Annotated in this window: 88 protein-coding genes, 2 pseudogenes and 1 riboswitch (2 of these 91 cut by a window edge); of the genes and pseudogenes, 27 read left to right on the top strand and 63 right to left on the bottom strand. The window is 71.0% G+C overall.

The annotated features are described in order from the left end of the window. Both WJM95_RS25160 and WJM95_RS25155 read left to right on the top strand, forming a co-directional pair. A protein-coding gene (locus tag WJM95_RS25160; protein WP_339132061.1) for a hypothetical protein crosses the window boundary here: on the top strand, positions 1 to 561 show its 3' portion. It extends 93 nt beyond the left edge of the window; only the last 561 of its 654 coding nucleotides appear in the window; its start codon lies off the left edge, out of view; it ends in the stop codon at positions 559 to 561. Further along, the gene (locus tag WJM95_RS25155; RefSeq protein ID WP_339132060.1) at positions 558 to 1,634 is read left to right on the top strand and encodes a hypothetical protein; all 1,077 of its coding nucleotides are present in this window, start codon (positions 558 to 560) and stop codon (positions 1,632 to 1,634) included. Before WJM95_RS25160 ends, WJM95_RS25155 begins: the two co-directional genes overlap by 4 nt. A 159-nt stretch (positions 1,635 to 1,793) precedes the next feature. Here WJM95_RS25155 and WJM95_RS25150 read toward each other — a convergent pair whose 3' ends face one another. Both WJM95_RS25150 and WJM95_RS25145 read right to left on the bottom strand, forming a co-directional pair. Then, on the bottom strand, positions 1,794 to 3,122 hold the full coding sequence (locus WJM95_RS25150) for a class I SAM-dependent RNA methyltransferase (protein ID WP_339132059.1): 1,329 nt from the start codon (positions 3,120 to 3,122) through the stop codon (positions 1,794 to 1,796). Between the two features lie 293 nt (positions 3,123 to 3,415). After that, positions 3,416 to 5,464: an APC family permease gene (locus WJM95_RS25145; RefSeq protein ID WP_339132058.1), complete on the bottom strand. Its 2,049-nt coding sequence runs from the start codon at positions 5,462 to 5,464 to the stop codon at positions 3,416 to 3,418. 145 nt (positions 5,465 to 5,609) lie between these two features. Between WJM95_RS25145 and WJM95_RS25140 the strand changes: the two genes are divergently transcribed. The 3 genes from WJM95_RS25140 (at position 5,610) to WJM95_RS25130 (ending at position 7,250) form a co-directional block, all read left to right on the top strand. Continuing rightward, positions 5,610 to 5,732, top strand: coding sequence for a hypothetical protein (locus WJM95_RS25140; protein ID WP_339136060.1), 123 nt, complete (start codon positions 5,610 to 5,612; stop codon positions 5,730 to 5,732). 166 nt (positions 5,733 to 5,898) lie between these two features. Beyond that, on the top strand, positions 5,899 to 6,570 hold the full coding sequence (locus WJM95_RS25135) for a TrkA family potassium uptake protein (RefSeq protein ID WP_339132057.1): 672 nt from the start codon (positions 5,899 to 5,901) through the stop codon (positions 6,568 to 6,570). Then, positions 6,570 to 7,250 carry a TrkA family potassium uptake protein gene (locus tag WJM95_RS25130; protein ID WP_326785033.1) on the top strand — a complete coding sequence of 227 codons (681 nt, stop codon included), beginning with the start codon at positions 6,570 to 6,572 and terminating at the stop codon, positions 7,248 to 7,250. The genes WJM95_RS25135 and WJM95_RS25130 overlap by 1 nt, the downstream gene beginning before the upstream one ends. Positions 7,251 to 7,450: 200 nt before the next feature. Here the strand turns inward: WJM95_RS25130 and WJM95_RS25125 are convergent, their stop codons facing one another. From WJM95_RS25125 to WJM95_RS25090, 8 genes are all read right to left on the bottom strand, one after another. Beyond that, positions 7,451 to 8,218: a DUF3159 domain-containing protein gene (locus WJM95_RS25125; RefSeq protein ID WP_339132056.1), complete on the bottom strand. Its 768-nt coding sequence runs from the start codon at positions 8,216 to 8,218 to the stop codon at positions 7,451 to 7,453. A 3-nt stretch (positions 8,219 to 8,221) separates the two neighbouring features. Beyond that, positions 8,222 to 8,620, bottom strand: a complete 399-nt coding sequence (locus WJM95_RS25120) for an OB-fold nucleic acid binding domain-containing protein (RefSeq protein WP_339132055.1) — start codon at positions 8,618 to 8,620, stop codon at positions 8,222 to 8,224. Positions 8,621 to 8,747: 127 nt separating this feature from the next. Then, the gene (locus WJM95_RS25115) at positions 8,748 to 9,431 is read right to left on the bottom strand and encodes a response regulator (RefSeq protein ID WP_329302052.1); all 684 of its coding nucleotides are present in this window, start codon (positions 9,429 to 9,431) and stop codon (positions 8,748 to 8,750) included. Continuing rightward, positions 9,428 to 11,971, bottom strand: a complete 2,544-nt coding sequence (locus tag WJM95_RS25110) for an ATP-binding protein (protein ID WP_339132054.1) — start codon at positions 11,969 to 11,971, stop codon at positions 9,428 to 9,430. Before WJM95_RS25110 ends, WJM95_RS25115 begins: the two co-directional genes overlap by 4 nt. Before the next feature lie 278 nt (positions 11,972 to 12,249). After that, complete coding sequence (locus WJM95_RS25105; protein ID WP_339132053.1) at positions 12,250 to 13,470, bottom strand: alginate lyase family protein; 1,221 nt, start codon at positions 13,468 to 13,470, stop codon at positions 12,250 to 12,252. Between the two features lie 242 nt (positions 13,471 to 13,712). Next, on the bottom strand, positions 13,713 to 14,477 hold the full coding sequence (locus WJM95_RS25100) for a DUF3710 domain-containing protein (RefSeq protein ID WP_339132052.1): 765 nt from the start codon (positions 14,475 to 14,477) through the stop codon (positions 13,713 to 13,715). 1 nt (position 14,478) lies between these two features. Next, positions 14,479 to 14,970 (bottom strand): dUTP diphosphatase, encoded by a 492-nt coding sequence (dut, locus tag WJM95_RS25095; RefSeq protein WP_339132051.1) that lies wholly within the window; start codon positions 14,968 to 14,970, stop codon positions 14,479 to 14,481. 44 nt (positions 14,971 to 15,014) lie between these two features. Further along, positions 15,015 to 15,599: a PaaI family thioesterase gene (locus WJM95_RS25090; RefSeq protein ID WP_339132050.1), complete on the bottom strand. Its 585-nt coding sequence runs from the start codon at positions 15,597 to 15,599 to the stop codon at positions 15,015 to 15,017. Positions 15,600 to 15,657: 58 nt separating this feature from the next. On the opposite strand from WJM95_RS25090, the gene WJM95_RS25085 reads away from it, so the two are divergent. Beyond that, positions 15,658 to 16,134: a DUF3093 domain-containing protein gene (locus WJM95_RS25085; RefSeq protein ID WP_339132049.1), complete on the top strand. Its 477-nt coding sequence runs from the start codon at positions 15,658 to 15,660 to the stop codon at positions 16,132 to 16,134. A 159-nt stretch (positions 16,135 to 16,293) separates the two neighbouring features. On the opposite strand, the gene WJM95_RS25080 is transcribed toward WJM95_RS25085, so the two are convergent. The 4 genes from WJM95_RS25080 to WJM95_RS25065 form a co-directional block, all read right to left on the bottom strand. Beyond that, the gene (locus WJM95_RS25080; protein WP_339132048.1) at positions 16,294 to 17,205 is read right to left on the bottom strand and encodes a hypothetical protein; all 912 of its coding nucleotides are present in this window, start codon (positions 17,203 to 17,205) and stop codon (positions 16,294 to 16,296) included. A 13-nt stretch (positions 17,206 to 17,218) separates the two neighbouring features. Next, on the bottom strand, positions 17,219 to 17,515 hold the full coding sequence (locus tag WJM95_RS25075; protein ID WP_003997302.1) for a DUF4193 domain-containing protein: 297 nt from the start codon (positions 17,513 to 17,515) through the stop codon (positions 17,219 to 17,221). Positions 17,516 to 17,909: 394 nt separating this feature from the next. Continuing rightward, the gene (locus WJM95_RS25070; protein WP_339132047.1) at positions 17,910 to 19,142 is read right to left on the bottom strand and encodes a HAMP domain-containing sensor histidine kinase; all 1,233 of its coding nucleotides are present in this window, start codon (positions 19,140 to 19,142) and stop codon (positions 17,910 to 17,912) included. 6 nt (positions 19,143 to 19,148) lie between these two features. After that, on the bottom strand, positions 19,149 to 19,802 hold the full coding sequence (locus WJM95_RS25065) for a response regulator transcription factor (RefSeq protein WP_103549594.1): 654 nt from the start codon (positions 19,800 to 19,802) through the stop codon (positions 19,149 to 19,151). 417 nt (positions 19,803 to 20,219) lie between these two features. Here WJM95_RS25065 and WJM95_RS25060 point away from each other — a divergent pair, with 417 nt between their 5' ends. Then, complete coding sequence (locus tag WJM95_RS25060; protein WP_339132046.1) at positions 20,220 to 20,393, top strand: hypothetical protein; 174 nt, start codon at positions 20,220 to 20,222, stop codon at positions 20,391 to 20,393. 121 nt (positions 20,394 to 20,514) lie between these two features. Here WJM95_RS25060 and WJM95_RS25055 read toward each other — a convergent pair whose 3' ends face one another. Both WJM95_RS25055 and WJM95_RS25050 read right to left on the bottom strand, forming a co-directional pair. Next, positions 20,515 to 21,330 (bottom strand): inositol monophosphatase family protein, encoded by an 816-nt coding sequence (locus WJM95_RS25055; RefSeq protein ID WP_339132045.1) that lies wholly within the window; start codon positions 21,328 to 21,330, stop codon positions 20,515 to 20,517. An 8-nt stretch (positions 21,331 to 21,338) separates the two neighbouring features. Then, entirely contained in the window at positions 21,339 to 22,466 is a 1,128-nt protein-coding gene (locus WJM95_RS25050) for a ferrochelatase (protein ID WP_339132044.1), read from the bottom strand. A gap of 363 nt (positions 22,467 to 22,829) precedes the next feature. Here WJM95_RS25050 and WJM95_RS25045 point away from each other — a divergent pair, with 363 nt between their 5' ends. After that, positions 22,830 to 24,068 (top strand): MFS transporter, encoded by a 1,239-nt coding sequence (locus WJM95_RS25045; RefSeq protein WP_339132043.1) that lies wholly within the window; start codon positions 22,830 to 22,832, stop codon positions 24,066 to 24,068. Continuing rightward, positions 24,028 to 25,347 carry a D-arabinono-1,4-lactone oxidase gene (locus WJM95_RS25040; RefSeq protein ID WP_339132042.1) on the top strand — a complete coding sequence of 440 codons (1,320 nt, stop codon included), beginning with the start codon at positions 24,028 to 24,030 and terminating at the stop codon, positions 25,345 to 25,347. Before WJM95_RS25045 ends, WJM95_RS25040 begins: the two co-directional genes overlap by 41 nt. Here the strand turns inward: WJM95_RS25040 and WJM95_RS25035 are convergent. Continuing rightward, a complete protein-coding gene (locus tag WJM95_RS25035; protein WP_339132041.1) occupies positions 25,271 to 26,068 on the bottom strand; it encodes a hypothetical protein in 798 nt (265 codons plus the stop codon). The genes WJM95_RS25040 and WJM95_RS25035 overlap by 77 nt on opposite strands. Positions 26,069 to 26,541: 473 nt before the next feature. Between WJM95_RS25035 and sepH the strand changes: the two genes are divergently transcribed. Next, positions 26,542 to 27,594, top strand: coding sequence for a septation protein SepH (gene sepH, locus WJM95_RS25030; RefSeq protein WP_339132040.1), 1,053 nt, complete (start codon positions 26,542 to 26,544; stop codon positions 27,592 to 27,594). Between the two features lie 198 nt (positions 27,595 to 27,792). Here the strand turns inward: sepH and WJM95_RS25025 are convergent, their stop codons facing one another. Then, positions 27,793 to 28,620: a sulfurtransferase gene (locus WJM95_RS25025; protein WP_339132039.1), complete on the bottom strand. Its 828-nt coding sequence runs from the start codon at positions 28,618 to 28,620 to the stop codon at positions 27,793 to 27,795. A 321-nt stretch (positions 28,621 to 28,941) separates the two neighbouring features. Here WJM95_RS25025 and WJM95_RS25020 point away from each other — a divergent pair, with 321 nt between their 5' ends. After that, positions 28,942 to 29,754 (top strand): VOC family protein, encoded by an 813-nt coding sequence (locus WJM95_RS25020; protein WP_339132038.1) that lies wholly within the window; start codon positions 28,942 to 28,944, stop codon positions 29,752 to 29,754. A gap of 91 nt (positions 29,755 to 29,845) precedes the next feature. Here the strand turns inward: WJM95_RS25020 and WJM95_RS25015 are convergent, their stop codons facing one another. From WJM95_RS25015 to WJM95_RS25000, 4 genes are all read right to left on the bottom strand, one after another. Beyond that, positions 29,846 to 30,493: a thymidine kinase gene (locus WJM95_RS25015; protein WP_339132037.1), complete on the bottom strand. Its 648-nt coding sequence runs from the start codon at positions 30,491 to 30,493 to the stop codon at positions 29,846 to 29,848. Positions 30,494 to 30,533: 40 nt separating this feature from the next. Next, a complete protein-coding gene (locus WJM95_RS25010; protein ID WP_339132036.1) occupies positions 30,534 to 31,721 on the bottom strand; it encodes a nucleotide pyrophosphatase/phosphodiesterase family protein in 1,188 nt (395 codons plus the stop codon). Continuing rightward, on the bottom strand, positions 31,721 to 32,308 hold the full coding sequence (locus tag WJM95_RS25005) for a DUF5998 family protein (protein ID WP_339132035.1): 588 nt from the start codon (positions 32,306 to 32,308) through the stop codon (positions 31,721 to 31,723). Before WJM95_RS25005 ends, WJM95_RS25010 begins: the two co-directional genes overlap by 1 nt. Before the next feature lie 183 nt (positions 32,309 to 32,491). Beyond that, on the bottom strand, positions 32,492 to 35,320 hold the full coding sequence (locus WJM95_RS25000; protein ID WP_339132034.1) for a GNAT family N-acetyltransferase: 2,829 nt from the start codon (positions 35,318 to 35,320) through the stop codon (positions 32,492 to 32,494). A gap of 224 nt (positions 35,321 to 35,544) precedes the next feature. Here WJM95_RS25000 and WJM95_RS24995 point away from each other — a divergent pair, with 224 nt between their 5' ends. Beyond that, complete coding sequence (locus tag WJM95_RS24995) at positions 35,545 to 35,826, top strand: HPr family phosphocarrier protein (protein ID WP_339132033.1); 282 nt, start codon at positions 35,545 to 35,547, stop codon at positions 35,824 to 35,826. Between the two features lie 221 nt (positions 35,827 to 36,047). Here WJM95_RS24995 and WJM95_RS24990 read toward each other — a convergent pair whose 3' ends face one another. The 4 genes from WJM95_RS24990 to WJM95_RS24975 all read right to left on the bottom strand — a co-directional run bounded on the left by WJM95_RS24990 (position 36,048) and on the right by WJM95_RS24975 (position 40,831). After that, a complete protein-coding gene (locus WJM95_RS24990) occupies positions 36,048 to 36,740 on the bottom strand; it encodes a GntR family transcriptional regulator (protein WP_339132032.1) in 693 nt (230 codons plus the stop codon). Positions 36,741 to 36,936: 196 nt separating this feature from the next. Beyond that, positions 36,937 to 37,704 carry a M23 family metallopeptidase gene (locus tag WJM95_RS24985; RefSeq protein ID WP_339132031.1) on the bottom strand — a complete coding sequence of 256 codons (768 nt, stop codon included), beginning with the start codon at positions 37,702 to 37,704 and terminating at the stop codon, positions 36,937 to 36,939. A 12-nt stretch (positions 37,705 to 37,716) separates the two neighbouring features. Further along, a riboswitch (cyclic di-AMP (ydaO/yuaA leader) is annotated at positions 37,717 to 37,874 on the bottom strand. Between the two features lie 216 nt (positions 37,875 to 38,090). Next, the gene (locus WJM95_RS24980; RefSeq protein WP_339132030.1) at positions 38,091 to 39,479 is read right to left on the bottom strand and encodes a pitrilysin family protein; all 1,389 of its coding nucleotides are present in this window, start codon (positions 39,477 to 39,479) and stop codon (positions 38,091 to 38,093) included. Beyond that, complete coding sequence (locus WJM95_RS24975) at positions 39,476 to 40,831, bottom strand: pitrilysin family protein (protein WP_339135824.1); 1,356 nt, start codon at positions 40,829 to 40,831, stop codon at positions 39,476 to 39,478. The genes WJM95_RS24980 and WJM95_RS24975 overlap by 4 nt, the downstream gene beginning before the upstream one ends. Positions 40,832 to 41,185: 354 nt before the next feature. Between WJM95_RS24975 and WJM95_RS24970 the strand changes: the two genes are divergently transcribed. Beyond that, a complete protein-coding gene (locus tag WJM95_RS24970; protein ID WP_339132029.1) occupies positions 41,186 to 43,645 on the top strand; it encodes a DNA topoisomerase IV subunit A in 2,460 nt (819 codons plus the stop codon). A gap of 6 nt (positions 43,646 to 43,651) precedes the next feature. On the opposite strand, the gene WJM95_RS24965 is transcribed toward WJM95_RS24970, so the two are convergent. Continuing rightward, complete coding sequence (locus tag WJM95_RS24965) at positions 43,652 to 44,797, bottom strand: GTP-binding protein (RefSeq protein WP_339132028.1); 1,146 nt, start codon at positions 44,795 to 44,797, stop codon at positions 43,652 to 43,654. A 320-nt stretch (positions 44,798 to 45,117) separates the two neighbouring features. On the opposite strand from WJM95_RS24965, the gene WJM95_RS24960 reads away from it, so the two are divergent. Further along, entirely contained in the window at positions 45,118 to 45,618 is a 501-nt protein-coding gene (locus WJM95_RS24960) for a DUF6082 family protein (RefSeq protein ID WP_339132027.1), read from the top strand. 366 nt (positions 45,619 to 45,984) lie between these two features. After that, the gene (locus tag WJM95_RS24955) at positions 45,985 to 46,221 is read left to right on the top strand and encodes a hypothetical protein (RefSeq protein WP_339132026.1); all 237 of its coding nucleotides are present in this window, start codon (positions 45,985 to 45,987) and stop codon (positions 46,219 to 46,221) included. A gap of 240 nt (positions 46,222 to 46,461) precedes the next feature. On the opposite strand, the gene WJM95_RS24950 is transcribed toward WJM95_RS24955, so the two are convergent. Continuing rightward, positions 46,462 to 47,640: a citrate synthase/methylcitrate synthase gene (locus WJM95_RS24950; protein ID WP_339132025.1), complete on the bottom strand. Its 1,179-nt coding sequence runs from the start codon at positions 47,638 to 47,640 to the stop codon at positions 46,462 to 46,464. A gap of 97 nt (positions 47,641 to 47,737) precedes the next feature. Between WJM95_RS24950 and WJM95_RS24945 the strand changes: the two genes are divergently transcribed. The 3 genes and pseudogenes from WJM95_RS24945 to WJM95_RS24935 form a co-directional block, all read left to right on the top strand. Then, on the top strand, positions 47,738 to 48,997 hold the full coding sequence (locus WJM95_RS24945) for a citrate synthase (RefSeq protein WP_339132024.1): 1,260 nt from the start codon (positions 47,738 to 47,740) through the stop codon (positions 48,995 to 48,997). Between the two features lie 166 nt (positions 48,998 to 49,163). Beyond that, positions 49,164 to 50,108 carry a sucrase ferredoxin gene (locus WJM95_RS24940; RefSeq protein WP_339132023.1) on the top strand — a complete coding sequence of 315 codons (945 nt, stop codon included), beginning with the start codon at positions 49,164 to 49,166 and terminating at the stop codon, positions 50,106 to 50,108. Positions 50,109 to 50,167: 59 nt separating this feature from the next. Beyond that, a pseudogene (locus tag WJM95_RS24935) lies at positions 50,168 to 50,242 on the top strand (two-component system response regulator); the annotation flags it as partial. A gap of 83 nt (positions 50,243 to 50,325) precedes the next feature. On the opposite strand, the gene WJM95_RS24930 reads toward WJM95_RS24935, so the two are convergent. The 6 genes from WJM95_RS24930 to WJM95_RS24905 form a co-directional block, all read right to left on the bottom strand. Further along, the gene (locus WJM95_RS24930; RefSeq protein WP_339132022.1) at positions 50,326 to 51,918 is read right to left on the bottom strand and encodes a cation acetate symporter; all 1,593 of its coding nucleotides are present in this window, start codon (positions 51,916 to 51,918) and stop codon (positions 50,326 to 50,328) included. After that, a complete protein-coding gene (locus WJM95_RS24925) occupies positions 51,915 to 52,403 on the bottom strand; it encodes a DUF485 domain-containing protein (RefSeq protein ID WP_339132021.1) in 489 nt (162 codons plus the stop codon). The genes WJM95_RS24930 and WJM95_RS24925 overlap by 4 nt, the downstream gene beginning before the upstream one ends. Positions 52,404 to 52,508: 105 nt before the next feature. Next, the gene (locus WJM95_RS24920; RefSeq protein WP_339132020.1) at positions 52,509 to 53,195 is read right to left on the bottom strand and encodes a response regulator transcription factor; all 687 of its coding nucleotides are present in this window, start codon (positions 53,193 to 53,195) and stop codon (positions 52,509 to 52,511) included. Next, complete coding sequence (locus tag WJM95_RS24915) at positions 53,192 to 54,343, bottom strand: histidine kinase (RefSeq protein ID WP_339132019.1); 1,152 nt, start codon at positions 54,341 to 54,343, stop codon at positions 53,192 to 53,194. Before WJM95_RS24915 ends, WJM95_RS24920 begins: the two co-directional genes overlap by 4 nt. Further along, complete coding sequence (locus WJM95_RS24910) at positions 54,340 to 54,867, bottom strand: DUF1453 domain-containing protein (protein WP_339132018.1); 528 nt, start codon at positions 54,865 to 54,867, stop codon at positions 54,340 to 54,342. Before WJM95_RS24910 ends, WJM95_RS24915 begins: the two co-directional genes overlap by 4 nt. 423 nt (positions 54,868 to 55,290) lie before the next feature. Next, positions 55,291 to 57,414 carry a DNA topoisomerase IV subunit B gene (locus tag WJM95_RS24905; protein WP_339132017.1) on the bottom strand — a complete coding sequence of 708 codons (2,124 nt, stop codon included), beginning with the start codon at positions 57,412 to 57,414 and terminating at the stop codon, positions 55,291 to 55,293. 441 nt (positions 57,415 to 57,855) lie between these two features. Between WJM95_RS24905 and WJM95_RS24900 the strand changes: the two genes are divergently transcribed. Continuing rightward, positions 57,856 to 58,086, top strand: a complete 231-nt coding sequence (locus tag WJM95_RS24900; protein WP_103549626.1) for a hypothetical protein — start codon at positions 57,856 to 57,858, stop codon at positions 58,084 to 58,086. Positions 58,087 to 58,201: 115 nt separating this feature from the next. On the opposite strand, the gene WJM95_RS24895 is transcribed toward WJM95_RS24900, so the two are convergent. The 7 genes from WJM95_RS24895 to WJM95_RS24865 all read right to left on the bottom strand — a co-directional run bounded on the left by WJM95_RS24895 (position 58,202) and on the right by WJM95_RS24865 (position 69,051). Next, positions 58,202 to 59,020, bottom strand: coding sequence for a serine protease (locus WJM95_RS24895; RefSeq protein WP_339132016.1), 819 nt, complete (start codon positions 59,018 to 59,020; stop codon positions 58,202 to 58,204). A gap of 132 nt (positions 59,021 to 59,152) precedes the next feature. Further along, positions 59,153 to 60,688 carry an RNA polymerase sigma factor gene (locus WJM95_RS24890; RefSeq protein WP_339132015.1) on the bottom strand — a complete coding sequence of 512 codons (1,536 nt, stop codon included), beginning with the start codon at positions 60,686 to 60,688 and terminating at the stop codon, positions 59,153 to 59,155. Positions 60,689 to 61,096: 408 nt separating this feature from the next. Then, on the bottom strand, positions 61,097 to 61,984 hold the full coding sequence (locus WJM95_RS24885) for an FCD domain-containing protein (RefSeq protein WP_339132014.1): 888 nt from the start codon (positions 61,982 to 61,984) through the stop codon (positions 61,097 to 61,099). Between the two features lie 162 nt (positions 61,985 to 62,146). Beyond that, positions 62,147 to 63,997: an ATP-binding cassette domain-containing protein gene (locus WJM95_RS24880; protein WP_339132013.1), complete on the bottom strand. Its 1,851-nt coding sequence runs from the start codon at positions 63,995 to 63,997 to the stop codon at positions 62,147 to 62,149. A gap of 123 nt (positions 63,998 to 64,120) precedes the next feature. Beyond that, positions 64,121 to 64,879 (bottom strand): NUDIX hydrolase, encoded by a 759-nt coding sequence (locus WJM95_RS24875; protein ID WP_339132012.1) that lies wholly within the window; start codon positions 64,877 to 64,879, stop codon positions 64,121 to 64,123. Between the two features lie 126 nt (positions 64,880 to 65,005). After that, positions 65,006 to 66,946, bottom strand: coding sequence for a glycogen debranching N-terminal domain-containing protein (locus WJM95_RS24870; protein WP_339135822.1), 1,941 nt, complete (start codon positions 66,944 to 66,946; stop codon positions 65,006 to 65,008). A gap of 569 nt (positions 66,947 to 67,515) precedes the next feature. Continuing rightward, positions 67,516 to 69,051 carry a DUF4192 domain-containing protein gene (locus WJM95_RS24865; protein WP_339135820.1) on the bottom strand — a complete coding sequence of 512 codons (1,536 nt, stop codon included), beginning with the start codon at positions 69,049 to 69,051 and terminating at the stop codon, positions 67,516 to 67,518. A gap of 363 nt (positions 69,052 to 69,414) precedes the next feature. Between WJM95_RS24865 and WJM95_RS24860 the strand changes: the two genes are divergently transcribed. Together WJM95_RS24860 and WJM95_RS24855 are read left to right on the top strand one after the other, a co-directional pair. Further along, positions 69,415 to 71,619 (top strand): RecQ family ATP-dependent DNA helicase, encoded by a 2,205-nt coding sequence (locus WJM95_RS24860; protein ID WP_339132011.1) that lies wholly within the window; start codon positions 69,415 to 69,417, stop codon positions 71,617 to 71,619. A gap of 224 nt (positions 71,620 to 71,843) precedes the next feature. Next, positions 71,844 to 72,476 (top strand): hypothetical protein, encoded by a 633-nt coding sequence (locus tag WJM95_RS24855; RefSeq protein WP_339132010.1) that lies wholly within the window; start codon positions 71,844 to 71,846, stop codon positions 72,474 to 72,476. 462 nt (positions 72,477 to 72,938) lie between these two features. Here the strand turns inward: WJM95_RS24855 and WJM95_RS24850 are convergent, their stop codons facing one another. The 3 genes from WJM95_RS24850 to WJM95_RS24840 all read right to left on the bottom strand — a co-directional run bounded on the left by WJM95_RS24850 (position 72,939) and on the right by WJM95_RS24840 (position 75,212). Then, positions 72,939 to 73,565: a hypothetical protein gene (locus WJM95_RS24850; protein ID WP_339132009.1), complete on the bottom strand. Its 627-nt coding sequence runs from the start codon at positions 73,563 to 73,565 to the stop codon at positions 72,939 to 72,941. A 68-nt stretch (positions 73,566 to 73,633) separates the two neighbouring features. Further along, on the bottom strand, positions 73,634 to 74,335 hold the full coding sequence (locus WJM95_RS24845; protein WP_339132008.1) for a ribonuclease HII: 702 nt from the start codon (positions 74,333 to 74,335) through the stop codon (positions 73,634 to 73,636). A gap of 253 nt (positions 74,336 to 74,588) precedes the next feature. Then, complete coding sequence (locus tag WJM95_RS24840) at positions 74,589 to 75,212, bottom strand: TetR/AcrR family transcriptional regulator (RefSeq protein WP_339132007.1); 624 nt, start codon at positions 75,210 to 75,212, stop codon at positions 74,589 to 74,591. A gap of 186 nt (positions 75,213 to 75,398) precedes the next feature. Between WJM95_RS24840 and WJM95_RS24835 the strand changes: the two genes are divergently transcribed. After that, the gene (locus WJM95_RS24835; protein WP_339132006.1) at positions 75,399 to 76,946 is read left to right on the top strand and encodes an MFS transporter; all 1,548 of its coding nucleotides are present in this window, start codon (positions 75,399 to 75,401) and stop codon (positions 76,944 to 76,946) included. 141 nt (positions 76,947 to 77,087) lie between these two features. Here the strand turns inward: WJM95_RS24835 and WJM95_RS24830 are convergent, their stop codons facing one another. The 4 genes and pseudogenes from WJM95_RS24830 to WJM95_RS24815 form a co-directional block, all read right to left on the bottom strand. Beyond that, entirely contained in the window at positions 77,088 to 78,938 is a 1,851-nt protein-coding gene (locus WJM95_RS24830) for a DUF4153 domain-containing protein (RefSeq protein WP_339132005.1), read from the bottom strand. Between the two features lie 378 nt (positions 78,939 to 79,316). Then, on the bottom strand, positions 79,317 to 80,246 hold the full coding sequence (locus WJM95_RS24825) for an ADP-ribosylglycohydrolase family protein (RefSeq protein ID WP_339132004.1): 930 nt from the start codon (positions 80,244 to 80,246) through the stop codon (positions 79,317 to 79,319). 12 nt (positions 80,247 to 80,258) lie between these two features. Next, positions 80,259 to 80,919 (bottom strand): annotated as a pseudogene (locus tag WJM95_RS24820) (histidine phosphatase family protein). Positions 80,920 to 81,069: 150 nt separating this feature from the next. Next, positions 81,070 to 81,675, bottom strand: coding sequence for a YdbC family protein (locus WJM95_RS24815; RefSeq protein ID WP_339132003.1), 606 nt, complete (start codon positions 81,673 to 81,675; stop codon positions 81,070 to 81,072). Positions 81,676 to 81,829: 154 nt separating this feature from the next. On the opposite strand from WJM95_RS24815, the gene WJM95_RS24810 reads away from it, so the two are divergent. Beyond that, entirely contained in the window at positions 81,830 to 82,363 is a 534-nt protein-coding gene (locus WJM95_RS24810) for a TerD family protein (protein ID WP_339132002.1), read from the top strand. A gap of 9 nt (positions 82,364 to 82,372) precedes the next feature. On the opposite strand, the gene WJM95_RS24805 is transcribed toward WJM95_RS24810, so the two are convergent. The 3 genes from WJM95_RS24805 to nrdR form a co-directional block, all read right to left on the bottom strand. Further along, entirely contained in the window at positions 82,373 to 83,053 is a 681-nt protein-coding gene (locus WJM95_RS24805) for a DUF6215 domain-containing protein (protein WP_339132001.1), read from the bottom strand. Positions 83,054 to 83,292: 239 nt separating this feature from the next. Further along, positions 83,293 to 86,199: a vitamin B12-dependent ribonucleotide reductase gene (locus WJM95_RS24800; protein WP_339132000.1), complete on the bottom strand. Its 2,907-nt coding sequence runs from the start codon at positions 86,197 to 86,199 to the stop codon at positions 83,293 to 83,295. Positions 86,200 to 86,361: 162 nt separating this feature from the next. After that, positions 86,362 to 86,913, bottom strand: a complete 552-nt coding sequence (gene nrdR / locus WJM95_RS24795) for a transcriptional regulator NrdR (protein ID WP_339131999.1) — start codon at positions 86,911 to 86,913, stop codon at positions 86,362 to 86,364. Between the two features lie 519 nt (positions 86,914 to 87,432). On the opposite strand from nrdR, the gene lexA reads away from it, so the two are divergent. Beyond that, positions 87,433 to 88,209, top strand: coding sequence for a transcriptional repressor LexA (gene lexA, locus WJM95_RS24790; protein ID WP_103549644.1), 777 nt, complete (start codon positions 87,433 to 87,435; stop codon positions 88,207 to 88,209). A gap of 94 nt (positions 88,210 to 88,303) precedes the next feature. Here lexA and WJM95_RS24785 read toward each other — a convergent pair whose 3' ends face one another. The 4 genes from WJM95_RS24785 to WJM95_RS24770 form a co-directional block, all read right to left on the bottom strand. Beyond that, positions 88,304 to 90,382, bottom strand: coding sequence for an ATP-dependent DNA helicase (locus WJM95_RS24785; RefSeq protein ID WP_339131998.1), 2,079 nt, complete (start codon positions 90,380 to 90,382; stop codon positions 88,304 to 88,306). A gap of 140 nt (positions 90,383 to 90,522) precedes the next feature. After that, positions 90,523 to 91,290, bottom strand: coding sequence for a GNAT family N-acetyltransferase (locus WJM95_RS24780; RefSeq protein WP_339131997.1), 768 nt, complete (start codon positions 91,288 to 91,290; stop codon positions 90,523 to 90,525). 107 nt (positions 91,291 to 91,397) lie between these two features. After that, positions 91,398 to 93,209 (bottom strand): IucA/IucC family protein, encoded by a 1,812-nt coding sequence (locus WJM95_RS24775; protein ID WP_339135818.1) that lies wholly within the window; start codon positions 93,207 to 93,209, stop codon positions 91,398 to 91,400. Between the two features lie 439 nt (positions 93,210 to 93,648). After that, positions 93,649 to 95,085 (bottom strand): diaminobutyrate--2-oxoglutarate transaminase family protein, encoded by a 1,437-nt coding sequence (locus tag WJM95_RS24770; RefSeq protein WP_339135816.1) that lies wholly within the window; start codon positions 95,083 to 95,085, stop codon positions 93,649 to 93,651. 378 nt (positions 95,086 to 95,463) lie between these two features. Between WJM95_RS24770 and WJM95_RS24765 the strand changes: the two genes are divergently transcribed. Beyond that, entirely contained in the window at positions 95,464 to 96,696 is a 1,233-nt protein-coding gene (locus tag WJM95_RS24765; RefSeq protein ID WP_339131996.1) for a hypothetical protein, read from the top strand. A 155-nt stretch (positions 96,697 to 96,851) separates the two neighbouring features. Here the strand turns inward: WJM95_RS24765 and hflX are convergent, their stop codons facing one another. The 6 genes from hflX to miaA form a co-directional block, all read right to left on the bottom strand. Next, positions 96,852 to 98,348, bottom strand: a complete 1,497-nt coding sequence (gene hflX, locus WJM95_RS24760; RefSeq protein ID WP_339131995.1) for a GTPase HflX — start codon at positions 98,346 to 98,348, stop codon at positions 96,852 to 96,854. Positions 98,349 to 98,637: 289 nt separating this feature from the next. Then, positions 98,638 to 100,134, bottom strand: a complete 1,497-nt coding sequence (locus tag WJM95_RS24755; RefSeq protein ID WP_339131994.1) for a M1 family metallopeptidase — start codon at positions 100,132 to 100,134, stop codon at positions 98,638 to 98,640. Between the two features lie 129 nt (positions 100,135 to 100,263). After that, positions 100,264 to 102,483 (bottom strand): HD domain-containing protein, encoded by a 2,220-nt coding sequence (locus WJM95_RS24750; RefSeq protein ID WP_339131993.1) that lies wholly within the window; start codon positions 102,481 to 102,483, stop codon positions 100,264 to 100,266. Between the two features lie 319 nt (positions 102,484 to 102,802). Next, a complete protein-coding gene (gene dapF / locus WJM95_RS24745) occupies positions 102,803 to 103,672 on the bottom strand; it encodes a diaminopimelate epimerase (protein ID WP_339131992.1) in 870 nt (289 codons plus the stop codon). Between the two features lie 173 nt (positions 103,673 to 103,845). Continuing rightward, the gene (locus WJM95_RS24740; RefSeq protein ID WP_339135814.1) at positions 103,846 to 104,379 is read right to left on the bottom strand and encodes a hypothetical protein; all 534 of its coding nucleotides are present in this window, start codon (positions 104,377 to 104,379) and stop codon (positions 103,846 to 103,848) included. 107 nt (positions 104,380 to 104,486) lie between these two features. Further along, the gene (miaA, locus tag WJM95_RS24735) at positions 104,487 to 105,425 is read right to left on the bottom strand and encodes a tRNA (adenosine(37)-N6)-dimethylallyltransferase MiaA (RefSeq protein WP_339131991.1); all 939 of its coding nucleotides are present in this window, start codon (positions 105,423 to 105,425) and stop codon (positions 104,487 to 104,489) included. Positions 105,426 to 105,649: 224 nt separating this feature from the next. Between miaA and WJM95_RS24730 the strand changes: the two genes are divergently transcribed. After that, positions 105,650 to 105,913 carry an antitoxin gene (locus WJM95_RS24730; protein ID WP_339131990.1) on the top strand — a complete coding sequence of 88 codons (264 nt, stop codon included), beginning with the start codon at positions 105,650 to 105,652 and terminating at the stop codon, positions 105,911 to 105,913. 58 nt (positions 105,914 to 105,971) lie between these two features. Here WJM95_RS24730 and WJM95_RS24725 read toward each other — a convergent pair whose 3' ends face one another. Together WJM95_RS24725 and miaB are read right to left on the bottom strand one after the other, a co-directional pair. Continuing rightward, positions 105,972 to 106,745 (bottom strand): class III extradiol dioxygenase subunit B-like domain-containing protein, encoded by a 774-nt coding sequence (locus WJM95_RS24725; protein ID WP_339131989.1) that lies wholly within the window; start codon positions 106,743 to 106,745, stop codon positions 105,972 to 105,974. A gap of 470 nt (positions 106,746 to 107,215) precedes the next feature. Further along, entirely contained in the window at positions 107,216 to 108,745 is a 1,530-nt protein-coding gene (gene miaB, locus WJM95_RS24720; RefSeq protein WP_339131988.1) for a tRNA (N6-isopentenyl adenosine(37)-C2)-methylthiotransferase MiaB, read from the bottom strand. A 518-nt stretch (positions 108,746 to 109,263) separates the two neighbouring features. Between miaB and WJM95_RS24715 the strand changes: the two genes are divergently transcribed. Next, positions 109,264 to 115,343 carry the 5' portion of a LamG-like jellyroll fold domain-containing protein gene (locus WJM95_RS24715; RefSeq protein ID WP_339131987.1) on the top strand. 55 nt of this gene lie beyond the right edge of the window, so only the first 6,080 of its 6,135 coding nucleotides appear in the window; the start codon lies at positions 109,264 to 109,266; its stop codon lies beyond the right edge, outside the window.

Here is a 115,343-nt window from a genome sequence, read left to right as displayed (position 1 = left end):
GCGTCGGACAAGATCAAGGGCGCGGACAGCAGCGGCGCGAAGGCTTCGGCGAGCCCCTCCGCTCCGACGTCAAAGGACCGAGCCGGTCGGCCGAGGATCACGCTCCCCAAGGAGTTCCAGGCGAACTTCGAGGGCTGGACCAACAGCGACCCGAAGCTCCAGGCGATCCTGGACGACGGGCGGGAGGAGCTGAGGTCGGAGTACGCCGCAGTCATCGAGGCGGATCTGAATTCCGACGCGGTGGCGTTCTACAACTCGGACGCCACCTTGGTCACAGCACACAAGTGGATCAAGCAGTTCGTCGACGACGACGAGAGTCTGATCGGCAGCGTCACAGCCTTCGACCCCCAGGTGCACATCAACGACACCGGCTCGGGCGTGCTCTTCTACTGCGTCGACGAACGCAAGGCGTCCACGAAGAACCGCAGGACCGCGAAGGTCACCACCACCGCCAACAAGCCCGAGAACGTGATCCAGTACCGCAACAGGCTGGACAAGAACCCGCAGGGCGTTTGGAAGACCACCTCCTCGACGGTGGCTCCGGGAGCCTGTGGCCGATGAGCTTCGCAGCGAAGGCGTGCACGCTGTTCGCCACGTCGGTCTGTGCGGTCGTCCTCTCCTCCACAGCGGCTTACGGCGCCATCGGGGATCAGGACAACAAGCCCCCTTCTTCGACACCTTCCGGCGGCGTATCCGGCAGCACACTGAACGCCAAGGCCACCGCCACTCAGATCAAGGTCACGCCGGTGAGCGGTGGTGCCTCGGGCACCTCGCCCAAGCCCCTCGCCCCCGTGGACCCCAACTGGAAGCCCCCCGCGTGCTGGTACGAACCGGTGGCCACGCCGCAGGCCCTCAAGGCGGCGGTGGGCCGCCTCAAGAAGAACCCCGACTCGGACCTGGTGCCCGTCACTCCCAGTCTCAGCTGGGGCGAGGACCTGATGGTGGACCACTACGAGAAGGGCAAGGCGGAGAACGGCAGCGGGGACGGCTACGACAACTACAACCTCGGCAAGGACGGCATGTTCTGGCGCGGAGTGATCAACCAGGACAGGGCGAACGACCCGGAGTCGTACGACTGCGAGGACACCCTGTTCTGGCAGAACGCCAGGACGCTCCCCGCCAACAAGCACGCCCCCACCCCTGAGGTCCTCGCCGCGTACGCCTACGACAAGATCAAGGTCCCGGAGACGGAGATCGAGGTGAAGCCCGCCACCGAGGCCACGGTGAACCTGCCGAGCTGGGTGTGGCTGGACAAGGGCACCTTCAAGCCGGTCAAGGTCCGCGCCGAGCTGACGGCCGCGGGAGTGTGGGCGGAGACGACGGCGAAGCCGGTCGCGCTCCATCTGGACCCCGGTACGGACGACGCCGAAACTTCCCCCGCCTCCGGTGACTGCACGATCAACGACGACGGCTCCATCGGTACCCCGTACACCAAGGGCGAGGCCGGCAGCACCCCGCCGTGCGGCATCACCTACCTGCGTGCCACGGCCGGGAAGCCGTACCGGCTGAGCGCGTCCATCACCTGGCAGATCTCCTGGCAGGGCAGCGGCGGCGCGGCCGGCGACCTGCCGGACGGCACGTTCGAGACCACCCAGGACATGAACGTCCAGGAGATCCAGTCCGTCAACCGCTAGGCCACTCGCTCGCGGAGGCTGTGGAGGTCACGGGAACAGTGCGCGTGAGCGACCTGTTCCCGTGACCCTCTGATGCCGGTAGGTGAGCTGCGGCCGGGGGCGCTGTAGGCGCGGGCATCTACCCCGCCCGCAGGCCCCCGCAAGCCCGGAGACCCCGCATCAGCCGGACTTCTTCACCGGCTCCAGAATCGCGACGCACTCCACGTGATGCGTCATCGGGAACAGGTCGAAGGCCCGCAGGGTCCGGACCTTGTAGCCGCCGTCGCGGAAGTACGCCAGGTCGCGGGCCAGGGCCGCCGGGTCGCAGGCCACGTAGGCGATCTTTCGCGCGCCCAGGGACGACAGGTGTTCCACCGTCTTCTTGCCGGCGCCGGCGCGGGGCGGGTCGAGGACGATGATGTCGACCTCGGTGATGCCGGTGCGCGGGAGGACCGCCTCGACCTTGCCCTGTTCGATGCGGACGCGGTCGAAGCCGGCGAGGTTGTGCCGGGCGTCCTCCACCGCGCGCTTGCCCGACTCGATGCCGAGGACCGCGCCCTGGTCGCCCAGGCGGTCCGCGAGGGCGCCGGCGAAGAGGCCGACGCCGCAGTAGAGGTCCAGGGCCATGTCGCCCTTGCGGGGCAGCAGGCCCTGCATGACGGCCTTGACGAGGGTGTCGGCGGCCATCGGGTGGACCTGCCAGAAGCCGCCGCTGCCGACCCTGTGGGTGCGGCCGTCGGCGCGCTCGCGCACGAACGCGCGGCCGTGGACGCGGTGGATGCCGCCGTCCTGTTCGGCGACCCGCATCACGGAGACCGGCTTGTCGAGTTCGACGAGGGGCAGGCGGGCGCCGGGGCGGGGCTCAAGGATCACCATGCGGTCCTGGGAACCGGTCGCGGCGATCGCCTCGACGGCCTCCATGCCGGACCAGTCCCGCTCCTCGATACCGAGCTCGGTGATCCCCGGGGCGGCGATCATGCAGCGCTCGACGGGCTCGACCTCGTGCGAGCGGTGGCGGCGCAGTCCGGCGTTGCCGTCGGGGTCGACGGCGTACTGCACACGGGTGCGCCACTGCGGCACCTCGCCCGCGGGCAGCTTGTCGCCCTCGGCGGGCATCACCGTGCCGTCCCAGCCGGCCTCCTCGGGGGTGAGACCCGCGAGGCGCAGCAGCTGCTCGGCGATGACCTCGCCCTTGAGACGGCGCTGCGCGCCCGGCTTGGCGTGCTGCCAGTCGCAGCCGCCGCAGCGGCCGGGGCCCGCGTACGGGCAGGGTGCCTCGACGCGGTCCTTGGAGGCGTCGATGATCCGCACGGCGTCGGCGCGCAGGAACCGCGCGCCCTCCTCGCCCTCGGTCACCCGGGCGACGACCCGCTCGCCGGGCAGCGCGTGCCGGACGAAGAGGACCTGGCCCTCGTCGGTGCGGGCGATGCAGTGCCCGCCGTGCGCGACGGGGCCGATCTCGACCTCGTACTCGTCCCCCACCAGCGACTTCTTCGGTTCTGCCTGCATGGTGGGGTGACTCCAGTTGAGAGGGGGGAAACGGCCGGACTGCACGGCCGGACAACAGCCGTCCAGTCTACGTGCTCACGGCACCGCTTCCCGCCTCGTCCGTGTCTCGCAGCACCCGGTCGCGTCCCGGTCAGGGTGCTAGCGGCACCGCTCCCCGCCCGGGTCAGGATGCTAGCGGCACCGCCCCCCGCCCGGGTCAGGGTGCTCGCCACACCGCCCCCCGTCCCGGTCACGGTGCTCGCGACGCGTCGCCCGTCCACCTCCGCGGGCTCCGCGACGCGCCACCCGTCCCGTCAGCTCTTCTGCGTGGGCTCCTTGGGCCGCTCCTGGGCCGGTCCCCGTCGCACCGCGCCCGGCGCGTTCCAGTCCTGCCGCCTGCGGGCGCGCAGCTTCGCGGCCTCGGAGGACTCGAGCTGGTAGGGCACGGAGGTGACCATGACGCCCGGGGTGAACAGCAGGCGGCCCTTGAGGCGCAGGGCGCTCTGGTTGTGCAGCAGGTGCTCGTACCAGTGGCCGACCACGTACTCGGGGATGATCACGGAGACGGCGTCGCGCGGCGACTCCTTGCGCAGGCCCTTCACGTACTCGATGACCGGTCGGGTGATCTCGCGGTAGGGCGAGTCGAGGACCTTCAGCGGTACGTCGATGCCGCGCCGCTCCCACTCGTCGCGCAGGGTCTTGGTCTCGGCCGGGTCGACGTTGACGCTGAGCGCTTCGAGGGTGTCGGAGCGCAGCAGCTTGGCGTAGGCGAGGGCGCGCAGGGCCGGCCGGTGAATCTTGGAGACCAGGACGACGGAGTGGACGCGGGAGGGGCGGACGCTGTCGTCGGTCGGTCCCTCGGGCGCGGCGAGCTCCTCCGCGACGCGGTCGTAGTGCTTACGGATCGCGGTCATGGTCGCGTAGAAGATCACCATGCCGAGCAGGGCGACCCAGGCGCCGTGCGTGAACTTGGTGACCAGGACGACGACCAGGACCAGGCCGGTGAAGAAGGCGCCGAACGCGTTGATCGCGCGGGAGCGGATCATGTGGGTGCGCTTGGCCGGGTCGGTCTCACTCGCCAGGTGGCGGTTCCAGTGGCGGACCATGCCGGTCTGGCTGAGAGTGAAGGAGACGAAGACACCGACGATGTAGAGCTGGATCAGTCGCGTGGAGTCGGCCCCGTAGATGATGACGAGCATGCTCGCGGCGCCGGCCAGGAGGACGATGCCGTTCGAGAAGGCCAGGCGGTCACCGCGGGTGTGGAGCTGACGCGGCAGGTAGCGGTCCTGGGCGAGGATCGAGCCGAGCAGCGGGAAGCCGTTGTACGCGGTGTTCGCGGCCAGGAACAGGACGAGGGCGGTGGCGGCGGCCAGCAGGATGAACAGGAAGCTGCCCTTGCCGAACACGGCCTCGGCGACCTGGGAGATCACCGGGTTCTGGACGTAGCCGGAGCCGACGGGCATGCCGTTGTGGATCAGGTCCGTGGCGGGGTTCTCGGCCATGCGGACATTGGTGGTCATGGCGAGGGCGATGATGCCGCAGAACATGGTGACGGCGAGCAGACCCATCGCCGCAAGCGTCGTCGCGGCGTTCTTCGACTTCGGCTTGCGGAACGCGGGGACGCCGTTGGAGATCGCCTCGACGCCGGTGAGCGCCGCACAGCCGGACGAGAAGGCGCGCAGCAGCAGGAAGACGAGGGCGAAGCCCGCGAGCCCCTGGTGCTCGGCCTTGATGTGGTAGTCGGCGGTCGGCGCGTGCATGGTGTCGCCGAGCACGAGTCCGCGGAACGCGCCCCAGGCGATCATGATGAAGACGCCCGCGACGAACACGTACGTCGGGATCGCGAAGAGCTTCCCGGACTCCTTGACCCCGCGCAGGTTCATCAGCGTGAGCAGCACGATGACGGCGACCGCGCAGAAGACCTTGTGCTGCACCACGAACGGCACCGCCGAGCCGAGGTTCTCGATGCCGGAGGCGATCGAGACGGCGACGGTGAGGACGTAGTCGACGAGCAGCGCGCTGGCGACGGTGAGACCGGCCCGCGGACCGAGGTTGGTGGTGGCGACCTCGTAGTCGCCGCCGCCGCTCGGGTAGGCGTGCACGTTCTGGCGGTAGGAGGCGACCACCGTGAACATCAGCACGACGACCGCGACCGCGATCCAGGGGCTGAAGTGGTAGGCCGACACGCCCGCGATGGAAAGGACCAGCAGCACTTCTCCGGGCGCGTACGCAACGGAGGAGAGCGGGTCGGATGCGAACACGGGGAGGGCGATGCGCTTCGGCAGAAGCGTTTCCCCCAGCCGGTCGCTGCGCAGTGCGCGCCCGATGAGGATCCGCTTGGGCACGTCGGTCAGTTTGGACACAACAGGGAATCGTAAGGGTTCGAACTGGCTGTCGCCCACCCGCCGTCCCTCTTCGGTCCGTGATCTGCTCTCCGGGTGAAAACGGGGCGGGGCGGAGCTTCGGATTCCGCAGCTCCGGAGATGCGCATGCCTATATGACAAAACCGTGGCCCCCGACCGTCCTGGAGGACCCGTGCACCTGAGCCCCGAGATCATCGGCGCGGCCGTCGCCCTGGCCGGCCTCGGAATCCTGACCCTCGCGAGTGTTCGCAGCATCACACGGCGCTGAGCCTCCGAGTTGGTCGCCGTTCACCGCCGTTCCGCGAACGTTCCGCGAAAAACCCACAGACGAACCCGCACAACGATGTCCCCGGTCGACCGTGCGTGTGTAGCTTGGGCGGCGGTCTGAGACCCTGTTTAGCCTGAGCCGTAACCATTCATGCGGAAGGACGGTCGTGCACATCGTCATCATGGGCTGCGGAAGAGTGGGTTCCGCTCTTGCCCAGAACCTGGAGCAACAGGGGCACACGGTCGCCGTGATCGACCAGGACCCCACCGCCTTTAGGCGGCTGGGCTCCGGGTTCGGCGGCCGCCGTGTCACCGGAGTCGGCTTCGACCAGGACACCCTGCGCGAGGCGGGCATCGAGGAGGCCGGCGCGTTCGCCGCGGTCTCCAGCGGTGACAACTCGAACATCATCGCCGCCCGGGTGGCGCGCGAGATGTTCGGCATCGAGAACGTCGCCGCCCGTATCTACGACCCGCGCCGGGCCGAGGTCTACCAGCGCCTCGGCATCCCGACCGTCGCCACCGTCCGCTGGACGGCCGACCAGATGCTCCGCCGGCTGCTGCCCTCGGGCGCCGAGCCGCTGTGGCGCGACCCCACGGGCGGTGTGCAGCTCGCCGAGGTGCACACCTCCGTCGCGTGGGTGGGCCACAAGATCAGCCGTCTCCAGGAGGAGACCGGCGTACGCGTCGCCTTCCTCACCCGGCTGGGCGAGGCGGTCCTGCCCACCTCGCAGACGGTGTTGCAGGAGGGCGATCTGGTGCACGTCATGATGCGCACCGACGAGGTGGACAAGGTCGAGGCGGCGTTCGCCAAGGGCCCTGAGGAAGAGGCGGGCCACTGATGAGAGTCGCCATTGCCGGCGCCGGCGCCGTGGGCCGCTCGATCGCGGGCGAGCTGCTGGAGAACGGCCACGAGATCCTGCTGATCGACAAGGCGCCGACCGCCATCTCGGTCGAGCGCGTCCCGCAGGCGGAGTGGCTGCTCGCCGACGCCTGCGAGATCACCTCCCTGGACGAGGCGGCGCTCCAGCGCTGCAACGTGGTCATCGCGGCCACCGGGGACGACAAGGTCAACCTCGTGGTCTCGCTCCTCGCCAAGACCGAGTACGGCGTCCCGCGCGTCGTCGCCCGGGTGAACAACCCGAAGAACGAGTGGCTGTTCAACGAGTCCTGGGGCGTGGACGTCGCCGTCTCCACCCCGCGCCTGATGTCGGCGCTCGTGGAGGAGGCCGTGAGCGTCGGCGACCTGGTGCGGCTGCTCCGCTTCAGCCACGGCGACGCCAACCTCGTCGAGCTGACCCTGCCGCCGGAGTCCGCCCTGGCGGGCACGACGGTCGGCGACGTCGCCTGGCCGGAGGACACCTCGCTGGTGACGATCATCCGCGGCACCCGCGTCCTGACCCCCTCCCGGGAGGACTCGCTGGAAGCGGGCGACGAGCTCCTGTTCGTGGCCGCCCAGGCCCGCGAGGAACAGCTCGAGGACCTGCTCTCGGTGCGGCGCGACACGAGCACGACGAAGTAGCGGCTCTTTCCCGTCGGCGGCACGGCCGCCGACGGGAGGGTCTTCCGTCCTGTCGTACGCCGATGGGGGCGCCCGGAGATTCTCCGGGCGCCCCCATCGTCGTACGACAACCACCGCACGCGCGGGCCTACGGGCTTGCGCTCGGGCGCTCTCGGGCGCCCTCGGCCGTCCTCACCCGTGGCGGTGGGCGGTGGCGGGACTCAGGCCTGGCGGCGGTGGCGGGCCGGCGCCGGGGCGTCGCCCCGCTCCTGCGCGAGGGCGGCCTTGCGCTCCTTCTCCGCCTGCTCCTCGGCCTCCATCTCCGCGAACACGTCGATGGGCGGCGGCGCCTTGGCGAGGAAGACCCAGGTGAGCCAGACGGCGAGCAGGAACGGCGGGATCTTCAGGGCGATCAGGACCCAGCCGAACTGGGTGGTGTCACCCCACCAGTAGAGCGGGAAGAGCACCGCGCACTTGGCGAGCAGGATCAGGCCCCAGGCCCAACTGGCCTTCGCGTACGCCTTCTTGCGGCCGGGGTTGCGCGTGCGCCAGGAGAGGTTCTCCTTGAAGACCGGGCCGAGGATCAGGCCGATCAGCGGGACGCCCGCGAGCGTGGTCACGATGTAGGCGACGGCCAGACCGAGCGTGTACAGCATGCCCGGCAGATAGAAGTCCTTGGCGTTGCCCGTCATCATGGCGAAGACCACGCCGAAGGCGACGCCGAAGACACCGCTGAAGGCGTGCTTCACGGTGTCGCGCCGGACCAGGCGGACCACGACGAGCAGCAGGGACACCGCGAGGGCGGCGATCGCCGACCAGTGCAGGTCCTTGTTGATCGTGAAGATGGTGACGAAGAGCAGGCCCGGGACCACGGTTTCGACCATGCCCCGCACGCCGCCGAACGCCTCGAAGAGTGCTGCCTCGGTCACCGCCCGCGCATCCTGCTCGGCGTCCTGGGCGTCTTCGGTCGGCTTGTCGAGCGACGTCACCGGCTACTCCCGTCCGAGGGGTCTGAGTTCGTACTTCGGATTGAACAACACCCTACGGCCCCGGCTCATCGAGATGCGGCCCGAGGCGATCAGCCTGCGCCCGGGCTCGATGCCGACGATGGAACGGCGGCCGAGCCAGACCACGTCCAGGGCGGCCGAGCCGTCGAACAGCTCGGCCTCCAGGGCCGGGACACCGGCCCTCGGCCGCAGAGTGACCGTGCGCAAGGTACCAGCAACCGTGACTATCTGCCGGTCGTGGCAGTCGCCGATACGGGTACAGCCCGCGGTCGCCGTGTCCTCCCGCAGCTCCTCGGACTCCAGGTCCTCCTGGGACGAGGAGAGCCGGTCCATCATGCGCCGGAAGCGGCCCGCCGGCTTTTCGGAACGGGGAACAGCACTCATACCGAAAGCGTACCGGGGGGCACCGACAGCTTCGTACCCGCGGCACCGACGCGCGAACCGGCCCGAACCGGCCCCGTACTCCGCCCGATCGGGCGACGGCACGGGCGGTGCGACGGCCGTGACCGCGTCACCGTTCGAATCTGTATCCCATACCCGGCTCGGTGATGAAGTGCTTGGGGTGCGAGGGGTCCACCTCCAGCTTGCGGCGCAGCTGGGCCATGTAGACCCGCAGATAGTTCGTCTCCGTGCCGTACGACGGACCCCAGACCTCCTGGAGCAGCTGCTTCTGGCTGACGAGCCGGCCCGTGTTGCGGACCAGCACGTCCAGCAGATGCCACTCCGTGGGGGTGAGCCGGACGTCCCGCCCGTCGCGGTGCACCTTCTTCGCCGCGAGGTCGACGGTGAACCCCGCGGTCTCCACGATCACGTCGTCCTCACCGCCCCCGGTGGGCTCCGCCCGGCGGACGGCGGCGCGCAGCCGGGCGAGCAGTTCGTCCATGCCGAAGGGCTTGGTGACGTAGTCGTCGGCGCCCGCGTCGAGCGCCTCGACCTTCTCGTCCGAGGAGTGCCGGGCGGACAGGACCAGGATCGGCACCCGGGTCCAGCCGCGCAGTCCCTTGATCACCTCGACGCCGTCCATGTCGGGCAGGCCGAGGTCGAGCACGACGACGTCCGGATGACGGGCGGCCGCGAGCTGGAGCGCGGTGGCTCCGTCGGGTGCCGCGTCGACCTCGTACTTGCGTGCCTTCAGGTTGATCACGAGGGCTCGGGTGATCTGCGGCTCGTCGTCGACCACGAGGACCCGGGTCATGAAGCCTGCCTTTCCGCGACTGCTGATCGGGCTGCCGGGTCGGGACGGCGTGCCACCGCCCGCACCGTGAGCACCATGGTGAGTCCGCCGCCGGGGGTGTCCTCGGCGTTGAGGGTGCCGCCCATCGCCTCGGCGAAGCCGCGCGCGACCGCGAGGCCGAGGCCCACACCGGTGCCGCGCGGGGCGTCTCCGTAGCGCTGGAAGGGCGCGAATATCCGGTCCTTGGCCTCGTCCGGGACGCCGGGGCCGCGGTCCACCACGCGTACCTCCACACGGTCGGCCATGGCGCTCGCGGCGACCAGGACCCGTTCGTCGACGGGGCTGTACTTGACGGCGTTCTCGACGAGATTGGCCATGGCGCGCTCCAGGAGCCCGGCGTCCACGGCGACCATCGGCAGGCTCTCCGGGACGTCGAGGTCCACGCTGTCCTCGGGGACGCCGCCGAGCGCCATCGGGACGACCTCGTCGAGGTCGATCTCGCGGATCAGCGGGGTGACCGTGCCGGTCTGAAGGCGGGACATGTCCAGCAGGTTGCCCACGAGGTGGTCGAGGCGGTCGGCGCCGTCCTCGATGCCTTCGAGGAGCTCGGCGCGGTCCTCCTCGGACCAGGCCACGTCGTCGGAGCGCAGGGAGGAGACCGCGGCCTTGATCCCGGCGAGCGGGGTCCGCAGGTCGTGGCTCACGGCGGCCAGCAGGGCGGTGCGGATGCGGTTGCCCTCGGCCAGCTCCTTGGCCTGGTCCGCCTCGTGCTGGAGACGCTGGCGGTCCAGGACCACCACGGCCTGCGCGGCGAAGGCGGCCAGGACCCGGCGGTCGGAGGCGGGCAGCACCCGTCCGGACAGCGCGAGCGCCATGTGGTCGCCGACGGGCATGTCGACGTCCGCGTCCTCGGGGCGGGTCGCCGGCTTCGGTCCGGCGCTGCCCGCGCAGGTCCACGGCTCGACGTCCCCCGCGCGCTCCAGCAGCGCCACCGACTCCATCCCGAAGGTCTCCCGGACGCGCTCCAGCAGCGCTTCCAGGCTGGTCTCGCCGCGCAGCACGCTGCCCGCGAGGAAGGAGAGGATCTCCGACTCGGCCCTGAGGCGGGCCGCCTGGTGGGTGCGGCGGGCCGCCAGGTCCACGACGGACGCCACGGAGACGGCGACTCCCACGAAGATCACGATGGCGACGATGTTCTTGGGGTCGGCGACGGTCAGCCGGTGCAGGGGCGGTGTGTAGAAGTAGTTCAGCAGCAGGGAGCCGAAGGCCGCCGAGGCGAGGGCCGGGAGCAGGCCGCCGAGCAGGGCGGCCGCGACCGTGACCGACAGGAACAGCAGCATGTCGTTGGCGAGGCCGAGGTCGATCGTGTTCAGCAGCAGGGCCATGACCACCGGGCCGCCGATGCCGACGGCCCAGCCCCAGATGATCCGGGAGCGGCCGAGCCGTGCTCCGCGTGCCACCGGCAGGCCGCGCCCCTTGGCGACCTCCTCGTGGGTGACGATGTGGACGTCCAGGTCGGGGCCCGACTCACGGGCGACCGTGGTGCCGACGCCCGGCCCGAAGACGTACTGCCAGGTCTTGCGGCGGGAGGAGCCGAGCACGATCTGGGTGGCGTTGACACCGCGCGCGAAGTCGAGCAGGGAGGCGGGGATGTCGTCGCCGATCACATGGTGGAAGGTGCCGCCGAGGTCCTCGACCAGAGTGCGCTGGACGGCCAGCTCCTTAGGTGACGCGGAGGTCAGGCCGTCGCTGCGGGCGATGTAGACCGCCAGGACCTCGCTGCCCGCCCCCTTCTCCGCCAGTCGCGCGGCGCGCCGGATCAGGGTCCGTCCCTCGGGGCCGCCGGTCAGCCCGACCACGATCCGCTCCCGGGATCCCCAGATCCTGGAGACCTGGTGCTCGCTGCGGTACTCGGTCAGGTACTCGTCGGCACGGTCGGCGACCCACAGCAGGGCGAGCTCGCGCAGCGCGGTGAGGTTGCCGGGACGGAAGTAGTTGGACAGGGCCGCGTCGACCTTGTCGGGTTTGTAGATGTTGCCGTGCGCCATCCGGCGGCGCAGCGCGGGCGGCGACATGTCGACCAGCTCGATCTGGTCCGCGCGCCGCACGACCTCGTCCGGCAGGGTCTCGCGCTGCCGCACTCCCGTTATCGACTCGACGACGTCGCCCAGTGACTCCAGGTGCTGGATGTTGACGGTGGAGACGACGTCGATCCCGGCGGCGAGCAGTTCCTCCACGTCCTGCCAGCGCTTGTCGTTGCGGGAGCCGGGCACATTGGTGTGGGCCAGTTCGTCCACCAGGGCGACGGCCGGGGCGCGGCGGAGGACGGCGTCGACGTCCATCTCGGTGAAGACGCCGCCCCGGTACTCCAGCTCCTTGCGCGGCACCTGCTCCAGGCCGTGCAGCATCACCTCGGTGCGGGGCCTGTGGTGGTGCTCGACGAACCCCACCACGCAGTCCGTCCCGCGTTCGACGCGGCGGTGGGCCTCGGACAGCATCGCGTAGGTCTTGCCCACGCCGGGTGCCGCGCCGAGGTAGATCCGTAGCTTGCCGCGTCCCATGAGCCTATTGTCTTCCTGTCACCGCTGTGTACGCAGCGTCGACCTTACGGCCAGGATTACCGGCGAAAGGGACGTTCGTCCCGCCGGGGAGCACCCTTGACGCAACCCTGATGCGGCGCGCGTGCCCGCGGCGGTGCTGGCGGTGTCGCTCATGACGGTGTCGCCGGTGACGGTTCGGCTCATGTTCCCTCCCGGTGGTCCCTGTGGACCGGGCGCCGGATCTTCCGGCCGGACGCCCGGTCCCTCATTCCCTCATCGGACGGGACCCCGGCTTCGGTTCACGCGGGATTGTCGCCGTGCGTCAGCGTCTCCCACGCGACGAAGAGGTTGTTGCTGCCGGCCGGGCGGTTCTGCTGGGTGAGCGTCTGGGTGTTGGTCATCGCGATGCCCAGCCGGTTGTGCAGGGCGTTGTAGCCGACCTCGGTGACCGGGCCGAGCCCGAGGTTCAGCGAGCCGCCGCACAGCCAGCTCGGCACGGCGGTGCCCAGCTGGTACTTCGCCTGGAAGCCGAGCGCCTGGCGCAGCCGTTCGCCGACGTCGGTGCCGTACAGGTCCTGTCCCTGGATGCGGCTGGTCTCGGCGATGTGCGAGATGGCCGAGATGCCGTACCCGGTGTGGGTGAGGTCCCTGCATGTCTCCTGCGTGAGCCCGGTGACGAAGGTGGACTGGCCCTGCCAGTAGCCGACGATCTTCGCGGTGGTGTCGAGGTTCTGGCTCGGCACGGTCTTCGGCACGGCGCCGTCGGTGGAGAGGTAGACGTAGGCCGCGGTCCGCGTCCGGAACCTCGCCATGGCCTTGTCGTACGAGGTCTTGTCCTCCAGGAAGACGGAGATGCCGACGGCGGCCTCCATCATCGACAGTTCCCAGTTCCCGTTGGAATTGGAGCCGTTGATGATCTCGGGCAGGTAGACGTCGCGCAGCATGGTCGCGAAGCGGCCGGAGTTCGCCCAGGTGCCGGTGTACGTGTACTTGATGATCTCGGCGGCCTTGGGCCAGGAGGAGCCCGCCCAGCCGGTCTGAAGGGGCGCGTTGCTGTTGGTGTGGTCCTTGATCACCGCGGACCAGGCGTCCATCAGCTCGATCGACTTCTTGGCATAGCGGTCGTCACGCGTGATGTACCAGGCGAGGGCGTCGGTGTACGCGGCGATCGCGTCCTCGCGCTCGTCCGTGCAGCCGTAGTTCGGGTTGGAGTACGAGCCGCACTCGACGGTCGCGCGGGGCTTGGGGGTGCGGGTGAGCGAGGCGTACTCGCTCGCCATCATCTGGTCGTAGGCGCCCTTCCAGGGCTGGGCGCCGGCCAGGACCTCGGTACGGGCGAAGTCCAGCTGCCCCCGGGAGACGGTGACTCCGGGGTGGACGAAGGCGGCGGGCGCCGCGTCGGCCCTGTGCGCGCCGGGCCAGGCCAGCAGGGTGCCGACGAGTGCGGCGGTCGCGGCGGCGACGGTGACGAGTAACGCGGGGCGCCGTCGGGGGCGATGCCGGGTGGGGGTGTCGGGCATGCGGAGTCATCCATTCTCGTATGTGAACGTCACACGGGATGCTGAACATGAGGCACTGGCCGGTGACCATAGGTATGGACCAAGGCTCCGTCAAGGTCCGGCGCGGAATCCGCTGCTCAACCAGCGTTCACGTACAGGAACCCACGAGAGGTGCGCCAGACTGAGCGCACGCACGAGAAAGGGCCGCATCCCCAGGGATGCGGCCCTTCTGCTGCCCGTGTCTTCTGCTGTCCGTCGTCCGGCTAGCGGACTTCGGTGATCTCCGGTCCGCGCTGGAGCTGTCCCATGCCGCCGGAGAAGCGGGAGCCGCTCTGGTCCTCCTGCTGAACACCCTCGGGGACCATCTGCGCGTCGTTCGGCAGCTTCAGGACGATCGGGTCGCGGGGGGCCATCGGGCCCTCGCCGCGAACGACGACCGTGTCCCGGAAGATCTGCTCCAGCAGACCCGCGGCCTGCGGCTGCACGGCGCCCTGCCCGGAGATCACTCCGCGCAGGAACCAGCGGGGACCGTCCACGCCGACGAACCGCACGACCTGAAAACCACCCGTGCCGTCCGGCAGCTGGACCGGCACCTGAGCGCGCAGCTCCCAGCCCAGCGGCCCCTCGACCTCGTCGATGACACCGCCCTGCTGGGTGATCCCGGTGGCGATCTCCTCGCGCACCTCGCCCCAGATGCCCTCGCGCTTGGGTGCGGCGAAGGCCTGGAGCTGCACGGCGCTGTCGTTGACGACGACGGTCGCCGCGACGATCGCGTCGCCCGCGACCTCGACCCGCAGCTCCATGCCGTCGACTCCGGGCACGAACAGACCACCGAGGTCCACCCTGCCCTCGGCCGGGTCACGCACCTCTTCACTGTCCCAGGGCCCGTCGGGGCGCGGCTCGGGCTCGAGCCTCACGCGCTCGCGCTCCGCGTCCTCGTCCGCCTCAGTGTCGACGCCGTCGACGACCTGCTCGGCCTCGCCCGCCGCGTCCTCGGCGGCACTGCCCTTCTTGCGACGTCCGAACACGTCACTGTCCTTCCCGGTCGGATACGACCGAAGCGTATCGATTCCCACCCGTTGTGCTGTCCACGGCGGCATGACCGCCGGTGGACCCGAAGCCCCCTGCGGCCCGCGCCGATTCGGGAAGTTCCGCGACCTCCTGGAAGCGAACCTTCTCGACCTGCTGGACGACCAGTTGAGCAATCCGGTCGAAGCGCTCGAACCGCACGGACTCGCGCGGATCGAGATTCACCACGATCACCTTGATCTCCCCACGGTACCCGGCATCCACCGTCCCCGGGGCATTCACGAGGGCTACACCGCAGCGGGCGGCCAGGCCGGACCGCGGGTGCACGAAGGCCGCGTACCCCTCGGGCAGCGCGATGGCCACTCCCGTCGGCAGCACGGCCCGCTCACCGGGCTTCAGCTCGTGGCTCTCGGTGGTCCGGAGATCGGCTCCCGCGTCACCGGGCTGCGCGTACTCGGGGAGCGGGACCTCCGGGTCGACGCGCCTGATCATCACGGGAAGTTCTGGACGGGGCTCGCTCGCCCCAGGGCTACGGGTCACGGGTTCACCTCGAAAGCGCGGGCTCGCCGGATCTGGTCCGGGTCGCTCATCGCCGCGCGGATCTCCTCCGGGCGGCCGTTGTCGATGAAGTGGTCGACCTTCACCTCGACGAAGAGGGCGTCGGCGCGGACGGCGACGGGCCCGTCGGGGCCGCCGATCCGTCCGGTGGCGGTGCAGTAGATCTTCCGGCCGGCCACCGCGGTGACCTCGGCCTCCAGATACAGCACGGTGTCCACGGGGACGGGGCGCACGAAGTCGGTCTCCAGGCGGCCCGTCACGGCGATCGTCCGCAGCAGCCAGTTCAGCGAGCCGAGCGTCTCGTCGAGCGCGGTGGCGAGAACGCCGCCGTGCGCGAGGCCCGGGGCGCCCTGATGGACGGGGCGCACGGTGAACTCCGCCGTGATCGTCACGCCGTCCCCCGCGCGGGCCTCCAGATGGAGTCCGTGGGGCTGCGCCCCACCGCACCCGAAACAGTGTTCGTAGTGTGCTCCGAGGAGCTCTCCGGGGGCGGGCGCGTCGGGGTGCCGCACCGGCGCGACGGCGTCGGCGGGAGGCGTCAGAGCTGCGGAAGTACCACTCACAGCCGCAGACCTTACCCGCGCGTCCACCAAGTCTTCGCACCGTGCCAAGCTAGGCGTCATGCAGCTCTCCGCCTCCCCGTACGAAGAACGACTCACCGCGCCCCGGTCGTGGTGGGTGATCAGCTTCCTGGTCGGGCTCGCGCTGGCCCTCGTCTTCCTCCCCTTCGGCACCCTGCCGATGCTCGGAGCGCTCGTCGGCGGCACCGCGGTCGCGGCGGTCGCGGCCAGTTCGTACGGCTCGATCCGCATTCGCGTGGTCGGTGACTCACTGATCGCCGGCGACGCCAAGATCCCGGTCACGGCCCTCGGCGGCTCCGAGGTCATGGACCCGGAGGAAGCGCGCGCGTGGCGTACGTACAAGGCCGACACCCGCGCCTTCATGCTCCTGCGCTCGTACATCCCCACCGCGCTGCGCGTCCAGGTCACCGACCCCGAGGACCCGACGCCCTATCTGTACCTGTCGACCCGGGAGCCGGAGCGCCTGGCGGCCGCCCTGGAGACGGCACGGGAGTCGGTCCGGTCCGCGGAGGGCTGACGGCGCCGGCAGGCCTCAGCGCGTCCCGTCCGGAGTGCCGCGGGCCCGTACAGGGGCGTGCGGCACTCCTGCGTTCGGGCAGCCTGCGAGATGACGAAGGGCGCCGACGAGCGGCCGCGGGCGCCCGCCGCGCGCACGGCCCCGGTCGCCCGGGTCTCCTCACTCCCCCAGATCCGTGGGGATCTCTCCGATCACCACCGGATCGATCGGCTTCTCCAGCGGCGGCAGCTGCGGCAGCGCGTCCCAGGGGACCTGCATCCTGCGCAGGTCCTTGCGGATGTGCCCCGCCACGCGTTTGGTGTCGCGGCGGTTCATCACCGCGCCCACGGCCGCGCCGACCATGAACGGCATGAGGTTGGGCAGGTCCCGGACCGTTCGCTTCATGATCTGCTGGCGCAGCTCGCGCTTCATCTGGCCGCCCAGCGCGGCGTTGATCGTCATGGGCTTGGCCACGTCGATACCGCGCTCGCCCGACCAGGACTGGAGATAGGCCGTGCTGCGCTCCTTGAGGCTGCCCTGCGGACGCAGGCCGTAGACCTCGTGGAGTTCGGCGATCAGCTTCAGCTCGATCGCGGCGACCGCCGTGATCTCGGCGGCCAGCTCGGTGGGCATGGCGGGCGGCACCGGCAGCATCGCGGCGGCGCCGATCCCGGCGCCGACGGTGGACGTCGCGGCGGCGGCGCCCGCGACGAGCTTGTCCGCGATCTCCTCGGGCCCGAGGCCCGGGAACTGTCTGCGGAGAGCGGCCAGGTCCCTGACGGGAATCCGCGGGGCGATGTCGATGATGCGGTCGGTGACATACGCGAGGCCCGCCCTGGCCCGGACGCCGCTCCTCGTGACGCCCCTCCTGACCCCGTCCCGGACAGCCTCCACGCGACGCCTCGCCGTGGGCGAGGGAGTGTCCGTGGGGGCCGTCAGGCCGTCTGTGGCGCCCGCTCGGTCGAGCGAGGCTGATCCCTGTTCGGAAGAGCCCCGCTCGTCGTCACGCACGCCTTCAGGGCCCTTGACGGGCCCTTCGTCCGCCGCCCTGGAGGGGAGGCGGCGCTTCCAAGGTGGGGTCGAGCCGGTCACGGCCGACCCTGCCTCAGTCGCAGTCGCGGCAGATCGGCTGACCGTTCTTCTCGCGGGCCAGCTGGCTGCGGTGGTGCACCAGGAAGCAGCTCATGCAGGTGAACTCGTCCTGCTGCTTGGGCAGCACCCGGACGGCCAGCTCTTCGTTCGAGAGGTCCGCACCGGGAAGCTCCAGGCCTTCCGCGGCCTCGAACTCATCTACGTCGACGGACGAGGTCGACTTGTCGTTCCGGCGAGCCTTCAGTTCTTCAAGGCTGTCCGAGTCGACGTCGTCGTCGGTCTTGCGCGGGGTGTCGTAATCCGTTGCCATTGTCGCTCTCCCCCTCTGGGTGTCTGCGGTGTCTCCAGCGCACGTAACGCGTGAGAGGCCGGACTTGTGCCCGACCTGAGGCGGAGATTTTGCCTCACATCAAGGTCTGTTACTCAATCGACACCCAACCGGACTCATCAAGAGTGATCGGCTTGGATGGCGATGCGGACCGTACACGGTCCCGAGGTCGCACTTCAAAGGCGCCCCACCGTGTACTTCCCGTGATCAGGACCCCCGAAAACCCGGATTTTCCGGGCTTTCCGGCAGGTCACATGATCACGGAGAGTAGATGGACCGAAAGTCGCTCATGTGATCGATCACACACGACTCACTCGGGTGGGTGACCCGAAAATTCCGCGCAAAGCGAACATCGCCGCGTGTCCGCGACATGGTCTCAGATCGGAAGGGTGACGCGCATCACGAGCCCACCCCCTTCTCGGGGCTGAGCGACGATGTGGCCCCCGTGCGCGCGGGCCACGGACCGGACGATCGACAGGCCGAGGCCCACGCCCTTGTCGCTGCCCGTGCGCTCCGTGCGCAGCCGCCGGAACGGTTCGAAAAGATTGTCGACCTCGTACGCGGGAACGACCGGTCCCGTGTTCGACACCTCGAGGACCGCCCTGCCGTGCTCCGTGTCGGTCGTGACCTCGACCCAGCCGTCCTGCGGCACGTTGTACCGGACGGCGTTCTGGACGAGGTTCAGGGCGATCCGCTCCAGGAGCACGCCGTTGCCCTGGACAACCACAGGAGCGCGGTGTCCGCGGATCTCCACGCCCTTGGCCTCGGCCTCGGCGTGCACCTGGTCGACGGCCTGCGTGGCGACCTCGGCGAGGTCCACCGGCTTGCGCTCGATGATCTGGTTGTCGCTGCGGGCCAGCAGCAGCAGGCCCTCGACAAGCTGCTCGCTGCGCTCGTTCGTGGCGAGCAGCGTCTTGCCGAGCTGCTGCATCTCCGTCGGCACCCCGGGTCCCGAGAGGTGCACCTCGAGAAGCGTGCGGTTGATGGCGAGCGGGGTGCGCAGTTCGTGCGAGGCGTTCCCGACGAACCGCTGCTGGGCGGTGAAGGCCCGTTGCAGCCGCTCCAGCATGTCGTCGAAGGTGTCCGCGAGCTCCTTCAGCTCGTCGTCCGGGCCGTCCAGCTCGATGCGCCGGGACAGGTCGGAGCCGGCCACCGCGCGCGCAGTGCGGGTGATGTGCCCGAGCGGGGACAGGACGCGGCCCGCCATCGCGTAGCCGAACGCGAAGGCGATGACCGCGAGGCCGAGCAGCGCGAGCAGGGAGCGGCTGAGCAGGTCGTCGAGGGCGTGCTGGCGCTGATGGTTCACGCAGTCGGCCATCGCGCGGTTGAGCTCGTCCGCCGAGGGATTCGCCGGGAGGTTGCAGATGTTGCTGCCGACCTTCCCGGAAATGATCTGGAAGGGGAGATCGCTGCCGACGTTCAGGGCCTGGGCCGCGAGCAGGTAGATGATCGACAGCAGCATGATGCCGGCGATCAGGAACATGCCGCCGTACAGCAGCGTCAGCCGTATGCGGATCGTGGGACGGAGCCACGGGAAGGGCGGCTCGGCCCTTCTCGGGTCCCAGGTCGGCTTCGGAGGCGCCGTGGGCGGCGCGGGAGTGGTGGCCACGGTGGCTCAGATCCTGTACCCGGAGCCGGGCACGGTGACGATCACGGCGGGCTCGCCGAGCTTGCGCCGCAGCGTCATGACGGTCACGCGCACCACGTTGGTGAACGGGTCCGTGTTCTCGTCCCAGGCCTTCTCCAGGAGCTGCTCCGCGGAGACCACGGCGCCCTCGCTGCGCAGCAGCACCTCCAGGACGGCGAACTCCTTGGGAGCGAGCTGGACCTCCTTGCCGTCGCGGAAGACCTCGCGGCGGTTGGGGTCGAGCTTGATCCCGGCGCGCTCCAGGACGGGCGGCAGCGGCACGCTCGTACGACGGCCGAGGGCACGCACGCGTGCGGTCAGCTCGCTGAACGCGAACGGCTTGGGGAGGTAGTCGTCGGCGCCGATCTCCAGGCCCTCGACACGGTCGCTGACGTCACCGGACGCGGTCAGCATCAGCACGCGCGTGGGCATGCCGAGCTCGACGATCTTGCGGCAGACGTCGTCGCCGTGCACGAGCGGGAGGTCGCGGTCCAAAACGACCACGTCGTAGTCGTTGACCCCGATGCGCTCCAGCGCGGCCGCCCCGTCGTACACGACGTCGACGGCCATGGCCTCCCGGCGCAGTCCGGTGGCCACCGCATCGGCGAGCAGCTGCTCGTCCTCGACGACGAGTACACGCACGTCGCTTGTCCTTCCTCTGTCCACCGGCGGGCACGCTTCAGCGCACCACGCGGGCAGGTCCGTCACGGATGAGAGCTCCATCCTGCCCGTTTCGGCCATAAACCGGCTGTAAGACGGGGGCGGCGGCCGGGAAGCGCGTCCGCGGGACCGGGAATGCGGGATTTTCTCGCCGGGTTGAGGTTTCCACGGAAGAGAGCGGGGGGAGGACGGCTTTACACCCCGCGATCACGCTCTGCATGTGGCAAGCCACATTGTGGTACGTCCAACGCTTCCGCAGAGCGGGCGTGGGTGTCCGGCACCGTCGCCGCCCAGCCCGGGCAGCGCTGGGCAGGCACCCCATTCGGAGACGTGATCGCCCCTTTCCATCGGCACACCCCCGTGCCACCCGACCCACGACCCAGGACGAGGGGGCGCAGCATGGACGCATTCACCACGGGACTTTTGCAGCGCATAAGGACGACCGAGTCCGACCTGACGCGGGCCCGCGAAACAGGCGACGACTTCCTCACGGAGATCGAGCAGGCCGAGCTGGACGACCTGCACCGCCTCGCCGCGGAGCACGGTGTGGAGGTCGGCGCCACACGCGTCTGATCGGCACGTACGAGAGCGGGGCCCCGGTATCGATCCAGTACCGGGGCCCCGCTCCGTTTCGCTCGCCACCGCTCCTCGGGGCGGCCGGGACTCCCGCCCTCGGCCGTTCCCCGTCCCGCGGTCAGTCGTGCCAGGCCCCGAAGTCCTCCAGGAGCCGCTGGAGGGGCTCGAAGACGCCCGGGGAGGCCGCGACCGCGAGATCGCCCGTGGGGCGCTCTCCGGGGCGTCCACCAGTCACCGCGCCCGCTTCCCGGGCGATCAGGTCCCCCGCCGCGAGGTCCCAGGGGTGCAGACCGCGCTCGTAGTAGCCGTCGAGGCGGCCGGCCGCGACGTCGCACAGGTCGACCGCCGCGGAACCGGAGCGCCGGATGTCACGCACGAGCGGGATCAGCCGCTGGGCCACATCGGCCTGATGGGTCTTGACCTCGGTCACGTAGTTGAAGCCGGTCGAGACGAGCGCCTGGTCCAGCGGCGGGGACGGGCGGCAGGCCAGCCGGCGCTCGCCGACCCACGCGCCGGAGGCACGGGCGCCCCGGCCGCGGACCGCGTGGTACGTCTCGCCGCGCATCGGTGCCGCCACGACGCCGACGACGGTCTCGCCGTCGACCTGGGCCGCGATGGACACGGCCCAGGTCGGCAGTCCGTACAGGTAGTTGACGGTGCCGTCGAGGGGGTCGACGATCCAGCGGACGCCGCTGGTGCCCTCGGTCGCCGCGCCCTCCTCCCCGAGGAGGCCGTCCGCGGGGCGGTGCTCGGCGATCAGCGAGGTGATCAGCTTCTCGGCGGCGATGTCCATCTCGGTGACGACGTCGATCGGGCTGGACTTGGTCGCGGCGACCGCCAGGTCGGCCGGCCGGCCGTCGCGCAGCAGCTCGCCCGCGCGGCGGGCGGCCTCGTGCGCGAGCTGGAGGAGTTCGGTGTGCAGGGGCTCGGTCACGTGATTCCTCAGGCGAAGGGGCTGTCGGCGCCCGCGGCGGCGGGCTTGGGCGTGCGGGCCGGGCAGCAGCCCACCGGGCACAGGTCGTGACTCGCGCCGAGCGCGCCCAGGGCACACCGTGTCACCTGGCGGCCGGTCTCGGCGGCGGCGCGCTCCAGCACCAGGTCCCTGACCGCCGCGGCGAACCGGGGATCGGAGCCCACCGTGGCCGACCGGCGCACGGGCAGGCCGAGCTCCAGCGCCTTCGCCCGCGCCTCGGTGTCCAGGTCGTACAGGACCTCCATGTGGTCGGAGACGAACCCGATCGGCACCATGACCGCGGCCGCCGCTCCGGCCCCGTGCAGCTCCTCCAGGTGGTCGCAGATGTCGGGCTCCAGCCACGGGATGTGCGGGGCCCCGGAGCGCGACTGGTAGACGAGCCGCCAGGGGTGGTCGGTCCCGGTCGCCTCGCGCACCGCGTCCGCGATCAGCCGGGCCACGTCCAGGTGCTGCCGGACGTAGGCACCGCCGTCGCCGTGTCCCTCGGCGGGGCCGGAGGTGTCCGCCGCGGCGACCGGGATCGAGTGGGTGGTGAACACCAGGTGGGCGCCCGCCCTGACGTCCTCGGGCAGCTCGGCGAGCGACGCGAGGACGCCCTCGGTCATCGGCTCCACGAACCCGGGGTGGTTGAAGTAGTGCCGCAGCTTGTCGACCCTCGGCGGCTCGATCCGTTCCTCCGCCAGGACCGCCAGGGCTCCCGCCAGGTCCTCGCGGTACTGCCGGCAACCCGAGTACGAGGCGTACGCGCTGGTGGCCAGCACCAGGATCCGGCGCCGCCCGTGGGCGGCCATCTCGCGCAGGGTGTCGGTCAGGTACGGCGCCCAGTTGCGGTTGCCCCAGTAGACCGGCAGGTCCAGACCGTGCCCGGCGAAGTCCTTGCGCAGCGCGTCGAGCAGCGCCCTGTTCTGTTCGTTGATCGGGCTGATCCCGTCGAACAGGAAGTAGTGCTGCCCGACCTCCTTGAGCCGTTCCTTGGGGATACCTCTGCCCCGCGTCACGTTCTCCAGGAACGGGACCACGTCGTCCGGGCCCTCGGGACCGCCGAACGAGAGCAGGAGCAGGGCGTCGTAGGGGGTGGCATCGAGCACTTCTGGCATGGGTCCGATCCTGCCACCCGCCGCTGACGGGCGAGAACCGGCGGGGTGACGAGCGGGCGACAACGACGGTGCGCACGGCGGCGGCGCGCACGAACGGGCGCCACACGAACGGCCGAGCGCCCGGACGGACGCCTCGTGGGCGCCCCGTGGGCGGGCGGAACGCGGACGGGCGTGGGACGGGCGTCGGACGGGCGCGGCGGCCGAACGACCGCGCGGGTATCGCGCGGCCGAACGACCGGACGGGGCCGAGGTGCTGTAATTAGGGTTACCTAACCCGTAAGCTGTATCGGCCAGCTTCACGCCTTACAGAAGTTCGGCCGCCCGCGGTGGACGGGAGGGCCGAGCCGAGCCGACGGAGACCTCGTGCCCAGCCCGTACCGCGCCCTGTTCGCCGCCCCAGGCTCCAAGAGCTTCTCCGCCGCGGGCCTGCTCGGCCGGATGCCGTTGTCCATGATGGGCATCGGCGTCGTCACGATGATCTCCCAGCTGACCGGGCGCTACGGCCTCGCGGGCGCGCTGTCGGCGACGATCGCGCTGGCGGCCGCGGCGATGGGCCCACAGGTCTCGCGTCTGGTCGATCTGCACGGCCAGCGCAGGGTCCTGCGTCCGGTGACACTGTTCGCGCTCGCGGCGGCCGTGGGCCTCCTGGCCGCCGCGCACTTCGGGTGGCCCGACTGGGTCCTGTTCGTGTGCGCGGCGGGCATCGGCAGCGTCCCGAGCATCGGCGCGATGATCCGATCCCGCTGGGCGGCCCTCTACGGAGGCACCCCCCAGCTGCACACCGCGTACTCCCTGGAGTCCGTGGTGGACGAGATCTGCTTCATCTTCGGGCCGATCATCTCCATCGGCCTGTGCACGGTGTGGTTCCCGGAGGCCGGACCGCTGCTCGCCGCCGGCTTCCTCGCGGCGGGCGTCTTCTGGCTGACCTCCCAGCGCGCCACCGAACCGCGGCCGCATCCTCGCGGACAGCACAACGACGGCTCGGCGCTCCGCTCGGCCGGGCTCCAGGTCCTCGTGGCCACGTTCGTGGCGGTCGGGACGATCTTCGGAGCCGTCGACGTGGTCACCGTCGCCTTCGCCGACGAACAGGGCCACAAGGGCGCCGCGAGCATCGTCCTGGCCCTCTACGCGGCGGGCTCCTGCCTCGCGGGTGCCGTCTTCGGACTGCTGCACTTCAAGGGGGCCGCGGAAGGCAGGTGGCTGCTGGGCATATGCGCGATGGCCGTGAGTATGATCCCCCTCCTACTGGTCGGAAACTTGCCGTTCCTGGCCGTGGCGCTGTTCCTTGCGGGCCTGTCCATCGCTCCCACGATGATCACGACGATGTCCCTCATCGAACAGCACGTACCTCGCGCGAAACTGACCGAGGGCATGACCTGGGTGAGCACAGGACTCGCCGTCGGGGTCGCGCTCGGTTCCTCCGTGGCCGGCTGGGTGATCGACTCCGCCGGCGCGGAAGCCGGGTACGGGGTTCCGGCCGCGTCCGGAGCCGTCGCGGTCGCGGTCGGTTTCCTGGGGTACCGCCGGCTCAGCAGGCCGGTTCTTCAGCGGGGAGGGTCGCATGAGCACCACAGTGAGCGAGAAGAACGGCACGTGGCGTAACTGGGCGGGCAACGTCACCGCTCTTCCCGTACGGGAAGTCACCCCTGCCTCGGTGGACGAGCTGTCCGCCGCCGTACGCAGGGCCGCCGAGGACGGTCTGACGGTGAAGGCCGTCGGCACCGGGCACTCCTTCACGGCCGCCGCAGCGACCGACGGCGTATTGATCCGGCCTCAACTGTTGACCGGCATCCGGAAGATCGACCGTACGGCCATGACGGTCACGGTCGAGGCGGGCACCCCGCTCAAGAGGCTCAACATGGCCCTCGCGCGCGAGGGTCTGTCGCTCACCAACATGGGCGACATCATGGAGCAGACGGTCTCGGGAGCGACCAGCACGGGGACGCACGGCACCGGCCGCGACTCCGCCTCCATCGCCGCCCAGATCAGGGGCCTGGAACTGGTGACGGCGGACGGCTCGCTGCTGACCTGCTCCGCGACCGAGAACCCGGAGATCTTCGCGGCGGCCCGCATAGGCATCGGCGCCCTGGGGATCATCACCGCGATCACCTTCGCCGTGGAGCCCGTCTTCCTGCTCACGGCCCGCGAGGAGCCGATGACCTTCGACAAGGTCACCGCCGACTTCGAGGAACTGTTCGCCGGGAACGAGCACTTCGAGTTCTACTGGTTCCCGCACACCGGCAACTGCAACACCAAGCGCAACAACCGCAGCGCGGGCCCCGAGAACCCGGTCGGTCCCGTCCGCGGCTGGATCGAGGACGAGTTCCTCTCCAACGGCGCCTTCCAGGTGGCCAACCTGATCGGCCGGGCCGTCCCGGCGGCCATCCCCTCGATCGCCGGATTCTCCAGCCGCGCGCTGTCCGCGCGGACCTACACCGACATCCCGTACAAGGTCTTCACCTCGCCGCGCCGCGTGCGGTTCGTGGAGATGGAGTACGCCGTGCCGCGCGAGGCCCTGGTCGAGACGCTGCGCGAGCTGAAGGCGATGGTCGACGCCTCCTCCCTGCGGGTGAGCTTCCCCGTGGAGGTGCGGACCGCGCCCGCCGACGACATCACCCTGTCCACGGCGTCCGGACGGGAGAGCGCGTACATCGCGGTCCACATGTTCAGGGGCACCCCCTACCAGGCGTACTTCACCGCCGCCGAGCGGATCTTCACCGCGCACGAGGGACGGCCGCACTGGGGCAAGGTGCACACGCGCGACGCGGAGTACTTCGCCAAGACCTACCCGCGCTTCGGCGAGTTCACGGCGCTGCGGGACCGGCTCGATCCGGACCGGCGCTTTGCGAACGACTACTTGCGGAGGGTTCTGGGGTCGTAGCGGTCGCGCTCGGTTCGGGAGCCGGGGTGCCGTCCCCGGTTCCGGAACCCGGCGAGGCGCTGTCGCCCGGGGCCGGCGTGACCGTCGTACCGCCGCCCGTGCCCGCGTCGCCCGAGCCGGCGCCGTCGGTGGACGGTGCCGGTTCCGGAGCGGCCGGTGACGAGGACCGCGGGGAACCGGTCGACGGAGTGGTGGCGGGTTCACGCTTCTGCGAGCCGGACGTGTGGCCCTTGAAGGCGTCGCCGACCGTCGTGCTCGTGCCGCCGCCGCTGAAGCTCTGGCCCGAGACCGCTTCGTACGTGGTGATTCCGGCCATCGTGACGCCGAAGACCAGAGCGGTCGCCACCAGCGGCCTCCTCCAGCTCCTGACCCGCGCGCGATAGACGGTTCCCTCACCGAACTCGGCGAACTCGCCGAACCCGCCCGGAGTACCGGGCGCCGGCGGGGACTTCGGTCTCGCAGGGACCGCCGCGTCGCGGAGCTGTTCGCCGGTGCGCCGGAAGAAGTGCTGGAACACCGTCCCTCCGCAGGTGGCGACGACGCTGACCAGCCCGGCGCCCAGGATCGTCCCGTAGACACCGAAATAGGACGCCAGTTTCGCCGCGACCACCGCGGCGACCGCGCTCCCCGCCACCTGGGGGACGCTCAGGTCCAGCCGCTTCTTCCTCGGTTCCACGTCGGCACCCGGCTTCTCGCCGCCGACATCCGGCTTCTCACGCATTCCCGGACCTTGCCTGCCTTTCCCGTACTTGATCGACCGACCGCACGAGAAAGGGACGTACGGGCGAAACGATAAGTTCCGTTTCTGCCGATTACGTGAAGTGCGCCACGTCCCGCGGGCGGCGAAGAGGCGCCGGGATCGGCCAACTAGCACCCCCCACTAGAAGTTGAGCGGCGTGCCGATCCACGCAAGTGGCCCGAATGGAGTACTGTTGCGAGCCCTGGGTCCGGACTCCCGCCGGGGTGTCCGGGGCCTTGCAGGACCGCCGGGAGGGGGCTCGTTGCACAGGGTGATGGAGTTCGTCACTTAGTGTTGCAAAACAGGTAACCGTGCCATAACGGCGACCCCGGGCCCGCGCCCGACACGCCGGGCAACTCGGCAAGGTTGTGGCAGGCTGCACCCGGGCAGGCCACACTCGACTAGCGGAAGCAGCGACGCACGTGACGTCGGCAGGCACCACCCGGGAGGTCCCCATGCCCGAACTGCGTGTCGTGGCCGTCTCTAACGACGGCACACGGCTGGTGCTGAAGGCTGCGGACAGCACGGAATACACGCTTCCGATTGACGAGCGGCTGCGCGCCGCCGTCCGCGGCGACCGTCCCCGCCTCGGCCAGATCGAGATCGAGGTGGAGAGCCATCTCCGCCCCCGTGACATCCAGGCGCGTATACGCGCCGGTGCCTCCGCGGAGGAAGTCGCCCAGCTCGCCGGCATCCCCGTCGATCGCGTGCGCCGCTTCGAGGGGCCCGTGCTGGCCGAGCGCGCCTTCATGGCCGAGCGCGCCAGGAAGACTCCCGTCCGCCGTCCCGGCGAGAACGCTGGCCCCCAGCTCGGTGAGGCCGTCCAGGAGCGACTGCTGATCCGGGGTGCCGAGAAGGACACCGTCCAGTGGGACTCCTGGCGCCGCGACGACGGCACCTGGGAGGTTCTGCTCGTCTACCGCGTCGCGGGTGAACCGCATGCCGCGAGCTGGACCTACGACCCGCCCCGGCGGCTCGTCCAGGCCGTCGACGAGGAGGCGCGCTCGCTGATCGGCGAGTCCGACGACCTCGCGGCGCCCGAGCCGAGCTTCCCGTTCGTGCCCCGGATCGCCAGGCTGCCCCGCGACCGTCCGCTGGACCGTGCCCTGGACCGCCAGACGGAGCGGCCGAGTCTGCCCCCGGCCTCCCCGGAGACGGCCGAAGAGGCCGAGGACCGGGACTCGCTGACCAGTCTTCTGGAAGCGGTGCCCAGCTTCCGGGGCGACATGGTGGTGCCCGAGCGGCCCGCCCCCGCCGAACGGCCCGCCGCCGAGGAGCCCGTCACCGAGCCCGAGGAGGAGGAGCCCCCGGCTCCCGCCGCCTCGGCGGGTGCCGGTTCCGCGTACGCGGACGTCCTCATGCCCCGTTCGGTGGGCAGCCATCGCGACCGGCTCGTCGGCGCGACGGACCGCCAGGCCGAGGCCGACGGCGTCCGCCCGGGCCGCAGAGCGGCGGTCCCGAGCTGGGACGAGATCGTCTTCGGCACGCGCCGCAAGAAGCAGGAATAGCCCGATCCACGGCGGAGGGGCCCACACCGATCCGGTGTGGGCCCCTCCGCCGTGCACGGGTGTCACCGCGCCCGGTGCCCCGGTGTCGCCGAGGCCGTCGCCACCGGGGCCGACACCGCGGACGTCACCACGGCCGGTGCCCCAGGGGCGCCGAGGCCGGTGCCACCAGGTCCGGCACCGAGGGCGTCGGCGCTGGCGTCACTGCGGATCGGGACCCACCGCGACGGGGCGGTCTCCGGCCTGGGACCACTCCGACCACGAACCCACGTACAGCGCGGCGGGAACGCCCGCCACGGCGAGGGCCAGCACCTCATGCGCGCCCGAGACCCCGGAGCCGCAGTAGACGCCCACCTCGGACGCCGGTGTCACGCCGAAGGACTTGAAGCGGTCGGCGAGTTCGGCCGCCGGCAGGAACCGCCCGTCCTCCGTGACGTTCCCGGCGGTCGGCGCCGACACGGCACCCGGGATGTGGCCGCCGACCGGATCGATGGGCTCGACCTCGCCCCGGTACCGCTCCCCCGCGCGGGCGTCCAGGAGCAGCCCGGTGCGGGCGAGCGCGGCCGCGCCGTCCGCGTCCAGCAGCGGACGGGCGCCGGCCTTCGGCACGAACGCTCCGGGCGCCGGCGAGGGCAGCTCCGAGGACACCGGTCCGCTCCACGCGGCGAACCCTCCGTCAAGCACGCGTACCGACGGATGACCCGAATAGCCCAGCAGCCACCAGGCGCGCGCGGCGGCCCAGCCCTGCCCGCCGTCGTACACGACGACGTCGCGGTTCTCGGACACTCCCGCGGCTCGCATCGCCGCGCCGAAGACCTCGGGATCGGGGAGCGGGTGCCGGCCCTCCGCACCGGCCGGACCAGCGAGTTCGGAATCCAGATCGACGAAGACGGCACCGGGGATGTGCGCCTTCTCGTACTCGGAGCGCAGGTTGGGACCGCCCAACTGCCAGCGGACGTCGAGCAGGACCGGCGGGTTCGGCCCCGCCAGGTCACTGGCCAGTTCGGGTGCCGTGATGATGGCGTTCATGACCCCATCCTTGCGCACGGGGTGGCCGCTTCGTCCATGTCCGGCTACTCTGCTCCGCCGGGCAGGTCCGATCACCGGGCGTACGGGATCGGGCACATGCTGTACAACTGATGGCCACCACACGGCAGTCGTTCCGCGACGGACGAGCGACGGCGGATCAGGCGTCCTCCGTCCGCGTGCCGCCCGACGGCGGCGCCGGAGGGACACACGCGTGACCGGTGGTGCGGGCATCGGCACGGGGCGCGCACGCACGCGACCGACCACGCGTGTTCGCAGGCGGAAGGTGACCGGCCACCGCGAGGGGCCGAGAAGAGAGTGACGATGACCGAGGCACGGGAACCGGCCGAATCGGCCGGCCCGAACGGCACCACGCACGCTCGGTACACGCCCGGGACACCCTGCTGGGTGAGCCTGATGGCGCACGAGACGGCCGCGATCCAGGACTTCTACGGAGCACTGTTCGGCTGGGAGTTCCAGCCGGGCCCACCGCGGCTCGGCCCGTACGCACGGGCCCTGCTGGACGGCCAGGAGGTGGCCGGCGTCGGCCAGTTGCCGCCCGACCGGCATCTGCCGATCGCCTGGACGCCCTATTTCGCCTCGGCGGACGTGGACCAGAGCGCCGAGACCGTACGTCACAGCGGCGGAACCGTGGGCGTGGGCCCGCTGGACGCGGCCGAGGCCGGCCGGCTGGCGCTCGCCTCGGACCCGACGGGCGCCGTCTTCGGCATCTGGCAGGGGTTGGGCCACCTCGGCGCGGAGATCACCGGGGTACCGGGCACCCCGGTGTGGAACGAGCTGGTGACGCGTGACACCGAGAGCGTCGTCAAGTTCTACCAAGGCGTCTTCGGCTACGAACCGGAGCTGGCCGGCCCGGCCGACTTCGACTACGTGACCCTGCACATCGACGGCCGGCCGGTGGCCGGGGTCCACGGTGTCGGGAACGCCCTGCCGCGCGACCGGGGCCCGCACTGGCTGACGTACTTCGAGGCCGCCGAACTGGACGACACCGTCCGCCTGGTCGGGGAACTCGGCGGACATCTCGTCCGGGCGGCCCACGACTCCCCGCACGGCCGCGTGGCGACGGTGGCGGATCCGGAGGGCGCGGTCTTCTCCCTGATCCACGCGGTCACCTGACCGGGGCGCCTCCAGGGGCGGCTCCCCGGAAAGGGGCCGTTCCTCCGGACAGGCGTCGCTCCCGGAGCAAGGTCCGCACCCGGGACAGGTCTCAGACCGGGGCGATCGGCAGGACGTCAGGGGACAGAGCGCTCGCGCGGGCCGTGGCAGCTGTCATACGGCGCCTGTGGTGCCGGCGGCACAGGACCTCGTAGCCGATGGACTCGTGCTGGTCGACGTCCCCGACGACGACCTGGGCACCCTCGACGACCATCTCGCCGCCCACGGTGCGGGCGTTGTGGGTGGCGCGGGCGCCGCACCAGCACAGGGCCTCGACCTGGAGGACCTCGACCCGGTCGGCCAGCTCCACGAGGCGCTGGGAGCCGGGGAAGAGCTTGGACCGGAAGTCGGTGGTGATCCCGAAGGCGAAGACGTCGACGTCCAGGTCGTCCACCACGCGCGCCAGTTGGTCGATCTGCGCGGGGGCCAGGAACTGGGCCTCGTCCGCGATCACGTAGTCCGCGCGGCCGCCCTTGGAGAGGTGGTCGACCAGATAGGCGTACAGGTCCTGGTCGTCCGCGACCTCGACCGCGTCCGTGACGAGGCCCAGGCGCGAGGAGAGCTTGCCCTCGCCGGCCCGGTCGTCCCGGGTGAAGATCATGCCTTGCAGACCCCGCGCCGAGCGGTTGTGCTCGATCTGGAGAGCCAGCGTGGACTTCCCGCAGTCCATCGTTCCGGAGAAGAACACCAGCTCGGGCATGGGGAGTTGAGCACCTTTCGGCAACAGGGAAGGGGGAATGTCAGGAGCGTACTTGGAGGAGGGGCACCAGCTGCTCGGCCGGGGTCATGGAGCCGTGGTTGCCGACCATCAGCGACTCCTTCGGCTCCCGCTCGGACGCGGTGATCAGAACATCGTCCCGGGCGGCGGCGATGACGTCACCCAGCCGGAGGTACACCCGCTCGTCGACCCGCGGGCCGAACCAGCCGGCGTCGATCGCCTCGTCGCGGGAGGCGACCCAGAACTGCTCGCCGAGGACCTCGCGCCAGCAGGTCAGCACGTCCGCCTGGGCGCCCGGGACCGCGTACACGTGGCGGGCACGGCCTTCGCCGCCCAGCAGGGCGACCCCGGCGCGCAGCTCCCAGTCCTCGTCGAAGTCGATGCGGTGCTGCTCGTCGAACGGGATGTCGATCATGCCGTGGTCGGCGGTGACGTACAGCGCCGTGCGCGGCGGGAGCTGCTCCGCGAGACGCTGCACCAGCCGGTCGACGTACATGAGCTGGCCGCGCCAGGGGTCGGAGTCGACGCCGAAGCGGTGGCCCTTGCCGTCCACCTCCGCGTAGTACGTGTAGACCAAGGAGCGGTCGCCGGCGGCCAGTTGCTCGGCGGCGAGGTCCATGCGCTCCTCGCCCGACAGCCTGCCGTGGAAGGTCCCGCCGCTCAGCGCGATCTTCGTCAGCGGGGTGTTCTGGAAGGTCGGCGAGGAGACCTGGGCGGTGTGGACACCGGCCGCGTCGGCCAGCTGGAAGATCGTGGGGTGGGGCTGCCAGGCTCGCGGATCGGTCCACGGGTTCCAGCGGAGCTGGTTCATCAGCTCGCCGGTGGCGGGGTTGCGCGCCGTGTAGCCGGGCAGGCCGTGGGCGCCCGGGGGCAGACCGGTGCCCACCGAGGCGAGGGAGGTCGCGGTGGTGGCCGGGTAGCCGGCGGTGATCGGACGTCCGGTGCCGCCGCGCGAGGACTCCAGGAGCGAGGTCATGAAGGGTGCCTCGTGCGGGTGGGCCCTGAGCTGCTCCCAGCCGAGACCGTCGATCAGGAACACGCAGTTCCGGTCGGCCGCGGTCAGTTCGGGTATGACGGCGGTCGCGCCGGGCACGGACATGCCGGCGGCGAGGGTGGGCAGCAGATCGGCCAGCGAACCGGCGCCGTACTCGGGGACGGGCGCGGAGCCGATGGCGAGCGGTTCCGGGTGGTCCCAGGTGGGCAGGGCCATCAGCGGGCGACGTCCGCGGTCGCTTCGGAGAGGGACTGCGCGAAGGCGAGGGCCTGGCGGACCGTCTCCGGGCCGTCCCCGGCCTCGCTGACCCGCAGGCTCAGGTCGTCGGCCGTCGAGTTGCCGGTGTAGCCGTGGTCGGCGTCGCAGTTGGGGTCGCCGCAGGCGGCCGGCTCCAGGTCGATGCGCGAGACGGCGCCCCAGCCGATGGTCAGGACCACTTCGCGGGGCAGCGTGCCGGGCGTGTACGACTCGGGGTTCGCGACGACGCGGCTGACGACGACCGAGGAGATCCGGCCGAGCTTGACCGACTCCGTCGAGGTCGTGGCGTAGGGCGTCGGGGAGGTGGTGTCCGCGTTCTGCTCGTCGGTGTGGCTCACGATGAAACGGTTGCCGGTGAGGACCAGCACGGTGACGTGCCGGCGGACCTCGTTCGCGTCGAACGTCGTCTCCTGGTGGACCAGGTACGACCGGATGGTCTCGCCGCCGATCGCGGCCTCCACCGCCTCGGCCACGAGGGCCGGGTAGTAGCCGCTGCGCTCGATCGCCGCTCGCAGCCCCTGGGTCGTCGTACTGGTCTTGGCCATGACGTCCATCCTACGGGGGCCCACTGACTGCGAGGCACCGCTCGCGTGGGTCTGTCGTGGACGGATCAGATCGCATCACGCAGGGTGCCCGGTGCGACGCGGCGCGGCAGGGGTGCCCGCCGTCGCGGAGGCACCCCCGTCCGCGTCCCGGGGCGTCGCGGCTCCTGTGACGTCCCGGCCGGCTCAGACGACGGGCAGGGTCCGGGGGCCGAGGTCGTCCCGGAGGGGAGCGCGGGCCAGCCGTACGGTGGCGCCCAGCACGCTCACGCCGGTCGGGGCGACCACGACCGGCTCCAGCGAGACCGCGACGACCTCCGGGTGGTCGTCGACCAGGCGGGAGACGCGCAGCATCAGTTCTTCGAGGGCCGCCGTGTCGACCGGAGCGGAGCCCCGCCAGCCGAACAGGAGGGGCGCCGTCCTGATCGACCTGACCAGGGAGGCCGCCTCCCGGTCGGTGACCGGGACCAGGCGGTGCGCGGTGTCCCCGAGCAGTTCGGAGGCGGCTCCGGCGAGCCCGAAGGAGAGCACCGCACCGGCGGCCGGGTCGATCACCGCGCGGACGACCGTGTCGACACCGCGCGGTGCCATCCCCTGCACGACCGGGCGCAGCACGGTCGGCGGTCCGAACAGCTCGGTCAGTTCCGCGTACGCCCGGCGCAGCTGTTCCTCGTCCGCCACGTCCAGGCGTACGCCACCGAGGTCGGCGCGGTGCCGCAGGTGCGGGGCGGTGGTCTTCAGTGCGACGGGGTATCCGATGGTCCGCGCGGCTTCCACGGCGTCGTCCGGCGTGGGGGCGGGCAGGGACCGGTGCACGTCGATGCCGTAGCGCCCGAGCAGTTCCGCCGTCCGTTCGCCTCCCAGGGTCAGGCCCTCCCCGCGCGCGAGGAGGTCGTCGATCAGCCGGGCCGCCCCCTTCTCGTCGATGTCCTCGTACTCGGGGACCTTGCCGGGCTCGCCCGCGTCCAGCCGCCACTGGGCGTACTTGACGGCTTCGGCGAGGGCGCGGACGGCGCGTTCGGCGGCGGGGTAGGCGGGGATGAGCCGGGTGTCGGGCGCGGGTTCGGCGCGCTCCGCCGCGGGCGACCGGTCCGAGGGGTGGAACCGGGCGCCGGGGGCCGCGCCCGGCGCCGTTCCGGAGGCGGGCGGGGCGGTGCTCGCCGCCGCGGAGAGGGCTTCGGCGAGTCCGCCCAGTTCGACGTGGACGACGAGGACGGGTTTCGCCGGGGCCGCGAGGGCGGAGGACCGCAGCGCCTCGGCGAGTGCCGCGTCGGCGGCCGAGGTCTCCCCCACAGCCGGGATGGCCGTCACGACGACGGCGTCGCAGCCGTCGTCGGCGAGTGCCGCCGACAGGGCCCGGTGGAAGTCCTCCGCCGAGGCGGCCGTGGTCAGGTCCCGCGGCGGCAGCGGCCTGAGGCCTTCGGCGAGGCACGCGTCGTACGTGAGAAGACCCAGCGACTCGGAGTTCCCGAGGATCGCCACGCGCGGTCCCCTGGGAAGCGGCTGGCGGGCCAGCAGCAGGCCCGCGTCGACGAGTTCGGTGATCGTGTCCACGCGGATCACTCCGGCCTGGCGCAGCAGCGCGGACACGGTGGCGTGAGGCAGCCGGGTGGCCCGTACGGCGTGCCCCTGGGGTGCGGTCCCGCCGTGCCGCGCTCCCTGGACCACGACCAGCGGCTTCGCCGCCGCGGTCCGCCGCGCGAGGCGGGTGAACTTGCGCGGGTTGCCGATGGATTCGAGGTACATCAGGGCGACGTCGGTGTCCGGGTCGTCGTACCAGTACTGGAGTACGTCGTTGCCGGAGACGTCCGCCCGGTTCCCCGAGGAGACGAAGGTCGACACGCCGGTGACGCCGGTGACGCCGCCGCCGCGCCGGTGCAGCCGGGAGAGCAGGGCGATGCCGATGGCGCCGGACTGCGCGAACAGGCCGATGCGTCCGGGGCGGGGCATCTGGGGGGCGAGCGAGGCGTTCAGCCGGACGTCGGGCGCGGTGTTGATCACACCGAAGGCGTTGGGTCCGATGATGCGCATGCCGTACGTGCGCGCGTGCCGTACGAGTTCACGCTGGCGCTCGCGTCCCTCGGGGCCGCTCTCCGCGTAGCCGGCGGAGACCACCACCAGTCCCTGCACGCCGTGTTCGCCGCATTCCGTGACGACCTCGGGGACCTGCTCGGCGGGCACGGCGACGACGGCGAGGTCCACGGGCTCGTCGATGTCCCTGATGGAGCGGTGGGCCGGGACGCCGTCGAGTTCCTTGTCCTGGAGTGCCGTGTTGACGGCGTACAGGCGTCCGGTGAACCCGGCCGACCGGAGGTTGTCCAGGACGCTGCGGCCGACGCCGCCGGGTGTGCGCCCGGCGCCGATGACGGCCACCGAGCCGGGGGCCAGCAGCCGCTGGACGGAGCGGGCCTCGGCGCGCTGTTCCCGCGCGCGCTGCACGGCCACGGACCGGTCGGTGGGTTCGAGGTCGAACTCCAGGCGGACGACGCCGTCCTCGAAGCTGCGCTTCTGGGTGTATCCGGCGTCCGTGAACACCTTGATCATCTTGTTGTTGGCGGGCAGCACCTCGGCGGCGAAGCGGCGGATGTCACGCTCGCGGGCGACCGCGGCGATGTGTTCGAGCAGCGCGGAGGCGACGCCCCGGCCCTGGTGGGCGTCCTGGACGAGGAAGGCGACCTCGGCCTCGTCGGCGGGCGCCGAGGCGGGCATGCCGTCCGCGTTGATCCGGTCGTAGCGCACGGTGGCGATGAACTCTCCGCCGACCGTGGCGGCGAGGCCCACCCGGTCCACGAAGTCGTGGTGGGTGAAGCGGTGGACGTCCTTGGCGGACAGCCGCGGGTAGGGCGCGAAGAAGCGGTAGTACTTCGACTCCTCGGAGACCTGCTCGTAGAAGCTGACCAGGCGTTCGGCGTCGTCGACGGTGATGGGCCTGATCCGCGCGGTGCCGCCGTCGCGCAGCACCACGTCGGCCTCCCAGTGGGCTGGGTACTCGTGCCGGTCCGACGAGGTCTGCATGGGCCCCAGAGTACGGCTGGCGTACGACAACGGCGCGAGGCAGTCTGAGGGTGACGGACGTCGCAGCGGGCCTGGGTACGGCCCCGAAATCCCGCCGCGCCGGCGAGGCCGGCCCGCCCGGGGACCGGCACCGGGGCGGGGCGGGTCCCCGGGATCGTCCGGGCACGCCTCACGATATGGAACACTGGTCTAGACAACCCTGAACCCCCGAAGGGCAGCATCACATGGCTGAGCGCCGCGTCAACGTCGGCTGGACCGAGGGCCTCCACGCCCGCCCCGCCTCCATCTTCGTCCGGGCCACCACGGCCTCCGGCATCCCCGTGACGATCGCCAAGGCCGACGGCAACCCCGTCAATGCGGCCTCCATGCTCGCGGTCCTCGGGCTCGGCGCCCAGGGCGGCGAGGAGATCGTCCTCGCGTCGGACGCCGAGGGCGCGGACATCGCCCTCGACCGTCTGGCGAAGCTGGTCGCCGAGGGGCTCGACGAGCTCCCCGAGACCGTCTGAGGCGTCCTCCGGGTCAGGACACACGGCTGAGCCGCGCCCCCCTTGACCGGGGGCGCGGCTCAGCCGTTTTCCGTACGTCGCCCGGAAATTCTCCGGGCACCCCGCACCGCCTTCGCGGCAGGGCCGCAGGAATGGCGTGCACGATAATTCCGGACACACGAATAAAAGGGCATCAGAAATGAGCCCCCACCGAATATCCCTCTTTGTATACGGCGCCCGTGTTAATGACGCAGGCCCGTCATGTTTACGGGATGTTGCGAACTCCTCACACGGTCCGGCCGTTCGGCGCCGGGAAACCGGAGCCGGTGCGCGGCCATGGCGCGCTCGGTGTGCAGGGCCGTGATCGCGCGGGCCCGCTCGCTGTCGCCGCGGGCGACGGCGTCCACGATGCCGCCGTGCTCCGCCCAGGACTCCGCCGGGTCGGCCGGCGCGTCCACCGAGTACATCCAGGCGATCTTGTGGCGCAACTGCGAGAGCGTGGAGGTGAGCGCGGAACTGCCGGACGCCTGGGCGAGCGTCTCGTGGAACCAGCCGCCCAGCGAGCGCAGATCCTCGCTGTTGCCCCGCCTGGAGCGCTCCTGGCCCAGCCTGACCAGGCCGCGCAGCACCTTGAGGTGAGCCTCCGTGCGCCGCTGCGCGGCCCGCGCGGCACCCAGCGGCTCCAGCAGCATGCGCATCTCCAGGAGGTCCGCGGCCTCCTGCTCGGTGGGCTCCGCGACACAGGCGCCCGCGTGCCGACGGGTGACCACGAAGCCCTCGGCCTCCAGGGTGCGCAGGGCCTCGCGCACGGGGACGCGCGAGACGCCGTAGCGCCGCGCGAGCAGTTCCTCGGTGAGGCGGCCGCCGCGCTCGTAGACACCCGCGACGATGTCGTCACGGATCGCCGTGCACACCGAGTGCGCCGGAATACGCATGACCGACCTCCGCTTTAATCCCCGTGAAACGCCGACGATTGACGCTTCTTCAGTGACTCTATTGCAGGAGGCGTGAATTTCCGATGGCATGCCTGAACCCATGGATATTTTTTGGACAGACGGCGTCCGGAAACGACGATGCCCCGGCTCGGTGAGCCGGGGCATCGAAAGCGGTGAAGAAGCCGCGAAGCGGTCGTCAGACGTTGACGCCGTGCGAGCGCAGGTACGCGACCGGGTCCATGTCCGAGCCGTACTCGGCGGTCGTACGGGCCTCGAAGTGCAGGTGCGGTCCCGTGGTGTTGCCGGTGTCCCCGGAGAGGCCGATCTGCTGACCCGGGGTGACCGCCTGCCCCACGGACACACCGATGGACGACAGGTGGCCGTACATGGTGTACGTGCCGTCATGCATCTTGATCACGACTTGATTGCCGTAGGCGCCGCCCCAGCCGGCCGTGACGACCGTGCCGGAGCCGACGGCGTGGACCGAGGTGCCGGACGCGGCGTGGAAGTCGACGCCGGTGTGGCTGCCCGAGGACCAGAGGCTGCTGCTCGCCTTGTAACCGGTGGAGACGTACGAACCGGTGATCGGCAGGACGAACGTGTTCAGGCGCTTGCGCTCGGCCTCGCGGGCGGCGCGCGCCTTGGCCTCGCGGAGCTGCGTGGCCTGGGCGGCGGCCTGCTTGCGTGCCGTCTGCTCGGCCTGCTTGCGCGCGGCGGCCTCGTCGGCGGCGCGCTGCTGCGCGAAGGCCTGGGCGTCGATCTGGTCGGCGACCGCGTCGTTCAGGGTGACGGTCTGGGTCAGCCCGGTCTGCTCGACGGTGGCCTCCGCGGCGAACGCGGGAGCGGCCAGGGTTCCGATCACACCGGTGGTGGTGAGCGCCGCGACCCCGACGGCGGTCGTGGTGGTGCTGTGCACCCGGCTGCTCGTACGACGATGCTTGCCGGTGCCACAGGTGAACGCCATGTAGGGGCTGATCCTTTCCTTCCCTCTCGCCTACCGGGTTAGCTGACGGGTTCGGAGCAGGAAGGTCTCCTACGGACCCCCTCCGGAGAGGGCGTCCGATTCACCCCAGGGACTGCGTGGGTCCCCGGCTCCCCTGACTCGCGTCATGGGGGACTCGGCGATGACTGTCCGGTGCCGCGGGCGCGGCGCACTGCGTGACGAACAGTCGGACCGACGCTAGACGGGGCCTCATTCGAACAACAAACGGATCACGATTTTTGTAACGCATGCCACAGGGCAGAAGGGGTAACCCCTGCACGAATACGGACATCTTGGGGGCTGCGGCCGTCAAGAGGAGGGCCCTGACGGCTCTTCAGCCGTCAGGGCCCTCCTGGGTCGCGCGGGTGCTACTCGGCCGCCACCACGGTGACTTCACCGATTCCGAGGGCCCTGACCGGCTCCGCGATCTGCGCCGCGTCGCCCACCAGGACGGTCACCAGACGGTCCGTCGGGAAGGCGTTCACCGCCGCCGCGGTGGCCTCCACGGTGCCCGTGGCGGCCAGTTGGCGGTAGAGCGTCGACTGGTAGTCGTCCGGCAGGTGCTGCTCGACCTGGTCGGCGAGCGTGCTCGCGACGGCCGCCGCCGTCTCGAACTTCAGGGGCGCGACACCCACCAGGTTCTGCACGGCGACGTCGCGCTCCGTGTCGGTCAGCCCCTCGGCCGCGAGGGTGCGCAGCACCTTCCACAGGTCGTCGAGCGCAGGACCGGTGTTGGGGGTGTCGACCGAGCCGCTGATGGCGAGCATCGCGGCCCCCGTGCCGTCCGGCGCGGAGCGCAGGACCTGCCCGAACGCCCGAACGCCGTACGTGTAGCCCTTCTCCTCGCGCAGGACGCGGTCCAGGCGCGAGGTGAGGGTGCCGCCGAGGCAGTACGTGCCGAGGACCTGGGCGGGCCACACGCGCTCGTGCCGGTCGGCGCCGACACGGCCGATGAGCAGCTGCGTCTGGACCGCGCCGGGACGGTCGACGATGATCACGCGGCCGGTGTCGTCGGCGGTCACCGGCGGCACGGGAAGCGGCTCGGCGGACGAGCCGGTCCAGGAACCGAGCGTGTCGGCGAGCAGCTCGTCGAGGTCGACGCCGGTCAGGTCGCCCACGACGACCGCGGTGGCCGTGGCGGGGCGCACGTGCTTCTCGTAGAAGGCGCGCACGGCCGAGGAGTCGATGCTCCGGACGGTCTCCTCGGTGCCCTGACGCGGGCGCGCCATGCGCGCGCTCGCCGGGAACAGCTCCTTGGAGAGCTCCTTGGCCGCGCGACGGGCCGGGTTCGCCGTCTCGTGCGGGATCTCGTCCAGCCGGTTGGTCACCAGCCGCTCTACCTCGCTGTCCGCGAACGCGGGGGCCCGCAGGGCGTCGGCGAGCAGGCCGAGGGCCTTGGCCAGGCGCGAGACGGGCACTTCGAGCGACAGGCGTACGCCGGGGTGGTCGGCGTGCGCGTCGAGCGTGGCGCCGCAGCGCTCCAGCTCGGCGGCGAAGTCCTCGGCCGAGTGCTTGTCGGTGCCCTCGGAGAAGGCGCGCGCCATGATCGTGGCGATGCCGTCCAGGCCCGCGGGCTCGGCGTCCAGCGGCGCGGCGAGGATCACCTCGACGGCGACGACCTGCTGGCCGGGGCGGTGGCAGCGCAGCACGGTCAGGCCGTTGTCCAGGGTGCCGCGCTCGGGGGCGGGGAACGCCCACGGCTTGGGCTGTCCGGCCTGGGGGCGGGGGTGGAAGTCCATGGTGGCGAGCTCGGTCACTTCGCCGCCTCCTCGTCGGTCTCGTCGGTCTCGTCGGCGGAGCCGGCGGCTTCGGCGGTGGTCGGCTCGTAGACGAGCACCGCGCGGTTGTCGGGGCGCAGGCGGGCCTTCGCGGCCTCCCTGACCTCGTCCGCCGTGACGTCGAGGACGCGCTGCACGGCGGTCAGGGCGAGCTGCGGGTCGCCGAACAGGACGGCGTAGCGGCACAGTTCGTCGGCGCGGCCGGCGACGGTACCGAGCCGGTCGAGCCATTCGCGCTCCAACTGGGCCTGGGCACGCTCCATTTCCCCGGCCGTGGGGCCCTCTTCGGCGAACCGGGCGAGCTCCTCGTCGACGGCGGCCTCGATGACCGGGACCTCGACGTCGCCGGACGTCTTCACGTCCAGCCACCCCAGGGAGGGTGCTCCGGCGAGCCGCAGCAGGCCGAACCCGGCCGCGACGGCGGTGCGGTCACGGCGTACGAGCCGGTTGTAGAGCCGGGAGGACTCGCCGCCACCGAGGACGGTGAGCGCCAGGTCGGCCGCGTCGCACGCGCGCGTGCCGTCCTCCGGGAGCCGGTAGGCGGCCATCAGCGCGCGGGCCGGGACGTCCTCCTCGACGACCTCGCGCAGCTGCTCGCCGATGACGTCGGGCAGCGAGCCATCCCGCGGGGCGGGCTTGCCGTCGTGCCCGGGGATCGAGCCGAAGTACTTCTCGACCCAGACGAGCGTCTGCTCCGGATCGATGTCTCCGACGATCGACAGAACCGCGTTGTTGGGCGCGTAGTTGGTGCGGAAGAAGGCGCGGGCGTCCTCCAGGGTCGCCGCGTCCAGGTCCGCCATCGACCCGATCGGGGTGTGGTGGTACGGGTGGCCCTCGGGGTACGAGAGCGCGGTGAGCTTCTCGAAGGCGGTGCCGTACGGAACGTTGTCGTAACGCTGCCGGCGCTCGTTCTTCACCACGTCGCGCTGGTTCTCCATGGACTCGTCGTCCAGCGCCTCGAGCAGCGATCCCATGCGGTCGGCCTCCAGCCAGAGCGCGAGCTCCAGCTGGTGGGCGGGCATGGTCTCGAAGTAGTTGGTGCGCTCGAAACTCGTCGTGCCGTTGAGCGAGCCGCCAGCGCCCTGGACGAGTTCGAAGTGGCCGTTGCCGTGGACCTGCTTGGAGCCCTGGAACATCAGGTGCTCGAAAAGGTGGGCGAGACCGGTGCGGCCCTTGACCTCGTGGCGCGAGCCGACGTCGTACCAGAGGCACACCGCGGCGACCGGGGTCAGATGGTCCTCGGAGAGCACCACGCGCAGGCCGTTGGCCAGGCGGTGCTCGGTCGCTGTCAGGCCGCCGGAGCCTGCCTCAGCTGTGGCCGTGTGACCCATGGGCATGTACGTCCCTTCGATCGCGGAACTGCGTCATTCCTGTCGGTCCTGCCACTGTATGCAAGCGCGCGGACGGGTGGCGCGGTTCCCGCACCTCGTACGCCGAGAGCGAGACTCACGCGTGTCCGCCGCCCGCCCGGGGAAGCCTCCGCGGAAACCGCCGGGGGCGCGCCCCGGGCCGCAGGACACGGGGCCGCAGGGCCGCCCGGAAGGGGTGCCGGAGACGTCCGCGGAGCGTGCCGGCGGGGCGCTACGGACGGGTCGCGGTCGGCGTTGTCAGTGGGGCGGTCCACAATGGTGCGCGTCAGAACCCGTTCATGCCCCGGCAGAGACTGTGAAGGAGCCGCAGCAGCGATGGCCCGCCGCAGCACGAAGACCCCGCCGCCCGACGACTCGTACGAGGAGAAGATCCTCGACATCGACGTCGTGGACGAGATGCAGGGCTCCTTCCTCGAATACGCGTACTCGGTCATCTACTCGCGAGCCCTGCCGGACGCCCGGGACGGCCTCAAGCCGGTCCACCGTCGCATCGTGTACCAGATGAACGAGATGGGCCTGCGGCCCGACCGCGGCTACGTGAAGTGCGCCCGTGTCGTCGGCGAGGTCATGGGTAAGCTCCACCCGCACGGCGACGCGTCGATCTACGACGCCCTGGTGCGTCTGGCGCAGCCCTTCTCCATGCGGCTGCCCCTGGTCGACGGCCACGGCAACTTCGGTTCGCTGGGCAACGACGACCCGCCGGCCGCGATGCGTTACACCGAGGCCCGGATGGCCGACGCGACGTCGCTGATGACGGAGTCGATCGACGAGGACACCGTCGACTTCACGCCCAACTACGACGGCCAGGAGCGGGAGCCGGTGGCCCTCCCGGCCGCCTTCCCGAACCTGCTGGTCAACGGCTCGTCGGGCATCGCCGTCGGCATGGCCACGAACATGCCGCCGCACAACCTCGGCGAGGTCATCGCCGCGGCCCGGCACCTCATCCGCTACCCGGGCGCCGACCTCGAGACGCTGATGAAGCACGTCCCGGGCCCCGACCTGCCCACCGGCGGCCGGATCGTCGGCCTCTCCGGGATCAGGGACGCCTACGAATCGGGCCGCGGCACCTTCAAGATCCGCGCCACGGTGTCCGTGGAGGACGTCACGGCCCGCCGCAAGGGCCTCGTCGTCACCGAGCTGCCCTTCACCGTGGGTCCGGAGAAGGTGATCTCCAAGATCAAGGACCTGGTCGGCTCGAAGAAGCTCCAGGGCATCGCCGACGTCAAGGACCTCACCGACCGTGCGCACGGCCTGCGTCTGGTCATCGAGATCAAGAACGGCTTCGTGCCGGAGGCGGTCCTCGAACAGCTCTACAAACTGACGCCGATGGAGGAGTCCTTCGGCATCAACAACGTGGCCCTGGTGGACGGTCAGCCGCTCACCCTCGGCCTCAAGGAGCTGCTGGAGGTCTATCTCGACCACCGCTTCGACGTCGTGCGCCGCCGCAGCGAGTTCCGCCGCAGCAAGAAGCGCGACCGTCTGCACCTGGTCGAGGGTCTCCTCGTCGCCCTCCTGGACATCGACGAGGTCATCCGCCTCATCCGCTCCAGCGACAACTCGGCGCAGGCCAAGGAGCGGCTGATCGAGCACTTCTCGCTCTCCGAGATCCAGACGCAGTACATCCTCGACACACCGCTGCGCCGCCTCACCCGGTTCGACCGCATCGAGCTGGAGTCGGAGCGCGACCGCCTCAACGGCGAGATCGACGAGCTGACCGGCATCCTGGACTCGGACACGGAGCTGCGCAAGCTGGTCTCCGGTGAACTGGCCGCGGTGGCCAAGAAGTTCGGCACCGAGCGGCGCACGGTGCTCCTGGAGTCCGCGGGCACCCCCGCCGCGACCGTCTCGCTCCAGGTCGCCGACGACCCGTGCCGCGTCCTGCTGTCCTCCACAGGCCTGCTGGCGCGTACGGCGACGGGCGAGCCCCTGCCGCAGGACCCGGACGCCAAGCGCACCAAGCACGACGTGATCGTCTCCGCGGTGCCCGCGACGGCACTCGGCGAGATCGGCGTCGTCACGTCCCTGGGCCGCCTCCTGCGCCTGAACGTGATCGACCTCCCGCAGCTGCCCGAGACGGCGTCGGCACCCAATCTCTCCGGCGGCGCTCCGATCACGGAGTTCCTGTCCTCCCTGGAGCCGAAGGAGACGGTGGTCTGTCTGACGACGCTCGACGAGACCTCGCCCGGTCTCGCGATCGGCACGGAGCAAGGTGTCGTCAAGCGTGTGGTGCCCGACTACCCCTCGAACAAGGAGGAGTTGGAGGTCATCACGCTCAAGGACGGCGACCGGATCGTGGGTGCCGTCGAGCTGCGCACCGGCGAAGAGGACCTGGTCTTCATCACGGACGACGCCCAGCTCCTGCGCTACCAAGCCGCTCAGGTGCGTCCGCAGGGCCGTGCCGCGGGCGGCATGGCGGGCATCAAGCTGACGGACGGCGCGAAGGTGATCTCGTTCACCGCGGTCGACCCCGCCGTCGACGCGGTCGTGTTCACGGTGGCGGGTTCGCGCGGGACGCTGGACGACTCCGTCCAGACCACGGCCAAGCTGACCCCCTTCGACCAGTACCCCCGCAAGGGCCGCGCCACGGGCGGTGTGCGCTGCCAGCGGTTCCTGAAGGGCGAGGACTGTCTGTCGCTGGCCTGGGCCGGTCCGACGCCGGGACACGCGGCGCAGAAGACCGGAATGCCCGTCGACCTGCCGGAGATCGACCCGCGCCGTGACGGCTCGGGCGTGTCGCTGGGCAGGCCGGTGTCGGTGGTGGCCGGCCCGGTGTAGTCCCCGTCAGGCCTCCGGGCCGGGCTCCTGTACGTAGCGGAGGACGCCCCACATGCTGTGTTCGTCGGCATGCGGGGCGTCCTCCGTGCATGCCTCCAGCTCCTTGGCCAGCGCCACCGTGTCGATCCCCGAACCGATGAGGACGAGCTGGGTGAGGCGCTCGTCGGCTTCGGTCCAGGGCTCCGGGTAGAAGCGCAGGAACCGCCCGACGGCGTGCACGGCGTAGCGGTTGCGGATGTCCTGGACGCCGAAGTCGACGTAGCCCTTGATCCGGTAGAGCCCTTCGGGCCTGCTGTCGAGGAAGGCCATCAACTGCCTTGGCCCGAGGGGGACTTCAGAGCTGAAAGAGAGGGAGTCGTAGGCGGAGTGCAGATGCCCGGAGTGGTCGTGCCGCTCCCGGCCACGCTCCGTGCGGCCACGCTCCGTGCGGCCGCCCTCCGCCGGACGGTCTTCCCCGCTGTCGGCCTCGCCGTCGCCCGGTCCGTCGATCTCGTCCTCGTGCCGGTGGAGATCGTCGAAGGACAGCTGCCCGATGCGCTCCTCGCTGGGCCGGCAGTCGAACAGAAGCTCCGGATCGATCCGGCCGTAGGTGGCGGGGACGACGGCGGCACGGTCGGCGAGCTCCCGCACGACACCCAGCACCCGGTCCCGGTCGTCGGCCCGGTCGACCTTGTTGACGACGACGAGATCGGCGAGCGCGAGGTGCCGGTCGATTTCGGGATGCTTCTCGCGTGTACCGGCGAACTCGGCGGCGTCGACGACCTCGACGAGCCCTCCGTACACGATCCCCGGATGCTCGCTGGCGAGCACCATGCGCACGAGCTCCTGGGGCTCGGCGAGCCCGCTCGCCTCGATGACGATGACGTCGATCCGAGCGGAGGGCCGAGCGAGCCGATCAAGATATTGATCAAGTTCGGTGACATCGACCGCACAGCACAGACACCCGTTGCCGAGCGAGACGGTGGAGTCGCCGAGTGCCCCGGCCACCGCCATCGCGTCGATCTCGATCGCCCCGAAGTCGTTCACGACGGCTCCGATGCGGCTGCCTCCACTGCGATGCAGGAGGTGGTTGAGCAGTGTGGTCTTGCCGGAGCCGAGGAAGCCGGCGAGAACGATGACCGGGATCTGCCGGGTACTCGACCGACTCACCATGCGCCCTCTCTGAACCTGTGCGCGCACCGGCTCACGGGACCGGCGCTCACGCGCGGAATGAATGCCGACCCAGCATACGAGTGGGCGGAATCGCCCCGAAGTGAACGATTGTTAGCGGCGCTCGCGGGGCACACGTTGGACATGGCGCCGGTGGATGCGACCCGCACATCCCTCCGTGCGCCTCCTCTCCGCCTCCCTGCCGATCAGAGCCGCTCGGCAACACTGGGAGACGGCAAGCGCGCCGCCCACCGCTCGCCGGTCCGCTCCCTGTCGCCCCACAACCGACGACCGGCGGACGGTCGCCTGATTCGGGGGTTGACATGGCCACACAGATTTCCGCGATACGGAGGCTCGGCGCTGCCGCGTGGTCGGGCTTCGGCGCCGCGGCAAACGCCGTGACGGAGCGAAGCACACGGCAGCGCCGACGTGCCGTGCTCACCGAGCAGCACCGACTCCATTTCGACCTGATGTGCAAAGCCATGGACGATCCCGCCCTCGCCGCCGTGCTCAACACGTACGAAACCGAGATCGGACCCGAGAAGCAGCGCCAGTACCTCTTCGCGAACGCCCTCTACATCAACGCCCTGTACTTCCACCGGATCGGGGCGCTCACGCGCGCGGAGCTCCACGGCCACTTCCGCATCATCTGCCAGAATCCGATCTTCAGGGAGTACTGGGCGGCGACCGAGCATCACCGCAAGAGCCTGCCCGAGTCCTCCGACGAGGCTCAACTGGGCCGGATGATGGACACGCTGATCCAGGATCAGGCGGATGCCGACGCCGACGAATGGTGGGTCGTCGGAGAGCCGGATGAGGGATAGTCCCGCACACTGCCGGGCTCGACCGGTAGCGTGACACGTGGGGTCGTACCTCGCGGCGCGCGGGGGTCGAGCCCCGCACGCCCCTCCCACACCTTGGTGCGCCACGGGTCGCCTACCACCCTCATACCACCCCTGGTCAAGCAAAGCTCTCCAGATTCACTCGGCTGCTTGCCGCGCTTTGGATACCAGGGGCATCGCGAGCCGCTAAGTTTGCGCGCATGCTCAGATCTCTCTGAGCCCTCCGGCTCAACACCCATGCGCTCGGAGAGTTCCACCTCCGAACGATCACCCCTGCTCGGAGGCCTCAACTCCGAAACAACAGCTCGGATCCCTTACTGCTCCGAGCCATAAGGTTGGTAATTTTCCGTGAAGATCGTGCGACGTGTCGGGGCTACTCCACGCGAGCGCGGCAGCGCTTCTGGCCAGTCATGCCCCGACATCTTCGAGCTCAGCGACGGCGACTTCGCCGTCATCGGGCGCGAGGCCACCCTGGAACTCGACCCCGAGCTCCCGCCCGACGCTTCACGGGCCGACTACGAACGGATCGTCGTCATCACGCGCGACACCTTGCTGCGCGCCAAGAAGGACATCCCGGACCTCTGACGCCGGGACACGCCCATCCACGGAGCGACGAGGGCCTGGCGGTACGACCGCGAACGGACGGCTTCCCGTCCGACCCCTTGGATTCGGTTCCCACCCATTGACTCGCCGGGTTGGAATCCCGTCGGCCAGGACCCGGAGCCCGGCATCACCACGGTGCCGGGCCCTTTACGTGTGCCCCGCGGGCCGGATCGCCCGTACGACGGCAGCCGGGTCCCTGACGCCGTCGACTGCTCGCCGACGTCAGGCGGCCGACGGCACCGCCACCGGTGGAACCGGACCCACGTAGCGGGCAGCCGGGCGGATTATCTTCGGGTCCTTCGCCTGTTCCACGATGTTCGCGCTCCAGCCGACCACGCGGGCGGCGGCGAAGGTGGGGGTGAACATCTCGCGGGGCAGCCCGCAGAGTTCCATGACCACACCTGCGTAGAACTCCACGTTGGTGTGCAGCTCGCGGCCCGGCTTGAGTTCGGCCAGGATCGCCTCCACCTGCCGTTCCACTTCGACCGCGAACTCGACGAGCGGGCCCCCGAACTCCTCGGCCATCCCCCGGAGCATCCGCGAACGCGGGTCCTCCGTGCGGTAGACGGGGTGCCCGAAGCCCATGATGCGCTCGCCGGCCAGGACGCGTTCACGGATCCAGCCGTCGATACGGTCAGGGGTCCCGATCGCGTCGAGGGTGTCCAGGGCACGGCTGGGAGCGCCTCCGTGGAGCGGGCCCGAGAGAGCGCCGATGGCGCCCACGAGGCAGGCCGCCACATCCGCACCGGTGGAAGCGATCACCCGCGCCGTGAACGTTGACGCATTGAATCCATGGTCAATGGTTGAGATGAGGTATTGCTCGACCGCTCGGGCGCGCGCCGCGTCCGGCTCCGAACCCGTCAACATGTACAGGTAGTTGGCGGCGTACCCCAGGTCCTCGCGCGGCTCCACCGGCTCCAGTCCCCGCCCGATCCGGTACAGCGCGGTGAGCAGGGTCGGTACGGCCGCCGTCGCCGCGAGACCGTCGTCGAGGCGGCGACCGGCGTCGATGTCGTACACCGGACGGAACCCCAGCGACGCTCCGAGGAGGGACAGGGCGGTGCGCAGTCCGGCGAGGGGGCCCGAGGGCCCGGTCGCGGCCGCGATCGCGGGCAGCGCCGCCCGTACGTCGTCCGGCAGCCGGCGCAGCCGCGCGGTGCGCGCGGTGAAGGCGGCGCGGCGGGTCGCGTCGGGCAGTTCGCCGTGGGCCAGCAGATGCCAGACGTCCTCGAAGCAGCGGGTCCGCGCCAGGTCGACGGCCGAGTACTGGCGGTAGTGGTAGAAGCCCTCCAGCCCTCTGACGTCACCCAGTTCGGTGTCGGTGACGACGACCCCGGCGAGACCTCTCGGTACCTCGGCGCGCGTGTCGCCGGAGATGGACGCGGTTCGGTTGATCGGCATGTTTCCTCCCTGGACTTGATTCGACTGTCCATGATTGACTCAATAACTGTCAACATTGATTGAATCAATATACCGATCCACGGATACGGTGGCGTTCATGAGGGATCGAGAAGCGGCCATTCCGGCACGCGAAGGCCGACGGCTCAGCACCAAGGAGACCGCCGAGCTGCTGGGCGTGAAACCGGAGACCGTGTACGCCTATGTGAGCCGCGGCCAGCTCAGCAGCCGACGGGAGCCGGGAGGACGCGGGAGCACGTTCGACCCCAAGGAGGTCGAGGCTCTCGCACGGCGCAACAGACGTGAAGGCGGCGGCAGTTCGAGCGGCGGCGGCGAACTCTCCGTACGCACCCGCATCACCTTGATCGACAAGGATCGGTACTACTTCCGGGGTGTCGACGCGGCGGAACTGGCCTCCCGGTACTCCTACGAGGAGATCGCCGAATGGCTGTGGACCGGTGCACTCCGCCCCGGCGTCACGTTCAAGGCCCCGGAGGCGTCCGTGGCCGCCGCCCGTCGCAGCGTCGACGCGCTGCCCGAGCACAGCGGCCCGACCGACCGGCTGCGCGTGGCGACGATCGCCGCCGCGGCCGCCGACCCGCTGCGCTTCGACCTCTCCGAGGACGCCGTGCTCGGCACCGGGCGCACCCTCATTCCCACCCTCGTCGCCGCGCTGCCGACCGTGGGACACGACCACCGCGACGAAGGCCCCCTGGCTCACCGGTTGTGGGCAAGGCTGAGCGGACGCGTACCCGACGAGGCGTCATTGCGGGTGCTGGACACGGCACTCGGACTGCTCGTCGACCACGACCTGGCCGCCTCGACGCTGGCGGTCCGGGTCGCGGCGTCCGCTCGCGCCCACACGTACGCGGCCGTGTCCGCGGGCCTCGGCGCCCTCGAAGGACCCCTGCACGGTGCCGCCAGCGGGCTCGCGCACCGGCTGCTGCTGGACGTGCTCGACCAGGGCACGGCCGCTCCCGTGGTCGCCGACGAGCTGCGCGCCGGGCGCCGCGTCCCCGGACTCGGCCATCGGCTCTACCCCGGCGAGGATCCACGCGCGCGTGCCCTGTTCGCCCTCCTTGAGGAGGTCCCCGGCGCGGCGCCCGCGCTGGCCGCGGCCCGTGACGTCGTGACCACCACCGCCCGGCACGCGCCTCTGCACGCCAACGTCGATCTCGCGCTGGCCGTCCTCACGACCTCGTCCGGCATGCCGGCCTCCGCCGGAGAGACGATCTTCGCCATCGCCCGGACGGCGGGCTGGATCGCCCACACCCTGGAGGAGTACGCGGAACGCCCGCTGCGGATGCGGCCGAGCGGCCACTACGTGGGCGAACGGCCCCCGCAACCGCTCCCGCGTTAGAGGGCGCACGCCGGGCGCGGGGGGAAGGTCCGTGCGCACCGTCCGGGCGCTGTAGCTCCACCCGCGCTTCCGCACACCCCGCAAAGCGCCTGGTCCACCCCCTCGCGCGCCCCCCGCGAGGACGGCGGGAAGTCGCCCCGGGCGAAGTCAGGTTAGGCTCACCTCTGTGAGTACGTGCACGACCGCGTCACGGCAGCTCGACGAGCCGCTCTCCGGGACCGCGGCCACCGCGAGGACATGGCTGCTCATCGAGCAGCCCGGACCCTGGGGTGCCAAGGCGCTCACCTCGAGCCACCTGGATCCCACGCTCGGCCGCGCCCTCGAGGCGGCCGCCCAGGACACCGGAGTGCGGATCGCCCTCATCCGGCGTCCCGGACGCCACGCCGACTGTGGTCCGCTCGCCGAGCGGCAGGTGTACGCGGCCCACACCACTCCGGGAAACGTGTGGCTGCACAGCGCCATGACCCGTGATCCCGGGCAGCTGCTCGGCCTCGACCTGGCAGCGCTCGGGGCGGGTGACCCGAGCTCCTTCGACGAGGCTCTCCGGGGGCAGCCCCATGCCGGCGAGCCGCTGGCCCTCGTCTGCACCAACGGCAAGCGTGACCGCTGCTGCGCCCTGCTGGGCCGCCCCCTGGCCGCGGAACTGGCCGCCTCTGGGGTCGACGGCACCTGGGAGGTCACCCATCTGGGTGGTCATCGTTTCTCACCCACCGTGCTGGTCCTGCCGTACGGCTACGCGTACGGACGCACCGAGGCCCATGCCGTCAAGGAGGTCCTCCAGGGCGTCCGCGAGGGCCGGGTCGTCACCGAGGGGTGCCGTGGGAACTCCACCTGGGAACGCCCGGGCCAGGCGGCGGAACTGGCCGTACGGACCGCTTCGGGGGAACACGCCGCCGGTGTCCTGACAGTGATCCGCACGGACGGCGCGGCCCCGCGCTGGGACGTGACCGTCGCCCACACCGACGGCCGTCTGTGGCGGGTCGTCGTCGCGCGGGGCGCCTCATTGCCTCCCCGCCCGGAGAGCTGCGGTTCGGCACTCGGTTCACCCGCGCGGATGGACGTGGTGGCCGTGAGGCAACTCGAGGAGACGGCTGTCGCCGTGGCCTGCTGAGGATGCTGCTCCCGGGTCCGGCGCCGGAAGGGTGGCGCGCGGAGCGCGGAGGACCGGCCGGACGGCTGCGCCTGTCTCTCAAGTACGGCGACACGGGACGCCCGGAACACCGCTACGCGTGGGTGGCGCCCTGAGCCGACCCTCCCCCAGCCGTCGGCTGTCGTCCGGGTCGTGCCGCCTCAGGGCCGTCGTGTCGTGTACGAGGGGCTCGCGACCGTCAGACGGCCCCGGCACCCGTGAGCGCGCGGACCTCGAGTTCCGCGTGCTTGGCCTCGTCCGGCGGCTCCGCCGAGATGACGGTCCCGAGCCAGCCGGCGACGAAGCCCAGGGGGATCGACACCAAGCCGGGGTTCTGAAGCGGGAAGTACTGGAAGTCCACCCCCGGGAAGAGCGATTCGGGGCTGCCCGACACCACGGGCGAGAGCAGCACCAGCAGCAGTGCGGGCACCAGACCGCCGTACACGGCCCACACGGCGCCACGCGTCGTGAAGGACCGCCAGAAGAGGGAATACAGCAGCACCGGCAGGTTCGCGGACGCTGCGACGGCGAAGGCGAGCCCTACCAGGAAGGCCACGTTGAGGTCCCGGGCGAGCAGGCTCAGACCGATGGCGATCACCCCGATGCCGACCGACGCGCCACGCGCCACCGTGACCTCCCCGCGCGGCTTGGCGTGGCGGCGGCGCAACGAGGCGTACAGGTCGTGGGCCACGGCCGCCGAGGACGCGAGAGTGACTCCGGCGACGACCGCGAGAATCGTGGCGAAGGCGATGGCGGCGACGATCGCGAACAGGACCGTTCCTCCAGTGGAGTCGGCCCCGCCACCCAGGTCCAGGGCCAGCAACGGGACGGCGGTGTTGCCCGCGGCGTTCGATCCGCGCACCGCCTCGGGACCTACGACGGCTGCCGCGCCGAAGCCCAGCACGATCGTCATCAGGTAGAAGCCGCCGATGAGCCCGATCGACCACAGCACCGAGCGCCTGGCGGCTCGCGCGGTGGGCACGGTGTAGAAGCGCGACAGAATGTGCGGCAGTCCGGCGGTGCCGAGTACCAGCGCGAGGCCGAGGCTCATGAAGTCGAAGCGTGCCGTCCAGTCGCCGCCGTACTTCAGCCCGGGCGCGAGGAAGGCCATGCCGTGCCCACTGCGCCGCGCGGCCGTGCGCAGCAGTTCGTCGATGTCACCGTGGAACCGCACCAGGACGAGCACGGTGAGAGCGATGGCCCCGCCGATCAGCAGGACCGCCTTGACGATCTGGATCCAGGTGGTCGCCCTCATCCCTCCCATCGACACATAGATCACCATGAGCGCACCGACACCGATCACCGTCCAGTTGCGCGCCGCGCCGCTCGTTCCTCCCAGCAGCAGCGACACCAGGCTGCCCGCGCCCACCATCTGCGCCACGAGATACAGGACGGACACCACCACCGAGGACGTCCCGGCGGCGATCCGCACCGGCCGTTCCTCCATCCGGGCCGCGACGACGTCGGCGAGCGTGAACCGGCCGCAGTTGCGGACCAGTTCGGCGACGAGGAAGAGGACAACCAGCCAGGCCACCAGGAATCCCACGGCGTACAGCAGGCCGTCGTAGCCGTACAGGGCGATGAGTCCCGTGACGCCGAGGAAGGAGGCGGCCGACATGTAGTCCCCGGAGAGCGCGAAGCCGTTCTCCATCGGCGAGAACAGCCGCCCGCCCGCGTAGAACTCCTCGGCCGAGCCATGCCGGTTGCGACTCACCCAGGTCGTGATCGCCAGTGTCACCGCGACGAACGCGCTGAACAGCAGCAGCGCCAGGGTCTGATGGTGACCGCTCACCGCTCACCACCCCGGGCGTTCCGTGTCATCTCCTGGGTGTCCCAGCGCAGTTCGAGCGCGGCCCGGTCCCGGCGCAGCCGCGCGTGCCGTGCGTAGGCCCAGGCGAGCAGGAACGTCGTGAGGAACTGTCCGAGTCCCGCGAGCAGGGCCACGTTCACCACGCCGACGACGGGTCGTGCCATGAACCCCGGCGCGGTGGTCGCGGTCACCACATAGCCGACGTACCAGGGGAAGAAGACGGCGATGGCCGGAATCACGAACCCGCGGTACCGGCCGCGTACTTCCTGGAAGGCGGCGCTGCGCTGCACCTCCAGATAGACGTGGGCGGCTCCGCCGGGTCGTCCCTCGTGTTCCGAACGGGCGGCCGGCACGGCGGGAGCGAACGCCCCTGTGCCGTCCAACTCGCCCCAGCCGGAAGCGAGCGCGTCGTACCAGGGGTCGTCGAACCGGACCTCCCCCGTGTCGCCGCCGTCGTGCTTCTCCACCGAACTCTCCTTGTCCGCGACCCGTTTCTGCCGCGTACCCAAGGATGTGCAGATCGGAGGGCTTCCCGACTCCTCTCTCCGTGCCCTTCACCCCATTAGGTGACCTCATCTCGTGGGTGGCCGCACGAGACCTTTCCCATAGGCGTAACGGACCGCTTGTGCGCGGTCCTTGAGACCCGCCTTGGCGAAGAGGTTGTTGATGTGGGTCTTCACCGTGGCCGTGGACACGTGCAGCTTGCGGGCGATCTCGTGGTTGCTGAGGCCCTCCGCGATCAGCAGGAGCACCTCCGTCTCGCGCGAAGTGAGTCCGTCCGGGGACTCGGGGGGCGGGGCCGGCTCCGGTTCCGGATCCGACAGCCGCTCCAGCAACCGTCGCTGGATGCTCGGCGAGAGCCCGGCGTCCCCGGAGAGCACGCTCTCCACGGCCCGCACGATCTCGTCGCCGCCCGCGTCCTTGGTCAGATAGCCCCGGGCCCCGGCGCGCAGTGCCGGGAACAGCGACTCGTCGTCCACGAACGTCGTGAGCACCACGACCTGGGTCCCTGGGTACTCGGCACGGATACGCCGGGTCGCCTCGACCCCGTCGCAGCGAGGCATGCGCAGATCCATCAACACGACGTCCGGGGCGAGTTGGGCCACGAGGGCGATGGCTTCGTCCCCGTCGCCGGCCGCTCCGACGACCTCGAGCCCCGGCAGCAGCCCCAGCAGCATCACGATGCCCTCGCGCACGACCGTCTGATCGTCCGCGACCACGACCCGCGCCGGCCCCCTGCCCTCCGCCCGCTCGGTCATACCGGCACCTTCAGCGTCACCACGAACCCCTCCTCGCCCGGTCCGGCATCCAGCGAGCCTCCCAGCAGTTCGGCGCGCTCCCGCATGCCCAGCAGACCGTAACCGGCTCCCGAACCGCTGAGTTCGCCCGGTTTTCCACCCGAATCCCGTACGTCCAACGTCACTTCGTGCTCGCCGTAGTCCAGTCTTATGTCGATCTTGGCGCCCGGAGCGTGCTTGCGTACGTTCGTGAGCGCCTCCTGCGCGACTCGGCGCACCGCCTGGGAGGCCTCCGCCGGCAGCGGCTGACGCTCACCGGTCACGGTGACACCGGCGCGGCCCGCGGTGGCGACGAGTTCGCCGAGGAAATCCTCCAGCGGGGACATCTCGCCCCGGAGCGCGGAAAGCGCCTGCCTGGTCTCGGCGAGCCCCTCACAGGCCATCCCCCTTGCCGCCACGACCCGTTCGAGAATGACCTCGCGGTCCGCTCCTCTCTCGATCATCAGTCGTGCCGCCTCAAGGTGCACGAGCTGCGCCGAGAGGCTGTGGGCCAGGACGTCGTGGATCTCCCGAGCTATCCGCGCCCGCTCCGCGAGGGCCGCCGACTCCGCCTCGGCGGCGTGGGCCGCCCGTTCCTGGACCAGCAGCCGCTGCGCACTTGCCCGCGCTTCCGAGTCGAGGCGCAGCACGTACCCCGCGAGCGCCAGCCCCCCGGTGGTGGCCGCGCTGGTCAGCCAGACGTCGTTGTCGAGAGCCGCGTACGTGCTCAGCGCCACCGCCGTGGCCGGCAGGGCCGCCGCCAGAGGCAGCCGTTCGATGGCGGCGACTCCACACCCGCACAGCAGGACGAGCGCCGGAATCCGGAAGCCCGCGCCGTACCCGGCGGTCGCGAGCGCCAGCAGCAGGGCGATCAGCGCCAGGGACGGCAGCAGTCGATGCTCCAGCGTGGTCCGCCAAAGCGCCCAGGCGAGGAACCCGCACACCGCGATTCCCGTGACGCCTCCGGCGAGCGCCCAGCCGCTGAGATCGCGATTCGTGAGTGTCGTGGCCACGAGCATGACGAGGACGACGGTGCGTGTGACCCAGGCGAGCACCCGGCGGGCCTTGTGCACGCCCACGCGGGAGAGTGCTTCACGAGAGGGCCAGCGCGTCCAGACGTTGTCCGTCACAGGCGCTCCTTCCGCAGGACCCGGCGCACTCCGTCACCGTACGCCGGGACCTGTCCGGTCGCCGTCGGCTCCAGGGACTGGGCTCGCCAGGTCAGCACCCCGGAACGGACCAGGAGGGTGGCCGCCAGACCGAGCATCAGGGCCGAGGAGCTCTGATGCACGCCGAGCTGGGCGCCGATGCCGAACAGCCCTAGGCGCAGGGCGATGCCGGCGATCCATACGGCCCCGCCGGCCTTGGTGCTCCTGCTCCACACGGAGCCGTCCGGCTCCGTCCATATCCGCGTCGTCCAGGCCCATCCTGCTCCGATGGCCAGCGCCGTCAGCAGCTCCGTGCCCAGCAGGACGGACGACTCCACCTGGTGGTGCGCGTCGATCACGCCGGGTTCACGCAGGGCGACGACGGCGAGAACCGCGGGCACGATCCACCAGCGCCGGTCCGAACCGATCCGCCGCGCGCTGAACTGGCGCGCGATCACCACAGCGGCGACAGCGACGATCACCACGGCATTCATGAGCCCGGACATGCGTGGCCTCCGTGAGCGAGAAGGGGATGTCCGCAGCGAGCGCTGCCGACCCCATCGACGCTACGGAAATCGCGTCCGCGACAGATCGGAGCCCGGGTGGATCGTGGGTGGATCCCCCGCAGCCCCGCATCTCCACCCACGGGTGGACCCGCCCCCGCGCCGAGCTCTCACGGCCGGACCCGAACTCCATCGCGGCAGAGCAGAGGCTCGTTTCGCCCCTCCGCCCCTACCCAACCCGAACCTTGGACTCCGCCCCGGACCCCGCTCCTCAAACGCCGGAGGTGCTGGAACTTACTCGCACTCGCTGGTGCAGCGGCTCCCTCGGAAGCCCACTCCGGATCCGAGGGCGACGGGCGGATGCACCGGCACGGCCCCGACCCCCGCCGACAAGCCGGAGCCGAACCCGGTGACCTCCCGGCAGGGCTACGCGTCGATCCTCGACCGGTCCAGCGTCGCGGCCGAGCTCGAGATGAACTCCTTGCGCGGCGCCACGTCGTTGCCCATCAGCAGGTCGAACACCTGCTCGGACGCTTCCAGGTCGGAGATGTTGATGCGGCGCAGCGTGCGGAACCGCGGATCCATCGTCGTCTCGGCCAGCTGATCGGCGTCCATCTCACCGAGACCCTTGTAACGCTGGATCGAGTCCTTGTACCGCACACCCTTGCGCTGGAGCTCCAGCACCGTCTCCCGCAGCTCACGGTCCGAGTACGTGTAGACGTACTTGTCCTGGCCCTTCTTGGGCTGGCTGAGCTCGATCCGGTGCAGCGGCGGAACCGCGGCGAACACCCGCCCCGCCTCGACCATGGGCCGCATGTACCGCTGGAACAGGGTCAGCAGCAGAATCCGGATGTGCGCGCCGTCGACATCGGCGTCGACGAGAAGAATGATCTTCCCGTAGCGCGCCGCGTCGATGTCGAAGGTCCGCCCGGAGCCCGCCCCTATGACCTGGATGATCGCGCCGCACTCGGCGTTCTTCAGCATGTCCGTCACGGACGCCTTCTGAACGTTGAGGATCTTGCCCCGGATCGGCAGCAGCGCCTGGAACTCGGAGTTCCGGGCCAGCTTCGCCGTGCCCAGCGCGGAGTCGCCCTCGACGATGAACAGCTCGCTGCGCTCGACGTCGTCACTGCGGCAGTCGGCCAGCTTCGCCGGCAGCGAGGAGGACTCCAGCGCCGTCTTCCGGCGCTGCGCGTCCTTGTGCTGGCGGGCGGCGATCCTCGTGCGCGCGGCGGCGACGGCCTTCTCCATGACGACCCGGGCCTGCGCGGCCTCGTCCCGCTTGGCGGAGGTCAGGAACGCCTTGAGTTCCTTGGTCACCACGTTCGTCACGATGCGACGGGCGGCCGAGGTCCCGAGGACCTCCTTCGTCTGCCCCTCGAACTGAGGCTCGGCGAGACGCACGGTGACGACGGCGGTGAGGCCCTCAAGGGCGTCGTCCTTGACGATGTCGTCCTCTGCGACGCGCAGCAGCTTCTTGGTCCGCAGGACCTCGTTCATCGTCTTGGCGACGGCCTGTTCGAAGCCGGCGACATGGGTGCCGCCCTTGGGCGTGGCGATGATGTTCACGAACGACTTCAGGGTCGTGTCGTAACCGGTGCCCCAGCGCATCGCGACATCGACGCCCAGCTCACGGGTGACCTCGGTCGGCGTCATCTGACCGTGCTCGTCGAGGACCGGGACGGTCTCCTTGAAGGTGCCCTGTCCGCTGAAGCGGAGGACGTCGCAGACCGGCTTGTCGGCCGCCAGGAACTCGCAGAACTCGCTGATCCCGCCGTCGAAGCGGAACGACTCCTCGCCCTTGCTGCCGCCTTCACCGAGCCCGAATTCGTCGCGGACGACGATGGTCAGACCCGGGACCAGGAAGGCGGTCTGGCGGGCGCGCTGGTGGAGGTGCTCCAGCGAGAGCTTGGCGTCCTTGAGGAAGATCTGGCGGTCGGCCCAGTAGCGCACGCGCGTGCCGGTGCGGGTCTTCGGGATCCGCTTGAGCTTGCGCAGGCCGCTCGTCGCGTCGAAGGCGGCGTCGGGTCCGTCGGCCTTGAAGGCTCCCGGGGTGCCGCGGCGGAAGCTCACCGCGTGGGTCTGGCCGTTACGGTCCACCTCGACGTCCAAGCGGGCGGAGAGCGCGTTCACCACGGAGGCGCCCACACCGTGCAGGCCACCGGAGGCCGCGTACGAGCCGCCACCGAACTTGCCACCCGCGTGCAGCTTGGTCATGACGACCTCGACGCCGGAGAGGCCGGTCTTGGGCTCCACGTCGACGGGGATGCCACGGCCGTTGTCCCGCACCTCGACGGAGGCGTCGTCGTGCAGGATGACGTCGATGTGGTCGCAGTAGCCGCCGAGGGCCTCGTCGACGGAGTTGTCGATGATCTCCCAGAGGCAGTGCATCAGGCCACGGCTGTCGGTCGACCCGATGTACATGCCCGGGCGCTTCCGCACTGCCTCGAGCCCCTCAAGGACGAGCAGGTGCCGCGCGGTGTAGTTGGAACCGTCACGGTCTGCTCCGGTCAGCAGCGCTGTGGACGGCACGGACGTATCGGCGGTCACGCGGTTCGCTCCTCGCTGAATTTCATGGGAGACCCTTTTGGGTAAGGGCCCGGCTTCGGTTGCCGCTCAGAGGGTACCGAGGCCTGGTAGAGCCGTTGTAGCACCACCCTCGCATGAACTCACCCTAGTCCAGGATCGCATGGGTGTTCGATCCCTCGATGGAGTGAAGTACATATCACGTTCCCTTCGAGGCATGAACCATTTAGGCTCCGGGCACGTCCTCATGAACAACCGGCAATCCAGCCGGGAGGACCGACACCTGACAGACAGCGCGAACCCGTACAGACACAAAGACACGCAATACGGCTCATTCGCCGCCAACCGGCAGCAGACAGCCGGCTCGAAAGAAAATTTCGAGGAAAAGCCGCGAGCGGGAACGTTTTCGGCCTGGTTGGATGTTGACCCTGGTACGACAGCTCGTCGAGCTAGAGAAGAGGCGACGTGACTACTGTTCTGACCCCCGCGAGCCCGCTGACGGCCGCTGACCGCTGCGACCGTTGCGGCGCCCAGGCATATCTGCGCGTCGTCCTCCTGAGCGGCGGAGAACTGCTCTTCTGCGCCCACCACGGTCGCAAGTTCGAGCCGGAACTCAAGAAGATCGCCGCTGAGATACAGGACGAGACGGAGCGGCTGACGTCCGTTCCCGAGAGCGTCAACGACGAAGATCGCTGAGCCTTCGCATCAACGACGAGCGGGTGCCGGTTGAGAGGCCGGTGAGTGGGCGGTCACACCCTGGAAGCAGGGAGTGGCCGCCCGCACTCGTATCGCGTCGCGTCACTGGCAGCTCTCAGCGCCTCGCGTTCAGCGCCCGTACGGCCTCGGAGACCCGCGTGTAGACGCCAGGGCTCCCTGCACGCCCACAGCCGCTCCCCCAGGACACCAGGCCGATGAGGCGGCCCTGGGCGACCAGCGGCCCGCCACTGTCCCCCTGACAGGCGTCACGGCCCCCCGCAGCCTCCCCGGCGCAGACCATGGACCCGGCGTCGTAGGTGCCGGACTCGTTGCCGGGATAGGCCCGCTCACAGGAGGAGTCGGGGAGCACGTGGACGTCGGCGGCCCGCAGACTGCTCGCGTAGTCGCCGCCGCCCGTCAGATCGCCCCAGCCGTAGACCGCGGCGGCGGTCCCCGGCGCGTACGCCGGATCCCCTGAAGGGGCCATGCGGATCACGGAGGAGGCCGGCAGCGGCTCGGCGAGCGTCAGTACGCCGAAGTCACCGGCGTTCGTCTCGCTGTCATAGTGCGGATTGACCCAGATGTCGCTGACCGGGATCTCCTTGCCCTCCTCGGACATGAGATCCCCGCGCCCCGCGATGACCTTCAGATCGCCCGGCTGACGCTGCGGCGCCCCCAGCACGTCCTCGCCGAGGCAGTGGGCCGCGGTCAGGACCGTGGTCCGGCCGACGACCACTCCTCCGCAGAACTGCCCCGCGCGGGTACCTCCGAACCGGTCACGGCTGGACAGCGCGACCGTCCACGGACTGTCGGAGATCCGGACCGGACGACTTCCGATGACAACGCTGTCAGAGGACGCCAGAGCGGGGGTCGTCAGCGATATCACCGCTGTGGTGGCCGCAAGGGCCAGGGCCGGGACGTAGGGACGGCGCATGCGCGCTCCTCACACTGGGAGGGTCGTGGAACACCCAGAGTGATCCAGGGAGCGGCGGCACGCACTCCGCGCACACGACGAGGGCCCGGCCTCCCGAAGGAGACCGGGCCCTCGTCGACATGCGGCCGAGGCCTAGTCGAGGTAGTCGCGCAGCACCTGGGAACGCGACGGGTGACGCAGCTTCGACATGGTCTTGGACTCGATCTGGCGGATCCGCTCGCGGGTCACGCCGTACACCTTGCCGATCTCGTCGAGGGTCTTCGGCTGACCGTCGGTGAGACCGAAGCGCATCGAGACGACGCCCGCCTCGCGCTCGGACAGGGTGTCGAGGACCGAGTGCAGCTGCTCCTGGAGGAGCGTGAAGCTGACCGCGTCGGCCGGGACGACGGCCTCGGAGTCCTCGATGAGGTCACCGAATTCGCTGTCGCCGTCCTCGCCCAGCGGGGTGTGCAGCGAGATGGGCTCACGGCCGTACTTCTGGACCTCGATGACCTTCTCGGGGGTCATGTCGAGCTCCTTGGCCAGCTCCTCCGGGGTGGGCTCACGGCCCAGGTCCTGGAGCATCTGGCGCTGGACGCGCGCGAGCTTGTTGATGACCTCGACCATGTGCACCGGGATACGGATGGTGCGGGCCTGGTCGGCCATGGCGCGGGTGATCGCCTGACGGATCCACCAGGTGGCGTACGTGGAGAACTTGTAGCCCTTGGTGTAGTCGAACTTCTCGACCGCGCGGATCAGACCGAGGTTGCCCTCCTGGATGAGGTCCAGGAACAGCATGCCGCGACCGGTGTAGCGCTTGGCCAGGGAGACCACCAGACGGAGGTTGGCCTCCAGGAGGTGGTTCTTGGCGCGGCGGCCGTCCTCGGCGATGATCTCGAGCTCACGCTTGAGCTTCGGAGCGAGCTTGTCGGCGTTGGCCAGCTTGTCCTCGGCGAACAGACCGGCCTCGATGCGCTTGGCGAGCTCGACCTCCTGCTCGGCGTTGAGCAGCGGGACCTTGCCGATCTGCTTGAGGTAGTCCTTGACCGGGTCGGCGGTGGCACCGGCGGCGGCGACCTGCTGAGCGGGCGCGTCGTCCTCGTCCTCGTCCGACAGGACGAAGCCCTGGGCGCCGTCCTCGGTGGGCTCCTCCGCACCGGCCTTGCCGGGGGTCTCCTCGACCGCCTCGTCGTCGACGAGCTCGGCGTCGTCCTTCTTGGCGCTCGTCTTCTTGGCCGCCGTCTTCTTGGCGACCGTCTTCTTGGCGACGGCCTTCTTCGCCGTCGTCTTCTTGGCTGCGGCGGGCTTGCCTGCGGAGGCGTCCTCGGACGGATCGTCGGCGAGGGCAGCCGGAGCCGCGGTGGCGGTGGCCTTCTTGGCGGTCACCGTCTTGGCCGCCACGGTCTTCGTGGCGGTGCGCTTGACCGGACTCTTCGCTGCGACGCTCTTTCGGGTGCGCTTGGGCTCCGCGGCACTGACCATCAGCGTCACACCCTCTTCCTCGAGGATCTGGTTGAGGCTGCGCAGTACGTTCTTCCACTGAGTGGCCGGAATCTGGTCAGCTTCGAAGGCCCGACGCACGTCATCGCCGGCGATCTGCCCCTCAGCCTTTCCCCGCTCGATGAGCGCCATGACAGAGACGGACTCGGCGATCTCCGGCGGGAGCGTACGGGATGTGCTGGCCGACACGAACAACCTCTCGGAACGTTGAAAAACGGCTTCCGGCCCCGTCCACTGCGGACAGGAACCGACGACCGCCGACTGGGGATGGGCCGACGGCGCGGGCGGGGACCGGGAAGATGCACAGCGCCACACACGACGTCTGTATTCCTTCCTCGGCTATCACCTCTTAGGTCATCGCGCTGCCCCGACGAGCGTTACGCCCAATCTGCGTGGCCCGAGTCACACCGCGTAAGCACTCAAAAGATGACAGATCCTGTCAAGCCAGGTTAGTTCATGATCAGCCACCCGGTCACACCGTCGGGACCTCGCCGAATCCGCGAAGGATCCGGCGAGGTCCCGACGGGTGACGGTTCACGGGTGCGACGCCGCCGCGGGCGCCCCCGCGCTCCGGACAGCGTCACCCTCGGCGCGCGATCAGTGCTCGCGCGGCGCGGGCACGACACGCTCCACCTCGGGGTGGACGGTGAGGAGCTGCCGCATGGCCGACTCGGCCGCCGCGCCGTCGGCCGCCGCGAGCGCCTCGGCGATCCGGGCGTGGTGACCCAGCGAGGCCTCGGTCGGCCGGTCACAGCCGGTGACCGGGCCGCCGGACACCTGGAGGGCCGCGGAGACGATCCCCGAGAGGTGCTCCAGCATCCTGTTGCCCGCGAGCTGGATGAGCAGCGAGTGGAACTCGGTGTCGGCCCGCGAGAACGTGAGGGCGTCGCCCTGCGACATGGCGTGGCCCATGATCTCGACCATGTCGCCGAGGCGCTGCTGGATGTCCTCGCGCCCGTGCCCTGCCGCGAGGCGCGCCGCGAGCGGCTCGATGGTCCAGCGGAGCTCGCTCAGCTCGCGTCGCTGGTCGTCCCGCTGCGGCCCGAAGGCCCGCCATTCGATGATGTCCGGGTCGAGGAGGTTCCAGTCACTGACGGGACGCACGCGCGTTCCGACGTTCGGGCGGGCACTGACCAGCCCCTTCGCCTCCAGAACGCGGAGCGACTCGCGGACGACGGTCCGGGAGACCTCGAAGCGCTGGCCGATCTCCTCGGGCACGAGCGGACGGTCCGCACCGAGATCTCCGGAGACGATCATCTGTCCGAGCTGCTGGACGAGTTGGCCGTGCAGCCCGCGCCCGCGGCTGCCTGCGGCGCGGCGGCCGACACGGCCGAGTTCGGGTTCGGCGCTGTCCCAGACGGGGGGGCTCACCCGGTCGGCACCGGACGCGTCGGCATAGGGGTAACGGTCGAGTTCGCCCGGTCCGGCCAGGCCGGAATCTGAGGAACGGGCGGCGGTCATCATGGTCTGCGCAAGGGTACTCACGGGTCTTTTGTCGGCTCCGACTCCAACTCCCTTGAGGTCTTTGGTGAAAAGCACACGAAAGGGTGATCGCTCACACCGTCGCAATTGACGCCTTATCGGAAAGAAATGGGCGTTCTCCGGGAAGTTGTGCGCACAGGGGGAACGGAAGGGTGCGGACGGTCGTCATCTGACCCGGCTCCGCAGGGTCGTGAGCAGATATGCGCAGAGCAGCGCGCCCAGCGACAACAGCAGTGCCCCGCCCACGGGTTGGGCGAGCACGCGCACGGCGGCAGCCAGGTAGTGCTCCCCTCCGAACGGCCACTGCATGAGGACCAGTTCCCGAAGCCGCTCCGGGAATCCGGCCGCCGACCGCACAGACGGCCCCTGCAAGACCTTTTGTACGAGCGGTACGACGACGACCGGCACGGCGAGCACCGCCGCGAGCCCCGCCGCGGTGGACCGGAAGATGCCGGCCGCCAGCACGCCCGCCCACGCGCAGCCCACCACCAGCCCGAACCAACTGGCGCTCAGCGAGAGCCAGTCCGAGGGAACTTCGGTGAGCTCCCGTCCGTAGACGAGGTAGAGCACTTCGAGGTCGCAGCCCACGGTGAGGAACGCCAGCGTGAGCGCGGTCACCGAGGCGAGGAGCAGCTTGGCGGTCAGCAGTCCCAGCCGGCGCGGGACGGTGCCGCGGTCCGCGGCCAGGGCGGGGTGGCGGAACTCCTCACCGAAGGCGACGGCGCCCAGCAGGCCCGCACCGAGCGCCGCGGGCGGCAGCGGGAGTTCCCGGGGCCACGCGGCCAGCAGGCGCGTCTGGGGTGTGTGACCGATTCTGGCCAGGAGGACGGACACGAGGACCGAGGAGACAAGTACGGCGGCCGCGGTGAAGTAGCCGGTTCCGACACCGGCGGCCCTGCGCAGTTCGTAGCGCAGGGGGCGCAGCGGGCTCCGTACCTGCCGTACGGCGATGGCCGGCGGGAGGACGGGCGGATCGTCCGCGGCCGACGCCTCGACCGGGCTCGGCTCGACGAAGAGCGTCGGATCGATGACAGGGCTCGGATCGGTGGCAGGGCTCGGATCCGCGGCGGGGCGCACCTCCTCGGGGCTCGGCTCGGCGGCGGTCCGCTCACCTTCCCCCGGCGACGCCTTGGCCGGTGTCGGCCCCATGTCCCCTGTCTCGTCGGCGAGTTGGTGTACGAGGATGCCGTGCCGGAAGGCCGTCTCGCCGACGTCGGCGCAGGTACTGCCGTACACGGAGAGCCGGTTGCCCTCCTCGCGCACCACTTCGACCGAGCGCTGCGCGGTACGGGCCTCCTTGGTCAGGAGAGAACCGAGTCTGGCGGCATGCGGACTCCTGACTGCCACCCGCGGCCGGAGCCGGGTCCGGGCGAACTCCGCGGCACCTTGGTCGGCGACGAGGCGCCCCTGTTCCAGCGTGACGACCCGGTCGGCGGTTCGCGCGGCCTCCTTGGCGTCGTCCGTGGTGAACAGCACCGTGCCGCCTTGCGCCGCGTGTGCCCGCAGAATCCCGTGCAGCCATCGGCCTTCCTTGACGGACAGGCCGTCCGCGGGTCCGTCGAGCACGAGGGTGTGAGGGTCGGCCAGGAGCGCGCAGGCCAGTCCGAGCCGGCGGTCCATGCCACGGGACAGCGTGCCCAGGCTCTCGTCCCGGAGGCTGACGAGCCCGACCACTTCGAGGACGTCGTCAGCGCGGCGCACGGGGACGCCGACGGCGGCGCACAGCATGCGCAGCTGACCGCGGACCGTGCGTGCCGGATGGCCCGGCACTTCGCCCAGGAGGACGCCGACCTCGCGCGAGGGATGGGTGATCCGATGCAGTGGCCTGCCCCGGAAGTAGGTGATTCCGCGGCCCTGTTGGAGTTCGAGCATGAGCCGCAGCGCCGTTGTCTTGCCCGCGCCCGGGGCTCCGACGAGCGCCGTGACGTGGCCCGCGCGCGCCTCGAAGGACACGTCGTCGACGGCGGGCGGACGCGCCTTGCGGGTGTTGCTGGTCAGTCCGATGGCCTGGATCACTCAAAGCAAGATAGCGCGACATTTCGGATTTTCCGGGCGCCATGCGGCTTGCCTCCGCCAGGCCTCGATGGTCCGGCGAGCACACCAACGCTCCGGGGGCCGAACCCGTGTTCGTCGCCTTCGTCAGACCTCGGGACGCAGCATCGGCGGGTTCAGCAGTGTGGCGCCGCCCGCGCGGAACAACTGGGCGGGGCGGCCGCCCTGGCGCGTGGTCGTGCCCCCCGTGGGCACGAGGAAGCCCGGCGTTCCGGTCACCTTGCGGTGGAAGTTGCGCGGGTCGAGTGCCACACCCCACACGGCCTCGTAGACACGGCGCAGCTCGCCGACGGTGAACTCGGTCGGACAGAAGGCGGTCGCCAGCGACGAGTACTCGATCTTGGACCGGGCGCGCTCCACGCCGTCCGAGAGGATCTGCGCGTGATCGAAGGCGAGGGGTGCCGCCTGCTCCCCGTCCCGTCCGTACCCGCCCTGTTGCAGGAGCTCCTCGACGGGTGCCCAGCGCGCGCTGTTCGCGTCGCCGCCCGCCCGTGGAGCGGGCAGGTCGGGGGCGAGGGCGAGATGCGCGACGCTCACCACGCGCATCCGGGGGTCGCGCTTGGGGTCGCCGTAGGTCGCGAGCTGCTCGAGGTGCGCGCCGTTGTCCTGTGCGGGAACCGAGGGGTCGTGCGCGCACAGGCCCGTCTCCTCGGCCAGCTCACGTGCCGCCGCCTGGGCCAGGTCCTCGTCGGTCCGTACGAAGCCGCCGGGCAGTGCCCATCGCCCCTGGAACGGCTGCTCGCCCCGCCGTACCGCCAACGCGCACAGGGCATGGCGGCGCACGGTCAGCACGACCAGGTCCACGGTCACGGCGAAGGGCGGAAAGGCTGACGGGTCGTAGGGCATGCCGCGATCATAGTCGTCTGCCTGACGATAAACACCTCCTTCGTGAGCACGGTCCATGGTTGATCGACTTCCGTCCGTACGGCGGCTCGCCGCCGGGGCCGCTCGGCCAGAAGCGCCTCCCGGAGGTCACACGCCCAGCTGCAATCCGTCACCCGCCTCCTCGACCATGGCGAGCCCGAGTCTGCTGACGCGCACGGAGAAGGGGGCGCCCGAGATCCGCAGGCCCGTCAGCACGATCTCGCCGAGGGGCGCGGCCCGGAACGGGCGCAGAGCCACGGTCCCCGCGGGGGCGTCGGGACGGATCCCGGCGAGGGAGCAGAGCAGCAACACCCCCGCCGCGGCGGACGTGGCCGCGGGGCGGGAGGCGGCCGGATGGGGAAGCGGAGCGCTCCCCGGTGTGCGCTGTTCCCCCGCGTACATCTCGGGCAGTCTGCCGCCGAAGGACTCGGCCGCCGCCAGTACGCCGCGCAGCAGGGAGCCCGCTTCCTCCTCGTGGCCGGCGGCGGCGAGCCCCGCCACGGCGACGGCCGTCTCATGGACGCGCACGGCCCCGCTGCGATGACCGAACGGGTTGTACGCCGTCTCCTTGGCCCCGAGGCTCCGCAGGCCCCAGCCAGAGTCCATGGCCGGGCCGCCGAGCAGCCTCGCGAGCTGTTCGGTCCGGGCCTTGTCGAGCAGACCCGGTGCCATCTCTCCGGCGCCCGACAGACCGGTGTCGAGGAGATGGGCGGCGCCCGAACCGAGCTGGGACACGGTTCGGCCGTCCTGGGTGCGGGCGGCGGCCGGTCGGCCACCGGCGCCGTCCTCGGCCCAGAAGTCGTCACGGAACGTCGTCCGCATCGCCTGGGCCCACTGCCGCAGCCCCGTGCCGCCGGTCCGACCGTGTGCGTCGAGCAGACCGGCGCCGAGCAGTGCCGCCCGATGGGCGTGCGCCTGTGTCTCGCAGCGGAACGGTCCGCCCGGCTGCACGTCGGACAGATACGAGCCGTCACCGACCGTGGTCCGCAGCCACTCCAGACACCGCTCGGCCGCGGGCAGCAGATCCTCCACCTCCCGCTCGGCCAGCCCCCAGCGCCAGGCCTCGGCGAGAAGCACGGGGAAGAGCAGGGTGGCCTCGGTCCCCGTGCAGCCCGGCGGCAGATGCGGCCCGCTGTCCCGGAGCGGTCCCGGGATCAGCCCGGAGCGCGGTCCCGGACCGACGAGTTGTGTGCGGGCGAGTGTCCGCAGCGTGCCTGCGGCAAGGCGCGTGCCGAGCGGCAGGGTCATCCGGGCCGCGGCCAGCGCCTCGGCCGGCGCCAGCCCGCAGCGCCAGGGGGCACCCGCCGCGAGGTGTTTGTCGGCCGGATGCCGGGGGTCGCGCAGCAACAGGGCCCGAAGGTCGTCGACGCAGGTTCTCAGAAGCCGTTCGGCCCCTGGTTCGTCGCTGAGCGCCCCGGCCTCGGCGAACGGGCTCGCCGCCCCGCGACCCACCGGCGTGACCGGCCCTTGGCCGTCCGGTCTGATGCGCAGTTCCAAGGTGAGCGCCCCGCCGGGCGGCAGTTCGAGCTCCCAGCGCAGCAGCCCTGCCGAGGCCAGGGCATCGGTCGGCGGCGGGTCCGCGGCGACGATCACATAGCCCGTGGGGCAGGACCAGCGCAGTCCTGCGGAGTGGACCGTGGCGGGCAGCTCGGGCCCGGCTCTGCCCGAGGCCACGTCGCCCAGTTCCGCGAGGTCCGTCCCGAGGGCGACCTCGACAGGCAGGCGCAGGGCCCGGAGAGCCGAACTGCGCAGGGTGATCCGTTCGACGCCCTCCGCGTGACGGGTTCTTTCGACGACGACGTCCGGGTCCGGGCCTGTTTCCGGAGACGCGCGCAGCGTGCCGACGAAGCGGGCCCGGTCGGCCGCGAGCATGCGGGCCTGCATCGCGAGCGGTTCCCGGCCCGCGACCCGGACCAGGCAGCGGGACAGCATCCGGCGGCCCGCCCTGTAGAAGCCCTCGAGGCCGCGGCCCGTCAGCTGTCCTTCCTCCGTCGAGATCACCAGTCCGGGAAGAGCGGCGCAGATGAGGGTGGTGTGGGCCGGCGGCAGGTCCGAAGGCCGACCCGGCGCGGGAAAGGACGTCCGGGGAACTCCGGGAACGCGGCCTGCCGGCACGTAGGGCGCACCGGCGTCACCGCCCGGTCGCGGGGCCGCCGGAGCGCCCCCGCGTCCGGCGGACTGTGCGGACTCGTGCTCTGACGGACGCGTGCCGTCGGGTGCCGAGGACGGATGGGGCATGGACATGAGGGGGCTTCCTCCGCGCTCGGTGCGCCGGGAGCACGCGGAGCACCGGGTGGGGGCTCCGCGGGGTCGCGGGCGTTGCGGCGGCGCAATCCGGCCACGGATTCCGCCACTCAGGTGAACGGGGCACCCCGGTCCCGGGTCACGCGTTTGTGGTGGAAAGCCGACCGAATGGGGGTGAGACGGCCCATACGTCTCATGAGCGCCGGTCGACGGGGGACAACCTGGGACGCGGCCCACGCCCGGGCCGTCCGGGCTCCTGACCCATTCCGGCCGAACAGCCCGACCGGCCCCTGCCTTCGACCGGCCCCGCCCAGGCCGAAAAGCGCTGCCGGTCTTCGCCTTGAGCCTTTCTCGGCTGGGTGTGGCCCGGACACTCACCCGTCCTCCCCTGAACCGTGCCGCTCGTTGTCGCCGCACCCGCGCGTCTGACCGTCCGCGCGGTCCGCCGAGCGGCGCGACCGGTCCCCGGCCGGTGAGGTATCGCCCGGACGGGACCCACGGGCGGTACGGGTCCCGGGGCCGCGGCGGCCTGTTCGGCTCCCGCCATGTGCGGTGGACCGGGGCTTGCGGCGGCGGGGAGTGGATGTCGACGGCGGGGCGCCGGGCGCGAGGGATCCGGACGGTGTCACCCCGTCCGCCGGGAGGGGCGTGCCGGATCCGGTCGGCCGGCCCGCGTCTGTCGTGGCCCGGTCCGTGCGCTGCGCGCGCAGGCAGCGCCGGACCGATTCCGGGTCGAGCCCCTCATTGCACGCCTGGTGGAGCAGGCGGGCGAACAGATAGTCGGGATCGGCGCCGAGTGCCATGGCGAGCGCTTCCCGTGCCTCCAGTTCGTCGCCCATGGACCAGGCGACCCAGCCCGCGAGGGTGAGGGGTGCCGCGGCGTGCTCGCGGTAGGGGCCGACGCAGCGTCGGGACAGGGCCCGCCACAGGCGCAGCGCGGGGGCGGCCTCGTCGCCCTCCATCCACTGGGCGGCACGGTCACGGGTCGTGCGGTCCTGCAAGCCGAGGATCAACGTGGCGGCCTCGTCGTTGTCCAGGAGTCCGTCGTCTCGCAGGTCCGACGGGCGTGTGCCCGACACGGCAAAGGCCGCGGCGAACCGGTCCCTGATCCGACGGGCCAGCGCGAGGGTCTCCTCCGCCACCGCGCCTCGGCTGTCGTCCCCGAGGATGCGCGGAACCAGGGCCATGCTGGCCGTGTCGAGTGCCACCTCCTGTCCCAGCGCCGCGGTGGATTCCCAGGGAAGGAACCTGGCTGTCAGGTCCTTCAGGGATCCGCGCACCTGGAGGCCCGCGTAGGTCGCGGCGGCGGCGAGGACCGACGTGCCCGGCAGTCCCATCGGCGTGCCTTCCGCCGGACAGCAGCCCTGCCCCGGGCAGGTGTAGGTCCAGAAACGGCCGTCGGAGATGCAGAGGGCCTCGATCACCGGAACGTCGAGGCGTCCGCAGGCCGTCCGCAGCAGCTGAGCGAGCGGCCTCAGGCGTTCCATCACGTCTCGCCCCGATTCACCGCTCCGGGGTTCCTGGCACAGGTACGCCACCATGCTGCCGGGGCGGGCTCCCCGGCGTTCGCTGCCCTTCACCAGGCCCCGGGCGAGCTCGTCGGAGGCGGACGGCCAGTCCTCCGCGTGTGCAGGGATGCCGAGACGGGCCCGGCCACCGAACCGGCCGCGCTTTTCCCTGTCGTGCAGGGCGACCAGCACGATGCTGTCGTCGGGGCGGTAGCCAAGGAGGTAGGGCAGCGCGTCGGCCAGCTCGGCCGGGGTGCGGAGAGTCACCTGATGCTCTCCGCCCGGGAGGCCCAGGCTGCCCGGGTCGCGGTCGTCGCCGGCTCGGTCCGCGCCGCCCCCGTGGCGCAGCCCGCCGAGAATCGCCGTATCGCCGGGAATCCTGGGGCCGGCCTGTCGGACGATCCGGTCCCGGACCTCGCGTCCGGACCGTCCGTCCGGGCCGTCCCACCCTTCGCCTGCGTGGTCGCGAGGCCCGCCCCGCCCGCCTCGACCGCCGTGCCCACGTTCGCCGCCTTCTCCGCCATTTCCGCCATCGCCGCCGGAGCGGTCGGGCCCGGGGTTCTGGCGGCATCCACCGACGGCGCTGATGTTCTGGTCGCCGGACGTGCCGGTCGCTTCGTCGTGATTCGTCATGCGGTGACCATCTCTCGGAATGCAGAATTCCGGTTGGGTCTGTGGATAACCGCCGCCATGGCCACGACAGAACTTGTCCACAGCTCGACGTCTCGTTCGCGCAATGTCGGACCCATCCGGTTGCATGGAGCCATGACGACCGAAGACCCGCGACCCACAGTCCCCGACAACGCACCCGACGCCTCCCGCGAAGAACTCAGGGCCACGGCCGATGCCGTCCTGGCCCGCCTGGTCGGCGCTCCGGCGGGCGAGGCACGGCTGCGCGAGGACCAGTGGCGCGCCATCGAGGCGCTGGTGGCCGACAAGCGCAGAGCGCTCGTCGTGCAGCGCACCGGCTGGGGCAAGTCCGCGGTGTACTTCGTGGCGACGGCACTGCTGCGCGAACTGGGTGCCGGGCCCACCGTGATCGTCTCCCCGCTCCTCGCGCTGATGCGCAACCAGGTGGAGGCCGCGGCCCGCGCCGGAATCCGCGCACGGACGATCAACTCGTCCAACACGGAGGAGTGGGAGACCATCCAGGCCGAGGTGGCGGCGAGCGAGGTCGACGTCCTCCTGGTGAGTCCGGAGCGGCTGAACAATCCCGACTTCCGCGACCAGGTGCTGCCCAAGCTCGCCGCGGCCACCGGTCTGCTGGTGGTCGACGAGGCGCACTGCATCTCCGACTGGGGCCACGACTTCCGGCCGGACTACCGCCGCCTGCGGACCATGCTGGCCGACCTGCCGCCCGACACCCCGGTGCTGGCCACCACCGCGACAGCCAACGCGCGCGTGACGGCCGACGTCGCCGAGCAACTGGGCACGGGCGTGAGCACCGACGCGCTGGTTCTGCGCGGCCCCCTGGACCGGGAGAGTCTGAGCCTCGGCGTGCTGCGGCTGCCGGACGCCGCGCACCGGATGGCCTGGCTCGCCGAGCACCTGAACGAACTGCCGGGCTCCGGGATCATCTACACGCTGACGGTGGCCGCGGCCGAGGAGGTCGCCGCGTTCCTTCGCCAGAGCGGGTACACCGTGGCCTCGTACACCGGGAAGACCGAGAACGCGGACCGCCAGCAGGCCGAGGAGGACCTGCTCGCCAACCGCGTCAAGGCCCTGGTCGCCACGTCGGCCCTGGGCATGGGCTTCGACAAACCCGACCTGGGCTTCGTCGTGCACCTCGGTTCCCCCTCCTCCCCGATCGGCTACTACCAGCAGGTGGGGCGCGCGGGGCGCGGGGTGGAGCACGCGGAGGTGCTGCTCCTGCCGGGCAAGGAGGACCAGGCGATCTGGGAATACTTCGCCTCGATCGCCTTCCCCCCTGAGGAGCAGGTGCGGCGCACTCTGGACGTGCTGGCGCGGGCCGAGCGCCCGCTCTCCCTGCCCGCGCTGGAACCGCTTGTGGAACTGCGCAGATCCCGCCTGGAGACCATGCTCAAGGTGCTCGACGTCGACGGAGCGGTGCACCGGGTCAAGGGCGGCTGGATCTCCACGGGCCTGCCCTGGACGTACGACACCGAGCGCTATGCCTGGGTCGCCAAGCAGCGGGCGGCGGAACAGCAGGCTATGCGGGACTACGTGTCGACGACCGGCTGCCGCATGGAGTTCCTGCGGCGGCAGCTGGACGACGAGGGTGCCGCGCCGTGCGGACGCTGCGACAACTGCGCCGGCGGACGATTCCAGACATCCGTCTCGGCCACGGCCCTGGACGCCGCGAACGGTGAGCTGGACCGCGCGGGCGTCGAGGTCGAGCCCCGCAAGATGTGGCCGACCGGCCTGGCCGCGATCGGCGTCGAGCTGAAGGGCCGCATCCCGGCCGGCGAGCAAGCGGCTCCGGGGCGCGCCCTGGGACGGCTCTCGGACATCGGCTGGGGCAACCGGCTGCGGCCGATACTCGCCCCGCACGCCCCGGACGGGCCGGTTCCGGACGATGTCGCCAAGGCCGTGGTCGGTGTCCTGGCCGACTGGGCGAAGGGACCCGGGGGCTGGGCCTCGGGGCAGCCCGACGCACCGCCGCGCCCGGTAGGGGTGGTGACCATCGCCTCGCGTTCGCGGCCGCGGCTGATCGGCTCGCTGGGTGCGAGGATCGCCGAGATCGGGCGGCTGCCGCTGCTGGGTTCCGTGGAGTACGTCGGCGAGGAGGCCCACGTCTCCCGGAGCAACAGCGCGCAACGGCTGAAGGCGCTGGACGGAGCGCTGACCGTGCCCCCTCAGCTGGCCGCCGTCCTGAGAGAAGCGGAAGGTCCGGTCTTGCTGGTGGACGATGCCACGGACACTGGGTGGACGCTTGCGGTGGCATCACGGATGCTGCGCAGAGCGGGTGCTCAGACAGTGTTGCCGCTGGTCCTCGCCGTACAAGCGTGACTCGTGTGTCGCGATTCGAAACACCGGGCAGGTATATAGGACTCTAATCGCCCGAAAACGGTCTGTGGCCCCAATTGCTCGTTGCCGCAACCCAGTTCGACAGGAAGAATTGAGGTCCGCTCCCCGCACGGTTTGCCCGTGGTCCGGTAGGGCTCTGCTGCGGCGTGCCATTCCCCCAAGTCCGACCCCGCCCGCTGTCTGGGCACGTAGCCGAAGGGAGGACCGTGACCTTCGGATTCGCTCCGTCCTCGGCGGCAACCTTGTCGACGTCTCCCGACCTGTCCGCCGCTTCCACCAACTCACTCACCCGCATGCTGGAACCCGCCGAATGGGCCTCGGCCGGAATTCCGCTTCTGCGCGATCCCCGTGAGGTCGTGAGCGGCCTTCACGCCCGGCACCGGCCCAGACCTTCGACCGCGGTCGTCGCGGTGCTCGACCAGGACGAGCGGCTGATGGCGAGCGCCTCCTTCACCCGGCGTTCGGCACCCGCCGACGGCTGGATGTTCCGCAACGCCCTGCTCGCGCAGCTGCGCCGGGTCATCCCGCACGACCTGCGGCGCCGCACTCCCGCACGCACGGCCGTACTGCTGTACTGCCGGGACGGCGACGCGCGCTGGACGGAGGAGGACGGCGCCTGGATGTGGGGGCTGCGGGACGCCTGCACGCTCCACGGGCTGCGGTGCGGCGCGTACATCACACTGACACGTGACGGCTGGCAGGTTCTCGGCGAGGGCCGCGGCGGACGCCGCCCCAACTCCGAGTCGGCTCCGGAGTTCTACGTGGGGGAGGTGCTGCCGCCGCTGCCCCGCACCGGCGGCGTCGCCTCCGAGGTGATGCGCCGGGCGGCCGCCCGCTGACAGGCGTCGAGTCGTGAGCGTTGGCCCGCCCCGGGGGAAGGCGGGCCGCACCCGCCCGACGGCGGCGCCGGCGCCGTACCGCTCGCACCTGGTGTCCACGAAGCGCGGCTCGCATCCGAGTCCGGGGCCGCCCATGATCCGAGCGGATGGCCGGGGCGCACCCAAGCCCCGAAGTCCGGGACCAATGGTCCGCTCGGCAGACCTGGCCCACACCTTGAGCCCGGGACCACTTGCACCCCGTGCCTGAATCCGAGGCGTGTTCCCGCTGCGCGGGAAAGCCAGGGGGTCAGCGAGTGAAGCGCGGGCGCGCCAAGGCAGCCCGTACCGCACGAAGAGTGGCGGGCCGAGCGCCTGCGGGCGCGGACGCGTGCGGGTACGCAGAAGTGACCGCTGTGCAGGTGCCGCCGTCGCGGCACCCTCAGCGTCCCGCCGGGCGCGTTCCGGACCGGGTCCGGAACGCGCTCAGACGCCTGCGGCCAGGACCGAGTTGATCTGCTGCGGGTCGCCGCAGACGATCAGCAGGGCACCGGCACGGCCGAGGGCCAGCGGCAGGGCGGTCGCGGCGGCGTCGCCGGAACCCCCGTTGACCGCGACCACGACCACGGGACGGGAAGCGGCCCGGCGCGCGGCGGTGGCGTCGGTGTAGAAGACGTCGTCGCCGGCGTCGTGCTGCGCCCAGTAGGCGGCCTCGCCGAAGGACAGCTCGTGCGCGGCCCATGGGTGCGGGTCGCCGGTGGTGATCACCAGCACCTCACCGGGGGCGCGGCCCGACTCCAGCAGGAGGTCGACGGCTTCTTCCGCGGCGTCCAGCGCACCGTCGGCCGAGGCCGGGACGAGCTGGATCTGCGGGGTGACGGCCGCGGGTGCGGCCGACTTGGCGGACGGACCGGGAGCGGCCACGGCCGGCTCGCGGGGGGTGCGTTGGGCCGGCATCGGCCGGACAGGACCCGGACGGCCGGGACGCGGCGGGGCCGCGGGACGGGGACCGGGTACGGGGCGAGGGGTCTGCGCGGTGCGGCCACTGGCCGGAGTGACGCGGGGACCCTGGGCACTCTCGTGAATCTGAGGCTCCTCGGGAAGGAGAGGCATGAGCTGATGTCTATCAAACGCCGGTGCGACTCGCCCCGGCGGGTGGCACATGAGTGCGAACGGAATCGTCAGAAATCGAAGCCGAGCTGGCCCTCGATCTCCGGAACGTTTCCGTCCGCCCAGCTGCGGGCCTTCTTGAGATGCCGCCACTGGGGCAGCGCATCAAGATACGCCCACGTCAACCGGTGGTACGGGGTGGGACCCCGCTCCTCCAGCGCGGCTTTGTGGACCGGCGACGGGTACCCGGCGTTGGCCGCAAAGCCGAAGTCTGCATGTTCGATGCCCAGTTCGGCCATCATTTTGTCGCGCCGCACCTTGGCGATCACGGAGGCCGCCGCGACGGCGACGCAGGACTGGTCGCCCTTGATCACCGTGCGGACCTGCCAGGGAGCGCCGAGATAGTCGTGCTTCCCGTCGAGGATGACCGCGTCGGGGCGGACCGGCAAGGCTTCCAGCGCGCGTACCGCCGCGAGGCGCAGCGCTGCCGTCATTCCCAGCTGGTCGATCTCCTCCGGGGAGGCGTGCCCGAGGGCGTACGCCGTCACCCACTTCTCCAACTCCACGGCCAGCGCGGTGCGGCGCTTGACGGTCAGGAGCTTGGAGTCGGTGAGGCCTTCGGGCGGGCGGCGCAGTCCGGTGACGGCGGCGCAGACGGTGACGGGGCCGGCCCAGGCACCGCGCCCCACCTCGTCGACACCGGCTATGACCTTCGCTCCGGTCGTGGCGCGGAGGGAGCGCTCGACGGTGTGAGTGGGGGGTTCGTACGGCATGGCGCCCTCAGACTACGCCGCTCCGAGCTCCTCGCGACACCCAGGTCCCCCGGCCGCGGGAAAGCCCTCACCGACGCCGCCGGACCCGGCCCACGCACGGAGGCCGGCGGCTTGCGCGGACCACCCGACCGACGCCCATGAATCAGCGCGGCGACGCGCACGGGCCCACCGGCCACCCCACACGAACCGCGCGCCCAACCCACCCCCGGACTCACGCCCCGGACCCACGCCTCGGACCCACGCTAGGGACCCGTCAGCCGGAGCGTGCGCGCAGCAGCGGGACCATCATCTGGTCGATCATCTCCTGGAGGTCCAGGTCACTCCATTCGCTCGCGCACACTTTGGCGCGGTACATCATCATCGCCGGGACGGCGTCGAAGACGTACGAGTTCGCCGCGTCGGGACGCACCTCACCCCGTTCGATACCGCGCTGGACGACCTCGCGGAGCAGACGCAGGGTGGGCTCGACGACACCGCCGAGGATGACCTGGTTGAAGTGTTCGGCCTGTCTCACATCGCATTCGTGAAGCACTGAGCGAAGCGCGATCCCGGGCGGCGAGAACATCGCCTCGCGCACCCGGCGGCACACCTCCAGCAGGTCCTCCCGGACGCCGCCGAGGTCGGGAGCGCGGGTCAGGTCCGGCAGTCCGGCCTGGAGCGCGTCAGCGACCAGGTCCGCCTTCGAGGGCCAGCGGCGGTAGACCGCGGCCTTGCCGGTCTGGGCGCCCGCGGCCACGCCCTCCATGGTGAGGCCGTTCCAGCCGACCGAGCCGAGCTGCTCCAGCGCGGCTTCCAGGATCGCGCGCTCGAGCACGGCACCGCGCCGGCGCGAGGGGGGTGCCTGAGCGGGGGCGGCCGTCCATCGCGAGGTAACCATCAGAGTGTCTCCGTCGTACAGGGAGCGAAATGCGGGGAGTTCGGGCTTTCGTGCGGGGGCGGACGGTCGGACTGGCGTCTCCGGACAGCGACTTCAGTGAACGCTTGCGTTCACTGACGGGGACTCACTACCGTTGACGCGAAAGTGAACGCGAGCGTTCACTAACGCACTTGTGGGGGCAGCCTAGTGACAACCACTCCATTGGTTCAGGAAAGCAAGCCAGGTGCGGCTCGCCGGGAGGGACATCCCGGCATCGCGCTCACCGTCATCGCGGCCTGCCAACTCATGGTGGTACTCGACGCGACGATTGTGAACATCGCACTCCCGCACATTCAAGACGCACTCGACTTCAGTACGACCGACCTGACATGGGTGGTCAGTTCGTACACCCTCACCTTCGGCGGCCTGCTGCTTCTCGGCGCGCGGGCCGGTGACATCCTCGGCAGGCGCCGGGTCTTCATGACCGGCATCCTGCTGTTCACCTTCGCCTCGCTGCTCGGCGGACTCGCCCAGGAACCCTGGCAGTTGCTGGCGGCGCGGGCCCTCCAGGGCATGGGTGGCGCGATCGCCTCGCCGACCTCGCTGGCCCTGATCACGACGACTTTCCCCGAGGGACCGGAGCGGAACCGGGCGTTCGCCGTCTTCGCGACGGTCTCGGCCGGCGGCGGCGCCATCGGGCTGCTCGCCGGTGGCATGCTCACGGAGTGGCTCGACTGGCGGTGGGTCCTGTTCGTCAACGTACCCATCGGCATCCTGATCGCCGTCCTGGCGCCGCTGTACATCAACGAGTCGCCTCGTCACCCGGGGCGCTTCGACATCGCCGGTGCGCTCACCTCGACGGCCGGGATGGCGTCCCTGGTCTACGGCTTCATCCGCGCGGCGGAGAACGGATGGCGGGACAGCCTCACGATCGGCTCGTTCAGCGCGGCCGCGGCACTGCTGCTGGCGTTCGGGATCATCGAGACCCGGGCGCGGGAACCGATCACGCCGCTGCGGATGTTCGCCGACCGCAACCGTTCGGGCACCTACCTGATCATGCTGAGTCTCGCCGCCGCGATGTTCGGCATGTTCTTCTACATCGTCCTCTTCGTGCAGAACGTCCTCGGGTACACCCCGATCTCGGCCGGTGTGGCGTTCCTCCCGGTGACGGTCGCGATCGCGGTCGGCGCGGGTCTCTCCCAGCGCTTCCTGCCGGTGCTCGGCCCCAAGCCCTTCATGGTCACCGGTTCGTCCCTCGTCGCCCTCGGGCTCGGCTGGCTGACCTTCATCAGTCCCGACGACTCGTACGCGGGCGGAGTCCTCGGCCCCATGCTGCTGTTCGGCTTCGGCATGGGCCTGAATTTCGTGACGCTGACGGTGACCGCCGTCTCCGGTGTCGCCCAGCACGAGGCGGGCGCGGCCTCCGGGCTGCTCAACGTCACGCAGCAGGTGGGTGGTTCGCTCGGCCTCTCCATCCTCACCACGGTCTTCGGAACGGCCAGCCGTGACGAGGCGCGCACGCAGATGCCGAAGTTCCTGGCGGACGGCTCGGCCGAGCAGAAGGCCGCGTTCGCCAAGTCCCATCAGCTGCCGGCCCCTTGGGGTCACGACGTACTCGCCCATGGCATCTCGACCGCCTTCATACCCGCGGTGGGCATGGCTCTGCTCGCCCTGACCACCGCGGCACTGGTCATCAAGGTCCGCAAGAGCGATCTGGAGGCTCTCGCCGGTACGGCGGCACCGGCCGCCGGCTGAGGAGCGCCCCACGGAGGGCCGGGCGTGGTCCGGGTCGGGAGACCCATGGGGACCACGGCCTGGCCCTCGACGGGAACGGAGCGGGTGGCCACGCCACGGCCCCGGCCGGCGACCGGGGCCGTCACATCGGCCGAAGGCGTTTCAGCGGTAGGCGGGAGTCTCCGTCAACGAGTCGCACACGCTCTCGTCCACGGACGCGGACGGCGGGTTGGCCCGCAGGATGTCCCGGGCCCGGGACTCGCCCCAGCTGGTCGCGTACCAGGGCGCGTCGTCCTGCTTCAGCTCGGAGGCCAGGGATCGCAGCGCACAGGAGCGCATCGGCTCCTTCAGCCTGTCGAGAGCGGGTACGGCGTCGGCCGACAGGTCCCGGGCGTACAGGATGTCGAACTTGCCCGTGTCCTCGTACCGCTGGACGTTCCGTTCGGCGATAAGGCTGTCCGGTGACATCAGCCCGAACGCGAGGACACCGGCCGCGGCGCTGGCCGCGACGGCGCGGGGCAGCCAGCGCGCGCCCCACACTCCGGCCGCCATGATGAGCACGATGACCAGGCCCAGCCACAACTCCCCCGCCAGGACCGAGATCCTCAGCCTCGTCAGCCCATAGGCCTCCACATACATGTCCATACGTCGCACAGCGGATGCCACGACAACGAGCGTCAGCGCGCAGAGAGTTCCCAGCACACCCCGCACCAGCTTCCGGTCGCCTGCCCCGTCCCTCGGGGCCCAGCGCAGCGCGAACACCACGACGAGCAGGGTCAGCAGCGTGACGAACAGCAGCTGCCAGAAGCCCTGACGCGCGTACTCGGCGTACGACAGGCCGGTCTTCTTCAGCACGGCGTCGTATCCGCCGAACAGGACGACGAGCTGGACCGCGTTGAACGCCGCGAAGAGCACGGTGAGCACGATCAGCGGGAGTGCCCACTCGACCCGGTTGCGCGGGCGTCCGGGGCGCATCACGACCCGGTCCAGTCGTACGGGCGCGGCCGCCGTGTGGGCCACGGCCAGCGCCACGGCCAGGCCGGCCACCAGGAGCACCACGCGCCAGGGTCCGCCCTCGACGGAGGTGTCCGGGACCAGGTTGCCGAGCAGATCGGCGAAGGCCGCGTCCGCTCCGGCGAACAGCGCGCCGAAGACCAGCAGCAGGAGGGCGCTCACCACGAACGCCCGCAGCCCGACGCCCACGCTCCGACGGGCGCCGCCGAATCGTTCCCGCAGCCCGCGCCAGCCCCAGGTGGCACCGGCGATCACGGAGTTGACCACACTGATGGGGCCGAGCAGAACGGCGGGCCAGGTGCGCCCGCCGTTCAGGGCGAGCGAGCCGAGCCCGATCGCCGCCACGACGGCGAGGAACGACGGCCAGTCCGCGTCCCTCAGGGCGGGCACGGCCAGCAGAGCGAGCCCGCCGATTCCCCAGACCAGGCTCCACGCGCGCGTGCGTCGGCCCGCGTCCCGGCCCGCGAAGTACGCGGCCAGCGCCGCGGGCAGCGCGACCAGGAGGAGGTTGACGGCCAGACCGCCGTCGAGGAGCAGCATGCTCAGTACGCCGGTCGCGAGCACGGCCCACAGCGTGGGTGTGCGCACCGGGGCGGGCCACGTGGCCCACAGTTCCGCCGACCACAGGCCGGGCGCGGACGACGAAGGCGCCTTCCCCGTCCCCGCGTCCCCCGCACGCGCGGACTTCGCCGTGGTGGCGGAGCCAGGTGTGGCCGGTCGCTTCGCCGTGGTGGCGGAGCCAGGTGTGGCCGGTCGCTTCGCCGTGGTGGCGGAGCCAGGTGTGGCCGGTCGCATCTCTGTGGAGGTCGGTGCGGACGGATCCGCGGCGCCCGCCGGCTCCGGGGCGTCCGGCGCCTCGGGTCCAGCCGGTCTCTCCGGTGCCTGCGATGCCTCCGGCGGCCGGGACGCGGCCGCCGGGCCCCCCTCGCTCGCCCCCGGGCTCTTCCGCTGCGCCTCTGGCCCGTCTCCGGGCTCGGGCGTGGACGGTATGTCGGACAAGGGATCCCCTCCCAGCCGGTCACCGGGCAGCCCGCGTCACGCCACGGGGGCGGAGGGCTGTCGTCCGGTGTTTCGTCGGCACACGTCCGCCATGATCAACGGACGGCGTGGCGCACAGGGTATCCACGGGGCATCGGGCGGACGAGGGTGCCGTTGGGATGTAGCAAGCCTGTGACACGGCCCAAGCCGCCTCAGGCAGCCCCACGGCCTCGCCGCTCTGGACCGCCCCCCCCCCAGACCTCGCCGCTCTCGACCACCCCAGACCTCGCCGCTCTCGACCACCCCAGACCTCGCCGCTCTCGGCCGCCCCAGGCCGCCCCGCTCCCGGTCGGCCCGGGGACCGGCTCAGCGGCCCCGGGACCCCCTCTGCCGTACGCCCTAAGCGCCGTCCGCCGCGTGCCCGGACGTCTGCCCCGGCAGCCATTCCGGGAGCGTCTCCGTGGCGTCCAGCCACTCCGCGGGGGGTGCTCCCGCCTTCCCGGAGGCGACCACGCCGCCGACGATGGAGCAGGTCGTGTCGACGTCGCCGCCGACCTGGGCGGTGACCCAGAAGCCCTCTTCGTAGTCACCCAGCGCGCGGGCGGCCGACCAGAGGGCGAAGGGAACGGTGTCGTGGGCCGACGTACGGCGTCCGCAGCCGAGCACGGCGGCCACGGTCGCGGCGTCCCCGTAGTCGAGCATGTCCCGGGCGCGTCTCAGCCCGGCCCCCACGGCGCTGCGCGGTACGAGCGCGATGACGCCGTCGAGCAGTGCCTCGGCGGTCGGCGGGCCCGCCGGATCGGCCGCCAGGGCGGCGGCCGCGGCGACGGCCATGGCGCCGACCACGGCCTCACGGTGCTGGTGCGTCGGGTAGGCGGAGATCTCCGCCTGGTGCGTCGCCTGCTCCGGGTCGTCCGCGTACCACGCGCCCAGGGGAGCGATCCGCATGGCGGCGCCGTTGCCCCAGGAGCCCTGCCCCTTGAAGAGGGCCGACGCGAGCTCGCGCCAGTCGCCGCCCTCTCGGACCAGGCGCAGCAGCCGGTTGACCGCGGGGCCGTAGCCCCGGTCGAAGTCGTGGTGGTCGGCGAAGGAGTGGGCCAGGGCGTCCTGGTCGATACGGTGGTGCGTGGCCAGGATCGCGACAACGGAACAGGTCATCTCGGTGTCGTCGGTCCACTGCCAGGGGCGGGGCGGCAGTTCGCGGCGCTTGAGCAGCGGGTAGTTCGCGGGCACGAAGAACTGCGAGCCCAGCGCGTCTCCCACCGCGAGTCCGCGCAGGCTGGCGAGGGCGCGCTCGAAGCGCCCGTCGGGAGAGGAGTCAGCGATCATCGCCCTGCCACTCTATCCGGTGGCTCCGTAGGACTTCCGGATCACGCCACTGCTCGAAGGGACGGTCGAGGGTGTACCGGCCGTCCTCCCCCAGAACGAGCATCCTCACCTCCGCGTTCCCCGGGTTGGACAGAGACTCGAACTCGGCGACCGTCCAGTGGAACCAGCGCATGCAGAACAGCCGCATGGCCAGGCCGTGGGTCACCAGGAGCACGTTCGGCGGGTGGTCGGGGGCCTCGAAGCTCCGGTACAGGCTCTCCAGGAAGTTGCCGACCCGGTCGTACACGTCGGCGCCGGACTCGCCCTGCGCGAACCGGTAGAAGAAGTGCCCGTACGCGTCGCGATAGGCCTTCTGGAGACGTACGTCGTCACGGTCCTGCCAGTTGCCCCAGTCCTGCTCGCGCAGGCGCGGCTCCTCGCGCACCCGGACGAGACCGGGATCGAGGTGGAAGGCGCGGAAGGTCTCGTGCGTACGGCGGTAAGGAGAGACGTAAACGCTTACGCGCTCGCCGCCGAAGAGCTCGCGCAGCCGTTTGCCGGTGTCCTCCGCCTGCTGCCACCCCGTCTCCGTGAGCGCCAGAGCGTGGTCGGGCTCGCGTTCGTAGACGGTGTCATCGGCATTGCCCACCGACTCGCCGTGCCGGACAAGGACGATGCGCCGTGGTCGTGCCATGCCAAAACCCTAGATCGTGCCGACGCTGTTCGAGCAGTCGTACGGCGTCATAAGGCGCAGGTCACATCACTGCCCGCACGTCAGTTCGAGAACGGCTCGCACCGCCGCGAGCGGATCGGTTCACTCGGCGGTACGTCCGGAGGGGTCCCGTCAGACGATCCAGCCGGGTTCCAGCTGGACGACGTCTCCCGCGAGGGCGGCTATGTCGGCCTCCAACTGGGCGCGCAGGGCGAGTCGCTCCACCCGCTCGGCGCGGTACTTGCCGTGCTCCGCGGCCGACTGCCACATGGACAGGACCAGGAACTCGTTGCCGGGCGCCTCGCCGAACATGCCCCGGACCATGCCGGGTGAGCCGGCCATCGCCGGGTTCCAGACCTTCTCCTGCATGAGCGCGAAGTGCTCCGCGCGCTCCTCGCGGACACGGCAGTGCGCGACCCGCACCCGGTCGGAGTCCGTGAAGCGCGGCTCGAAGCCCGTCTTCACGTCGAAGCGGTAGTCGAACAGCTTGACCTGGGAGTCCTTGAAGGTGCCCGACTGCGAGGCGGCGAGCCGGTCGTGCGACCGGGCCATGAAGGAGTCGTAGAAGGCGCGGCTCTCCCAGAACGAGAAGATGTGCGCGACGCCGGACCGCCCCACACTCCACCCTCCCCCCTGTCCCCGGAATCCCGGCTCCCCCAGCAGCCCCGCCCACTTTCGCTGCCCCCGTTCGAAACCGCGGCGGTCGACCACGGTGCAGCGAATCCACTTGACCAGCACCGCGCCATCGTACGGCCCCGGAACGTGGCGCCGGTCACGCTCCGGCGGAGAGGATCGGGGCGCATGCACCGGCGTGCGTGGCACGATGGACAACCGGGCCTACTCTCAGGGGAGTTGACCCGGTGACTGTTGAAGAACGGGGAGGGGACATCCGGTGAACGGTCTCAACAAGGGGATCCGCAAGGCCGAGTTGGCGATCAAGTGGGATCCCAGTCCCGTGGGTGAGCCCGCGACCGACCTCGACATCGTCGCGGCGACGTACCTGGCGTCCGCCCCGCACGGAAACCCGGACTACGTGGTGTACTTCGGCAGCCGTTCGCCTGACGGCACCATCTATCTGAACCGCGACAGCAAGGACGGCAAGGGCTTCGGCTGGGACGAGGTCATGACCCTGGAGCTCGACCGCCTGGACAACCGCTACGCGCGCGTGGTCGTCGGCGTCCTCATCCAGCAGCGCACCGAGGCGCGGACCTTCGCGAGCGTCCTCCATCCCGGCTTCCGGCTGCGCGAGGGCTACACCGTCCTGACCGAGGGCGACTTCGGGGACGTCCTCGGCTCCACGGCCGCGACCATCGGGGAGTTCGTGCGGGACCACTCCGGGGAGTGGACGTTCCACGCGGCCATCCACGGCTTCGACACCGATCCGGCGACCTTCGCCCGGGTCATGGGCAGCCCCCAGGAGGCCTGAGGCGCCGCCTCAGCCGCTCGTCCAGCCCGGAATGGTCGGCAGCACCAGCTCGGCGACGCGGAACAGCGCCGCGTCGTCGGGCACCACGTCGTCCTGACGCCAGACGGATATCTCGAACGAACCGCCGCCCCCCTTGGCGTCCTTGGCGACCAGCAGGCTGCGGGCGACTCCGCCGGGACCGCTCCGGGCCTTGCCCGAGCCGAAGCTGAGGGCGATCGTCCGGTCCGAGTAGAGGACCGCCGGGTGGCCCAGGATCTGCCGCGGCTCCGCCTTCGGCAGCAGATCAAGGCCCTGGGCGACGGAGAGCCGGTCCTCGGAGGCCGTCAGCTTCACGGAGTAGGTCTTCAGCGTCACGTTCGCCTCGGGGCTCGCGATCTTGGTTCCGCCGTCGAGGGTGATCACGCTGTCGTCGCCGTCGGCCGTCTGCGCGTGCTCGTCGGGTGTCCCGAGGAGCACCGGCAGGTCCGAGCGGTTCAGCGCCTGGCACAGCTGCTCACCGGAGACGCGCTTCGGCGACGGGGTGCCGAGCCGGTCCGAGCACCTGGCCGGGTCGTCGGCGCCGTTGCCGTTCGGAAGGACCCGCGAAAGCCCCCATATGCCCCCCGTGACGCCCGCGACCAGCACCACCGCCGCGACGGCCTGAATCCCCGCGTTCAGGCCTCTCTTCGAGCCGGCCACCTTGTCCGCCATGTCCCCCGCCTTCCCCCCGCGCGCTCCGTGCGCGCGGAGGGAGACTAGCCGTTGATCGTTTCGCGGGAAAGGCGAATTCCGCCGGGCTCCGGGGCCTTCGGCCCGCGGCACGCGGCACAGCCGGGGCGGGCCCCGCCTCCGCGAGCGCAGGCACCTCCGCGAAAACGCGGAAGGCGGTGGAGCCGACTGCTCGCTCCACCGCCCTGACCAGCTACTTCACGCCATCAAGGCGCCAGGTGTCAGCTGCAACCGCTCGTCGACCCGCAGCCCTCGCAGATGTAGCAGGACCCGGCCCGCTGCATCTTCGTGCCGCAGGAGAAGCAGAGCGGGGCGTCGGCCTGGATGCCCAGCTGCATCTCCACCAGCTCGGCGCTGGTGCGGACCTGCTTCGGGGCGGCCTCGGCCACGACGGGCTCCGCCTTGGGAGCGGCGACGGCCTTCAGCTCCTGCGCGAGGGGCGCGGACTGGGCCAGGCCCTCGACGTCCACCTCGTCGTCGGCGGGCTCGTACGAGCCCGTCTCCAGGTGACGCTGACGCTCCTCGGCGGAGTGGATGCCGAGCGCGGAGCGCGTCTCGAAGGGCAGGAAGTCCAGCGCCAGGCGGCGGAAGATGTAGTCGACGATCGACTGCGCCATCCGCACGTCCGGGTCGTCCGTCATGCCGGCCGGCTCGAAGCGCATGTTGGTGAACTTCGAGACGTACGTCTCCAGCGGCACGCCGTACTGGAGGCCGACCGAGACGGCGATCGAGAAGGCGTCCATCATGCCCGCGAGGGTGGAACCCTGCTTCGACATCTTCAGGAAGACCTCGCCGAGACCGTCGTCAGGGTAGGAGTTGGCGGTCATGTAGCCCTCGGCGCCGCCCACCGTGAAGGAGGTGGTGATGCCGGGACGGCCCTTGGGCAGACGCTTGCGGACCGGGCGGTACTCGACGACCTTCTCGACCGCGGTACGGATGGTGTCCTCGGCCTTGGCCGTGACAGCGTCCGTCGCGGACTTCTCCTTCTCCTTGGTCTTGGCGGAGAGGGGCTGGCCGACCTTGCAGTTGTCGCGGTAGATCGCGAGCGCCTTGACGCCCATCTTCCACGCCTCGAAGTAGACCTCTTCGACGTCCTCGACGGTCGCCGTCTCCGGCAGGTTGACCGTCTTGGAGAGCGCGCCGGAGATCCACGGCTGGATCGCGGCCATCATGCGGACGTGGCCCATCGCCGAGATGGAGCGCTCGCCCATGGCGCAGTCGAAGACCTCGTAGTGCTCGTGCTTGAGACCCGGCGCGTCGATCACGTTGCCGTTCTCGGCGATGTGGGCGACGACCGCCTCGATCTGCTCCTCCTGGTAACCCAGGCGGCGCAGGGCCTGCGGCACGGTGCCGTTGACGATCTGCATCGAGCCGCCGCCGACCAGCTTCTTGAACTTGACCAGGGCGAGGTCGGGCTCGAGGCCGGTGGTGTCGCAGGACATCGCGAGACCGATGGTGCCGGTCGGGGCGATGACGGAGGCCTGCGCGTTGCGGAAGCCGTTCTTCTCGCCGAGGCGGATCACGTCCTGCCAGGCCTCCGTGGCGGCGGCCCAGATCGGGGTGTCCAGGTCGTCCACGCGGACGGCCGAGGTGTTGGCGTCGGCGTGCTGCTTCATGACGCGCTGGTGGGGCTGCGCGTTGCGGGCGTAGCCGTCGTACGCGCCGACGACCGCGGCGAGTTCGGCGGAGCGCTTGTACGACGTGCCCGTCATCAGGGAGGTGATGGCGCCGGCGAGCGCGCGGCCGCCGTCGGAGTCGTACGCGTGGCCGGTCGCCATCAGCAGGGCGCCGAGGTTGGCGTAGCCGATGCCGAGCTGACGGAAGGCGCGGGTGTTCTCGCCGATCTTCTCGGTCGGGAAGTCGGCGAAGCAGATGGAGATGTCCATCGCGGTGATGACCAGCTCGACGACCTGGGCGAAGCGCTCGACGTCGAAGGACTGGTGGCCCTTGCCGTCGTCCTTCAGGAACTTCATCAGGTTCAGCGAGGCGAGGTTGCAGGACGTGTTGTCCAGGTGCATGTACTCGCTGCACGGGTTCGAGCCGTTGATGCGGCCGGACTCCGGGCACGTGTGCCAGTGGTTGATCGTGTCGTCGTACTGGATGCCCGGGTCGGCGCAGGCCCAGGCGGCCTCGGCCATCTTGCGGAAGAGGGACTTGGCGTCGACCTTCTCGATGACCTCTCCGGTCATGCGCGAGGTGAGGCCGAACGTTCCGCCCTCCTCGACCGCCTTCATGAACGTGTCGTTCACGCGGACCGAGTTGTTGGCGTTCTGGTACTGGACGGACGTGATGTCGTCGCCGCCCAGGTCCATGTCGAAGCCCGCGTCACGCAGGGCGCGGATCTTCTCCTCTTCCTTGACCTTGGTCTGGATGAAGTCCTCGATGTCGGGGTGGTCGACGTCCAGGATGACCATCTTGGCCGCGCGGCGGGTGGCGCCGCCCGACTTGATCGTTCCCGCGGAGGCGTCGGCGCCGCGCATGAAGGAGACGGGACCCGAGGCGTTGCCGCCCGAGGAGAGGAGCTCCTTGGAGGAGCGGATGCGGGAGAGGTTCAGGCCGGCGCCGGAGCCGCCCTTGAAGATCATGCCCTCTTCCTTGTACCAGTCGAGGATCGACTCCATGGAGTCGTCGACGGCCAGGATGAAACAGGCGGAGACCTGCTGGGGCTGGGGGGTCCCGACGTTGAACCAGACCGGGCTGTTGAAGCTGAAGATCTGGTGCAGGAGGGCGTACGCCAGCTCGTGCTCGAAGATCTCGGCGTCGGCGGGCGAGGCGAAGTACTTGAAGTCCTCGCCGGCCTTCCGGTACGTCTTCACGATGCGGTCGATGAGCTGCTTGAGGCTCACCTCGCGCTGCGGGGTGCCGACGGCACCTCGGAAGTACTTGCTGGTGACGATGTTGACCGCGTTCACCGACCAGAAGCCGGGGAACTCGACGCCACGCTGCTCGAAGTTGACCGAGCCGTCGCGCCAGTTGGTCATGACGACGTCACGGCGCTCCCATTCCACCTCGTCGTACGGATGCACGCCGGGGGTGGTGTGGATGCGCTCGATGCGCAGTCCCTTGCTGGCCTTGGCTCCGCCCTTCGCGCGGGAACCTCGTGCCGGACCGCTCGCCGTCTCTGTCATGCCGCCTCCCTGTAACAGGCTAAAACGCGCTCAAGTGCCGCGAACTTCCCGTGGCACGGTGTGTGTCTGATGCCGCGCGCGCCGTTGGTACGGCCGTGCGCTGCAAGTCTGTGGTCGCCGCCCGCGGGCGGGCCCGGAGAACCCGAAGGGTCCGGGCCGCGGTCAGTCGGCGGCGGTGGCGGGCACGGGAACCTCGACGGTTCCGCGCTGCCCGTGATCGGTCTCCTGGCGCACCGCGTCCGGGACGTCGTCGTCCTCGGCGGGGCGCTGATTCACCTGCCTGAGTTCCGCGATGGCGGCTTCGAAGTCGTCGAGCGAGTCGAAGGCCCGGTACACGGACGCGAACCTCATGTAGGCCACGAGGTCGAGTTCCTGCAAGGGTCCGAGTATGGCCAGCCCCACGTCGTGGGTGGTCAGCTCGGCGCTTCCGGTGGCTCGCACGGCCTCCTCGACCCGCTGCCCGAGCTGGGCGAGCGCGTCCTCGGTGACAGGCCGTCCCTGGCACGCCTTGCGCACGCCGTTGATGACCTTGATGCGGCTGAAGGGCTCGGTCACACCGGAGCGCTTCACCACCATCAGGGAGCACGTCTCCACGGTCGTGAAACGACGGGAGCAGTCGGGGCACTGGCGGCGCCTGCGGATCGACGTGCCGTCGTCGGTCGTACGACTGTCGACGACGCGGCTGTCCGGGTGCCTACAGAAGGGGCAGTGCATGGCTCCAACCCTCCTTCACAGCACGACTCAGAAACCTCGCGGGACCTCACGGGCCCCTCGAAGCAGCCTCAAGCATAGGCGATGCCCGGCGGTCCGGAGACCCGGGGGACCACAACTTCTGGGATGCCTCCGCAATCCAACCACTAGATGTGGGGATCGACTCAGGAAATCGCCCACGCCGCGCGTGTCGTACACGTAAGGGCACGTGCCGCACAGGCATACCCATCCCGGACAGGCGGGGATAGCGTGGCCGACGCACGGAAGGGAGCCGCTTCCCGGCCGTCCGGCCATCGGATGGCAGACTGGGCGACAGCCCAGGTCAGCCGGTACGCCCGCCGCCTCCGGCGGTGAAGGGTACAGCAATGGGGCCTTTTGTCCGCGAGGCGCGTCATCAGGCCATACACCCCGACACATGCTCACGTCAGGCAATTCGCGGTTTTTCACTCGAACGTGTGTTTGGCGCAACCTTTCGAAAGCAACTACCGTTGTCCAGCAGGGAGACCATCGAGAGGGGCCGACGTGACCACGACCGCAGACAGCGCCACCATCACCGCCCAGGACCGCTCCCAGGGCCGACTCGAGCCGGTGCATGTGATGAACGAAGCCGCGAATCATGAGGGGCCAAAGCGCTCCCTGCCTGGCCGACCTCCAGGCATCCGGGCCGACAGTTCGGGACTCACGGACCGGCAGCGCCGGGTGATCGAGGTGATCCGGGACTCCGTGCAGCGGCGCGGGTACCCGCCGTCGATGCGCGAGATCGGACAGGCCGTCGGCCTGTCCAGCACGTCCTCGGTCGCACATCAGCTGATGGCGCTGGAGCGCAAGGGCTTCCTGCGGCGGGACCCGCACCGCCCGCGCGCCTACGAGGTACGGGGCTCGGACCAGTCCTCGGTGCAGCCGACGGACACGGCGGGCAAGCCGGCCGCTTCGTACGTGCCGCTCGTCGGCCGTATCGCCGCCGGTGGCCCGATCCTCGCCGAGGAGTCGGTGGAGGACGTGTTCCCGCTCCCCCGGCAGCTGGTCGGCGACGGGGAGCTGTTCGTCCTGAAGGTCGTCGGTGACTCGATGATCGAGGCCGCCATCTGCGACGGGGACTGGGTGACGGTCCGCCGCCAGCCGGTGGCGGAGAACGGCGACATCGTCGCCGCGATGCTGGACGGCGAGGCCACGGTGAAGCGCTTCAAGCGCGAGGACGGCCATGTGTGGCTGCTGCCGCACAACTCGGCGTACCAGCCGATCCCCGGTGACGAGGCGACCATCCTCGGAAAGGTCGTCGCCGTACTGCGCCGGGTGTGACACCGCGACGGGCGGTCCGCCGCCTCCGCCCCTGACCGGGCCCCGGAACCACTGCGCCGGTTCCGGGGTCCTGTTCGTCCAGGTCCAGGGTGCCCTACGCGTCCTCGCCGTCACCCTCGGTCTCGTCGCCTTCGGTCTCGGCGGCCTCGGTCTCGGCGGCCTCGATCGCTTGGTCCGCCGCGTCGGCGGACTTCGCCGCGGACTCCTCGGCCGTCCTGGCCTTCTCGTCGATCGCCGCGAGGGACCTGCGCACCTGGCCCGGGTCCGTGGTGTACCAGAAGTCGGGGAGCGACGCCTTGAGATAGCTGCCGTAACGGGCCGTGGCCAGACGCTGGTCCAGGACGGCGACCACACCCCGGTCCCCCGAGGCCCGCACGAGACGGCCGGCGCCCTGGGCCATCAGGAGCGCGGCGTGCGTGGCGGCGACGGCCATGAAGCCGTTCCCCCCGTTCTCCTCGACCGCCTTCTGGCGCGCGCTCATCAGCGGGTCGTCGGGGCGGGGGAAGGGGATCTTGTCCATGACGACCAGCTGACAGCTGGGGCCCGGGACGTCCACGCCCTGCCAGAGCGAGAGCGTGCCGAACAGACAGGTCTTCGGGTCGGCCGCGAAGTTCTTGATCAGCTCACCGAGCGTCTCCTCGCCCTGGAGCAGGATCGGGTACTCGGGGATCCGGGTCCGCAGTTCCTCCGCCGCGAGCTGGGCCGCGCGCATCGAGGAGAACAGACCGAGCGTCCGGCCGCCGGCGGCCTGGATCAGCTCGGTCAGCTCGTCGAGCATGTCGCCGCGGTCGGCGTCCCGGGCCGGGCGGGACAGATGCCGGGCCACGTACAGAATGCCCTGCCGGGGGTAGTCGAAGGGCGAACCGACGTCGACGCCCTTCCACTGGGGGACGTCCTCGCCCTCCGTGCCCTCCGGGGCGAGTCCCATCGACGCTCCTACGCCGTTGAAGTCGCCGCCGAGCTTGAGGGTCGCGGACGTCAGGACGACGGACCGGTCGGCGAAGAGCTTCTCCCTGAGGAGCCCGGACACGTTCATCGGGGCGACCCTGAGCGAGGCACCGAAGCGGTCGTGCCGTTCGTACCAGACGACGTCCCACTCCGAGCCGTTGGCGATCCGCTCCGCCACGGAGTGCACGGACTCGACGGACGCCAGCGCCTGCTTGCGTACGGCGTCCTCGTCCTGGACGGACTTGTCCCGGGTCGAGCCGAGGGCGGTGATCACCGTGCGCGCGGCGTCACGCAGTGCCATCAGCGCGTATCCCAGGTCCTCCGGGATCTCCTCAAGGCGGCCCGGCAGCGCCAGCTCCATCAGCCGCTCGAAGCCCTCGGCGGCGGTCTGGAGCTGGTCGGCGGCCTTCTCGTTGACGAGCTTCGCGGCACGGCGGACGGCACGGTTGACCTGTCCCGGCGTGAGTTCGCCGGTCGCGACGCCGGTGACCCGGGAGACCAGTTCGTGGGCCTCGTCGACGATCAGCACCTCGTGCTGCGGCAGGACCGGCGCGCCCTCGATGGCGTCGATCGCGAGCAGCGCGTGATTGGTGACGACGACCTCGGCGAGCTTGGCCCGCTCACGGGCCATCTCGGCGAAGCACTCGGCTCCGTAGGCGCACTTGGTGGCGCCGAGGCACTCCCGGGAGGACACCGACACCTGGCCCCAGGCCCGGTCGGAGACACCGGGGGTGAGGTCGTCGCGGTCACCGGTCTCGGTCTCGTCCGACCAGTCGCGCAGCCGCAGCAGGTCCTGTCCCAGCTTGCTGGTGGGCGCGGCCGCCTCGAACGGGTCGAAGAGGCCCTCGTCCTCGTCCTGCGGCACGCCCTCGTGCAGACGGTGCAGGCACAGGTAGTTCGACCGGCCCTTGAGCATCGCGAACTCGGGGCGGCGGCGCAGCAGCGGGTGCAGCGCGTCCACGGTGCGCGGCAGGTCCCGCTCCACGAGCTGGCGCTGGAGCGCCAGGGTGGCGGTCGCCACGACCACCCGCTCACCGTGCGCGAGCGCCGGAACCAGGTAGCCGAGCGACTTTCCGGTGCCGGTGCCCGCCTGGATCAGCAGGTGGGAGCTGTCGTCGATGGCGGCGGCGACGGATTCGGCCATCGTCACCTGGCCGGGGCGCTCCGTGCCGCCGACAGCGGTGACGGCAGCATGCAGGAGTTCGGGGAGTGAGGGCTTTGTCATAGCGCTGCCAGCCTACGGGGCGCCACTGACAACCGAGTGATCAAGCCCGGAACCGACGGGGTGGTGGAGGGGTGGGACACGGGGACTCCTCGGCGGGGAACCGGGTCGGGTGATCGTCCGGCGGACCGGGCACGGCGGCTCTACAACAGCTCGCGCAGGGCTCTGTCCCTGATCATGAGCGCCGCTCGCTTGCCGGGCAGATCGACCTCCGCGGAGAACCGGAAGCCTCCGCTCAGGAACGCGGACACGGAGGGAGTGTTGCGCAGGTCGGGTTCGGCGACGACACGGGCGCACGCGGGGCGCTTGTCCAGTACGTGGTCGGCGACGGCCCTGAGCAGGGTGGAGCCGAGTCCGTGCCCCCGGTCGGCGACCCCGCCGATGAGGAGGTGGATCCCGGTGTCGTGGGGCCGGGCGGGATAGTGGCGCGCCAGGGGGTCGAGATCCGCTCGGTAGATCTCCCAGTAGCTCATCGGGACGCCGTCCAGCACGCCGAGGCACGGGACGCTGCGTCCGTCGCCGTCGAGCTGCCGGCGCAGATGGTCCTCGACCACGGCCTCGGGTCCCGCCAGTTCCCAGAACTCCGCGACGGCCGGGTCGTTCATCCAGCGGTGGACGAGCGCCAGGTCGCGGCCCGCCCGCACCGGGACGAGCTGGAGGACGCCCGCCGGTGTCTTGGCCGGCCCCCAGCCGCCGACCCGGTCGAGCAGATCGCCCCCGTCCGGTGTCCCGTCGGCGGCCCCTTCCGGAGATCTGCCCCGCACTCCGTCCGGAACGCGTTCCCCGGTCTCGTCCCCCGGTCCGGCGCCCTCCGCGAACAGGGCGATCAGTTCGTCGGTGAGGCGCAGGTCGAGCGTGTCCTCACAGTCCGTGCCGGTGCCGGGGTCGGTGCTCTCATCGGTGGGAGGCACGACGACGCTCCTCTCGGGAGACGGGGTGGGCCGGTTCCCCAGGGATGAGGGGAGCCGGACCTCGGAGATGGACGGGGTCGGACATCAGAAAGGAAGGGGGTCGGACATCAGGAGTGAAGAGGGTTGGCGATGGTGACGTAGACGGACTGGGTGTCGACGGGGCCGACGAGCTCGTCGAGGCCGTGCAGCCGGGTCAGTAGGTTGGCCTTGCAGCGCAGGACGGGCGAGTCGAGCAGCAGGGCGGGCAGCGGTGTGCGCAGCCGGGCGGGGGCGGTGGCCACGCCTGCGAGGAAGCGCCGGAACGCGGTGAGCAGCAGCCGTTCGTCGGCGAGCCGTTGGGAGCCGAACGCGCCGATGAGGCCGAACACGTTGTTGATGCCGAGGTAGTAGGCGAAGCGTTCGTCGGTGACCGCGTCGGAGACGAACGTGTCGCTGTGCGCCCCGATGCCGGGCAGCCGGTGGTCGAGTTCCGCGCGCCGGGACGCGCGGAAGTAGTAGCCCTGGTTGTCGCGATAGCGCCCGCCCGTGGGCCAGCCGTCGGCGTCCAGCCGGAGCAGGGTGTTCTGCTGGTGCGCCTCCAGGGCGATGCCCGCCTCGCCGTCCAGCCAGAGCACGGGACGCACGACCTGTTCGAGGTAGCGCAGGAACCACTCGGTGGCGACGGCGCCGCGCGGCCGGCCGGTGCGGGCCGCGAGCCCGGTGACGATCGCGGCGAGCCGGGAGCGCATGAGCGGGCGGCGATCGGCCGGGTCGAGCGTGTCCGGCCGGGCGTACGGCCGGGGTGAGACCAGCCCCGCGACGCAGCCGACGTCGTCCGCCGGCCCGAACGGGTTGTGCCGGATCATCACGTCGAGCCCCGGAACCGGGTGGCCGTCCAGGCCGTCCACGGCGAGCCAGGCCGGGTCGCGGACGATGTCGAAGCCGGGGTGGACGGCCTGCCACTGCTCGAACAGGCCGCCGCGCAACAGACGGTGGACCTCCGCGCCGCGGTGGAGTTCCTTGCGGAGGTTCTCCCGGCGGGAGTTGGTGATGCGCAGGCCGAGGGACAGTTTGAGCATCGCCGGGGCGCCGGGACGGTAGACGGTCCGGACGGAGGAGGTGGGATGCCATGGGGCACCGTGCGGACCGAGGTCGCGCAGCAGCCCGGCGTCCATGAGGGCCGCGGTGCCCGGGCGGTGCCGGGCCTCGCGCATCTGCCAGGGGTGCAGGGGCAGTACGGCGGTGAAGCCGTCCGGAAGACAGAGGCCGGGCCCCGCCAGCCGCGTGGTCAGCTGCGCGGCCGACACGGGACGGCCGCGCTCCGTCCAGGCCGAGTCGGAGGCCAGCACCTGGGGAGCGACCGCCATCCAGTGCAGGGGGAAGGAGCCGCGCGACTCGGGTGAGTAGAGCCTGCCCTCCGCGTCGGAGAGGCCGTCGCGTCCCTTCGGGGTCGGGTGCAGGGGGTGGCCGAGGAGGAGCGCCTGTTCTGCGGCGAGGAAGTGGTCGGCCGGGTCGGCGGGGCACTCCCTGCGTTCCCTGATGAAGACCGCGGTGCGCCGCACCGAGTCGGCGACGCGGCCGACGAGATCGGCGCCTTCGCCGGCCGGGCTGTCCGGGTGACCCGTGTCCGCGGCCATGGTGCCGGGGGCCGTCTGCCGTGCGAAGAGGGCCGCGACCGTCACGGCGTCGACGGCGGGCGCCTGTTCGGGAACGCCGGCGAGGAGGGGGAGCCCGAAGCGGTGCCATCCGGCCGGGGACCAGTGGTGGACGGGAACGAGCAGGGTCGTGCCGCTGGCGGGCAGCGCGATGCGCAGGGTGCCGTCCTGGGGAGCGGGCAGGTTGTTCTCCCGTACCCAGCAGCGCAGCAGATTCTCGACCGCCGCCGCCTGCGCCGCCGTCCGGATGTCGGGGTGATCCAGCGGATCCGCCGCATCCGGCAACTCGCCGCCGCTCCCGCCCGGCTCCGGCGATCCGGGGGCGACCTCGCCCGGATCGGACAGCCCGGTGGCTGCCTCGCCCCACGCCGGCAAGTCGGTGGCGGCCTCGCCCGAATCAGACAGCTCAGTGGTGGCCCCGCCCGGCACCGGCACCTCATCGGCGGCCCCGCCGGCATCCGGCAGCTCGACGGTGCCCGGTCCCCGTTGCTCAGGTGCCTGGTCCGTCTCCTTCTGGCGGGGGAGGGACTCCGGTCCGGACAGGTGCGGGAGCGGTGGGCCGAGGGTCGCCCGCTCGTACGAGGAGGGAGGGCTGTCCGGTGCGGGGGTGGCGTTCACGAGAGGTTCCTTGCGGGTCGTTCGGGCTCGTACGGAGACGAGACCGGGGCGGAGCCGGGGCGCGCCGGGCTCTCCTGTGTGCGTGGTCGGCGGCTGGGCCGGGCGGTCACAGAGGGCTTTCGGCCCCCCGTGCCGTGTCGCTCCCGGCTCTCCGGTCCCCGGGGGCCGTCGAGCTCACCTCGCTCACGGCGTCGGCGAGCCGGTCCAGCACGGCGGACGCCTGCTCGTCGCTGATCGTCAGGGGAGGCAGGAGCCGTACGACGCTCGACCGGCGGCCCCCGAGTTCCACGATCAGACCCCGGCGCAGGCACTCCCGCTGGACGGCGGCGGCGAGGTCGGGGGCGGCGGGGAGGGGGCCGTCCGGACCGGGCCGCCGCGTCCCTTCGGGGTCCACGAGTTCGAGGCCGATCATCAGCCCCCGGCCGCGCACATCGCCGATGCAGGGGAACTCCGCCGCCAGTGAACGCAGTTGATCCTGCATGCGGGCGCCGACGGTCGCCGCGCGCTCGGCGAGACCGTGCTCGCGGACGTACGCCAGGGTGGCCGTGCCCGCGGCCATGGCCAGTTGGTTGCCGCGGAACGTGCCGGCGTGCGCGCCGGGCTGCCACACGTCGAGGTCGTCGCTGTAGACGACGACGGCCAGGGGCAGGCTGCCGCCGATGGCCTTGGACATCACCATCACGTCGGGGGTGATGCCGCTGTGCTCCACGGCCCAGAAGGTGCCGGTGCGGCCCACGCCCGTCTGGACCTCGTCCACGATCAGCGGGATGGACCGGTCCCGGGTGATCTCGCGCATCCGCCGTGTCCAGGCGTCCGGCGCCGGAATCACCCCGCCCTCCCCCTGGACGGGTTCGAGGATCATCCCGGCGGGGAGCGGGACGCCGGACTTGGTGTCGTCGAGCAGGGACTCCGTCCAGCGCGCGCCGAGTTCGGCGCCGCGGTCGCCGCCGACGCCGAACGGGCAGCGGTAGTCCTGTGGATAGGGCAGGCGCGCGACGCGGACGTCGGTCGCCCCGCCGGACGCTTCGAGCGCCCCCGCGGTCATCCCGTGGTAGGCGCCGGTGAACGCGAGCATGCCGGTACGGCCCGTGGCGGCGCGCACCAGTTTGAACGCGGCCTCCACGGCGTCCGTCCCGGCGGGACCGCAGAACTGGATCCGCGCGCGCTCGGCGAACCGCGGGGGAAGCGTGCTGAACAGCTCGGTGGTGAAGGCGTCCTTGACCGGTGTCGCGAGGTCGAGGACGTGCAGGGGCGCCCCCGAGTCGAGGACCTTTCTGAGGGCCTCCAGGACGACGGGGTGGTTGTGCCCGAGGGCCAGGGTCCCGGCTCCGGAGAGGCAATCGAGATAGCGGCGTCCGTCGGCGCCCTCGATCGTCAGTCCGCGGGCTCGCACGGGAACGATCGGAAGAGCGCGCGCGTAGGTGCGTGCCGCCGATTCGCGCGCCGACTGGCGCCGCAGGATGCCCTCGTGCGCGGCGCGCGCCCGCTCGGCCGCTCCGGCGCCGGTGCCCCGCGCCCCCTCGGGCTCCCCTGGCGCCTCCACCGGCACCACCGCAGACTCGGTCACGGCCACGACTTCAGGTCCTCCCGCTGTTCAGAGGCGAGTTGGCAGGAGGGTCCGGACGCAGACGGCAGGCCCCCCGTACGTACCAACGACGCCGGTCGCGTTGGGAAGCGGGTGAATTCCGGGTTCCTTACCGGTTCTTTGCCGGGGCGGACCGGCACCGCGGTCGGCGTGACCGTCCGTCGGAATGCCGCAAGGCGGCGCAGGTCCTCCCCCGTAGCGGAACCGTTGCCGTTCCGTCGGGCACCCCGCATGACGACCGCATAGTCTGTGATGCCGTTCGGCCGTGCCGGACGAACCGCTCAGACACCCGAAGACGCACCGCACAGGTCCCATACGTGCAGGGGGAGTTACACCATGCGATCCATACGCCCGCCCTTCGCCGCCCGACGAGGCGGGAGTGCGCGCCGCAGAACGTCCCCCGTGCTGGCCGCCGTCGGCCTCGTCGCGGCCCTGACGCTGACGGCCACCGCCTGCGACTCGGGCGGCGCCGACACGGCGAGCGGTGAGCCGACCGCCACCGCCTCCCAGGGCGGTGACGGCAAGATCCAGATCCCCGACGACATCAAGAACAAGCTCAAAGAGCACGGCATCGACATCGACAAGTGGAAGCACGGCGCCTGGAAGAACTGGGACAAGGACGAATGGCTGCGCCAGGCCGACGACTTCGTCAACCCGATCATCAAGGGCCTCTGGGATCCGTCCCGTATGCGCCGTGCCGACGACCCGGACAAGAACAAGGGCGTCGACGACAACGACCTCAGCGGTGACCAGGGCGTCACGGACCCGGAACCGGCCGCGGTGACGGCGCAGGCCGTGAAGACGGCGTACCACGCGAACGTGCCCGAGGCGGGCAAGGTGTTCTTCGACTCCCCCGAGGGCACGATGGTGTGCTCGGCGACGGTGGTCGAGGACCCGGCACACCCGGGCAAGTCCAACCTCGTGTGGACCGCGGGCCACTGTGTGCACGCCGGCAAGAAGGGCGGCTGGTACCGCAACATCGCCTTCGTCCCGTCCTACAACGACCAGGGCCGCACGGAGGCGCAGCTCCAGAACGCCCCGCGCCAGGAGGTCGCCCCGTACGGCGTGTGGTGGAGCGACTGGGCGCAGACCTCGGACCAGTGGATCGAGCAGGGCGGTCCGACGGGCGGTCAGGGAGCCTCGTACGACTACGCGGTGCTGCACGTGACACCGGAGAAGGGCAGCGGCGGCAAGTCCCTTGAGGAGACCGTCGGTTCGGCGCTTCCGGTGAACTTCAACGCTCCGGCCGTGCCCAAGGTGTCGAGCATCACGGCCACCGGATATCCGGCCGCGGCGCCGTTCGACGGCCAGAGGATGTACCAGTGCACGGACAGGCCGAGCCGTCTTTCGGTCGCGCAGGCCGATCCGACGATGTACCGCATCGGCTGCACGATGACCGGCGGCTCCTCGGGCGGCGGCTGGGTGGCCACGGGCTCGGACGGCAAGCGGGCCCTGGTGTCCAACACCTCGATCGGCCCGGTCAAGTTCGGCTGGCTGGCGGGTCCGCGGCTGGGTGACGTGGCCAAGGGTGTGTACGACTCGGTGAGCGCGAAGTTCGCCGGGCGGTGACGCGCCCGGCGTGACCGGGGCCGGTGGGAGACGCTCCCTGCCGGCCCCTTCCGATCCTCACGCCCGCACGGCGAAGGCCCGCCCCCTCGAAAGGGGGCGGGCCTTCGCTTGCCGTGTCCGGAGCGAGCGCCTGACGGCGGACCGGTCCGGCGGACTCAGCGGAGCGCGGGCGCCGCGACGTACGGTGCGAGGTCCGCCGCCAGTTCCTCGTGAACCCGCGCCTTGAGCAGGGTGCCCTCCTCGGTGTGCTCCTCGGAGATCACCTCGCCCTCGGTGTGGGCACGGGCGACCAGCTTGCCGTGCGTGTACGGGACGAGCGCCTCGATCTCGACCGAGGGGCGCGGCAGCTCGTTGTCGATCAGGGCGAGGAGTTCGTCCATGCCCTGGCCCGTACGCGCGGAGACCGCGATGGAGCGCTTCTCGATCCGCAGCAGGCGCTGAAGCACGAGCGGGTCGGCCGCGTCCGCCTTGTTGATCACCACGATCTCGGGGACCTTGGTCGCGCCGACATCGGTGATGACCTCGCGCACGGCGGCCAGCTGCTCCTCCGGTGCGGGGTGCGAACCGTCCACGACGTGCAGGATCAGGTCGGAGTCGCCGACCTCCTCCATGGTGGAGCGGAACGCCTCGACCAGGTGGTGCGGCAGATGCCGTACGAAGCCGACCGTGTCGGCCAGCGTGTACAGCCGTCCGCTCGGGGTCTCGGCCCGGCGCACGGTCGGGTCGAGGGTCGCGAACAGCGCGTTCTCGACGAGGACGCCCGCGCCCGTGAGGCGGTTGAGCAGGGAGGACTTGCCGGCGTTGGTGTATCCGGCGATGGCGACCGAGGGCACCTTGTTGCGGCGGCGCTCCTGGCGCTTGATCTCGCGGCCGGTCTTCATCTCCGCGATCTCCCGGCGCATCTTCGCCATCTTCTCGCGGATACGGCGCCGGTCCGTCTCGATCTTGGTCTCACCGGGACCACGGGTGGCGAGGCCGCCGCCCTTGCCGCCGCCCATCTGACGCGACAGCGACTGACCCCAGCCTCGCAGCCTCGGCAGCATGTACTGCATCTGCGCGAGCGCCACCTGTGCCTTGCCCTCTCGGGACTTGGCGTGCTGGGCGAAGATGTCGAGGATCAGGGCCGTGCGGTCGATGACCTTGACCTTGACGACGTCCTCGAGGTGGATCAGCTGGCCGGGGCTCAGTTCACCGTCACAGATCACGGTGTCGGCGCCGGTCTCCAGGACGATGTCCCGGAGTTCGTTGGCCTTGCCGGAACCGATGTACGTGGCCGCGTCGGGCTTGTCGCGGCGCTGGACGACGCCGTCGAGCACGAGCGCTCCCGCGGTCTCCGCGAGTGCGGCCAGCTCGGCCAGCGAGTTGTCGGCGTCCTGGATGGTTCCCGTGGTCCAGACACCGACGAGGACGACGCGCTCCAGACGGAGCTGTCGGTACTCGACCTCGGTGACGTCCTCGAGTTCGGTGGAGAGGCCCGCAACGCGGCGCAGGGCCGCGCGCTCGGAGCGTTCGAACTGCTCGCCGTCCCGGTCTCCGTCGATCTCGTGGCTCCAGGCGACGTCCTCTTCCATCAGGGCATCGGCCCGAAGACCTTCGGGGTAGTTCTGCGCGGAGGTCTGCGCTTCCTGGGAAGGGGAAGAAGAGGAGGTCATTGGATCCTTACGTAGATGGGATGAGCTGCGGGCCGACGGATACCGCCCCACGAAGGGAACAACGTCCGCGGCCTCCGGGAGATTCCCGGCTCCGGTCCGGCCGGCCCTCCGAAGGGGGCGGCGCCGCCGGCTCGACGATGGTCCCACGGCGTGGTGGGGCGCGTCACGCGACTTATCGTGACCCGCCGGACACCCGCGGACATCGCCGCCCGCGGGGTGCCGGCACACGCCCCTTCCCGGCTTCCCGGGGGTGCTCCCGTCACTCCGGGTGCCCGCCCGTGCCGCCTCGTCACCTGCTCTTGAGCGCCTTCGGGGCGTCGCTCTTCCAGTCCGGGTGACCCGGCATCGGCGGTGTCTTGGCGCCGTACAGCCACGCCTTGAAGAATCCGCGCAGATCGCGGGCAGCGACGGCGGAGGCGAGGTCCACGAAGTCGGCCGTCGAGGCCACGTCGTCGCGGTTGACGCTCACCCAGGTGCGCTCCAGGCGCTCGAAGGCACGGCGTCCGATCTCCTGGCGCAGCGCGTACAGGGCCAGGGCCGCTCCGTCGTAGACGTTGGGGCGGAAGATGCTGATCTTCTGCCCGGGGTTGGGCCCCTTCGGCCTGGCGGGCGGCCCGCCGGCGGCGCGCCAGGAGTCGGACAGCCGGTAGGCGGCCTTCATCCGCTTCTCCATGGGCTTGTGCGCCTTCTCCTCGGCGTACAGGGCTTCGTACCAGGTGGCGTGCCCTTCGTTGAGCCACACGTCCGACCAGGTGCCGGGGGTGACGCTGTCGCCGAACCACTGGTGCGACAGCTCGTGCACCATGATCGAGTCGACGTACCACTTCGGGTACGCGGGCTGGGTGAAGAGCTCCTTCTCGAAGAGGGACAGGGTCTGCGTCTCCAGTTCGAAGCCGGTCTGCGCCTGGGCCATCAGCAGCCCGTAGGTCTCGAAGGGGTACGGTCCGACCTTGCTCTCCATCCAGGCGATCTGGCCGGGGGTCTTGCGCAGCCAGGGTTCGAGCGCCGCCTTGTCCGCGCTGGGGACCACGTCCCGTACGGGCAGTCCGTGCGGCCCCTGCCGGTGCAGCACGGCGGAGCGGCCGATGGACACCTGGGTCAGCTCGGTGGCCATGGGGTGCTCGGTCCGGTAGGTCCAGGTCGTGGTCCCGCGCGCGTGGCGGGTGCCCTCGGGCAGTCCGTTGGCGACGGCCGTGTACCGGTCGGGGGCCGTGACGTGGATGGTGAACAGGGCCTTGTCGGAGGGGTGGTCGTTGCACGGGTAGACCAGGTGCGCGGCGTCGGCCTGGCCGGCCATCGCGAGCCCGTCCTTGGTCCTTACCCAGCCTCCGTCCTGGCCCTTCGCGCTCACGGGGTCGCTGGTGTGCCGCACGGTGATGCGCAGCGGGAACCCGGCGGGCAGGCGTTCGGCGGGGGTCACCACCAGGTCCTCGCCGGCCTTCGCGAAGCGGGCGGGGCTTCCGTTGACGTCGACGGACCGGACGGTTCCGTTCGCGAAGTCGAGGTTGACGCGGTCGAGCGGCTCGGTGGTCAGCGCGTCGATGGTGGTGACGGCGGTGAGCGGCTTGTCGTTGCTGCCCGGGTAGGTGAAGTCGAGGTCGTACGACTCGACGTCGTACCCGGGGTTGCCGAGGGTGGGGAAGAGGCGGTCGCCGACTCCCAGGGGCACGGCCGGGTCCGGGGCGCTCGCGGCGATCAGACAGACGGAGACGGCCGAGGCGAGCAGGGCCGCGGCGACACGGCGGCTCCTCGGGCGTGCGGGCGTGGGGGTGGCGTTGAGCGGCATGGACCACGGCTACCAGCGCGCACCGGTCCCGCGCCGCCGACTCGCACCCGGCCCACCCGAACGGGTAGGTGCCGGGGTTCATTGGGGCCAGCGCGCGAGGGCCTGTTCCAGCGGGCCGTCGTCGCCGTGCTACTGGGCCGCGGTCGCCGGGTGCTGGGGGCGGCTCACGTCGTACACGCCGGGCACGTTGCGCATGGCGCGCATCAGGCCCGGGAGGTGGGCCGCGTCCGGGAGTTGGAGGGTGTACGTGTGGCGTACGCGCTGCTGGCTCGGCGGTTCGACGGTCGCGGAGACGATGGCGACCCCCTCCGCCGCGATGGCCTCGGTGAGGTCGGCGAGCAGATGCGGGCGTCCGAAGGACTCGGCGACCAGGGTGACGCGGCACTCGGTGGTGTCACCCCAGCGCACTCCCACCTCCGGGCGCCCCGCGCTCTTCATGCGCGCCGCTCCGGCGCACTCGACGCGGTGCACGGTGACCACTCCCCCGCGGACGGCGAAGCCGGTCACCTCGTCGGGCGGTACGGGGGTGCAGCAGCCGGCCATGCGTACGGAGGCGCCGGGGAGGTCGGCGACCGCGCTGGCGGGACGGGCGGTCTGCGGTCCGGCGGTGCGGGCGGCCTGTGTCTCGGCGGGGCGGGGCGGGGCCGCGGCGGACGGGCGGGGGCCGGTGGCGGACGGCTTGGGCGCCTCCTCCTCGCCGGGTGCGGGATGGGTGGCGATCCAGCGCTGAATGGCGATCCGCGCGGCGGGAGTGTGCGCGTGCTCCAGCCATTCCCTGGACGGCTCGGAGGCGGGGTCCTGGCCCATGAGCAGCTGCACGGTGTCGCCGTCCCGCAGGACCGTACTCAGCGTCGCCAGGCGGCCGTTGACGCGGGCGCCGATGCAGGCGTGCGCGTCCTCGCCGTACTGCGCGTACGCGGCGTCGACGCAACTGGCGCCCTCGGGCAGGCCGAGCGAGCCTCCGTCGGCGCGGAAGACGGTGATCTCCCGGTCCTGGGCGAGGTCTTCGCGCAGTGTCGACCAGAAGGTGTCCGGGTCGGGGGCGCCCTGCTGCCAGTCGAGCAGGCGGGAGAGCCAGCCGGGGCGGGTGGGGTCGGCGCGCTCGCCGTCGAAGGGGCGCTCGCCGCCGCCGTCCGGCTGTTCCTCCGACGGCGGCGCGTAGGGATTGCCCAGCGCGATGACTCCGGCCTCGGCGACCTTGTGCATCTGGTGGGTGCGGATGAGGACTTCGGCGACCTGGCCGTCGCCGCGGGTGACGGCCGTGTGCAGCGACTGGTACAGGTTGAACTTGGGGACGGCGATGAAGTCCTTGAACTCCGAGACCACCGGGGTGAGACAGGTGTGCAGTTCGCCGAGGACGCCGTAGCAGTCGGCGTCCTCGTTCACGAGCACCAGCAGGCGTCCGAAGTCGGCGCCGCGCATCGGGCCGCGTTTGCGCGAAACCCGGTGCACGGAGACGAAGTGCCGCGGCCTTATGAGGACTTCGGCCTGGATCCCGGCGTCGCGCAGGACCGTGCGCACCTCCTCGGAGATCTCCGCGAGCGGGTCGCCCGCGCGGCCCGCGTTCTCGGAGATGAGCTCTCTGGTGTGCTCGTACTCCTCGGGGTGCAGGATCGCGAAGACGAGGTCTTCCAGTTCGGTCTTGAGCGCCTGGACGCCGAGGCGCTCGGCCAGCGGGATGAGCACGTCCCGGGTCACCTTGGCGATGCGGGCCTGTTTCTCGGGGCGCATGACCCCGAGGGTGCGCATGTTGTGCAGCCGGTCCGCGAGTTTGATCGACATGACCCGGACGTCGTTGCCCGTCGCGACCAGCATCTTGCGGAAGGTCTCCGGTTCGGCCGCGGCGCCGTAGTCGACCTTCTCCAGCTTGGTGACGCCGTCGACCAGATAGCAGACCTCGTCGCCGAACTCCTCGCGGACCTGATCGAGCGTCACCTCCGTGTCCTCGACGGTGTCGTGGAGCAGGGAAGCGGTCAACGTCGTGGTCTCGGCGCCGAGTTCGGCGAGGATCAGGGTCACGGCGAGCGGGTGGGTGATGTACGGCTCGCCGCTCTTGCGCATCTGGCCGCGGTGCGAGGACTCCGCGAGGACCCACGCCCGGCGCAGGGGCTCCAGTTTGGCGTCGGGGTGGTGCGCGCGGTGGGCCTCCGCCACATGACCGATCGCGTCGGGCAGCCGGTCGCGGGCCGCCGGCCCGAGCAGTGCGGCGCGCCCCAGCCGGCGCAGGTCGATCCGGGGCCGCGCCTTCTTGCGGTGCGCCGGGGTCACTCCGGGCTCCAGGTCCGCCGTGTGCTGGACGGCGGGCGTCACAGGGCCTGGCGTCGCGGGATTCGTCGCCTCCGCACTCATGGGCACCTCCGGCTGCGTCAGACCGGCGGACGGGTGCCCCATGGCGAACTCGGCTCAGGAGATGGTGTCGATCCCCCGTCCGGGCCGGTGCTTGATGCTACCGACCCCACCACGCCCGGCAGACCGCCTCTCGGCGAGCGTGAAACGGATCACCCATTCGAGCGAAGGTTTTGGGGTTTACGGTTTCGATTTTCTGGAATGGACGGCAAGGACGTACGACGTCCGTCCAGTGGCCGGCCGGCCGGGGCGGCGGCGGACCCGATGCGGGCACCCTGCGCCGCCGCGCGGGTCGGCGCCGCGCGGGTCGGCGCCGCGCGGCTCAGCGCTGTGCGCCGTCCAGCCACTCCGTGTCGATCTCGCCCTCGGCGACGATCACCGCCGGGCCCGTCATCTCGATCTCGCCGTCCGGGCGCTCGGTGATGACGAGGCGTCCGCCGGGCACGTCGACGGTGTACGTCACCGGGGTGCCGGTCACCGCGGGGTCGGCGTCGTCGCGGCGGGCGGTGGCGACGGCCACGGCACACGCCCCCGTGCCGCAGGAGCGGGTCTCGCCGGAACCGCGCTCGTGGACCCGCAGGGCGACATGGCCCGGCCCACGGTCGACGACGAACTCGACGTTGACCCCGTCCGGATAGGCGGAGGCCGGGGAGAACGGCGGCGGCGCGTACAGGTCACCGGCGTGCGCGAGGTCGTCCACGAAGGCGACCGCGTGCGGGTTGCCCATGTTCACGTTGCGTGCGGGCCAGCTGCGCTCGCCGACGCTCACGGTGACCTCTCCCTCGGGGAGGAGCGCCTTGCCCATGCCGACGGTGACGTCGCCGTGCTTGGCGATGTGCACGGGCTTCACGCCCCCGCGCGTGGCGACCGCGATGTCGCCTTCGGCCACGAGCCCGGCGCGGTGGAGGTAGTGGGCGAACACACGCACTCCGTTGCCGCACATCTCGGCGACCGAGCCGTCGCCGTTGCGGTAGTCCATGAACCACTCCGCCTCGGCCGCCATCTCCTTGGCCTCGGGGTGCTCGGCGGACCGCACGACGTGCAGCAGACCGTCGCCGCCGATGCCCGCGCGGCGGTCGCACAGCGCGGCGACGGCGGCGGGAGGGAGGTCGATGACGTTCTCCGGGTCCGGGATGATCACGAAGTCGTTCTCGGTCCCGTGCCCCTTGAGGAAGGCGATCCGCGTGCTCATTCCTCGATCGTACGGGGTCGCGGCGGACGTCCGAACGGCACGGGTGGGGAGGAACGCGCCGTGGACAAGGCGCGGACCCGGAGGGGACGAGCGGACCCGGAGCGCTGCGCGGCCCCGGGGACGGGAGCGCGCCTGGGAGCAGGAGTGGCCCCGGGGGAAGGAGCGGGCCGGGCTCAGCGCAGCCGGGCCACGCGTCCGACGGCGAGCACGGCCACCGCGGCGACGACCACGACGTACGCGAGCACCACCCGCCAGTCGGCGCGTCGGCCTGAGCCGCGCGGCGGGAGGCCGGGCAGCGCGTACCCGACGCGGCGGGCGGCCATCAGGCCCCAGCCGGCGGCGCACAGGCAGATCAGCAGTCCGAGCATGGCGACCACGGCACCGCCGTCACCGAACTCGAAGGCGAGCGGGAAGGCGAACATCAGGGAGCCCGTCGCGGCCAGCGCCACGATCGGCGCGAGCTGCCAGATGCGCAGCAGACGCTGCGGGCGCAGCTCGACCTCGACCTCCGGGGACATCTCGCCGGGGCCGGGGCCGTCGGCGATCACCCCGTCGGGGGTGTCCTCGGGGCCGTCGGAGCTCAGTCGCTCTCCGCCCAGCTCCGGCTCGACGCCGGGGTCGGCGTCCGGATCGATGCTCAGACGAACTCCGTCCCGATCAGCACCGTATTCAGCGCCTCGTGCGGTGTCGCGAGGGCCGGCCTCCATCGCCACGCGCCCTCCCAACTCGGACTTCACTGGTCGATCGAAGCTCGATGATGGCACGGCACCGGAGGCCCGGATGACGGCCGGAGCGTCCCGATGCCATGACGTGATCAGGCTGTGACCGGTCGTTCGACCAACGCCAGTGCGAGTTCCTGAAGTTCCGTGAGATCCGTCGCAGCCCCACTGAGCCAATGCACCCTGGGGTCGCGCCGGAACCATGAATCCTGACGGCGCGCGAAGCGCTTGGTGGCGCGTACGGTCTCGGCGCGGGCGTCGTCCTCGGTGCACTCCCCGGAGAGCGCCGCGAGCACCTGCTGGTATCCGAGCGCGCGGGACGCCGTGCGCCCGGCGCGCAGTCCCCGCGCCTCCAGCGCGCGGACTTCGTCCACGAGCCCGGCCTCCCACATCCGGTCCACCCGGCGGGCGATGCGCTCGTCCAGTTCGGGGCGGGCCACGTCGACGCCGATCTGAAGGGTGTCGTACACGGAGTCGTGTCCCGGCAGGTTGGCGGTGAAGGGCTTGCCGGTGATCTCGATGACTTCCAGGGCGCGGACGATGCGGCGGCCGTTGCTGGGCAGGATCGCCTCGGCGGCGCCGGGGTCGTTCATCGCGAGCCGCGCGTGCAGGGCCCCCGGGCCGCGCAGGGCCAGCTCCTCCTCCAGCCGGGCACGCACGGCCGGGTCGGTGCCGGGGAACTCCATCTTGTCGACGGCTCCGCGGACGTACAGTCCTGAGCCGCCCACCAGGACGGGCCAGCGGCCCTCGGCGAGCAGCGCGTCGATCCGGGCGCGGGCCAGCCGCTGGTACTCGGCGACGCTGGCGGTGACCGTCACGTCCCAGACGTCCAGGAGGTGGTGCGGGACGCCGCCGCGCTCGGCGGGCGTCAGCTTGGCGGTGCCGATGTCCATCCCGCGGTAGAGCTGCATCGAGTCGGCGTTGACGACCTCGCCGCCGAGATGCCTGGCGAGGAAGACGCCCAGATCGGACTTTCCTGCCGCGGTCGGTCCGACGACGGCGATGACCCGGGGTGCGGGGGGTGCGCTGCTCACCGCCCCAGTCTCGCAAACCCGGGGGCCTCTCCTCCAACGAGCCGGGCGATGCCCCGCCTCACGCGACGGCGGCCCGCACCGGGCGACGCGGATGTTCGCCCTCACGAGTAACGTATGGACCTGATATGGGCGTTTTTGAACGGCTTCTCCGGAGGCCGGAGGCCGCCGACACCGAGGCCGACAAGGGCTCCCCCACGTAACTGCCGCGCGAGGGAAGGCGAACCATGGGTCTGATGGACAATCTGAAAGCCAAGCTGGAGCCCGCGAAGGGCAAGGTCTCCGGGCTCGCGCAGCAGCACGGGCACAAGGTCGCCGACGGGCTCGACAAGGCCGCCAAGGTGGTCGACGAGAAGACCAAGCACAAGTACAGCGACAAGATCCACACGGGCACGGGCAAGGCGAAGGACGCCGTGGACCGCCTCGCTCACAAGGACGACGGCACGGACACGAGCCCGCCGGACGCGCCGACCCCGCCCCGGGCGTCCTGACCGGCGCGCGCACCGGCCCCGAGGGATCCTCCGTCGTCGGGGCCGCCGCTTCCCGCTCCTAGGACCAGGCCGCCACGAGGTATCCCACCCCGTAGGGCGCGTCGTCGTGGAGCAGGTCGCCGCCGAGTCCCGCGCCCGCGGCCGCGCCCGCGAGGATCTGCCAGGGGGCACGACCCGCGGCCTTCAGTTCGTACGCCAGGGAGGCGTCCAGCGCCTTGAGGGCCGCGACGTCGGCCGCCGCGAGCGCCCGCGCGACCTCCGCGTCGAAGGCCTCGGCGCGCTCGTCGAGATAGCCGGGGGCCTTGAGGGTCCTGCACGCGCTGGCGTCCCCCATCACCAGCAGGGCCACCCGCCCGGCCCGCGCGCCGATCCGCTCCCCGGTCTCGACGCACCGCTCGGTCTCCAGGGGTTCCCCCACCCCCAGCCCCTCCACCGGGGCGTCGGACCAGCCGGTGCGCTCCAGCAGCCAGGCGGCCACGGCGAGGGAGGACGGCAGTTCACGTCCGGAGGACGCGTGGCCCGTGCCGTCCGGGCCGGAGTGCCCGGCGCCCGTGCCGGAGTCGCCCACGCCGTCCGCGTCCGGGCGGCCGAGGCGCACCGTGAGGTCGACCCCGAAGCCCCCGAAGGAGCCGCGTGTGCCCTGCGGATGGCGTCCGCGCCCGCTCTCCCCGGCGGGGCCGACGACCACCAGCAGGTCGGGACGGGACGCGGCGAGGACGCCGAGCGCGTCCGTGCAGGCGGCGCGGACGGCGTCCAGCTCGGGCGCCGCGCCGGCGGCGACCTCGGGGACGAGCAGCGGAGGGCAGGGGCAGACTGCGGCGGCTACAAGCATGATCCGCAGCGTAACGCCGTACGCCGCCGGTCCGCCGGGGCCCCGCCCAGCTTCACCGCCGGTGCGCCGGGGTCCGCCCCGGTTCCATACGCAGCCGGTCCGCTGGGGCCCGCCCCGGTTCTGTACACCGCCGGTCCGCCGGGGCCCGCCCCGGTTCCGTACACCGCCGGACCGCCGGGGTCCACCCCGGTTCCGTACACCGCCGGACCGCCAGGGTCCCGCCCCCGTGCCGTACACCACCGGACCGCCGGGGTCCGCCCCGGTTCCGTACATCGCCGGACCGCCAGGGTCCCGCCCCCGTCCCGTACACCGCCGGTGCGCCGGGGTCCGCCCCGGTGTCGTACGTCGCCGTCGGACCCCGATCGGTCACCACCACAGGACGCAGCCGCAGCCTCGGCCACGGTCAGCGCGGGCGGCCCCGGCCGCCGTCAGCTACGGCCCCGCCGGTCACCGCCGTCGCCGTCGCTCGCTCAGTCGCACCCGCAGCCGCTGCCCGTGGCGGCCGGAAGGGGCTCCGGGGCGCCGATCTTCGGCAGGCCCAGCATGACGCCGACGGGCTTGGCGGCCTCGGCGGCGTTGCGCTTCTCCCAGGCGTCCCCGGCGCGCGTGCGGCGCACGTCAAGGACGGCGCCTTCGGCGAGCAGGTGGTGCGGGGCGGCGTAGGTGATCTCGACGGTGACCACGTCACCGGGGCGGACCTCTTCGTCCGGCTTGGTGAAGTGGACCAGCCGGTTGTCCTGGGCGCGGCCCGACAGCCGGTGGGTGGCGCCGTCCTTGCGGCCCTCGCCCTCGGCGACCATCAGCTCCAGGACACGGCCGACCTGCTTCTTGTTCTCGTCCCAGGAGATCTCCTCCTGGAGGGCCACGAGACGCTCGTAGCGCGCCTGGACGACCTCCTTGGGGATCTGCCCCTCCATGGTGGCCGCCGGGGTGCCGGGGCGCTTGGAGTACTGGAACGTGAAGGCGGCCGAGAAGCGGGCCTCACGGACCGCGTGGAGCGTCTGCTCGAAGTCCTCCTCGGTCTCGCCGGGGAAGCCCACGATGATGTCGGTGGTGATCGCCGCGTGCGGGATGGCGGCCCTGACCTTCTCGATGATCCCGAGGAAGCGCTCCTGGCGGTACGAGCGGCGCATGGCCTTCAGGACGGTGTCCGACCCGGACTGCATCGGCATGTGCAGCTGCGGCATCACGTTCGGCGTCTCGGCCATGGCGGCGATCACGTCGTCGGTGAAGTCGCGCGGGTGCGGCGAGGTGAAGCGCACGCGCTCCAGTCCCTCGATCTTCCCGCAGGCGCGCAGCAGCTTGCTGAAGGCCTCGCGGTCGCCGATGTCGCTGCCGTACGCGTTGACGTTCTGGCCGAGGAGGGTGATCTCGGAGACGCCCTCGGCGACCAGTGCCTCGATCTCGGCCAGGATGTCGCCGGTCCTGCGGTCCTTCTCCTTGCCGCGCAGCGCGGGGACGATGCAGAAGGTGCAGGTGTTGTTGCAGCCGACGGAGATCGACACCCAGGCCGCGTACGCGCTCTCGCGGCGGGTCGGGAGCGTGGAGGGGAAGGCCTCCAGGGACTCGGCGATCTCGATCTGCGCCTCCTCCTGGACGCGGGCGCGCTCCAGGAGGACCGGCAGCTTGCCGATGTTGTGCGTTCCGAAGACGACGTCCACCCAGGGTGCCCGCTTCACGATGGTGTCGCGGTCCTTCTGGGCGAGGCAGCCGCCGACGGCGATCTGCATGCCGGGACGTTTCGTCTTCATCGGGGCGAGGCGGCCGAGGTTGCCGTAGAGCTTGTTGTCGGCGTTCTCGCGTACGGCGCAGGTGTTGAAGACGACGACGTCGGCGTCCCCGTCCACACCCTCGGGGGCCCGCACGTAACCGGCGTCTTCGAGCAGCCCGGACAATCGCTCCGAGTCGTGGACATTCATCTGGCACCCGTAGGTACGGACTTCGTAGGTCTTGGGTGCTGCTACGTCCACTGCGGGGCTCCGGTCGCTGCTGATGGTCATGCCTCAAGGGTAGGCGCTCCCCGGAGGGCCCCGGCCCCGCGCTCGCGATCGGGCCGGACGGCCCTCCCGCAGCCCCTCGTGGATCAGTCGCGGCGCCCGGGCTCCGAGAATGCCGAGCGCCTCGTCGGGCGCCGTCCGCCGCGGCCCGGGGAAGAACCTCTCGAAGATCTCCTGCCCGGACCGGGCGCCCGAGTGGCCCTCCGGGTCCATGCCCGCGTCGAGCCGATCCGCCGAAGGAGGACAGCCGAAGATCATCTCCCCGGTGATCCTCACGCCGGGACCCACAGGGGCTTCACAGGTAAAGGTTCTCCCGTGAAACCCCCAAGGATCATGAGCACTTGAGACCCAAGTTGGTGCTGATGGAGCAAAAACGGACCAACTTTGTTCTCTGGATGGTCAATTGGCGATAGACCCTTCTTGATCCGGGACCTCAGAATGCACATCGGCGCGGACCCACGGGGGGAACCGCACGAGACCAGCGAAGGATCCCGAACTGCATGTCCGCCTTTCGCACACCCATGCGCACATCCAGACGTTTAGCGGCCAGACCTGTCGCGGCAGGCGTCGTCGCGGCCCTGGCCGCGGCCTCCCTCTCGGCGACGGTGCCGGCCCATGCCGCACCCGCCGGCTCACCTCATCCGGCGTCCCACCACGGCAGCCACCCGCACCCCTCGGCCAGGCGGTTCAACGCGACCGAGTCGGCGTCCGCACGGGCGAAGGCGACCGGCAAGCCGGTGACCGTGGACCAGCTGACCGACTCCGGCACCATGGTGGTGGCCAACCCGAACGGCACCTTCACCCGCACCGACTCCTCCATGCCGCAGCGCACCCGGCAGCACGGCAAGTGGGTGCCCATCGACACCAAGCTGGTGCGGCGGGCGGACGGCACCTGGGCGCCCAGGGCCACCGTCACCGACGTCACCTTCTCCGGCGGCGGCTCCGGCGCGCTGGTCACCCTGCGCGACGGCGGCGACAGACTGGGCTTCTCCTGGCCCGGCACGCTGCCCAGGCCCGTCATATCCGGTGACACCGCGACCTACCCCGACGTGCTGCCGCAGGTCGATCTCCAGCTGACCGCGGACGCCTCCGGCTACTCCTCGATCCTCGTCATCAAGTCCCCCAAGGCCGCCGCCGATCCGCGTCTGAAGGCCCTCGCCCTGAACACCACGTCGGCGGGCCTGAAGCTGGCGCCCACGCGCGACGGCGGCGCACGGGCCACGGACAGGCGGACCGGCCGGACCGTGTTCCACAGCGACACCGCGCTGATGTGGGACAGCGCGGGCAAGCAGTCCGCAGGCAAGGCCGTGGCCCGCGTCTCGTCCGCCTCCTCGGCCGGAGCCGAGCACAAGGCGGCGGCCAAGGTCGGCCGGCACCGCTCGCGGGTCCGGGTCACCCTGAAGCCGGGCAGGCAACTGCTGGGCCTGGACAAGGGGTTGCTGACCGCCAGGACCACCGCGTATCCGGTCTACGTGGACCCCGAGTGGAGCGGCAGGCCCTCCCAGCTCGACTGGGCCCGTATCTCCGACAACGGCTGGAACGTCTACAACTCGACCTCCACCTCGGGTGCCACCAACGCCCGCGAGGGGTGGGACAACGACAACCCCGGCAACGGTGAACGGGCCCGCACGTACTACCAGATCAACACGAGCGGCATCAAGGGCGCCGTGGTCAGCCACGCCTCGCTGTACGTGAAGGAACTCTCCGCCGCCTCCTGCGACGACACCCCGGCCGCCGTGTACGGAACCGAGCGCCCCGCCGGCTGGAGTTCCTCCTCCCTGTACTGGGGTCACGAGCCCGGTGGCCGCACCGGATCGCTCGGCACCAACCCCAAGAGCCACGAGGCCGGCACCTGTCCCGTCACGGACGGCGCCAACTCCTGGGTCAGCCCGCCGTCCCTGGAGTTCGACGTCACCTCCCGCGCGGTGAGCGCGGCGGCCGGCGGCTGGAAGAGCATGACGCTGATGGTCCAGTCGCCCGACATGAACGACCCCCACCAGTGGAAGCAGCTCGCCTACGGCGGCGGCGCGACCATGTCGGTCACCTACAGCTACCGCCCGAAGCTCAAGAACGGCACCGGCACCCCTGCCATCAAGCCGTCCATCGTGAGCATGGGCAAGACGATGACCACCACCCACACGCCGACGCTCTCCGCGCGCGCGGTCGACCCCGACCTGGCCGGCGGCAGCGAACTGGTGCGCGTGGAGTACAACCTCTACAACTCCTCGGGCACCCTGATCCACCAGGGCTTCGGACCCAGTACGGACTCGAAGAAGCGCGCCCGGTACAACACCAACGGCAGTGACTGGACCGCCCCGAGCCTGCCGGACGGCGCCTACACCTGGAAGGCCACCGCGCAGAACGCGGCAGGGTACTGGGCCGGCACCGGCTCGGGCATCTGGACCAAGACGCAGAGCTTCACCGTCGACACCAGCGCGCCGCCGGCCCCGACGGTGACGTCGAGTCAGTTCCCGGCCAAGCAGATCGGTTCCGCCTTCGGCGACAAGGGCACCTTCACGGTCAGCAACAACCACACCAACAACATCACCGGGTACCTGTTCTCGCTGGACGCCACGCTCGGCAACACGGTCTACAGCAGCAGCGTCACCCACTGGACCACGACCACGAAGATCGCGCCGGGCAAGGCCTACTACGCCACCTCGGACAACGGTCCCGGCACCGGCACCTCGGTCGTCAACGGCAGCGCCTCACCCGCCTTCGCACCCGGCACGGCGGGGCCGCACACCCTGTACGCCAAGGCCGTGGACCAGGCCGGATCGACCTCCATCACCCAGACGTCCTACGCCTTCTACGCGGGTGCCGGCACCCCGACGTACGCCTACGGCGACAAGATGGTCGGCGGCTGGACGGCGACCAACGCCGACGGCACGACGACGGTCGTACCCAAGGCGACGACCACCAGCAAGGGCGGTCAGCTGATCACCCAGGCCGCGGGCAGCGGCTACGAGTTCGCCGACGGCTTCCAGGCGTTTCTCGCGAACAAGAGCACCACGTCGAAGGTGGTCAGCGGCGACAGCGCCACGCTCGGCTTCGACATTCCGAAGGACGGTCCCTGGAGCTTCGGCGTCAACCTGACCAAGGCCAAGGACTACGGCATCTACCGCCTCGTCCTGGACGACGGCAAGCCCACCCAGGCCACGCTGCTCAGCGGGTACGACGCCTACAACTCGTACGTCACCACCCAGTTCGTCAATCTGGGGATCCCCAAGGACGCGAGCGGTCAGCTGCTCAACCTCAAGCAGGGCGTCCACACCCTGACCCTGACGCTGACCGGCAAGAACCCCGGCTCGGCGGGATATCAGGCGGGCGTCGACGTCCTGCGGCTCGCGCCGGCACTGACCTGCACGATCAACGCCACGAGCAGCTGCCTGAACAACACCGCCACCAGCACCTTCACCACCACGACCAGCGCGGCCGACGCCGACGGCTCGGGCAACAGCATCAACTCCGCTGACTTGACCAGCACTTCGGGCTGGCAGAGCGGCAAGACGGTGACCGTCGACGGTGCGACCGTCACCCTGCCCAAGTTCGGCACCGGCACCTACGACAACATGCTGGCCTCCGGCCAGACCGTCACCGTGCCCGGCACCGGTGTGGTGAACACCGGTGACGCGCTGGTCCTCCTCGGCTTCGCCACCGGTGGCGCGGCCAAGGGCACCACCGGCACCATCACCTACGCCAAGAACAACTGCCTCGACCCCAACGGCGATCCAGCCGAGCAGCCCTACCAGCTCGACACGGTGCCCGACTGGCTCAGCGGCCCCGCCTCCGCCGCGTCGGTGACCCTGGTCCACCAGAACCACAGCAACAACACCCAGACCAGCCCCAGCCCCGGTCCCAAGATCTACGCGATCAGCGTCCCGCTGGCCTGCCCCGGCTCGGTCATCAGCAGCATCTCCCTGCCCCTGTTCACCAACGGCGTCCAGGCCGGCCAGCCCACTCTGCACATCCTCGGCATGGGTGTGCGCCCGCTGACCGCCACCGGGAGCGGAACGAGCGCCCAGCACTGGGTGGGCACCTGGTCCTCGGTCCAGGACACCGCCAAGGTGCAGCAGTCCGGCGGCACCACCGCCACCGTCAACGGGCAGACCCTCCGTATGCCGGCGCACGTCAGCATCGGCACCGACGACGGCAACGGGGTCCGCGTCCACCTGTCCAACGCGATGGGCACCGCGCCCGTGACCTTCGACGCGGCCTCCGTGGCTCCGCAGGACGGCACCACGGGCGGCGCCACGGCGGCCTCGGCGCCGAAGCCGCTGACCTTCAACGGCGCGGCCTCCGTCACCGTCCCCGCGGGTGGCGACGTCGTCAGCGACCCGGTGACCCTGGCGGTCCCGCAGCAGTCGACCGTGCTGGTCAGCGTTCAGGTGCACGGCTCGGTGACGGCCATGGCGGGCCACGCGGCGGCGCAGACCCCGGTATGGGTCAGCGACGCGGCCAACCGCACCGGTGACACCGCCGCCACCAAGTACACGCAGACCACGTACACCGGTCTGCCCTACCTGGCCGGCATCGACGTCACCACGCCCGCCACCGCGCCCACCGGCTCGCTGGTCCTCTACGGCGACCAGAGCGTCAACGGCGACACCGCGAGCGGCGACGGCCGGCACCACCTCAGCGACGCCATCACCGGCGCCATGGCCGACGACCCCAACGGCGACAGCACGGTGGACTACGGCGTGCTGAACGCCGGCACCAACAGCGGCAGCCTGACCAACAACCTGCTGCCGCAGACCACCAACAGCGACACCCCGACGAACGCGCTGAACCCGCTGGACCGCAATGTGCTGGCCCAGGGCAACGTGCGCACCGTCCTCGTCTCGACCGGTGCCACCGACCTGCTCAACTGCACCGGCGACGCCAACACTTGCGCCACCAAGGTCGAGAACGGGCTGGCCTCGCTCAACAGCCAGCTGAATTCGTACTACACCGACGACGGACAGACCTACATCAACGGGCAGCCCGTCACACAGAACTCCAACATCACCGTCTACCTCACCACCATCCCGCCGTTCACCGCCGCCCACCCGGGCACGGCGGCCCAGGAGGCGGCGCGTGAACAGGTGAACACCGACCTGCTCAACAACTACCCGACCCAGATCATCGACCTCGCCGCCGCGGTCTCCACGGACGGCACGGCCACCTCGTCGACCGTGAAGTCGGCCGACCTCACGTCCGGCAACCCTTCCGACGCCTACTACACCGACCTCGCCGGCCGGTACCTCAACGACACCAACACCCAGGTCGTCGGCATCGCGCCGAACCTCGTCGTCCCGCTCGCCACCGGCGGCGACACCCCGGACAACGAGTGGGACCTGGCCTCCGACGGCACCGACGCCCGCGGGGACAACCCGTTCGCCCCGGTCGGCGGCGCGACCTTCGGCGCGACGAGCCCGGACGCGGTCAACGCCCCCGCCGGTGCCACCCGCTTCGACGGCAGCACCGGATTCCTGGAGAGCGACCACACGGCCGTCAACACACTCGCCGACTACTCGATCTCCGCGTGGGTGAAGCTCGACTCGGCCGACAACCCGGCGACCGCCATCTGCGAGGGGACCAGCCAGCACCAGGCGTTCTATCTCGGCTACGACCGGGACAACAAGGGCTGGATGTTCCAGACCACCACCACCAACGACGAGAACTCCTCCTTCCCCACCGCGGAAGGAGACGCCAACACCGGCGCGCTGGGCACCTGGACCCACCTCCTGGTCACCTACACCGCTCCCGTGGACGGTGACGCGGACACCGGCGTCATGGCGATCTACCAGAACGGCACCCTGATGGGGACCGCCTCCAACCTCAGCCCCCAGTACGACTCCTCCATGCCCCTGACCATCGGCGGCTGCGTCAACAGCCCCGACGACGCCACCCCGTACAACGCCTTCCCCGGCTCCGTCTCGGGCGTGCAGGTCTACCCGTACGCCATGACGGCCGACGAGGCCGGTCCGGGCAGCGTGATCGTGCCCACGGGCTGGGAGAGCGGCATGCCCGAGGACGAGTGGAAGCTCGCCGCCAGCGGCGCCGACACCTCCGGCCTCAATCCGCTCACCGCCTCCGGCGGCGCCACCTACGGCACCGACGCGCCGAGCGGGACGACCGGGAGCGTCGCCTTCGACGGGAGCACCGGCTTCCTCAAGAGCAAGCAGAGCGCGGTGAACACCCTCGGGGACTACACCGTCTCGACCTGGGTGAAGATCAACTCGGCGCTCGGCACCACGGCCGTCTGCCAGGGAACCACCCAGCACCAGGCCTTCTACCTCTCCTACGACAAACCCAGCAAGGCCTGGATGTTCCAGACCACCACCACCAACGACGAGAACTCCGACTTCCCGACCGCGGAGGGGGCCCCCGATTCGGCCCCCGTCGGCACCTGGACCCATCTCGTGGCCGCCTACCGGGCACCGGTCGCCGGTGTCTCCGGCTCCGGCTCGATGGCCCTCTACCAGAACGGGACCCTGATGGGGACCGCCACCAACATCAGCCCCCAGTACGACTCCTCCATGCCCCTGACCATCGGCGGCTGCGTCAACAGCGCCTCCGCCACGACCCCGTACCTGGCCTTCCCCGGCTCCGTGGCCGA

Source organism: Streptomyces sp. f51 (assembly GCF_037940415.1).
GTDB lineage: Bacteria > Actinomycetota > Actinomycetes > Streptomycetales > Streptomycetaceae > Streptomyces.
This window is presented reverse-complemented; position numbering and strand designations above follow the sequence as displayed.

What these genes read in the sequence shown, in the direction of transcription:
- WJM95_RS24985 (WP_339132031.1), bottom strand. Translation starts at nt 37,704, where the DNA reads ATGGCGTTCACCTGTGGCACCGGCAAGCATCGTCGTACGAGCAGCCGG.
- hflX (WP_339131995.1), bottom strand. Translation starts at nt 98,348, where the DNA reads ATGACCTCCTCTTCTTCCCCTTCCCAGGAAGCGCAGACCTCCGCGCAG.
- WJM95_RS24765 (WP_339131996.1), top strand. Translation starts at nt 95,464, where the DNA reads ATGCGATCCATACGCCCGCCCTTCGCCGCCCGACGAGGCGGGAGTGCG.
- dapF (WP_339131992.1), bottom strand. Translation starts at nt 103,672, where the DNA reads ATGAGCACGCGGATCGCCTTCCTCAAGGGGCACGGGACCGAGAACGAC.
- WJM95_RS24730 (WP_339131990.1), top strand. Translation starts at nt 105,650, where the DNA reads ATGGGTCTGATGGACAATCTGAAAGCCAAGCTGGAGCCCGCGAAGGGC.
- dut (WP_339132051.1), bottom strand. Translation starts at nt 14,970, where the DNA reads ATGATCAGGCGCGTCGACCCGGAGGTCCCGCTCCCCGAGTACGCGCAG.
- WJM95_RS25120 (WP_339132055.1), bottom strand. Translation starts at nt 8,620, where the DNA reads ATGAGTGCTGTTCCCCGTTCCGAAAAGCCGGCGGGCCGCTTCCGGCGC.
- WJM95_RS25020 (WP_339132038.1), top strand. Translation starts at nt 28,942, where the DNA reads ATGACCGAGGCACGGGAACCGGCCGAATCGGCCGGCCCGAACGGCACC.
- WJM95_RS24840 (WP_339132007.1), bottom strand. Translation starts at nt 75,212, where the DNA reads ATGGTTACCTCGCGATGGACGGCCGCCCCCGCTCAGGCACCCCCCTCG.
- WJM95_RS24920 (WP_339132020.1), bottom strand. Translation starts at nt 53,195, where the DNA reads ATGACCGAGCGGGCGGAGGGCAGGGGGCCGGCGCGGGTCGTGGTCGCG.
- WJM95_RS24895 (WP_339132016.1), bottom strand. Translation starts at nt 59,020, where the DNA reads ATGCGCCGTCCCTACGTCCCGGCCCTGGCCCTTGCGGCCACCACAGCG.
- WJM95_RS24860 (WP_339132011.1), top strand. Translation starts at nt 69,415, where the DNA reads ATGACGACCGAAGACCCGCGACCCACAGTCCCCGACAACGCACCCGAC.
- WJM95_RS24845 (WP_339132008.1), bottom strand. Translation starts at nt 74,335, where the DNA reads ATGCCGTACGAACCCCCCACTCACACCGTCGAGCGCTCCCTCCGCGCC.
- WJM95_RS25040 (WP_339132042.1), top strand. Translation starts at nt 24,028, where the DNA reads ATGAGCACCACAGTGAGCGAGAAGAACGGCACGTGGCGTAACTGGGCG.
- WJM95_RS25000 (WP_339132034.1), bottom strand. Translation starts at nt 35,320, where the DNA reads ATGCAGACCTCGTCGGACCGGCACGAGTACCCAGCCCACTGGGAGGCC.
- WJM95_RS25005 (WP_339132035.1), bottom strand. Translation starts at nt 32,308, where the DNA reads ATGGCCAAGACCAGTACGACGACCCAGGGGCTGCGAGCGGCGATCGAG.
- WJM95_RS25035 (WP_339132041.1), bottom strand. Translation starts at nt 26,068, where the DNA reads ATGCGTGAGAAGCCGGATGTCGGCGGCGAGAAGCCGGGTGCCGACGTG.
- WJM95_RS25150 (WP_339132059.1), bottom strand. Translation starts at nt 3,122, where the DNA reads ATGCAGGCAGAACCGAAGAAGTCGCTGGTGGGGGACGAGTACGAGGTC.
- WJM95_RS24910 (WP_339132018.1), bottom strand. Translation starts at nt 54,867, where the DNA reads ATGTCCGGGCTCATGAATGCCGTGGTGATCGTCGCTGTCGCCGCTGTG.
- WJM95_RS24950 (WP_339132025.1), bottom strand. Translation starts at nt 47,640, where the DNA reads ATGCCGATCAACCGAACCGCGTCCATCTCCGGCGACACGCGCGCCGAG.
- WJM95_RS24875 (WP_339132012.1), bottom strand. Translation starts at nt 64,879, where the DNA reads ATGCCCTACGACCCGTCAGCCTTTCCGCCCTTCGCCGTGACCGTGGAC.
- WJM95_RS25010 (WP_339132036.1), bottom strand. Translation starts at nt 31,721, where the DNA reads ATGGCCCTGCCCACCTGGGACCACCCGGAACCGCTCGCCATCGGCTCC.
- WJM95_RS24800 (WP_339132000.1), bottom strand. Translation starts at nt 86,199, where the DNA reads ATGACAGAGACGGCGAGCGGTCCGGCACGAGGTTCCCGCGCGAAGGGC.
- WJM95_RS24965 (WP_339132028.1), bottom strand. Translation starts at nt 44,797, where the DNA reads ATGGTGAGTCGGTCGAGTACCCGGCAGATCCCGGTCATCGTTCTCGCC.
- WJM95_RS24960 (WP_339132027.1), top strand. Translation starts at nt 45,118, where the DNA reads ATGGCCACACAGATTTCCGCGATACGGAGGCTCGGCGCTGCCGCGTGG.
- WJM95_RS24805 (WP_339132001.1), bottom strand. Translation starts at nt 83,053, where the DNA reads ATGGCGGACAAGGTGGCCGGCTCGAAGAGAGGCCTGAACGCGGGGATT.
- WJM95_RS25050 (WP_339132044.1), bottom strand. Translation starts at nt 22,466, where the DNA reads ATGCCAGAAGTGCTCGATGCCACCCCCTACGACGCCCTGCTCCTGCTC.
- WJM95_RS24850 (WP_339132009.1), bottom strand. Translation starts at nt 73,565, where the DNA reads ATGCCTCTCCTTCCCGAGGAGCCTCAGATTCACGAGAGTGCCCAGGGT.
- miaB (WP_339131988.1), bottom strand. Translation starts at nt 108,745, where the DNA reads ATGACCATCAGCAGCGACCGGAGCCCCGCAGTGGACGTAGCAGCACCC.
- WJM95_RS24995 (WP_339132033.1), top strand. Translation starts at nt 35,545, where the DNA reads ATGGCTGAGCGCCGCGTCAACGTCGGCTGGACCGAGGGCCTCCACGCC.
- WJM95_RS25060 (WP_339132046.1), top strand. Translation starts at nt 20,220, where the DNA reads ATGGACGCATTCACCACGGGACTTTTGCAGCGCATAAGGACGACCGAG.
- WJM95_RS25110 (WP_339132054.1), bottom strand. Translation starts at nt 11,971, where the DNA reads ATGGGACGCGGCAAGCTACGGATCTACCTCGGCGCGGCACCCGGCGTG.
- WJM95_RS24785 (WP_339131998.1), bottom strand. Translation starts at nt 90,382, where the DNA reads ATGACAAAGCCCTCACTCCCCGAACTCCTGCATGCTGCCGTCACCGCT.
- WJM95_RS25105 (WP_339132053.1), bottom strand. Translation starts at nt 13,470, where the DNA reads ATGCCCGACACCCCCACCCGGCATCGCCCCCGACGGCGCCCCGCGTTA.
- WJM95_RS24755 (WP_339131994.1), bottom strand. Translation starts at nt 100,134, where the DNA reads ATGCCGCTCAACGCCACCCCCACGCCCGCACGCCCGAGGAGCCGCCGT.
- WJM95_RS25075 (WP_003997302.1), bottom strand. Translation starts at nt 17,515, where the DNA reads ATGGCAACGGATTACGACACCCCGCGCAAGACCGACGACGACGTCGAC.
- WJM95_RS24825 (WP_339132004.1), bottom strand. Translation starts at nt 80,246, where the DNA reads ATGATCGCTGACTCCTCTCCCGACGGGCGCTTCGAGCGCGCCCTCGCC.
- WJM95_RS24750 (WP_339131993.1), bottom strand. Translation starts at nt 102,483, where the DNA reads ATGAGTGCGGAGGCGACGAATCCCGCGACGCCAGGCCCTGTGACGCCC.
- WJM95_RS24990 (WP_339132032.1), bottom strand. Translation starts at nt 36,740, where the DNA reads ATGCGTATTCCGGCGCACTCGGTGTGCACGGCGATCCGTGACGACATC.
- nrdR (WP_339131999.1), bottom strand. Translation starts at nt 86,913, where the DNA reads ATGCACTGCCCCTTCTGTAGGCACCCGGACAGCCGCGTCGTCGACAGT.
- WJM95_RS25115 (WP_329302052.1), bottom strand. Translation starts at nt 9,431, where the DNA reads ATGACCCGGGTCCTCGTGGTCGACGACGAGCCGCAGATCACCCGAGCC.
- WJM95_RS25130 (WP_326785033.1), top strand. Translation starts at nt 6,570, where the DNA reads ATGAGAGTCGCCATTGCCGGCGCCGGCGCCGTGGGCCGCTCGATCGCG.
- sepH (WP_339132040.1), top strand. Translation starts at nt 26,542, where the DNA reads ATGCCCGAACTGCGTGTCGTGGCCGTCTCTAACGACGGCACACGGCTG.
- WJM95_RS25155 (WP_339132060.1), top strand. Translation starts at nt 558, where the DNA reads ATGAGCTTCGCAGCGAAGGCGTGCACGCTGTTCGCCACGTCGGTCTGT.
- WJM95_RS24975 (WP_339135824.1), bottom strand. Translation starts at nt 40,831, where the DNA reads ATGGGTCACACGGCCACAGCTGAGGCAGGCTCCGGCGGCCTGACAGCG.
- WJM95_RS25085 (WP_339132049.1), top strand. Translation starts at nt 15,658, where the DNA reads ATGCAGCTCTCCGCCTCCCCGTACGAAGAACGACTCACCGCGCCCCGG.
- WJM95_RS25025 (WP_339132039.1), bottom strand. Translation starts at nt 28,620, where the DNA reads ATGAACGCCATCATCACGGCACCCGAACTGGCCAGTGACCTGGCGGGG.
- WJM95_RS24740 (WP_339135814.1), bottom strand. Translation starts at nt 104,379, where the DNA reads ATGGAGGCCGGCCCTCGCGACACCGCACGAGGCGCTGAATACGGTGCT.
- WJM95_RS24945 (WP_339132024.1), top strand. Translation starts at nt 47,738, where the DNA reads ATGAGGGATCGAGAAGCGGCCATTCCGGCACGCGAAGGCCGACGGCTC.
- WJM95_RS24725 (WP_339131989.1), bottom strand. Translation starts at nt 106,745, where the DNA reads ATGCTTGTAGCCGCCGCAGTCTGCCCCTGCCCTCCGCTGCTCGTCCCC.
- WJM95_RS24970 (WP_339132029.1), top strand. Translation starts at nt 41,186, where the DNA reads ATGGCCCGCCGCAGCACGAAGACCCCGCCGCCCGACGACTCGTACGAG.
- WJM95_RS25015 (WP_339132037.1), bottom strand. Translation starts at nt 30,493, where the DNA reads ATGCCCGAGCTGGTGTTCTTCTCCGGAACGATGGACTGCGGGAAGTCC.